The sequence below is a fragment of the Salininema proteolyticum genome (assembly GCF_042685645.1).
GTDB classification, from domain to species: Bacteria; Actinomycetota; Actinomycetes; order Mycobacteriales; family Micromonosporaceae; genus Salininema; species Salininema proteolyticum.
In genome coordinates this window covers 2,322,653-2,437,393 of sequence record NZ_JBHUNX010000001.1, presented here as the reverse complement: position 1 = coordinate 2,437,393, position 114,741 = coordinate 2,322,653, and the positions used below count along the sequence as shown (strand labels likewise).

107 protein-coding genes, 1 pseudogene and 1 riboswitch (2 of these 109 only partly in view) are annotated in these 114,741 nt (G+C 67.0%); of the genes and pseudogenes, 56 read left to right on the top strand and 52 right to left on the bottom strand.

What is annotated here, in order from left to right; translation table 11 throughout:
• Positions 1-1,876, bottom strand: a pseudogene (locus ACFTE1_RS11335) (FdhF/YdeP family oxidoreductase); it reaches 393 nt to the left of the window's first position.
• 73 nt (positions 1,877-1,949) lie between these two features.
• Positions 1,950-2,681, bottom strand: a complete 732-nt coding sequence (locus tag ACFTE1_RS11330) for a TetR/AcrR family transcriptional regulator C-terminal domain-containing protein (protein WP_380625018.1) — start codon at positions 2,679-2,681, stop codon at positions 1,950-1,952.
• Between the two features lie 107 nt (positions 2,682-2,788).
• Between ACFTE1_RS11330 and ACFTE1_RS11325 the strand changes: the two genes are divergently transcribed.
• Positions 2,789-3,166: a VOC family protein gene (locus ACFTE1_RS11325; RefSeq protein ID WP_380625020.1), complete on the top strand. Its 378-nt coding sequence runs from the start codon at positions 2,789-2,791 to the stop codon at positions 3,164-3,166.
• Positions 3,167-3,205: 39 nt separating this feature from the next.
• Here the strand turns inward: ACFTE1_RS11325 and ACFTE1_RS11320 are convergent, their stop codons facing one another.
• Complete coding sequence (locus ACFTE1_RS11320) at positions 3,206-5,128, bottom strand: BTAD domain-containing putative transcriptional regulator (protein ID WP_380625022.1); 1,923 nt, start codon at positions 5,126-5,128, stop codon at positions 3,206-3,208.
• Between the two features lie 167 nt (positions 5,129-5,295).
• Here ACFTE1_RS11320 and ACFTE1_RS11315 point away from each other — a divergent pair, with 167 nt between their 5' ends.
• Both ACFTE1_RS11315 and ACFTE1_RS11310 read left to right on the top strand, forming a co-directional pair.
• The gene (locus tag ACFTE1_RS11315) at positions 5,296-6,168 is read left to right on the top strand and encodes a GNAT family N-acetyltransferase (protein ID WP_380625024.1); all 873 of its coding nucleotides are present in this window, start codon (positions 5,296-5,298) and stop codon (positions 6,166-6,168) included.
• Between the two features lie 264 nt (positions 6,169-6,432).
• Positions 6,433-7,071 (top strand): hypothetical protein, encoded by a 639-nt coding sequence (locus ACFTE1_RS11310; RefSeq protein WP_380625026.1) that lies wholly within the window; start codon positions 6,433-6,435, stop codon positions 7,069-7,071.
• A 76-nt stretch (positions 7,072-7,147) separates the two neighbouring features.
• On the opposite strand, the gene ACFTE1_RS11305 is transcribed toward ACFTE1_RS11310, so the two are convergent.
• From ACFTE1_RS11305 to ACFTE1_RS11295, 3 genes are all read right to left on the bottom strand, one after another.
• Positions 7,148-7,381, bottom strand: coding sequence for a hypothetical protein (locus ACFTE1_RS11305; protein WP_380625028.1), 234 nt, complete (start codon positions 7,379-7,381; stop codon positions 7,148-7,150).
• Between the two features lie 311 nt (positions 7,382-7,692).
• Positions 7,693-8,931, bottom strand: a complete 1,239-nt coding sequence (locus tag ACFTE1_RS11300; RefSeq protein WP_380625030.1) for an IS30 family transposase — start codon at positions 8,929-8,931, stop codon at positions 7,693-7,695.
• Positions 8,932-9,022: 91 nt separating this feature from the next.
• A complete protein-coding gene (locus ACFTE1_RS11295; RefSeq protein ID WP_380625032.1) occupies positions 9,023-9,526 on the bottom strand; it encodes a hypothetical protein in 504 nt (167 codons plus the stop codon).
• A gap of 368 nt (positions 9,527-9,894) precedes the next feature.
• Here ACFTE1_RS11295 and ACFTE1_RS11290 point away from each other — a divergent pair, with 368 nt between their 5' ends.
• A complete protein-coding gene (locus ACFTE1_RS11290) occupies positions 9,895-10,713 on the top strand; it encodes an APH(3') family aminoglycoside O-phosphotransferase (RefSeq protein WP_380625034.1) in 819 nt (272 codons plus the stop codon).
• Between the two features lie 251 nt (positions 10,714-10,964).
• Here the strand turns inward: ACFTE1_RS11290 and ACFTE1_RS11285 are convergent, their stop codons facing one another.
• The gene (locus ACFTE1_RS11285; protein ID WP_380625036.1) at positions 10,965-11,369 is read right to left on the bottom strand and encodes a DUF4440 domain-containing protein; all 405 of its coding nucleotides are present in this window, start codon (positions 11,367-11,369) and stop codon (positions 10,965-10,967) included.
• A gap of 167 nt (positions 11,370-11,536) precedes the next feature.
• Positions 11,537-12,313 carry an SGNH/GDSL hydrolase family protein gene (locus tag ACFTE1_RS11280; RefSeq protein ID WP_380625038.1) on the bottom strand — a complete coding sequence of 259 codons (777 nt, stop codon included), beginning with the start codon at positions 12,311-12,313 and terminating at the stop codon, positions 11,537-11,539.
• A 147-nt stretch (positions 12,314-12,460) separates the two neighbouring features.
• Here ACFTE1_RS11280 and ACFTE1_RS11275 point away from each other — a divergent pair, with 147 nt between their 5' ends.
• Together ACFTE1_RS11275 and ACFTE1_RS11270 are read left to right on the top strand one after the other, a co-directional pair.
• Positions 12,461-13,204: a response regulator transcription factor gene (locus tag ACFTE1_RS11275; RefSeq protein WP_380625041.1), complete on the top strand. Its 744-nt coding sequence runs from the start codon at positions 12,461-12,463 to the stop codon at positions 13,202-13,204.
• Positions 13,182-14,636 (top strand): sensor histidine kinase, encoded by a 1,455-nt coding sequence (locus tag ACFTE1_RS11270; RefSeq protein ID WP_380625043.1) that lies wholly within the window; start codon positions 13,182-13,184, stop codon positions 14,634-14,636. The genes ACFTE1_RS11275 and ACFTE1_RS11270 overlap by 23 nt, the downstream gene beginning before the upstream one ends.
• Here ACFTE1_RS11270 and ACFTE1_RS11265 read toward each other — a convergent pair.
• A complete protein-coding gene (locus ACFTE1_RS11265) occupies positions 14,624-15,364 on the bottom strand; it encodes an SAM-dependent methyltransferase (protein WP_380625045.1) in 741 nt (246 codons plus the stop codon). The genes ACFTE1_RS11270 and ACFTE1_RS11265 overlap by 13 nt on opposite strands.
• A gap of 198 nt (positions 15,365-15,562) precedes the next feature.
• Here ACFTE1_RS11265 and ACFTE1_RS11260 point away from each other — a divergent pair, with 198 nt between their 5' ends.
• Positions 15,563-16,648, top strand: a complete 1,086-nt coding sequence (locus tag ACFTE1_RS11260; RefSeq protein WP_380625047.1) for a 5'/3'-nucleotidase SurE — start codon at positions 15,563-15,565, stop codon at positions 16,646-16,648.
• A gap of 182 nt (positions 16,649-16,830) precedes the next feature.
• Here the strand turns inward: ACFTE1_RS11260 and ACFTE1_RS11255 are convergent, their stop codons facing one another.
• The 10 genes from ACFTE1_RS11255 to ACFTE1_RS11210 form a co-directional block, all read right to left on the bottom strand.
• Entirely contained in the window at positions 16,831-18,027 is a 1,197-nt protein-coding gene (locus ACFTE1_RS11255) for a DUF418 domain-containing protein (RefSeq protein ID WP_380625049.1), read from the bottom strand.
• A gap of 135 nt (positions 18,028-18,162) precedes the next feature.
• The gene (sigJ, locus tag ACFTE1_RS11250; protein WP_380625051.1) at positions 18,163-19,098 is read right to left on the bottom strand and encodes an RNA polymerase sigma factor SigJ; all 936 of its coding nucleotides are present in this window, start codon (positions 19,096-19,098) and stop codon (positions 18,163-18,165) included.
• Positions 19,099-19,108: 10 nt separating this feature from the next.
• Positions 19,109-20,293, bottom strand: a complete 1,185-nt coding sequence (locus tag ACFTE1_RS11245; RefSeq protein ID WP_380625053.1) for an NAD(P)/FAD-dependent oxidoreductase — start codon at positions 20,291-20,293, stop codon at positions 19,109-19,111.
• Between the two features lie 136 nt (positions 20,294-20,429).
• A complete protein-coding gene (locus ACFTE1_RS11240; protein WP_380762933.1) occupies positions 20,430-20,834 on the bottom strand; it encodes a winged helix-turn-helix transcriptional regulator in 405 nt (134 codons plus the stop codon).
• 188 nt (positions 20,835-21,022) lie between these two features.
• A complete protein-coding gene (locus ACFTE1_RS11235) occupies positions 21,023-21,424 on the bottom strand; it encodes a VOC family protein (RefSeq protein WP_380625055.1) in 402 nt (133 codons plus the stop codon).
• Positions 21,425-21,620: 196 nt separating this feature from the next.
• Positions 21,621-21,920 carry a hypothetical protein gene (locus tag ACFTE1_RS11230; protein ID WP_380625057.1) on the bottom strand — a complete coding sequence of 100 codons (300 nt, stop codon included), beginning with the start codon at positions 21,918-21,920 and terminating at the stop codon, positions 21,621-21,623.
• The gene (locus ACFTE1_RS11225; protein WP_380625059.1) at positions 21,895-22,377 is read right to left on the bottom strand and encodes a hypothetical protein; all 483 of its coding nucleotides are present in this window, start codon (positions 22,375-22,377) and stop codon (positions 21,895-21,897) included. The genes ACFTE1_RS11230 and ACFTE1_RS11225 overlap by 26 nt, the downstream gene beginning before the upstream one ends.
• Positions 22,374-22,622 carry a hypothetical protein gene (locus ACFTE1_RS11220; RefSeq protein WP_380625061.1) on the bottom strand — a complete coding sequence of 83 codons (249 nt, stop codon included), beginning with the start codon at positions 22,620-22,622 and terminating at the stop codon, positions 22,374-22,376. The genes ACFTE1_RS11225 and ACFTE1_RS11220 overlap by 4 nt, the downstream gene beginning before the upstream one ends.
• Positions 22,576-22,788, bottom strand: coding sequence for a hypothetical protein (locus ACFTE1_RS11215; protein WP_380625063.1), 213 nt, complete (start codon positions 22,786-22,788; stop codon positions 22,576-22,578). The genes ACFTE1_RS11220 and ACFTE1_RS11215 overlap by 47 nt, the downstream gene beginning before the upstream one ends.
• A gap of 323 nt (positions 22,789-23,111) precedes the next feature.
• Positions 23,112-23,555 (bottom strand): hypothetical protein, encoded by a 444-nt coding sequence (locus ACFTE1_RS11210; protein ID WP_380625065.1) that lies wholly within the window; start codon positions 23,553-23,555, stop codon positions 23,112-23,114.
• Positions 23,556-23,801: 246 nt separating this feature from the next.
• Between ACFTE1_RS11210 and istA the strand changes: the two genes are divergently transcribed.
• Positions 23,802-25,283 carry an IS21 family transposase gene (istA, locus tag ACFTE1_RS11205; RefSeq protein WP_380624784.1) on the top strand — a complete coding sequence of 494 codons (1,482 nt, stop codon included), beginning with the start codon at positions 23,802-23,804 and terminating at the stop codon, positions 25,281-25,283.
• Positions 25,284-25,386: 103 nt separating this feature from the next.
• Positions 25,387-26,181: an IS21-like element helper ATPase IstB gene (gene istB / locus ACFTE1_RS11200; RefSeq protein ID WP_380624786.1), complete on the top strand. Its 795-nt coding sequence runs from the start codon at positions 25,387-25,389 to the stop codon at positions 26,179-26,181.
• A gap of 597 nt (positions 26,182-26,778) precedes the next feature.
• Here istB and ACFTE1_RS11195 read toward each other — a convergent pair.
• Complete coding sequence (locus tag ACFTE1_RS11195; RefSeq protein ID WP_380624854.1) at positions 26,779-27,105, bottom strand: hypothetical protein; 327 nt, start codon at positions 27,103-27,105, stop codon at positions 26,779-26,781.
• A 265-nt stretch (positions 27,106-27,370) separates the two neighbouring features.
• On the opposite strand from ACFTE1_RS11195, the gene ACFTE1_RS11190 reads away from it, so the two are divergent.
• Complete coding sequence (locus tag ACFTE1_RS11190; protein ID WP_380624856.1) at positions 27,371-28,441, top strand: helix-turn-helix domain-containing protein; 1,071 nt, start codon at positions 27,371-27,373, stop codon at positions 28,439-28,441.
• 196 nt (positions 28,442-28,637) lie between these two features.
• Here the strand turns inward: ACFTE1_RS11190 and ACFTE1_RS11185 are convergent, their stop codons facing one another.
• The 4 genes from ACFTE1_RS11185 to ACFTE1_RS11170 form a co-directional block, all read right to left on the bottom strand.
• Positions 28,638-29,201: a TetR/AcrR family transcriptional regulator gene (locus tag ACFTE1_RS11185; RefSeq protein WP_380624858.1), complete on the bottom strand. Its 564-nt coding sequence runs from the start codon at positions 29,199-29,201 to the stop codon at positions 28,638-28,640.
• Positions 29,202-29,370: 169 nt separating this feature from the next.
• On the bottom strand, positions 29,371-30,855 hold the full coding sequence (gene tnpC / locus ACFTE1_RS11180; RefSeq protein ID WP_380762700.1) for an IS66 family transposase: 1,485 nt from the start codon (positions 30,853-30,855) through the stop codon (positions 29,371-29,373).
• 249 nt (positions 30,856-31,104) lie between these two features.
• On the bottom strand, positions 31,105-31,431 hold the full coding sequence (locus tag ACFTE1_RS11175; RefSeq protein ID WP_380624806.1) for a hypothetical protein: 327 nt from the start codon (positions 31,429-31,431) through the stop codon (positions 31,105-31,107).
• Between the two features lie 545 nt (positions 31,432-31,976).
• Positions 31,977-32,918, bottom strand: coding sequence for an alpha/beta hydrolase family protein (locus ACFTE1_RS11170; protein WP_380624808.1), 942 nt, complete (start codon positions 32,916-32,918; stop codon positions 31,977-31,979).
• 124 nt (positions 32,919-33,042) lie between these two features.
• Here ACFTE1_RS11170 and ACFTE1_RS11165 point away from each other — a divergent pair, with 124 nt between their 5' ends.
• Complete coding sequence (locus ACFTE1_RS11165) at positions 33,043-33,615, top strand: TetR/AcrR family transcriptional regulator (RefSeq protein ID WP_380624810.1); 573 nt, start codon at positions 33,043-33,045, stop codon at positions 33,613-33,615.
• 103 nt (positions 33,616-33,718) lie between these two features.
• Here ACFTE1_RS11165 and ACFTE1_RS11160 read toward each other — a convergent pair whose 3' ends face one another.
• Entirely contained in the window at positions 33,719-36,052 is a 2,334-nt protein-coding gene (locus tag ACFTE1_RS11160) for a hypothetical protein (RefSeq protein WP_380762930.1), read from the bottom strand.
• A 292-nt stretch (positions 36,053-36,344) separates the two neighbouring features.
• On the opposite strand from ACFTE1_RS11160, the gene ACFTE1_RS11155 reads away from it, so the two are divergent.
• The 3 genes from ACFTE1_RS11155 (at position 36,345) to ACFTE1_RS11145 (ending at position 38,865) form a co-directional block, all read left to right on the top strand.
• A complete protein-coding gene (locus ACFTE1_RS11155; protein WP_380624814.1) occupies positions 36,345-37,235 on the top strand; it encodes a hypothetical protein in 891 nt (296 codons plus the stop codon).
• Positions 37,232-37,966, top strand: coding sequence for a hypothetical protein (locus ACFTE1_RS11150; protein ID WP_380624816.1), 735 nt, complete (start codon positions 37,232-37,234; stop codon positions 37,964-37,966). Before ACFTE1_RS11155 ends, ACFTE1_RS11150 begins: the two co-directional genes overlap by 4 nt.
• Positions 37,967-38,421: 455 nt before the next feature.
• Positions 38,422-38,865, top strand: coding sequence for an NUDIX domain-containing protein (locus tag ACFTE1_RS11145; RefSeq protein WP_380624818.1), 444 nt, complete (start codon positions 38,422-38,424; stop codon positions 38,863-38,865).
• Between the two features lie 151 nt (positions 38,866-39,016).
• On the opposite strand, the gene ACFTE1_RS11140 is transcribed toward ACFTE1_RS11145, so the two are convergent.
• The 12 genes from ACFTE1_RS11140 to ACFTE1_RS11085 form a co-directional block, all read right to left on the bottom strand.
• On the bottom strand, positions 39,017-39,472 hold the full coding sequence (locus ACFTE1_RS11140) for a barstar family protein (protein ID WP_380624820.1): 456 nt from the start codon (positions 39,470-39,472) through the stop codon (positions 39,017-39,019).
• Between the two features lie 655 nt (positions 39,473-40,127).
• Positions 40,128-40,964, bottom strand: coding sequence for a transposase family protein (locus ACFTE1_RS11135; RefSeq protein ID WP_380624886.1), 837 nt, complete (start codon positions 40,962-40,964; stop codon positions 40,128-40,130).
• Positions 40,965-41,163: 199 nt separating this feature from the next.
• Complete coding sequence (locus tag ACFTE1_RS11130; RefSeq protein ID WP_380623175.1) at positions 41,164-42,189, bottom strand: restriction system modified-DNA reader domain-containing protein; 1,026 nt, start codon at positions 42,187-42,189, stop codon at positions 41,164-41,166.
• A gap of 399 nt (positions 42,190-42,588) precedes the next feature.
• On the bottom strand, positions 42,589-42,942 hold the full coding sequence (locus tag ACFTE1_RS11125) for a tRNA-binding protein (RefSeq protein WP_380623176.1): 354 nt from the start codon (positions 42,940-42,942) through the stop codon (positions 42,589-42,591).
• 167 nt (positions 42,943-43,109) lie between these two features.
• Positions 43,110-44,423, bottom strand: coding sequence for an Hsp70 family protein (locus ACFTE1_RS11120; RefSeq protein ID WP_380623177.1), 1,314 nt, complete (start codon positions 44,421-44,423; stop codon positions 43,110-43,112).
• An 84-nt stretch (positions 44,424-44,507) separates the two neighbouring features.
• Positions 44,508-45,932 carry a pyridoxal phosphate-dependent decarboxylase family protein gene (locus tag ACFTE1_RS11115; protein WP_380623179.1) on the bottom strand — a complete coding sequence of 475 codons (1,425 nt, stop codon included), beginning with the start codon at positions 45,930-45,932 and terminating at the stop codon, positions 44,508-44,510.
• Positions 45,933-46,063: 131 nt separating this feature from the next.
• The gene (locus ACFTE1_RS11110; protein WP_380623181.1) at positions 46,064-47,518 is read right to left on the bottom strand and encodes an aldehyde dehydrogenase family protein; all 1,455 of its coding nucleotides are present in this window, start codon (positions 47,516-47,518) and stop codon (positions 46,064-46,066) included.
• 96 nt (positions 47,519-47,614) lie between these two features.
• Entirely contained in the window at positions 47,615-48,331 is a 717-nt protein-coding gene (locus ACFTE1_RS11105) for a CoA transferase (RefSeq protein ID WP_380623183.1), read from the bottom strand.
• 14 nt (positions 48,332-48,345) lie between these two features.
• Positions 48,346-49,536 carry a pyridoxal-dependent decarboxylase gene (locus tag ACFTE1_RS11100; RefSeq protein ID WP_380623185.1) on the bottom strand — a complete coding sequence of 397 codons (1,191 nt, stop codon included), beginning with the start codon at positions 49,534-49,536 and terminating at the stop codon, positions 48,346-48,348.
• A 185-nt stretch (positions 49,537-49,721) separates the two neighbouring features.
• The gene (locus tag ACFTE1_RS11095; protein WP_380623187.1) at positions 49,722-50,420 is read right to left on the bottom strand and encodes an IclR family transcriptional regulator; all 699 of its coding nucleotides are present in this window, start codon (positions 50,418-50,420) and stop codon (positions 49,722-49,724) included.
• Positions 50,421-51,079: 659 nt separating this feature from the next.
• Positions 51,080-51,703: a molybdenum cofactor guanylyltransferase gene (gene mobA / locus ACFTE1_RS11090; protein WP_380623189.1), complete on the bottom strand. Its 624-nt coding sequence runs from the start codon at positions 51,701-51,703 to the stop codon at positions 51,080-51,082.
• 106 nt (positions 51,704-51,809) lie between these two features.
• A complete protein-coding gene (locus ACFTE1_RS11085; RefSeq protein WP_380623191.1) occupies positions 51,810-53,057 on the bottom strand; it encodes an MFS transporter in 1,248 nt (415 codons plus the stop codon).
• Between the two features lie 92 nt (positions 53,058-53,149).
• Here ACFTE1_RS11085 and ACFTE1_RS11080 point away from each other — a divergent pair, with 92 nt between their 5' ends.
• From ACFTE1_RS11080 to narI, 4 genes are read left to right on the top strand one after another with little or no spacing between them, the layout of a single operon-like run.
• Positions 53,150-56,677, top strand: a complete 3,528-nt coding sequence (locus tag ACFTE1_RS11080) for a nitrate reductase subunit alpha (protein WP_380623193.1) — start codon at positions 53,150-53,152, stop codon at positions 56,675-56,677.
• 24 nt (positions 56,678-56,701) lie between these two features.
• Positions 56,702-58,330, top strand: coding sequence for a nitrate reductase subunit beta (gene narH, locus ACFTE1_RS11075; protein WP_380623195.1), 1,629 nt, complete (start codon positions 56,702-56,704; stop codon positions 58,328-58,330).
• 8 nt (positions 58,331-58,338) lie between these two features.
• A complete protein-coding gene (gene narJ, locus ACFTE1_RS11070; RefSeq protein WP_380623197.1) occupies positions 58,339-58,917 on the top strand; it encodes a nitrate reductase molybdenum cofactor assembly chaperone in 579 nt (192 codons plus the stop codon).
• 1 nt (position 58,918) lies between these two features.
• On the top strand, positions 58,919-59,614 hold the full coding sequence (gene narI / locus ACFTE1_RS11065; RefSeq protein WP_380623199.1) for a respiratory nitrate reductase subunit gamma: 696 nt from the start codon (positions 58,919-58,921) through the stop codon (positions 59,612-59,614).
• A gap of 37 nt (positions 59,615-59,651) precedes the next feature.
• On the opposite strand, the gene ACFTE1_RS11060 is transcribed toward narI, so the two are convergent.
• Entirely contained in the window at positions 59,652-60,686 is a 1,035-nt protein-coding gene (locus ACFTE1_RS11060) for an LCP family protein (protein WP_380623201.1), read from the bottom strand.
• Between the two features lie 516 nt (positions 60,687-61,202).
• On the opposite strand from ACFTE1_RS11060, the gene ACFTE1_RS11055 reads away from it, so the two are divergent.
• The 16 genes from ACFTE1_RS11055 (at position 61,203) to msrB (ending at position 77,263) form a co-directional block, all read left to right on the top strand.
• Positions 61,203-61,934 carry an aggregation-promoting factor C-terminal-like domain-containing protein gene (locus ACFTE1_RS11055; RefSeq protein ID WP_380623203.1) on the top strand — a complete coding sequence of 244 codons (732 nt, stop codon included), beginning with the start codon at positions 61,203-61,205 and terminating at the stop codon, positions 61,932-61,934.
• Positions 61,935-62,378: 444 nt separating this feature from the next.
• Positions 62,379-65,651, top strand: a complete 3,273-nt coding sequence (locus tag ACFTE1_RS11050) for a glycosyltransferase (protein WP_380623205.1) — start codon at positions 62,379-62,381, stop codon at positions 65,649-65,651.
• Positions 65,648-66,013, top strand: a complete 366-nt coding sequence (locus ACFTE1_RS11045; RefSeq protein ID WP_380623207.1) for a hypothetical protein — start codon at positions 65,648-65,650, stop codon at positions 66,011-66,013. Before ACFTE1_RS11050 ends, ACFTE1_RS11045 begins: the two co-directional genes overlap by 4 nt.
• Positions 66,014-66,332: 319 nt before the next feature.
• Complete coding sequence (locus ACFTE1_RS11040) at positions 66,333-67,088, top strand: 2-keto-4-pentenoate hydratase (protein WP_380623209.1); 756 nt, start codon at positions 66,333-66,335, stop codon at positions 67,086-67,088.
• A gap of 171 nt (positions 67,089-67,259) precedes the next feature.
• Positions 67,260-67,634, top strand: a complete 375-nt coding sequence (locus ACFTE1_RS11035; RefSeq protein WP_380623211.1) for a GntR family transcriptional regulator — start codon at positions 67,260-67,262, stop codon at positions 67,632-67,634.
• Positions 67,631-68,500, top strand: a complete 870-nt coding sequence (locus ACFTE1_RS11030) for an ATP-binding cassette domain-containing protein (protein WP_380623213.1) — start codon at positions 67,631-67,633, stop codon at positions 68,498-68,500. Before ACFTE1_RS11035 ends, ACFTE1_RS11030 begins: the two co-directional genes overlap by 4 nt.
• Positions 68,497-69,264, top strand: coding sequence for a hypothetical protein (locus ACFTE1_RS11025; RefSeq protein WP_380623215.1), 768 nt, complete (start codon positions 68,497-68,499; stop codon positions 69,262-69,264). The genes ACFTE1_RS11030 and ACFTE1_RS11025 overlap by 4 nt, the downstream gene beginning before the upstream one ends.
• Positions 69,265-69,448: 184 nt before the next feature.
• On the top strand, positions 69,449-70,006 hold the full coding sequence (gene def / locus ACFTE1_RS11020) for a peptide deformylase (RefSeq protein WP_380623217.1): 558 nt from the start codon (positions 69,449-69,451) through the stop codon (positions 70,004-70,006).
• Positions 70,003-70,938 (top strand): methionyl-tRNA formyltransferase, encoded by a 936-nt coding sequence (fmt, locus tag ACFTE1_RS11015; protein WP_380623219.1) that lies wholly within the window; start codon positions 70,003-70,005, stop codon positions 70,936-70,938. Before def ends, fmt begins: the two co-directional genes overlap by 4 nt.
• Positions 70,931-72,340, top strand: a complete 1,410-nt coding sequence (locus ACFTE1_RS11010) for an RsmB/NOP family class I SAM-dependent RNA methyltransferase (RefSeq protein ID WP_380623221.1) — start codon at positions 70,931-70,933, stop codon at positions 72,338-72,340. Before fmt ends, ACFTE1_RS11010 begins: the two co-directional genes overlap by 8 nt.
• 71 nt (positions 72,341-72,411) lie before the next feature.
• Complete coding sequence (gene rpe / locus ACFTE1_RS11005) at positions 72,412-73,137, top strand: ribulose-phosphate 3-epimerase (RefSeq protein ID WP_380623223.1); 726 nt, start codon at positions 72,412-72,414, stop codon at positions 73,135-73,137.
• A 4-nt stretch (positions 73,138-73,141) separates the two neighbouring features.
• Positions 73,142-74,161, top strand: coding sequence for a GGDEF domain-containing response regulator (locus ACFTE1_RS11000; protein ID WP_380623225.1), 1,020 nt, complete (start codon positions 73,142-73,144; stop codon positions 74,159-74,161).
• Between the two features lie 76 nt (positions 74,162-74,237).
• A riboswitch (FMN riboswitch) is annotated at positions 74,238-74,377 on the top strand.
• Positions 74,378-74,495: 118 nt separating this feature from the next.
• On the top strand, positions 74,496-75,077 hold the full coding sequence (locus ACFTE1_RS10995; RefSeq protein WP_380623227.1) for a riboflavin synthase: 582 nt from the start codon (positions 74,496-74,498) through the stop codon (positions 75,075-75,077).
• Positions 75,078-75,081: 4 nt separating this feature from the next.
• A complete protein-coding gene (locus ACFTE1_RS10990) occupies positions 75,082-76,317 on the top strand; it encodes a bifunctional 3,4-dihydroxy-2-butanone-4-phosphate synthase/GTP cyclohydrolase II (protein ID WP_380623229.1) in 1,236 nt (411 codons plus the stop codon).
• Positions 76,317-76,790, top strand: a complete 474-nt coding sequence (ribH, locus tag ACFTE1_RS10985; RefSeq protein WP_380623231.1) for a 6,7-dimethyl-8-ribityllumazine synthase — start codon at positions 76,317-76,319, stop codon at positions 76,788-76,790. The genes ACFTE1_RS10990 and ribH overlap by 1 nt, the downstream gene beginning before the upstream one ends.
• An 83-nt stretch (positions 76,791-76,873) precedes the next feature.
• Positions 76,874-77,263, top strand: coding sequence for a peptide-methionine (R)-S-oxide reductase MsrB (msrB, locus tag ACFTE1_RS10980; RefSeq protein WP_380623233.1), 390 nt, complete (start codon positions 76,874-76,876; stop codon positions 77,261-77,263).
• Here msrB and ACFTE1_RS10975 read toward each other — a convergent pair.
• Positions 77,197-77,952 carry a TetR-like C-terminal domain-containing protein gene (locus ACFTE1_RS10975; protein ID WP_380623235.1) on the bottom strand — a complete coding sequence of 252 codons (756 nt, stop codon included), beginning with the start codon at positions 77,950-77,952 and terminating at the stop codon, positions 77,197-77,199. The genes msrB and ACFTE1_RS10975 overlap by 67 nt on opposite strands.
• Positions 77,953-78,009: 57 nt before the next feature.
• Here ACFTE1_RS10975 and ACFTE1_RS10970 point away from each other — a divergent pair, with 57 nt between their 5' ends.
• The 5 genes from ACFTE1_RS10970 to tnpC (ACFTE1_RS10950) all read left to right on the top strand — a co-directional run bounded on the left by ACFTE1_RS10970 (position 78,010) and on the right by tnpC (ACFTE1_RS10950) (position 82,425).
• A complete protein-coding gene (locus ACFTE1_RS10970; RefSeq protein WP_380623237.1) occupies positions 78,010-78,393 on the top strand; it encodes a DUF6463 family protein in 384 nt (127 codons plus the stop codon).
• Between the two features lie 515 nt (positions 78,394-78,908).
• The gene (locus ACFTE1_RS10965) at positions 78,909-80,045 is read left to right on the top strand and encodes an ISAs1 family transposase (protein WP_380762651.1); all 1,137 of its coding nucleotides are present in this window, start codon (positions 78,909-78,911) and stop codon (positions 80,043-80,045) included.
• Between the two features lie 22 nt (positions 80,046-80,067).
• Positions 80,068-80,301, top strand: coding sequence for a hypothetical protein (locus ACFTE1_RS10960; protein WP_380625912.1), 234 nt, complete (start codon positions 80,068-80,070; stop codon positions 80,299-80,301).
• A gap of 315 nt (positions 80,302-80,616) precedes the next feature.
• Entirely contained in the window at positions 80,617-80,913 is a 297-nt protein-coding gene (locus tag ACFTE1_RS10955) for a hypothetical protein (RefSeq protein ID WP_380762708.1), read from the top strand.
• A 27-nt stretch (positions 80,914-80,940) separates the two neighbouring features.
• Positions 80,941-82,425, top strand: a complete 1,485-nt coding sequence (gene tnpC / locus ACFTE1_RS10950) for an IS66 family transposase (RefSeq protein WP_380762661.1) — start codon at positions 80,941-80,943, stop codon at positions 82,423-82,425.
• Here tnpC (ACFTE1_RS10950) and ACFTE1_RS10945 read toward each other — a convergent pair.
• Positions 82,422-82,613: a hypothetical protein gene (locus tag ACFTE1_RS10945; protein ID WP_380624318.1), complete on the bottom strand. Its 192-nt coding sequence runs from the start codon at positions 82,611-82,613 to the stop codon at positions 82,422-82,424. The two genes, tnpC (ACFTE1_RS10950) and ACFTE1_RS10945, sit on opposite strands and share 4 nt — an antisense overlap.
• A 507-nt stretch (positions 82,614-83,120) precedes the next feature.
• Here ACFTE1_RS10945 and ACFTE1_RS10940 point away from each other — a divergent pair.
• Positions 83,121-83,924 (top strand): hypothetical protein, encoded by an 804-nt coding sequence (locus tag ACFTE1_RS10940; protein ID WP_380624320.1) that lies wholly within the window; start codon positions 83,121-83,123, stop codon positions 83,922-83,924.
• Between the two features lie 270 nt (positions 83,925-84,194).
• Here ACFTE1_RS10940 and ACFTE1_RS10935 read toward each other — a convergent pair whose 3' ends face one another.
• The 3 genes from ACFTE1_RS10935 to ACFTE1_RS10925 all read right to left on the bottom strand — a co-directional run bounded on the left by ACFTE1_RS10935 (position 84,195) and on the right by ACFTE1_RS10925 (position 87,574).
• Positions 84,195-84,632, bottom strand: coding sequence for a macro domain-containing protein (locus ACFTE1_RS10935; RefSeq protein WP_380624322.1), 438 nt, complete (start codon positions 84,630-84,632; stop codon positions 84,195-84,197).
• Positions 84,633-84,930: 298 nt separating this feature from the next.
• On the bottom strand, positions 84,931-85,728 hold the full coding sequence (locus tag ACFTE1_RS10930; RefSeq protein ID WP_380624776.1) for a transposase family protein: 798 nt from the start codon (positions 85,726-85,728) through the stop codon (positions 84,931-84,933).
• 226 nt (positions 85,729-85,954) lie between these two features.
• Positions 85,955-87,574: a hypothetical protein gene (locus ACFTE1_RS10925; RefSeq protein WP_380762705.1), complete on the bottom strand. Its 1,620-nt coding sequence runs from the start codon at positions 87,572-87,574 to the stop codon at positions 85,955-85,957.
• An 80-nt stretch (positions 87,575-87,654) separates the two neighbouring features.
• Here ACFTE1_RS10925 and ACFTE1_RS10920 point away from each other — a divergent pair, with 80 nt between their 5' ends.
• Entirely contained in the window at positions 87,655-88,149 is a 495-nt protein-coding gene (locus tag ACFTE1_RS10920; protein ID WP_380621897.1) for a hypothetical protein, read from the top strand.
• On the opposite strand, the gene ACFTE1_RS10915 is transcribed toward ACFTE1_RS10920, so the two are convergent.
• Positions 88,142-88,669, bottom strand: coding sequence for a RipA family octameric membrane protein (locus tag ACFTE1_RS10915; protein WP_380621899.1), 528 nt, complete (start codon positions 88,667-88,669; stop codon positions 88,142-88,144). The genes ACFTE1_RS10920 and ACFTE1_RS10915 overlap by 8 nt on opposite strands.
• A gap of 9 nt (positions 88,670-88,678) precedes the next feature.
• Entirely contained in the window at positions 88,679-89,680 is a 1,002-nt protein-coding gene (locus ACFTE1_RS10910; protein WP_380621901.1) for a hypothetical protein, read from the bottom strand.
• A gap of 371 nt (positions 89,681-90,051) precedes the next feature.
• On the opposite strand from ACFTE1_RS10910, the gene ACFTE1_RS10905 reads away from it, so the two are divergent.
• The 3 genes from ACFTE1_RS10905 (at position 90,052) to ACFTE1_RS10895 (ending at position 93,831) form a co-directional block, all read left to right on the top strand.
• On the top strand, positions 90,052-91,449 hold the full coding sequence (locus ACFTE1_RS10905; protein ID WP_380621903.1) for a S8 family serine peptidase: 1,398 nt from the start codon (positions 90,052-90,054) through the stop codon (positions 91,447-91,449).
• A 149-nt stretch (positions 91,450-91,598) separates the two neighbouring features.
• Positions 91,599-93,335, top strand: coding sequence for a choice-of-anchor I family protein (locus tag ACFTE1_RS10900; RefSeq protein WP_380621905.1), 1,737 nt, complete (start codon positions 91,599-91,601; stop codon positions 93,333-93,335).
• Between the two features lie 145 nt (positions 93,336-93,480).
• Entirely contained in the window at positions 93,481-93,831 is a 351-nt protein-coding gene (locus tag ACFTE1_RS10895; RefSeq protein WP_380621907.1) for a DUF4190 domain-containing protein, read from the top strand.
• An 11-nt stretch (positions 93,832-93,842) separates the two neighbouring features.
• On the opposite strand, the gene ACFTE1_RS10890 is transcribed toward ACFTE1_RS10895, so the two are convergent.
• The 6 genes from ACFTE1_RS10890 to metF all read right to left on the bottom strand — a co-directional run bounded on the left by ACFTE1_RS10890 (position 93,843) and on the right by metF (position 100,424).
• Positions 93,843-95,489: a serine/threonine-protein kinase gene (locus ACFTE1_RS10890; RefSeq protein ID WP_380621909.1), complete on the bottom strand. Its 1,647-nt coding sequence runs from the start codon at positions 95,487-95,489 to the stop codon at positions 93,843-93,845.
• A 28-nt stretch (positions 95,490-95,517) separates the two neighbouring features.
• Entirely contained in the window at positions 95,518-96,762 is a 1,245-nt protein-coding gene (locus tag ACFTE1_RS10885; RefSeq protein ID WP_380621911.1) for a PrsW family intramembrane metalloprotease, read from the bottom strand.
• Complete coding sequence (locus tag ACFTE1_RS10880; protein ID WP_380621913.1) at positions 96,759-97,331, bottom strand: hypothetical protein; 573 nt, start codon at positions 97,329-97,331, stop codon at positions 96,759-96,761. The genes ACFTE1_RS10885 and ACFTE1_RS10880 overlap by 4 nt, the downstream gene beginning before the upstream one ends.
• 243 nt (positions 97,332-97,574) lie before the next feature.
• Positions 97,575-98,555 carry a DsbA family protein gene (locus ACFTE1_RS10875; RefSeq protein ID WP_380621915.1) on the bottom strand — a complete coding sequence of 327 codons (981 nt, stop codon included), beginning with the start codon at positions 98,553-98,555 and terminating at the stop codon, positions 97,575-97,577.
• 63 nt (positions 98,556-98,618) lie between these two features.
• Positions 98,619-99,227 (bottom strand): hypothetical protein, encoded by a 609-nt coding sequence (locus tag ACFTE1_RS10870; RefSeq protein WP_380621917.1) that lies wholly within the window; start codon positions 99,225-99,227, stop codon positions 98,619-98,621.
• Positions 99,228-99,497: 270 nt separating this feature from the next.
• Positions 99,498-100,424, bottom strand: coding sequence for a methylenetetrahydrofolate reductase [NAD(P)H] (gene metF, locus ACFTE1_RS10865; RefSeq protein WP_380621919.1), 927 nt, complete (start codon positions 100,422-100,424; stop codon positions 99,498-99,500).
• Between the two features lie 94 nt (positions 100,425-100,518).
• Between metF and ACFTE1_RS10860 the strand changes: the two genes are divergently transcribed.
• From ACFTE1_RS10860 to ACFTE1_RS10830, 7 genes are all read left to right on the top strand, one after another.
• Positions 100,519-101,571 carry a polyprenyl synthetase family protein gene (locus ACFTE1_RS10860; protein WP_380621921.1) on the top strand — a complete coding sequence of 351 codons (1,053 nt, stop codon included), beginning with the start codon at positions 100,519-100,521 and terminating at the stop codon, positions 101,569-101,571.
• Between the two features lie 158 nt (positions 101,572-101,729).
• Complete coding sequence (locus ACFTE1_RS10855; protein ID WP_380621923.1) at positions 101,730-102,230, top strand: DUF948 domain-containing protein; 501 nt, start codon at positions 101,730-101,732, stop codon at positions 102,228-102,230.
• Between the two features lie 37 nt (positions 102,231-102,267).
• On the top strand, positions 102,268-102,534 hold the full coding sequence (locus ACFTE1_RS10850) for a hypothetical protein (RefSeq protein ID WP_380621925.1): 267 nt from the start codon (positions 102,268-102,270) through the stop codon (positions 102,532-102,534).
• A gap of 33 nt (positions 102,535-102,567) precedes the next feature.
• Complete coding sequence (gene alaS, locus ACFTE1_RS10845) at positions 102,568-105,249, top strand: alanine--tRNA ligase (RefSeq protein ID WP_380621927.1); 2,682 nt, start codon at positions 102,568-102,570, stop codon at positions 105,247-105,249.
• Positions 105,250-105,259: 10 nt separating this feature from the next.
• Positions 105,260-105,766 (top strand): Holliday junction resolvase RuvX, encoded by a 507-nt coding sequence (gene ruvX / locus ACFTE1_RS10840; RefSeq protein ID WP_380621929.1) that lies wholly within the window; start codon positions 105,260-105,262, stop codon positions 105,764-105,766.
• A 2-nt stretch (positions 105,767-105,768) separates the two neighbouring features.
• Entirely contained in the window at positions 105,769-106,938 is a 1,170-nt protein-coding gene (gene mltG / locus ACFTE1_RS10835; protein WP_380621931.1) for an endolytic transglycosylase MltG, read from the top strand.
• The gene (locus ACFTE1_RS10830) at positions 106,938-107,750 is read left to right on the top strand and encodes a shikimate dehydrogenase (RefSeq protein WP_380621933.1); all 813 of its coding nucleotides are present in this window, start codon (positions 106,938-106,940) and stop codon (positions 107,748-107,750) included. The genes mltG and ACFTE1_RS10830 overlap by 1 nt, the downstream gene beginning before the upstream one ends.
• Positions 107,751-107,933: 183 nt before the next feature.
• Here ACFTE1_RS10830 and ACFTE1_RS10825 read toward each other — a convergent pair whose 3' ends face one another.
• Positions 107,934-108,608, bottom strand: coding sequence for a polysaccharide deacetylase family protein (locus tag ACFTE1_RS10825; RefSeq protein WP_380621935.1), 675 nt, complete (start codon positions 108,606-108,608; stop codon positions 107,934-107,936).
• Positions 108,609-108,720: 112 nt separating this feature from the next.
• Here ACFTE1_RS10825 and ACFTE1_RS10820 point away from each other — a divergent pair, with 112 nt between their 5' ends.
• The 5 genes from ACFTE1_RS10820 to rapZ all read left to right on the top strand — a co-directional run.
• Positions 108,721-109,389: a winged helix-turn-helix domain-containing protein gene (locus ACFTE1_RS10820; RefSeq protein ID WP_380621937.1), complete on the top strand. Its 669-nt coding sequence runs from the start codon at positions 108,721-108,723 to the stop codon at positions 109,387-109,389.
• Entirely contained in the window at positions 109,389-110,822 is a 1,434-nt protein-coding gene (locus ACFTE1_RS10815) for an ATP-binding protein (RefSeq protein ID WP_380621939.1), read from the top strand. The genes ACFTE1_RS10820 and ACFTE1_RS10815 overlap by 1 nt, the downstream gene beginning before the upstream one ends.
• Positions 110,809-111,306, top strand: a complete 498-nt coding sequence (locus ACFTE1_RS10810; protein ID WP_380621941.1) for a hypothetical protein — start codon at positions 110,809-110,811, stop codon at positions 111,304-111,306. The genes ACFTE1_RS10815 and ACFTE1_RS10810 overlap by 14 nt, the downstream gene beginning before the upstream one ends.
• A 690-nt stretch (positions 111,307-111,996) precedes the next feature.
• Positions 111,997-113,877: an excinuclease ABC subunit UvrC gene (gene uvrC, locus ACFTE1_RS10805; protein WP_380621943.1), complete on the top strand. Its 1,881-nt coding sequence runs from the start codon at positions 111,997-111,999 to the stop codon at positions 113,875-113,877.
• Between the two features lie 284 nt (positions 113,878-114,161).
• On the top strand, positions 114,162-114,741 hold the 5' portion of the coding sequence (gene rapZ / locus ACFTE1_RS10800) for an RNase adapter RapZ (protein WP_380621945.1). 320 nt of this gene lie beyond the right edge of the window; the window shows 580 of its 900 coding nt (coding positions 1-580); its start codon is at positions 114,162-114,164; the stop codon falls past the right edge of the window.

The window sequence follows — 114,741 nt, the reverse complement described above, 5'->3', positions numbered from 1 at the left end:
CTCGGCCTTGCCCGACGCGGTGGGGAAGGCGCGGTTGTCCCTGGGCGGGTGGGGGAGCGCGAACCCGTTCCTCTCGCGCACCCGTCGGTTGAAGTTCTCGAAGCCGGGCACGACCTTCTCGACGAGGTCCCGGATCCGGTCGTAGTCCTCGCTCAGCGCGGCCCAGTCGACGTGCTCGTCGTCGCCGAAGAGCTTCTGGGCCAGGGCGGTGACGATCCACGGTTCGCTGCGCATCTCTCCGCTGAGCGGAGGGATGCGCCCCTCCGACGAGTGGACGACGCCGAAGGAGTCCTCCACCGTGACGAACTGGCGACCGGCCGGCTGTTCGTCACGGTCGGTCCGGCCCAGGGCCGGAAGGATGAGCGCCCTGCGCCCGGTGGCCAGGTGCGAGCGGTTGAGCTTGGTCGAGACCTGGACGGTGAGGCGGCAGGAGGCGATCGACTCCTCGGTCGGCTCGGTGTCGGGCGAGGCGGCGATGAAGTTGCCGCCCATGGCCATGAACACTTTGACGGCGCCTTTCTTCATGGCGCGCAGGGTATCGACGGTGTCTAGTCCGGGTTCGCGCGGGGGCGCGAACCCGAAGGTCCGTTCCAGGGCGTCGAGGAACTGCGGAGTCGGGCGCTCCCAGATGCCCATGGTGCGGTCGCCCTGGACGTTGGAGTGGCCTCGGACGGGGCAGACGCCGGCGCCCCTCTTGCCGATGTTGCCCCGCAGAAGGAGGTAGTTGACGACCTCGCGCAGCGTGGGGGACGGCGTGGCGGTGCTGGGTGAGCCCCATGGCCCAGCAGACGATGACCGAGTCGGCCTCTCGCGTCCTCTCCGCGAGCCGTTCGATCTGGCCGCGATCCAGCCCGGTGTGGGCGAGCACGGTCTCCCAGAACTCGTCCTCGGGTTCGGCCAGGAGTTCCTCGCGGTAGGCCTCGAAGCCGTTGCAGTAGCGGTCGATGAAGTCCGCGTCGGTGTCGCCGGACTCCAGGATGAGGCGGTTGAGGGCGCTGAAGAGGGCCAGGTCGCCGCCGACGCGGACCGGGACGTGCTCGTCGGCAAGGTCGACGCCCTTGCCGACGAGGCCGCGGACGGTCTGGGGGTCGTGGAAGCGCTTCATGCCCGCCTCGGGGAGCGGGTTGACGCTGACGATGGCGGTGCCGTTGCGCTTGGCCTCCTCCAACGCCGAGAGCATCCGGGGGTGGTTGGTCCCCGGGTTCTGGCCGACCACGAGGATGAGGTCGCTGGAGTGGAGGTCGTCGAAGAGCACCGATCCCTTGCCCACGCCGATGGTCTCGGTCAGGGCCGTGCCGCTCGACTCGTGGCACATGTTGCTGCAGTCGGGCAGGTTGTTGGTGCCGAAGCGCCGTACCAGCAGCTGATAGAGGAACGCCGCCTCGTTGCTCGTGCGGCCGGAGGTGTAGAAGGCCGCCTCGTCCGGGTCGTCGAGCGCCCGCAGTTCCCCGGCGATGATGTCGAGCGCCTCGTCCCAGCCTATAGGCCGGTAGTGCTTGGCGCCTTCGTCCAGGACGAGCGGTTCGGCCAGGCGGCCCTGCTGCTCCAGCCAGTAGCCGGACTTCCGGCGCAGGTCGGCCACGGAGTGCTCGGCGAAGAAGTCGCGGCCGATGGAGCGGCGGGTGACCTCGTTGGCTATGGCCTTGGCGCCGTTCTCGCAGAACTCGGCGGGGCGGCGGCGGTCGGGGTCGGGCCAGGCGCAGCTGGGGCAGTCTATGCCGCCGTCCTTGTTGAGCGCCTTGAGGACCGGCAGCCAGCGGTTCGGTCCGGCCTGTTTCTGCGCCATGCGGACGCTGTTGAGGACCGCCGGGATCCCCGCCGCGTCGTCTTTCGGCCCGGTGGTCTCGAGCCGCCGTTCCTCTGGGTCCCTCGCCATCGTCTACCCCCGTCGTACGTCTGGAATTGTCACCATAGCCGACTGCCCCGGGCACCGGTCGCGGTGCGGGGCCTCATTCGACGAGGCCGGCCAGTCCGTCGAGGGCGCGGTCGAGTCCGAAGCGGAACGCCGTCTCGGGGTCGTAGGCGCTGCCCTGCTCTTCGGCCGCCGCCTGGCCGACCCTGGACGCGAGCGGATACCGTTCGGGCGTGACCGTCTCGGCCAGGAGGGGGCCGTTGACCGCCCACCATTCCTCGTCGCTCAGTCCGGAGTCCTCTTTCACGGCCTCCGCCTCGGCGGCCGCGCGCGCGGCGCCGTGGACGAAGGTCAGGAGGAACGACAGCGCCCTGTCCCTGTCGGGGTCCGACAGGCCGGTGCCGTCGAAGGCGTGGAGCTCGTGCTCGTACTTGCGCATCACGCCGGGGCCGAGCGGCGGCCGCGACGGGGCGGCCGTGGCGATCCAGGGGTGCCGCGACCAGAGCCGGTAGTTGTCCTCCGCCACGGCCCTCAGGCGCGCCCGCCAGTCCCCGCGGGCCTTTTCCGGCTCGTAGTGCAGGTAGAGGTAGTCGATCATGAGGTCGACCAGCTCACCCGTGCCGGGGACGTAGGTGTAGAGGTTCATCGTCGACATGCCCATGGCCGAGGCCAGGCGTCGGATGGTGAGCGACTGGAGCCCCTCTTCGTCGGCGAGTGCGATCGCCCGGACCACGATGTCGTCGAGGCTGTGCTTCTTGCGTCGTCCCCTCGTCTCGGGGCCGGGCCTCCTCCACAGTAGGCGGAGTTCGGTGGCGGAGCGGTCGGTCATGGTTTCATCCTAAGCAATGGCGTACATCATACGGAAATTAGGAGCGGAACTCTGGCGCGTCAAAACGTACTGTGTATAATTTACAGCGTACAAGAAAAGGAGCCGCCATGCAGATCACCGACACCGCCGTTTCCCTGAACGTCGAGAACCCCGAGGCCTCCGCCGAGTTCATGCGGAAGCACTACGGATTCGAGGTGGAGATGTCCGCCGACGGATTCGTCTCCATGCGCCGCCCCGACGCGGGCGTCAACCTCGTCTACCTCCGCACGGGCCTGTCCACCTTCAAACCCGAGACACTGGCCGGCAAGCGCGCCGACGGCCTCCTCGTCGTCTTCGTCGTCAAGGACATCGACAAGGAGTACGAGAGGCTCAAGTCCGAGGGAGTGGAGATCACCACCCCCATCGAGACCGAGGAGTGGAACGAGCGCTACTTCCAGGTCACCGACCCCAATGGAGTGGTCGTCCAACTCGTCGAGTGGGTCTGACGGGCGTAATCCGCCCCAGTACCCCGCGTGCGGCGGAAGCTATGCCAACGAGCGCAGCAACCGCCGCACGCGGTCGGTCCTCCGCAGATCTCCGCGCCCGGCGTGGAAGTCCGCCGCGGCGTTCCAGTCCTCCTCGGCCAGCTGCGCCTGCCCGACGGCCCGGTGCGCCGCGCCCCGCCGCACCAGCGCCTCCGCCCGGTAGAGGACCGCGTCGCACTCCCGGTAGTACTCGATCGCCCTGGTGTTGCACCGCACCGCGTCGCGGTGGTCGCCCCTCGCGGCGGCGATCACCGCGAGCGTGTCGTGGGTGCGCCCCAGCGGGTACGGCTCGGAACGGCGTTCGAAGTACACCAGCGCCGACCGGCAGTATTCCTCGGCCGGACCATGCTCGCCCCTCTGCGACAGGGCCGTCCCCAACGCGTAGTGCGCCTTGGCGACCGCCAGATCGTCGCCCTCCCTCCGGGCCGTCGCCACGGCCGAGCGCGCCGCCGCCAGCGCCGTGGCGCGAAGCCCCGCCGCACCGCTCAACACACTGGTCAGCCAGTGCACGTCCGAGACGCGGACGGCGTCGCCCACCGACCGCGCGATCCCCAGCGCCCTGCCGAGCCGGGAGGCCAACGGCGCCAGGCTGTCCCGCACCGCGTACAGCGCCACCGCCTGGAGGAACAGCGCGGTGATCAAGAGGTCGTCGTCTCCCAGGCCGGTCGCGGCCTCCTCGGCGCTCTCACCGGCCTCCAGGCTGTCGGAGAAGTTCCCGCGCAGGGCGCTGCGGTATCCGCTGACGAGGTCGAGGCGCCACCTCTCGTCGGTCCAACCGCGCTCGCGGGCCAGCCCCCGGGCATGTTCGAGGTTCTCGGCGTCCCTTCCCGCAGGATGCGTGGTGCGCTCGCCGTCGCCGTGGCCCGCGGAGGGGAAGCGGAAGAAGCCGAAGGAGCCGAACCTCTCGCGGGCGTAGTGCGCGACGAACCGGCGCAGGGGCTCCTCCTCGTCGGCCGTCGTCGACGCCATCGCGAACGTCGCCCGGAATCGGCCCCCGCCCTCGTCCAGCACCAGGCCGGTGCGGACCTGCTGGTCGAGAACGGTTCGGCACTGTTCGCGGGGGAGGCCCGTCATCGCGGCGACTGTGGGGACGTCGATCCACTGGGAGGACACGAGGCTCAGCGCCCGCGCCACCCGCTCGCCCGCGCTGGGCGTGACCGTCGCCCGCGGACGGGGAGAGCCGACCGCGCCTGCGGGCGCCTCGCCGTCCAGCAATCGGCGGTGCAGCAGGCGCGTCGGCTCTTGGGGCTCGGCACCCAATTCACTGCGGAGCGCCTCGCGGAGCCGGCCGTATTCGGCGAACGCCTCGTGCTGGCGGCCGGCGGTGAACAGCACCGTCATGAGCTGGCGCGAGACGCGCTCGTCGAAGGGGTGGTCGTCAACGGCGGCGCTCAGTTCGGGCACGAGCCCGTCGGAGTCCCCGCGGGCGATGATGGCGTCATTGCGGTCCAGCCAGACCTGCCGGCGTTCGACGCCGAGAGTTGACTGGAGCGTGTGGAACCAGGGGCTGTCGAGGCCGGCGAACGGCTCGCCGCGCCACAGCCGCAGGGCCGCTTCGGCGTCGGCCAGGTTCGCGACCGGGTCGCGGCGCGCGCGTGCGGCCAGGTCGCGGAACCGGTGGAGGTCCACGGAGTCCGGGTCCACGCGCAGGCGGTAGCCGCCGCCCACGCGGTCGACGTCGGCGTGGCCGGCGAGGAGACGGCGGAGCCGGGAGGCGTAGCCCTGCACGGTTCGCTTCGCCGAACGGGGTAGTGCGGAGCCCCAGACGCGCTCGCAGATTTCGGAGTCGCCGACCCTGGTGCCGCGTGCGACGAGGAGGGCGGCGAGCACGGCTTGCCGCTTGGCGGGGCCGAGGTCGAGCGGGGCGCCGCCGATATGGGCCTCGATCGGTCCGAGGAGTCGGAAATCGTTGTGTCCGAACATGATCGCGCTGCCTGTCGTTGAGGGGTGGGTGTCGGTCCCTCATTTTATCCGCGGAGCCGCGACGTTTCCAGTGAGTTGTCTCGGGGGCGTGGACTCACCACCCCTTCGGAGCCGGCCGAGCGTAAATCACTTGCCGCCGGTCGGCGTCGTGGTGTGCAATCACAGATATGGAAATCGCATTGGAAGAGCCCCGCGTCGACGGGATGAACGAAGTCCTGGAAGCGCTGCGCGAGTGGCAGGTCGAAGGGGCTCCCATGCAGCTGCACCCCGGCGACATCGGTTGGTTCTGGCAAACCGGCGCGGAGGCCACGGCCTCGGCCGTCCGGGTGTGGCGGCGCGACGGGCGGATCGCCGCCGTCGGGCTGCTCGACGGTCCGGACCTCGTGCGGCTGACGATCGACCCCGACGCCCGACAGGACGCGGACCTGGCAGACCGGGTGGCCGAGGACCTGGCCGAACCGGAGCGCGGCGTCCTGCCCCGAGGAAGTGTTTATGTCGAGGCGCCGATGGACGCCCTGCTCCAGGACGTGATGCTCGGGGCGGGCTGGAAGACCGACGAACCGTGGACGCCGCTGCGCCGCGACCTCGCCGAACCGGTGGAGGACCCCGGCGTGCGCGTCGAGGTAGTCGGGCCGGAGCTGGTCGCGACGCGGGCCGCCGTGCAGCGGGCCGCGTTCGAGGGTTCGAAGTTCTCGGACGAGCGCTGGCACGCGATGGCCGCGGGGCCGCAGTACTCCGACGCGCGGTGCCTGGTCGCCTTCGACGACCGGGACGACGCGGTGGCGATGGTGACGGTCTGGTCGGCGGGACCGGGAAGGCCCGGACTGCTCGAACCGATGGGCGTGCACCGGGACCACCGCGGGCACGGTCACGGCAAGGCGATCACCGTCGCCGCCGCTGCCGAGCTCCGGCGGATGGGGGCGTCCAGCGCCGTCGTCGGCACCCCGAGCTCCAATACCGGTGCCGTCGCCACCTACGAGGCGGGCGGGTTCAGGCCGCTCCCCGCCACCCGCGACCTGAGCCGGGTCATCGGTAGCTGAGTTCCGGCGTCCGTTCCGGACGCCGCTCTCCGCCACGCGGCGCAACTCCCCGCCTTGGCGGATCGACGACTGAGCCTTCCTTCGCGGCGAGACCTACGGGACCGTCCCGCTCGATCAGAACAGCTGGCCAGTCGTCAATGTCCTGCCCGCATCGGCGTAGGACGTGACTTCAGCAGCATGGCGGTATCGAAGGCGGTCGCCGAAGCCGCGTCGGCGGCTATTGGTGCCGTGCCCGTCTTTCCGCCTACTTGAGAGGATCCTCCCTTGAGCCTTCCCGACCTGCAGTCCGCCTTCGCCCAGGCCTGGTCCGACCCGGACAACCTCAGCCTGGAGGCTCCTCCGCTGGACGTCAACGCCGTCCTGGCCGACCGCTACATCCTGGCCGAACCTCTGGCGTTCACGCGGACGATGCTGTGGGACATGGAGGTCCGCAAGGCTCGCCGCCCCGATCTGTTCATACCCTCGGTCGTAGAGAAGGGCTCGGCACGCGCCTGGGTGCCCGAGGAGTGGAAATGCGCCGGAGGGGACCAGTTCGTCCGCACCAGCAACCAGCCCGACTGGGACGATCCGGAACGGGTCTACCGCGTCATCGAGCAGGTTCATCTGGACCACGACGCTCGCAAGGTCACCTTCATCGGGGTTTCCGAAGTCGAGGATGACACCGGGACCCTGGTCGAAGCCGGGGAAGGCCGACCTCTTTTCCACGTGGAGCACGGCACCTCCGGAGAGGAGGAGCGTCCGCTCAACACATGGCGCTGGACCTTCGAGTCTCCGGAGGACCGCGGGCACCTGAAGGCGCTGATCGAGGAACGGGCCGCTAACGGAGGCCGCCTTCCCGAGTACGTGGAGGTCTATATCCGCGACGTGCTCGGCATCGGCCTGGAGTTCAACCAGCCCTCCTAACTAGGGACCGTGAAGTGCCGCTCCGGATCCGGGTCGGGAAACGGGCGGCGTTCCCGACGGGCCCTGGCCACCCCGTCTATCGGATGGTGGTGACGGCCAGAACCAGGGCTGCCGAAATCGCCAGCGGGAGTGCCGCCGCGGCGAGGACCACGAGTGCGCATCCGCTTCCCCGCGTCTGGTTGCCGGCGCTCCACTCTCTGCGCTCCCGCTCGTACCTGTCCCGTTGGATCGCGGCACCGATCTCGCGTCCCAGACAGTAACCGCATCCGCCGGAATCCTTGGTGCGACCGCATTTTCCGCATGTGCCCATGAGAGCTCCTTCCGGCATTCTAAATATAGAACCATCTTCTACTATGACGAGGCATGCCGGAGAAGTCCACCCAACCGGCCCGTGCTTCCCTGACGGCCGCCCCCAGCCGTTGCGGGGCCACGGCGTAGCGAACGGCGGGGTGGGTTCATCCCCGGTCGGGAGTTCTTCTACGGGCCGGTCACCACCTTTTCGTGGTCAGCGGCAGTCTGGCCGCGCAGAGTCGGCATAGATTGCGTCCCAGCAGTCCTGGAGACACAGCGAAGGCCCCGCGACCGCCCGGCGGATTCTAGGGGTGGTTGCAACACTGCTGGTTATTCGCTGCTGGTGAGGAGTTTAGCAAGGCGCTCGGCTGGGGTTTCCCAGCCGAGCGTTTTGCGTGGGCGGGAGTTGAGTTCGGCAGCGACGGCTTCGAGCCGGTCACGGTCGTGGACGGACAGGTCGGTTCCTTTGGGGAAGTACTGGCGCAGAAGGCCGTTGGTGTTCTCGTTGGAGCCCCGCTGCCAGGGGCTGGCCGGGTCGCAGAAGTAGACGGGGATGTTGGTGGCGATGGTGAACGACCGGTGGGCGGCCATCTCAGATCCCTGGTCCCAAGTCAGGGACATGACGAGGTGGGCGGGGAGGGTCCCGACGGTGTGGACGAGGGCGTCGCGGACGGAGACGGCATCATGGGTGGCCGGGAGGTGGAGCAGCATCACGTAGCGGGTGGCACGCTCGACCAGCGTGCCGATGACGGACTTGCCGTCCTTGCCGATGATGAGATCGCCTTCCCAGTGTCCGGGGACAGCCCGGTCGGCTACCTCGGCAGGGCGTTGGGAGATGTTGACCATGTCCTTGACCGCGCGACTTCGTCGGCGGTCGGCCTGGCGGTGGGGCTTGCGCATGGCACGGCCGGTCCGTAGCGCAGCAGCGACCTCGCGACGCAGGCCGCCCCGGGCTTGGATGTAGAGCGCCTGGTAGATCGTCTCGTGGACCACGTGCATCTCCGGTCGGTCGGGAAAGCGCTTTTTGAGCGCGTTGCTGATCTGCTCGGGGCTCCAGCATAGGTCCAGGTGATGCTGGACGAATCTCCGCAGCTCACTGTTCACGGCGATCTTCGATGCTTTGGGGCGGGGCCGGCGCTCGTCACAGCGCCGCTGCGCGGCATGGGGACGGTATTCGCCAGAGGCAGGATGGGCATTGCGACGCAGCTCCCGGCTGATCGTCGAGGGAGAGCGTTCCAGTTCGCGGGCAATATCCCGGACTGAAGCGCCTTCGCGTCTGCGGTCGGCGATGACGATCCGGTCTTCTTCGTGCAGGTAGCGCGAGGGTGGCCGTGGTGAAGAGGGCAGCAAAGGGGGCTCCGCCGCGGTGATTGGCGGAGCCCCCTTGTGCTTGCCGACCGGGTTGCGGCCGTTGCGCCAGCGCTTGCCGGTCCTGGGATTGACTCCCACGATCTGGCAGGCCTCTTTATAGCTGTATCCCTCGTTCACAAGCTGCAAGTATGCAGCCCGCTCACGAGCGAGTTTCCTCGGTCCCTGAGGCCTCCGGTCCCTTCGAACTTCAAAGTCCATTGCAATCCCTTGTAGATCAAGGTGTTGCAACGACTCCTAGAACCCAAGGATCTCCGACGGGGCCTTCTGTTGCCGTTGCGTCGAGGACGCGCTAGCCGCAGTGGACGCGGGACAGGTACCTGCCGGTCACTTCATTTCCACCGGGAAGTCCGACGGTGCCGTCCACGTCGATGCACTCCCCCGAAAGGTTGTAGCCGCGCGGGGTGTATACCGGCCCGGCGTAGTACGAGAAGGCGCCGCTGTCGGAGTCGACTCGCCCGGAGGAGGAGCTCGGGTTGATGGACACTCCCTTGTGTCTCTTGAGGCCGTAGGTGGCGCCGGTGCCGTTCGTGACGGCGCAGTTCCGCTTGGATGTAGAGGACCAGTAGACGTCGATGTAGGCGACCGTACCGTAGTAGCTGTCCTTGATCGGGTAGTGCCCGACCAGGGCGTACGACGAACCGCACGGGCCGGCGGCCGAGGCGGTTCCGGGGATGGCCACCGCGGAGAGGGAGAAGGCGGCGATCGCAGCGAGCGCCACTGCCAGCCTTTTGGCCAGGCGGCCGCGCCCGGCGGACGGGGTGTCGGCGGGGTTGGAGGGCGTAGTGGTGTTCAAGGAAAACTCCTCAATGTCGGTGTTGCCAGACCATTTCGGACGGCATACTACGTCAAGTATATCCATGTTGGATTCTCTTGTGCGGCAAGGGAGTCGCCTTGTCGAATACGCCATGCGCAAGTAGGTCCCCGCCAGAAACCAGGCCGCGACTCTCCTCGAAGCAGTGAATCGGCCTGCTGGTCTTCAATCCCACGTTGACGGCAACGGTAGTAAATACAATAGAAATAATCATGTCAATATAGCGAGATCTTCTTCGCCTTCGGCAGTCAGTCGAGCTATTTCGCTTTCAGTTCGAGTTCCCACTGGCCATGAGGCGATCGCGTATGAATTCGCTGGCCGCAGGAGCGGGTTTCTGGCAAAATCGGGCCATGCCGCTCGAAACCCTCCGCCGGCGCTATGCCGCCTACGAATGGCGACCAGTGGCTATCGGGATGTCCGATGCCCGTGTCTTCCACCTCGCATCTCCCACGGGCAGGGACCTGTTCGTGAAGACCGCCGCGCTCAACGAGCACCCCGACCCGGGATTCCACCTTCATCAGGAGGCCGAGCGACTGGAATGGCTCGCCGGGCAGGACGTACCCGCGCCCGAGGTGGTCGACGCCGGTCGAACCGGCGAAGGTGAATACCTGGTCATGACCGCAGTTTCCGGACGCAGCCTGGCCGAGCCCTGGAGCCCCGCTGAAAGAAGGGGGCTAATGGAGTTCCTGGGGGAGTTCACGGCAAGGCTGCACGGCCTGCCCGTCTCCGACTGCCCCTTTTCCAGGGGCGTCAAGGAAATGGCCGCCGCGGCACGGAAAGCGGCCGATCTAGAACTGGTCGACCTCGACGATCTTGACGAGGAACGTGACGGTGCGGACCTTCAGGAGCTCTCCGGCGAGTTGGAGGACGCACTTGACTCGGCTCCGCCCGAGGAGGCGGTCGTCTGTCATGGCGACTATTGCGCGCCCAACGTCTTGGCGGATCCTGCGACCCTCGCGATCTCTGGAATCGTGGATGTCGGACGCGTCGGAGTGGCCGACCGCTATAGCGATCTGGCGCTGATGACACGCAGCCTGTCCGATCGGGGCCTCAATCCGCAATGGGGGACCTGGGCGGCACACGCGTTCATGGAGGCCTATGGCATCGATCCAGCGAGGATCGACGAGGAGAAGATCGCGTTCTACCGTCTCCTCGACGAGTTCGCCTGAGTCCGGAGAACCGCACAACAGAGTTCCGATCCCTGCTCCGCTTCGCTATTGCAGTGGGCACGTCGTCGGCGATGGCGAGCCTTGGCTCGTCGGTGAGAATGATATCGCGGACAGGCCTTCTGCCCAGAGCGGAGCGTAGAACGGCCTCCACCGGGGCGGACCTTTCATGGGAATTGAGGGGCTGTCGGGCCTTCGGCGACCGGGCAGATGCTGCGAGAACTCCGGTCACCGGCACGGCAGCTCTCTGCCGGCTATGCGTCGTCCCAGATCATCGAGTTGATCCGCCATCCATCCGGGGTCTTTACGAACTGGGTGGACTTGCGGCCCTCGCCCTCGAACCACTCGCCACGGAGTGCGCCCGACTTGGCGTAGTGGCTGAACCGCTGTGCGATGCCGCCGTAGATCTCGGTCCGCTCCGACACCTCCCACTCGGAGAACTCGGTCAGGGTCCCGTCGGTGAGGATCCGCTCCCTCGGTTCGATGAAGGAGTCCAGGTCGTAAGTCTTGGGGTCGCCGCCGACATTGCTGATGATCGTCCCGTCGGGCAGGAAGACGTCGCGGATCGCTTCGACGTCGGGCCGGGCGCCGCCGGTGTTGGTGAACGCTCCGAGGAACCGGCGCATCAGTTCGTCGATCTCCGTTTCGGCTTCCGGCATGGGTGCTCCTCCCGGGGTGGATCTGGCTCCTTCGATCATCCCACATGGCGGGTACATGGGGAGGACCGCTGGGGCGGAGGGTTTCTCGGTCCGGACGGCACGACGGAGGGCTCGCGCCACGGCACGGGCCCTCCGTCTACAGCAGTCAGTCCTTATGGCGGTCGGTCCTAGAGGGCGCCCTCCACTGCCGGCAGGTAACCGGAGGCCTGTCCGGACGCGTTCGGGTGGTAGGCGCCGTCGAAGTCCAGTCCCTTGATCCACGGCGTCCACGAGCAGATCCCGTGCCCCGCGAAGTCGTCGACCGGGTCGGCGAACGTGAATCCCTGTGCGGCGGCGACTTCGGCGGTAATGGCGTTGATCGTGTCCACGCCCTCGTTGAGCCGCTCCTGCTCGGCCGCGCTGATGCCGAACGCGGAGAAGCAGGCCTGCTCGTGGAACAGGTGCGGGTAGCCGACGACGACCGTGTCCGCGTTGGGCGCCGCGGCGGCGATGTCGGCGTACAGGTCGGCGAGCTCGCCCGCGACGCGGTCGCGCCCGTCGGCCTCGGCCTCCTCGATCCTCTCGAAGCAGGTGGCGTCGGAGCTGAAGGTGCAGGTGCTGATGATGTCGGAGAATCCGACGTCATTGCCGCCCACGGAGATCGTCACCAGGTCCGCCTCCGGCGACAGCGAGTCCATCTGGCCGGAGTAGACGGTCGGGATGGTGGCCCCGCCGCAGGCGGGGAACACGAGTTCGGCGCCGAGCCGCTCGGCGAGCAGCGGCCCGTAGGCGTTGGAGGAGCGGGAGCAGTCGGAGCCGTCATAGTCTCCGGCACCTACGCCGGAGGCGTAGGAGTCTCCCATGGCGACGTACTGTTCGGCCTCGGTGAAGGCCATTGTCGGTACGGCCGCCATGACGGCCAGCAGCGCCGCTGCGGCGGCTCTGCGCAGTCGTGATCGGTTCATTCATCCTCCCAGGGATAGGCAAGTGTGAATAAAGTATTCCAGCCGTGTTGCGGGCCAGTCAATACCAGTCGGTAATAAGTTTTGCGAGGCCAAGGGGCCCTGGATCTCTCGCTGGATTCGAGCGGCCGCCGGCCCTAGACTGAAGCCGTGGACTTCGCAGCCCGCGACGGCGGAACCCAAGGGGGCGACGGCACTCCGAGCCGGGACGCCCGGGTGCTGATCGTGGACGACGAGGAGAACCTGGCCGACCTGCTGGCCATGGCCGCTCGCCTGGAGGGCCTCGAAGCGGCCACGGCGGCCGACGGCCCCCGGGCCCTGGACGCCTTCCGCGCCGGCCCGCCGGACCTCGTCGTCCTCGACGTCATGCTGCCCGGCACCGACGGCGTGACCCTGCTGCGGAAGTTCCGCGACCTGCAACCGGACGTCCCGGTCCTGATGCTCACGGCCAAGGCCGCCGTCTCCGACCGGATCGCCGGCCTGGCGGCGGGGGCCGACGACTACGTCACCAAGCCCTTCAGCCTGGAGGAGGTCGTCCTCCGCATGCGCGCCCTCCTGCGCCGCAGCGGTTGGGGCGACGGCCCGGGCGACACCCGGATCACGGTGGGGGACCTGCACCTGGACACCGCCACCCACGAGGTCTGGCGCGGTTCCAGGACCGTCGACCTGACGCACACCGAGTACAAGCTCCTGCTCTACCTCATGCGGCACCCGCGCCAGGTGCTCAGCAAACGCCAGATCCTCTCCGGAGTATGGGACCGGGACTTCACCGGCAGGGCGAGCGTCGTCGAACTGTACGTCTCCTATCTGCGCAGGAAGATCGACTCGGACCCTTCGGAGTCGATGATCCAGACCGTGCGCGGGGTGGGCTATGCGCTCCGGCCGCCGCCGTGACGGTGCCGCCGGGCCACCGAGCCTGCTAAGGCGCCTCACGGCGAGCCTGGCCTCCGTCGTCGTCATCGTCAGCCTCTCCACCGGCGCCGCGACAGTCCTGCTCGCGCAACGGCTCCTCATGCACCAGTTGGACACCCAATTGCGGGAGTCGGTCCGCTACGGCGCCGAAACCGGGATCGAGCCCCCTCCCGCCGACGGGCTCCCCGGCCCCTTCGTCGGGACGGTGGACGCGGCGATCGCGGAAGGAGCCGTCGTACGGTCGGTCCGCCTGGACGCGTCGGGCGGAAGCGATCTCACCGCCGAGCAGGAAGCGGTCCTGCTCGCGCTCGACTCCGCCGGCCCCGAGACGGCGGAACTGCCCGGCCTGGGCCGCTACCGCTTCGTCACCGCCGAGCGGGAGGACGGCACGACGCTCGTCCTCGGATTCTCCACGGCCGCCATCGACCGCACGGTGACGACCCTTGCGGCCTCCTCCGCCGGCGTCACCGCCGCCGGTGTCCTCCTGGCGTGGGCGCTCGCCCGGGCGTCGGCCCGCAAGCGGCTCAGACCCCTGTCCGACCTCGCCGACGTGGCCTCCGAGGTGTCCCGCCGACCGGGCGGGGCCATGGACGCCACGGGGAGACGCGTCCCCGAAGCGGTCCTGGCGTCCAGCTCGGAGCTTCAAAGCGTCGGCGCGGCGATCAACCGTATGCTCGACCGCATCGACGAGGACTTCGCCGCTCGCGGCGAGATGGAGGAGAGCCTGCGCCGCTTCGTCGCCGACGCCTCCCACGAACTGCGCACACCCTTGGCGTCGGTGCGCGGGTACACCGAACTCTGCCTCCGGTACGGGAACCTGCCGGAGAACGTCGTCTTCTCCCTGGAACGCGTCAATTCCGAGTCGCGGCGCATGGGCGCCCTCGTGGAGCAGCTGCTGTTGCTCGCCGACCTGGACGGGGATCCCACGAGCGCTCGAAAAGAGGTGGACCTCGCCGAACTGATGCTCACCTCGGCGAGCGACGTGGCCGTCGCACATCCGGGCCACCGGTGGTCGGTCGATACTCCTGACGCTCGGGTCATCGTCGTCGGCGAGGAGGACGGGCTCCGCCAAATGGTCGTGAACCTCCTCGCCAACGCGGCGGTCCACACGCCACGCGGAACGGCGGTGTCGGTGCGGCTCACCCGACGCCGAGGCGACGGCGTCCTCACGGTGGCCGACGACGGCCCCGGTATTCCCGCCGAGGATCAGGCGACGGTCTTCGACCGCTTCTCACGCGGCGACCCGGCGCGGGCCCGATCGGCGGGGACGTCGTCGACAGGGCTCGGCCTGGCGATCGTCCAGGCCGTCGCCGCCCGTCACGGGGCGGCCGTTACCGTGGACTCCGAGCCGGGCCGGACCGTCTTCACCGTGCGCCTGCCCTTGAGAATCGGGGAACGGCCTCAGCGTTCGTGAGGCCGTCCGGCCACTAGATAGGCGAATCCCGCCAGATTCCGGTGGCCTTCGAGCCAGGTCCGGCGATGTTCGTCGGCCATGCGGCGGTAGTGCTCCGCCTTCGGCGAGTCGGGGTGGCGCAGAAGGAACTCCTCCCAGTCGGCCAGGAAACCGGACTCGAAGTCGTCCATCTCGCCGCGCTCGACGGTCTCGATCCCGAGCGGCCGGAAACCGGCGTCCACCACGGATTCCGACAGTGCCGCGAGCGTGGGCAGCTCGTCGCGGGACGCTCCTTCCCACAGCCGGGAAAGATCGGCGTCGGTCGGAGTCCTCTCCCAGACCATGTCGCCGAAGAGCAGGAACCCGCCCGGCTTCACCAAGGGGCGCAGGGCGCGGACCGCGCTGCCGGAGTCACCCCAGATGTGGGAGGCGCCCACGCACAGGACCAGGTCGGCGGGTTCGTCCCAAGTCGAAGCGTCCCTCTCGGCGAACTCGACTCGCGCGGTCAGCCCTTCGGCCTCGGCGGCCTTCCGGGCGCGCCGCAGGAGGTCGCCGTCGAGATCGACGCCGACGGCGCCGGCTTCAGGCGAGGCCGCGAGAACGCCGAGCAGCAGCGAACCCCATCCACAGCCCAGGTCGAGAATCCGTGCCGGTCTCCGCGCGGCCAGCCGTGCGATCAGCCGCTCGGCTCGCCAAGGGGCTATGGGGGAGTTGTAGGTCAAATGCGCATAAGCGATGGGTTCATCCATTGACGGTCATCGTAGGAGATCGGTCTCGCCCCGGCAATCGCTTTACGGCGCCCGACGGCGCCCTTCTCTTGCAACGGAATGAAGTCTATCTGATTACATATATATAACATTACATACCGAGGGCTCGCTATGGCGAGCCCGGTTTGCCTAGGCTGGGTCCCACACTCGCGCAGTCGACATCGACCGGAGGAGACCACCGTGCGCCCATTGCCCGAACGACGACGTCGAGCCGCGGCGCTCGCAGCGACCGCCCTGCTCGCCTTGACCGCCTGCACCGGTCAGGCAGCCGACGACCCGCCGGACCCCAATTCCGCCGAGTTCAGTGCCGAATCTCTGGAGGGCATGAGGATCCTCATGGGAAACGACGACTCCATGCGGGCCGCGGAGTCCGACGGATCCGACGGCCTGGGCCTCTACGCGCTGCGGTCCCGGCTGTGCGAGGCGGGCGCCGACGTCGTCGTGTTCTCCCCGTGGGGGTTCCAAAGCTCGAAGTCCGGCGCCATCAGCCACGGAGGCGACACGTTCAGCCTCGGCGAACCGGAAGCCGTGCCCGAACGGTGCGCCGGAGCCTGCCAGGGCGCCCCGAGCGGAGGCGCCGTCTACGGTGTCTGCCTAGACGATTCCGGCCAGTGCGCCGAAGGCTCCCCGTCGGCCACTCCCGTCGACGCGATCACCTTCGGCGTCCAGTACGGCCTCGGGGAGCTGGTCGGCTGGGAGCAGGGACCGGACCTCGTCGTCTCCGGCGTCAACTCCGGGCCGAACCTGGCCTCACAGATCCCGACCTCGGGCACCTTCGCCGTCGCCGAGGCGGCGCACAATATGGGTCTTCCGGCGATCGCCCTCAGCGCCAATGTTAACGAGGACCTCGTGGTGGACCCGGACACCTACGACGCGGCGGCCGGCTTCGGCGGCGAACTCGTCTCCTATCTGGAGGGCTCCGGCGTCCTGACGAGCGACTACGTGGTCAGCGTCAACTATCCCGACGCCCCCGACGGCGAGCAGGTCTCCGACCTCCGCTTCACCGAGGCCGGGACAGGAACCGTCCTGGTCGGGGAGTACGAGGAGGACGGCGGCGCCTACACGATGAGCGCGCGGATCTGCGAAGAGGGCAGGGAGTTCTGCCGTCCGGAGGAGAAGGGGAACTCCGACTTCACCGCGACCTTCGCCGAGGGCGCCGTCTCGGTCAGCGCCCTGTCCGGCGACCGCACCTACGGCTCGGCCGAGTACGACGAGGACAGCTCCCGCCTGCGGGAACTGATCGAGTACCTCGACTCCGAACGGTGACTACCGCACCGGGACCGGAACCCGACCCCTTAACCCACACCGATTCCTCGCCTAACGCTGACGACGCCGCCTCGTCGCCGGCGGTCTAGCCCGGGGCCCGTCAACGGCGACGGGCCCCGTTCCCCACTGCTCTCCGCAACAACACGCTGCGCCGGACGGCCACCCTCGAACTGCCGCCGTCGTCAGCGACGGCCGTACACGAGCCGCCGCAACAGGGCGTCGGCCGGACCTCGCTTGCCGAGACGGGCGAGCCAGGCGGCCAGCGCGACTCCGGCCGCCCACACGACCAGCGCGACGGCCATGCCGCCCGCCCGGTGGAGGTGGTCGCCGAGGCCGACCAGGTCGGGGTGGAGGAGGACTGCCACGCCCACCGACGCGAAGAGGTACACCGAGAGCGAACGCTGACCCGCCGCCGCGAGCGCCTTGGTCAGGACTCCGGGGTCGCGCTGCAGCCGACGCCCGATCAGTGCGAACAGGGAGGCGTATCCGACCCCCGCGGCGACGCCGGTGAGGATCTGGAGCCCGAAGAACGCCATGGCGGTGCCGTCGGAGACTGTGACGAGGCCGGCCCCGGACAGCGCCAGCGGTAGGGCTCCGGCCACCGAGACGGCGATGCCGATGGCGGCCAGCCTCTTCAGGGCGGGCACGTGCGCGTCGGGGTCCTGAAGGTATCCCCTGCGGCCCATCCACAGGCCCAGGAGGACCAGGATCAGCATGGGGAAGACCAGGACGTTGATGAGTGGTGCCGTGAATCCCCCGGCGACGCGGGTGATCCAGTCCTCGGCCGTGGCGTACCCGACGCTGGAGTCCCAGTCCGGTGAGGACTCTCCGTCGGCGTTCATGGCCAGGCCGACGACGACCGAGCCGATCCCGACGACCACGAGGTAGTAGGCCGCGACGATCCAGGTGGCCCTCTTCCGCGCCTTGTCGGGGCGGAACAGGAGCCACCCGAGGAGAAGCCCGGCGACTCCGTAGGCGGCGAGGATCTCCCCGGAGAAGACGAGCGTCGCGTGGACGAAGCCGAAGGCCAGGAGCCAGAGGCTGCGGCGGCGGACGGTCGAACGGGTCTGGGAGTCGGGCCTCCCCTTGGCGCGGGCGGCGTCGGTCATCATGACCAGCCCGATCCCGAACAGGACTCCGAACAGGGGGAAGGCGCGGTTCTCGAGGAACAGGGCGGAGGCCGTGGAGACCGTCCGGTCCAGGGCGCTCCCGCCGAACGGCTGCCCGTAGCCGCCGATGTCGTCGGCGGTCAGGTAGGTGCCTGCGTACGCCATGGCGATCAGTAGCAGCATGAACCCCCGGGCCAGGTCCGGGGTGAGTTTGCGGTCGGCGGCCGGGGTGGGCGCCGAGGGCGGTCCGGTCGCGGAAGTGGTGGCCATCGCTCCTCCTGGGACAAATTGACGGGTCGCATTACGGTGGGGCTCACCGTGAAAGCGTATTGCTTACAGTGTACCCAGATTATGCGACAACGTCCTCCCTCACAGTTCACGCCACCTGCGACGGGCCCCGGGCGATCACCAATCCGCTATGATCGGCTCGCCGTGGTCGCGCCCCCGCCATGCCTCCGACAGACGGCCGAGCCGCGATGCGGCGCCTATCCCGCGCAGAGTCGTAACCCTTCCCTCGCTGATCTCGAACGCCACCATTCCCCTCACGTTTCCCGCGAGCACCGCGAGCATGGCCGGGGAGCCGTTGACCAGACCGAAGTGGAACGCCAGAGAACCGCCCACCAACCTCCGCTTCGCCGCACTGGGGGTGAATCCGGCACGCGCGAGCGCGGCGATGCGTTGGGCGGTGCGGAACTCGATGACCGTCTCAGAGAATCCGGCGCCGTCGGACATGGCGGTCGCGTCGTCGGTCAGCAACGCCACCAGCCGGTCGACGCGCCCCGACGTGGCTGCCGTCAGGAACTCCTCGACGATCCGTTGGGCCGACTCCCGGTCCACCTCGCCACCCCTCCGCGCCGCGGTCACCCGGCGCCGAGCCCGGTGCGCGTGCTGCTGGCTGGCGGACTCCGAGATGTCGAGGACCTCGGCGATCTCGGCATGGCCGAACGAGAAGGCCTCCCGCAGAACGTAGACGGCGCGCTCGACCGGCGAGAGTCGCTCCAAGAGCAGCAGAACTGCCAGAGAGACCGACTCACGCTGCTCGAACGTGTCGGCCGGCCCCAACATGGGGTCGCCTTCCAAGAGCGGCTCGGGCAGCCAGGTCCCGACCACGCGCTCGCGTCGCGCCCGTGCCGAGCGGAGCCGATCGAGGCACAGGTTGGTGACGATCTTCGTCAACCAGGCCTCCGGAACCTCGATGCGCTCGCGGTCGGCGGCCTGCCAGCGCACGAAGGCGTCCTGCACCGCGTCCTCGGCGTCGGCGGCCGAGCCGAGGAGGCGGTACGCGAGCGAGGCCAGCCGGTCCCGGCCGGCCTCGAATCGTTCGGTGGCGGTGTTGTCCATGCGGGGCGCCTCAGGCGGAGACCTTCTCGCCGGGCCGCCCGGCGGCCAGGCGGTGTTTCCGCTTCGGCATGCCGAAGGTCGGGTGCCGCACGGTCCAGAGCGTCATCCGGAGGATGCCCTCCTTGACCCGCGCGGCCTTCCGTCCCCTCACTGGCCGGGACAGCGAGTGTGACCGGCCGTCGACCAGCTGGATGAGGCCGTCTTTGCGGCCGAGGCTGATGTGGTTGCCGAAGTACGTCAGCTTGGTCATCCCGATCTTCTGGCCCGTCAGGCGCCCCGCGATCGAGCCGGCCGCCTGCAAGGCGGTGTATCCGGCCGAGGCGCACGACATCGGCAGCGGCCGGCCGTGGTTGTCGGCCGCGAAGACGGTGTCTCCGGCCGCGTACACGTTTGGGTGCGACAGCGAGCGCATGGTGCGGTCCACGGCCATCCGGCCGTCGTCCACGACCTCCAGGCCGCCGGCGGCGGCGATCGGGGAGATGCTGAATCCGGCGGCCCACACCGTAGCGTCGGACCCGTAGGCGGTACCGTCCGTGCTGACGACCTGAGTCTGCTCGACTCGTTCGATGGAGGTGTGATCGTGGACGGTGACGCCGAGTCGGTCGAAGGTCTCGTCCAGGTGGCGGCGTGCCGCGGGGGAGAACCAGGCTCCCGGCTCGCCGCGTGCCACGAGGGACACCGAGAGGTCGGGGCGCGACTCGGCTATCTCGGTCACCGTCTCGATGCCCGTCAGGCCTTCGCCGACGACCATGACCTTTCCGCCCTTTCCCAATCCGCCCAGGCGGTCCCGCAGGCGCAGGGCGCCCGAGTGGCCGGTGGAGTCGAAGGAGTGTTCGGCGACGCCGGGAACGCCGTGGTCGGCGGCCGCGCTGCCGAGCGTGTAGCAGAGGGTGTCGTAGGGGATCTCTTCGTCGCCGTTCTCGCCGGTCACGGCGACGGTGTTGCTCGCGGGGTCGACGGCGGTGACCTTTGCCAGGCGGACCCGGACCCCGGTGCCGGCGAAGATGTCGGAGAGCGCGGGGGCCTCGACGTCCTGGCCGGTCGCGACCTGGTGCAGGCGCAAGCGCTGCACGAAGACCGGCGCGGCGTTGACGAGGGTGATCTCGAAGTCCTCGGGGCGCAGGCGGTGGGCCAGGGCCCCGGCAGTGATCGCCCCGGCGTATCCCGCGCCCAGGACGAGGATGCGGTGCTTCATGATGGTGCTCCTGTCTGATTCGCTTGCCCTTTGAACGGGGCAGTGCGACGATTGCTGACAGAAATTCACTGTGAAGTAAGTCACTAAATATTTCTGGGTGTCATCACTTCCCGACCTGGGCGAACGTCCCATCGCCTCACCGCAGGACCGTACCGCACCGCGTGACACTTGTTCCCTGGCAATGCGCACCCCGCAGGCGGGCTTGGGCGCCGACTCGGTACCCTTCCGAAACCTCCAACTGCTCCAGCCAGTGATTCCTCGTCCATTCGCAGGCGTTGTCCACGATCGGGACCATGCTGCGGCCGAGCTCTGCCAGCCCGTACTCCACATGCGTGTCCGAGAGCTCCCGGCGATTCACCAGGGTCGCTTGCTCCAGCCCGCGCAGCGACTGCGTCAGCACCTTGGCGCTCACACCCCTCAACGGGACCCGCGGCTCGGAGAAGCGGCGACTCCCGAAAGCCCGTCGCCTCCGTGGGACTCGCTTCCGTCCTTGCGACCGAGGACGGCGGGCACACCGGCGAGTACATCGGGATCGCCTGATTTTCCACCTTCTCGGACAGGGGTCCCGGTCTCTACGACAGGGGCCGTATTGAACGCAGATCGGCCCGGGACCGGCGTCCCGGCTTCGGCTTGAGCTCGTCGAGCCGAAGCCGGAGAACGTCGCGGTCTCGGGCCTGTTCGGGTTCTCGGACGGTGCCTACCGACCGCCCGCCAAATGAACGGGACTTTCTAGGGCCACACGACCTTGCCGTCGACCCAGGTGACACCCTTGTTCCGGCACAGGCAGAAGGGGTGTCCGACCGGGTCGGTGTAGACCTGCCATCCGTAGCCTTCGTCGTTGATGAAGTTCTTCTGCAGCTTCGCGCCGAGTTCCTCGATGCGGGTCTGCTCGGGCTCGAACTCGTCCACCTCGAAATCGAGGTGGTACTGCTTGGGGTGCTCGTCGTTCGGCCAGCGCGGCGGGCGGAAGTCCTCCACCTTCTGGAAGGCCAGCTCGATCTCGCCGAAGCGGATGCCGGCCCAGTGTTCGTTGCTGTCCGGCTTCATCGGAGTACCCGTCACCTCGGAGTAGAAGGCCGCGAGCTTCATAGGGTCCGGACAGTCGATGATGAAATCGGTGAGTTTAAGCATGGGTCGATGGTGCCATACGGCCGGAAGCGAACGCAGCCCATTATCGCCTCGCAGCTGAACGCCTGGTCGTCAGTCCGTCGTGCCCGCATGCGCACCGGTGTCGGTGACGCCGCTTATCAGCGTGAAGGCCGCGGTGGGGCTGAGCCTAAGGCTCAGCCCCACCGGTTGGCCGCGTTACGCATTCACCGCCCGATCGTCAGGAGAGCCATGGTCGGACGGTGTGGGCGATTTTGTCGGCGAGGTCGGTCGTCCAGTTGGAGACGAGGAGCGACTGCTGGTAGAGGGCGTCGGTGTAGATGACGAGTTTTGGTTCGGGCCATGGGTTGCAGTTGGCGATCACGGCCGGCGGGCGTTGGCGGGTCGGGCGGTCGTCTTCGTCGGGTAGGAGGAGGAAGACGGTCTTGGACCTCTGGTCGAGGTGTGCGTGGAAGGTTTGTTCGTCGTGGGTGATGGTGCCGAGGTCGGTGGTGTCAGAGGGCAGGTAGACGACTGGCATGGTCGGCTCCTTTCCGGATTTCGTCGGCGAAGCGTTGCGGTAGGGGGATGGCGAAGGCGGCGTGTTCGACCACGGCGCGGAACCGTTGTTCGAGCGCGAGTTGGAGCCGGGTGCCGTTTGTGACCAGGGCGTGGCGGGCGGGTGTGTCAGCCCAGTGCACGGTGGCGGGTGGGCCGGTGGTCCAGTCGAGGGAGGCGACGTGGGTTTCGTGCCCGCCTGGTTCGATGGCGACGACGGAGGCGACGGTGCGGCCTATGGCGCGGACGTCGAAGGATCGGGCGAGGAAGGAGACCGACCCCAGGACCGGGCCGTTCGTGTGCGGTGGGTAGGGCCGGGGCGTGGGGTGCTGCCTGGCCGGTGGTGTTCGACTTTTGTCGGGTCGTGGTGGTGCGGTGATGAGTCCGCCGACGGGGATGGCCGTGGTGATGGCGGTGAGGTGGGTGATCAGGTCGGTCATAGGGCGCTGCTCCTTTCGGGGTCGAGTCGGCGGAGGGCGAGGACGGCGAAGGTGCGTCGGAGGATCCAGAAGCGGAAGTGGTCGCTGATTCGCCATCCGTGGAGGGGGAGGAGGAAGTGCCCCTTGGTGTTGATGGTGGCGGCTTTGCGGCCTTCGATGTAGACCCAGAGTGAGTTTTTGCCGGAGCGTTTGACGATGTCAATCCGGTTCCATGCCAGACTGAAAGTCGCGATTGTCGTTGGCATCGAGTTGTTCCCAGTCTCCTCTGTACAGAGGTTCGTTGAAGTGGTCGGGGAAGGTGATCGCCGTCGGGTGGGCATGCCGGTTTGGCCGGTCGGGGCCCGGTGTGAAGAGAATGACGCTGAGAAGCAGCGTGATGACGGCGAGTGCGGTGAAGAGAAGCCCGGTCATCGCCGGGTGGGCGAGTGTGGCGGTGGGACGCGCCGTGGCTTCGGGTGACGGAGCTGGTTTCGGGCAGCTCGATGCACTAGTATTGGCCAGTACATGACGACTCCTTCCGAGGAGTTGGAAATGTGGTGGGCGGCTCGCCAGAGTGAAGTTGGTAGCTTGTACTGGCGAGCCGCTGTTTTAAGAAGACTGGCTGTCTACTCGCAACCTCGGCCGTTGTCGGAACGGGCCGACCAAGGTTCAGTGTTGAACACGCGGTATGGAATGTCAACGTTCACCGAGTCCGGGTGTGTCGAACAATGACAAACTTCTATAGTTCAGTTGTTTCAGCCTTCGTCCTCCATCCATGAGTCCGCCAATGTCTCCGCATCTACGAGGTAGTTCTCAAGGTGAAGGGAAACATGTTCGTCAGTGCCCGTCACATACCGAATTGCCAGCAGCTCGGCCTCGTACTGTTCTTCGGAGCTGATCTCGTCGAGAAGGTGGTCCTCTCCCAGCATTCCCCGAATGAGTCCTTCTAGAACCAGCGTCTTGACGGGCGGGGTGGAATTCCGGTAGGCGTACCTTACTCCATCGGTAAATCTCTTCACCGCTTCTGGACTGGCGTTGTCCCTGAACACGCGATCCAATATGGCAGCGAACATGGCCGCCGTGTAAATTCCCCAGGGGCCTTCTGAGCCATCTGGCAGGGCAGTTACCAGATCTGGGCCGTTCGATTCTCCTAGCGCCATTGCTTTCATAGCCTGCTTGAATTCATTACCGTGTTCCATCAGAATCCTTTCGCTTCTTTAGACCCGTAGCTCTGGACAGCGCTTCTACCGCAACGATGCCGGTCACAATGAGGCTACCAACGGTGTCAGCAACGTTCACGTCAGCATGCGTTGGTGTTAGTGGACGTGCCAAACTCCCCAATGGTGGCCAGTTAGAGTCCCCGCTGGCGGACAGGACTGGGTCCCCACTCACGGACACGAAAATTCCCCACTGTTATCGAATCGTGTTCTGGATGATTACCGGTTGTGAAATCGGATAGGGAGATCATGGAAATCCTCGAGGCCTACGACCTGACCGGCTCGTACCGCAAAGCCGCTGAACTCGCCGGCTGCGACCACCACACTGTCGCCCACTACGTCGCGCTGCGCGGCCAGGGCGTCGACCCCACCGCGCGCAAGCCGCGGGCGAAGATGATCGACACCTACCTGCCTAAAATCGAGGAGCTCGTCGAGCGTTCCAAGGGCAAGATCGGCGCTGATGTCGTACACCGCAAGCTGACCGCGCTGGGATTCACGGGCACTGACCGGACGACACGGCGGGCCGTGGCCGCGGCGAAGCACGCCTGGCGGTCGGGGAACCGGCGCGTTTACCGTCCCTGGATCCCTGAGCCGGGCATGTGGCTGCAATACGACTACGGCGAAGGCCCGAAGGTCGACGGGCAGCGCACGCACTTGTGGTGTGCTTGGCTGGCCTGGTCACGCTTCCGCGTCGTGTTCCCCATCTGGGACAAGACGTTGCCGACCGTCGCCGCCTGCCTAGACCGGACGTTCCGCATCATCGGGGGCGTCCCGACCTACGTCTTGACCGACAACGAAAAGACCGTCACGCTCGACCACGTCGCCGGCATCCCAGTCCGCCATCCAACCATGGCGCAGGTCGGACGGTTCTACGGCACGACCGTCCGCACCTGTCTCCCAGCCGATCCAGAGTCCAAGGGCGGGTCGGAGAACACGGTGAAGATCGCCAAGCGCGACCTCGTCCCCACCGCCGTCAACCTGCGGGCCCAGTACGGGGCGTTCTCCGCCCTGGAAGAGGCTTGCGAGGCCTGGTCCGAAGAAGTGAACTTCCGCGTCCATACCGCCACTCAACGCGTCCCGGCAGAGGCCCTGATGGAGGAACAGACCCGTCTGCACCTGGTCCCAGAGGAACCGTTCTCGGCAGCGTTCGGGGAGACTCGGCGGGTCAGGAGGGACGCGACGGTCACGCTCAACCGGGTCGTCTATTCCGTCCCGCACCAGCTTACCGATCAGACTGTCTGGGTTCGCCATGATGGCGACGAGGTCGTCATCGTCGCTGCAAGCGAGGCCGGAGCCCGCGAGGTCGCCCGCCACACGCGTTCCACACCAGGCCAACCATCGATCAACGACGACCACTACCCGCCTTCGACCCGCGGGAACCGGCGCCCGAAACCCGGCAACAAGATCGAATCCCAGTTCCTCGCCCTCGGGCACGAGGCGGAGGAATGGCTGATCGCCGCCGCAGCCGCAGGCGCCTCGAGGATCTCCCAGACCATGACCCGAGCGCTCGAAGCTGTCTGCGACCACGGCAGGCCCGCTGTCATCCGAGCGTTGGCCACCGCCTGCACCGCAGAGCGGTTCGACACCGCTTCGTTCGACGACATCCTCGCCTACCAGCAATACCGCGCCCGCGCCGAGGTCACACGCGCTTCGGAGGACCACTCCCTACAGCCGGGCACTGGCGCTTGGGCGTCCTTCGGACCGAACTAGAAAAGCCCCGAACCTGGGCTATGCCGGGTTCGAGGCCAAACAAATATGATGAGTGAAAGGTAAACCATTGACCGACACCACCTCCGCCCCGGTCCCACCTCGAATGGCGGCGCCCGCATCTGCCGTCGCCGCCGCGACCGGGCAGGCTTACGAGGAGGCCATCGCCCTCACCAAACGGCTGAAGATGCCCTATTTCCGGCGAGCGTTGGAGGAGGTCGTCCCGACCGCCAAGGCCCAGCGTTGGGACCCGGCCGAGATCGTCCGCGTCTTGCTGGCCGAGGAAGTCGCCGGCCGGGAGTCTTCCAACCTGCGCACCAGACGCAAACGGGCAGGGTTCCCCACGGGGAAGACCTTCCATGTCTGGGACGAGACCGCCTCGTCGATCCCCGCCCCGACTCAGCAGGCGCTGCGCACGCTCGAATGGATCGGTCGCAGGGAGAACCTCTGCATCTGTGGTCCTTCAGGAACAGGCAAGTCGCACTTCAGCGAAGCCATCGGACAGACAGCCGTTGACGCCGGCCTGGCCGTCTCCTGGTTCACGATCGAAGACCTCGGAGCGATCGTCCGACGCCACCGCGTTGACGACACGGTCAACAAGGCGTTCAACAGAATCGCCCGGGCTGACCTGATCATCGTCGACGACATCGGCCTGCTTCCAGTCTCCGACGACGCTGCCGAAGGGTTCTACCGCCTGGTCGACAGCGCCTATGAGAAACGCTCCCTGGCCGTCTCGTCCAACCTCCACCCCAGCGGGTTCGATGAGATTATGCCGAAAACACTGGCCACGGCCACTGTCGATCGGCTGCTGCACCACGCGCACATCGCCGTCACCTCAGGCGAGAGCCACCGGTTGAACGAAGCGACTACTGGCAAAGGAGTCGTTTCTTTCAGTAGCTAAACGGAAACGTTCAGTCGTGTTCTGGGGAACTTAGATGTCCGCCAGCAGGGACCTTACGAGTCCGCCAGTGGGGAAGTTCGCAAGACCGTTGACACGTTGGCGCAGATGACGACGGTCCTCGGTGCTGTACTTCCGCCTTTGCCTGTGCCCCCCATGGGTCGAACGAGTCAGATCGCTGGCCCTGTATCGCGGCGCCTTGGTCCTTGGCGTTCTTCTGAAGATCGCCGGCCCCATTGACGAGTTTCCGTCCGAGTCGCTGGAACCGGGATTTTCCACCATCATCGGAGCTGCCTTGATTTTCCTTCTCGAAGGTTCCTGGCGAAGTGAACAGGCTTGGATCGCTCTTCTCCTTCACGGTGACAGTAAAGGGCAGATCTCCACCTGACGGCTTTGAGGAGCCGCCTTGCTGGTTCATCGCTTGGTCGATGAGTTCCAGTGCCGAGTCGACCATTGTGTCCAGGGTGGTGAGGGTGACTCTGCCGCCCTCGAATCGGCCGGCCGCGTTCCGTAGGGTGTCAGCCGATCCTTCGGTGCCAATGTTCCCCAGGCGATCCGCCAGTTTCTCGGTGTCGATCTGGGCGGCGCCGGTCTGCGCCTTCAGCTCGTTGACCCTCTCCTTGAACGCGGCGAACCGGGAGCGGAGCTATTCCAGTTGAGACATGACCGCCGACCTAACTTCTTCAACTGGGCGATCATGGCGGAGGCCTCCGCGACCTGGGTGTCGAACAGGCCCAGGGTCTCGTGGACCTGTTCTGTCACCTCAGCAGCCGAACTGACCGGCTGGGCGTTGGCCGCACCGATCGCCGTCAGCTGCCCGGCGAGCGCCTTCGCCTCTGTACCGAGAGACGACGCTTCGCCCTTCAGTTCGTCGCTCAGGGCGGTGAGTGCGGCTGTGTGTCCGTGCAGTTCGCCGAGACTGCTCAAGAGGGTGGTCCTTCCTCAACGGTGGGGGAGGTGCAACAGTGCACCCACTGGGAAGGGTAGCGAATGTGTTCTAGGCGTAATGAAATGGGTTGCGGCCCACGCGTATCTGGCCGTGGGGTGACAGGCGGGTGCCGCCCTATACCGGTGTACCAATACTGGACATGGGTTTAACCGGTGTACCGGTAGGGAAGCTTCGCAAAAATCGGGAAGAAAAACCGGGAGAACCCGTAACCGATCCGTCCTCAGCTCGTTGAACCCCTAAGCAATGAAAAAGGCGCCCAGGCCTTCCGTCGCCAAACGAATTCCTGGACGCCTCCACCAAATCAAACTGGTTGCGCAATGCGCGGCCAGAAAGGAGTTCAAACGTATCATGCGTCCAGACCTGATTTCCGCATGCCGTGATCGTGTTCTCAAGAGCCGTGAGAAGGTCGTCCTCCTCATCCTTGCCACCTTCGCCGACAACGGCTCGACCACACCTCGACTGCTGGTCACGACCCTCGCTGAGCTCTCCGGATTCTCTAAACGTACCGTTCAGCGAGCGCTCAACGGACTCGCCGGCGAAGGCCTCGTCCAGCGGCACAGCGCCTACCGGCGCCCCAACAGCTTCACCATTTCGATCGACAGTCCCGTCTCGGCCCCTCCGGTAGTAGCTCCGGCCGAGGTAGGCGACGCACAGGCGTTGATGGAACCCGAGCGAGTCCCGGTATCGCAGCGGCCGACCGATGAACCGGTTCGGGAGCCGGACGCCGCATCGATCGAGCACGACGTTACTGTTCGCCGTCTTCAGCTGGATCCCGAACCTCAACCGACCCCGAATGCGGGACCGCAGGCGCTCAAGGAGCAGAGTTCCAACTCGGAGACAGCGCCGAATCAGAAGCCTTCCAGTGCGACGACCCAAGAACCAGGGTCCGAGCCTGAGATCGAGGTCGATGAGGGTGCTCTCGCGGAAGCGCTCCAGACGGTCGGGGAGTTCTGGGAGATCCATGGGCGCGGCCGGAGATTCATCCGCGACCACGTCGCCCGACTCGTGGCGGCCGGATGGGACAGCGATGCCATCTGCCGTTGGCTCGGCCCGCGCACCGAAGACGTCCGCAACCCCTTCGGCGTCATCAAACACCGCCTCGACCGCCTCCGGAATCTCGAACCGCCGTTCAAGGACGGCAGCCTGCCCCAACGCCGCCACCGCTGCTGGACCTGCAACACCCCCACCGACAACGACACCCGCTACTGCGACGTCTGCACCGCCGAACAAGCCAAACCACGCACCAAAAACCGCAGCTGGCGCGACATCGCCGAGGAAGAAGGTGCGACTATTCCCGAACGGCCGAAGTCGTAGGGCATGTTCGAGAAAAGGGGTGGGAGAGACACCTCGAACGTTGCGTTCCCGCGCCGGCCATCAGAGGGTGCCGGCCTTCCTGGCTGTGCCGCGTATTGCCATGGCATCAGGTTAGGCACTACGCGTGTTATTCATAGCTCGAAAGGCCGATCGTCAAACGATATGGGAGGGGAAGTCCTCGTGCCTCTGCGCGGGTTTATGGACCGGGCCAGGTGAGACCGTCGAAGAGGTCGTCCGGAGAGGGCGTCGTCTCGGGATTGGTCAGCCACTGCGTGACGGCGCCGCTGACGCGGGCGAGCTGCACGTTGCCCGTCGTATGGCTTTCCTCCGGCACCATGCCGACCTCGTCGATGCTGGAGGCGAGCGAAGCCATCGCGGAGAGGGTCCCGGGCTGGTTGTCCTTGTATACCGTCATCAGTTCCGGTGAGCGCTGCGCCTGGCGGAACAGCTCGAAGCTGGCCCGCCAGAGGGGCGGGTTCTCGCGGAGGTGGCGGATGAGGATCTCCCAGACGGCCAGGAATCGCTCACGCCCTTTCTTGCCCGCCGTCTCGGCGAGGGAGGCCTGGAGCGAGGCGTCCCAGTCCTCCAGGGCGTCGAACAGGACTCTCTGCAGTAGCGAGTCGCGGGAACCGAAGTGGTACTCGATGGCGGTCATGCTGACGTCGGCGGCGGTCGCGATGTCCCGGACGGTCGTCCACTCGTACCCCTTGCTCAGCAGGCACTGTTCGGCTCCGTTGAGCAGGGCTTCCCGGTCTTCCATGTCCCCGAACGTATCAAGGCCTGTGCCAAAACCTGAACGCCACTTCCGTATATTCACAGAGTGGACGGTATTTTCGCTGTTCACGGACTTGTCGGACTCTTGCTCGGCAGCGTCGTTGCCAGTTGACCGACGCCTGGACTAGTTCTGGGGAGTCTGGTCAGGGGTTCGGTTAAAGCGCTGGTTGCCAGATGTGGGGCGTGAATACCGAGGAAAGGGCCTGGGTGGCGGTTTTGCCGTGTTTCTGGGCGGTGTGGACATAGGAGCGCAGCACGGCGAACCGGTCGGCTCCGTCCCAGGATCGGAAGCCTCCGGACACCTTCATCTTGACCTTCGCCATCCGCACTTGCCGTTCGGCGGCGTTGTTCGAGAACTCCGCACGTTCGTCGGTGACGAACCGCAGGTAGTCCTCCCGTCGGTCCCTCAGGCGTGTGGCGAGGTTGTTCGCCTTCTTCTCCAATGGACTGCCCCGGTTGGCCGTCTCGGCCACGCCCTGATCGACGGCCTTCTCCCACGCCGCCAGATGCGTAGCGAGGTACCAGGGCCCGGTCATGGGCTCACCGGGCTCGGCCTCGACGCAGCGCTTGATCCGCTTCAAACTGGCCGAGACTCGGCAGGACCAGCAGTCGTCTCCGACATCGGCATCGCGGTGGACCGCATCGCACACGGCCTGCAACTCTCGCAGCGCGTGAGCATTACACAGCTGGTGGGCAACGATATTCGCGTAGGCATCGTACGGCGCCCAGCAGTCATGATGCATAACCCCGGTGAAGTGCGGGAGGATGTCCATCGCCGCGATGGCGTCCTTGCCTCGTTTGGGATGGGCGAGGAACACAGCCGCGGTCTCGTTCGAGGCCGAGTGCAGCCAGGCGAGTGTTCCTGCCACGCGGATACCGGTCTCGTCGACGAACAAGACCTCGCCCTCAGCCAGGTAGGCGCGAACACGCTCGATGAACTCCGACAAGCTGATCTTCTCCGCCGCGCGGGAGGCCATAGCCTCGACCGTCGCCGTCGACATGCGAGTACCAGTCACGGCCTCGATGGTCTCGGCCACCCGTTCTTTGGCGACAAACTGCACCTCATAGAGGTAGGCGGCCAGCGCTGAGACCTTTGGGCCGTATTGGACCGGCGCGACCACACCTTCCGGGGCCTGTGCCTTCTCTCGGTTCCCGCACTCGCACCGCAGCGAGTGAAGACGATGCTCGATGACCTCGGTACGCGGGTCGGGAATGTCGAACATCTGCCGGGACTCAAACCCCAAGGAATCGATATCGGACAGGTCAGCCTCGCACACACCGCAGGCGGCGGGGAAATGATCGACCACCCGGTCAGGGACAGCCACCCGCTGGAGGGTCCTCCCCTCATGGCCGGCCTGCCCGCCGGGCTTACGGTTCGACTTACGCCGCAGCGAACGCTTCTTCGCCGGCTTCTTGAACTGGTCAATTGATGAGGGCTTGGATGAATTCGAGGAATCCTTCCGAAGACGGGCCTCCAACTCCGCAACCCGCGCCTCCGCCTTCGCCGCCCGAGCCTCAGCTTTCACCGCGCGGGCCTCGGCCCGCTCTGCCCGCTCCTCAGCGGCATCAAGGCGACGCCTCAGGTCGACAACGAGCGCAGCCAGCTCCTCATAGGAAGGCGCGTTCTCGTTGTGACTCACCGAAACAGGCTAACAGTCGCTCTCTGGTTAGATCCGAAGACCTGACCAGTCTCGTTCTGGGGAGCTGACTGCGGGCGGGTCCGGCCTAGCGAACGCCGAACGATCGGCGTTGTGAGACTGCCCAGCCCTCCTGGGCTTTTAGACCGCTGTCTGCGGTGACAGCAAGGAACGCACAGGCGCACACTGCCATCGAGACTTGCAAGGAACCAAGGGCACCGTCATCGGATCTGGTAGTCGCTCAGCCCGCACTCAGTCCTCGCTTTGCGGCGGGTTGCCGTCCCACTGGAAGATCCATTCGATCGTCGCCTCGTCCGGAAGCCCCTCGCGCCCGTCCGTGATCTCCCGCATCCGGGTTTCCGCCTCTGCCCGGTTGATCGGGTCGTAGAGGTCCTCGTTCTCCAGCTTCCCCATCCACCGGCCGATGCTTGCGGGGTCGTAAACCCATCCCTGCTCACGACGGCTCCACAGCATCGCGCCCAGCCCTTCCAGCGAGATCACCATGACCGACGCCGGCGTCTGTTCCGGCTGGTGCGGGGACAGCCTCGGATTGAAGTACCTCAGGTAGTAGGCGAACATCCGTCTCCTTCGCATGCCAGATCAGCGCCGGCACATCGATCCTATTTGAATCGCATAGATTGATTGTGCCACTCGAGGTCTCGCTGATCGCACTACTCTTCAGACACAACCTCAGCCACATACGAGCCCTTCGAAGCCGTCTCTCAGGCCATGACTCCATCTCGGATAGCAGTCCGGTCATGACAAAGGTGCTTGTTACCAGTAGGAATCCTTCGGCGTGCTCGGGCTTACGCTCGTGTCGCGGCAGAGCTGCTCGTGTCCGCCACGTCCGGTCCGGGACGCCAGAACCGGTGGCAGCGGCCCGATCAGGGCCCACTCGGCTTCGGCGCAGCCGGAGGGGCATACCGACGACCTCCGGGCCTTGTGCGGACTCGAGTCGCAGGTGCGACGCAGGAGAGCCTCCGGCGGTCGTCGATCCTGTGGTTGGGAAAGACCGATACCGGAGGCTCTTTGCGCCCGGGCGGTACTGGGTTTCGACCTCGGAGATGGCCTCTATGGGGTCTGAACTCTCAGATCCGGTACGTTTCTAGTCGCCTCATATCGAGTTATTTGGACTCCACTCTCCCGAGGGGGCGAGGTGCCTCGGCGAGTTCTTTACCGGCTGCTTCCCAGTTGGAACCACCGAAGAACCGGCTCTGCAGGTAAGCCAAGCCGAACTTCCTGACCGCCGAGACTCGATCCGGGTTCTCGTCGGTCGTTTCGGCTACGTCGTAACCGGACACCCCTCCGAGACCGTGCTGTCCCCCGAAGAGGGTGAGCAGGGATTTCGGTCCCGGCGCGAGGTGATACGGGTCGGCGTGCCAACTGGGCCCGCGCACTGTCAGGTGCGTCGACTCGTCCTCGTCACCCACCACTACCAGGGTGGGCGTCGCCATCGTGGAGAAGTCGACGCCGGCCATGAAGGGGAAGTTGTCGGCGGCCCATTCACTCAGGGCCTCGCCGCCCCTGCCCGGTGCGGCCAGCAGGATGCCCGCCTTGATCCGAGGGTCGGCCAAGTTCAGTGTCTCCCCGCTTTCGGGGTCCTTGATACCGGCCCCCAGCAGAAGACTGGCGGTGTGCCCGCCCATCGAGTGCCCGACGACGGAGACCTTGCCGTGGTCGAGGCGTCCACGCAGTTGCGGTACTGAAGACTCGATCGCGTCGAGCCGATCGAGGATCTCGGACATGTCCTTGGCGCGCGACCGCCAATGCATGGGAGCCCCGGGAACGTCGGGACCGAGAACGCCGCTCAACGTCATGGAGCTCAGGTGGGTCGGTTGCACCACGGCGAATCCGCGGGCGGCCCAGTAGTCGGCGAGAGGCGCGTAGCCGTGCAGCGACGAAAGATGAGTCGAGAACCCCTGGCCGTGTGACAGCAGGATGATCGGTAGGTCGGAGCCATCGACGGGGGCTGACACCTTCATCTCCAGGTCGACGGGCCGACCGGGGACCGGGAGGGTCACCGGTGCGACCGAGAGGACGGGAGCGGGTGAGGCTGCGGTGTTCATGGCAGGTTATTCCCTTCGGATGCGAAGTAAACGGATCATCGTTCCGTTTACTATACGGAACTGTGTTCCGTTTTGCGAACGTGCTGGTGGTCTGCTTTAATGGCGGACGACGAAAGGGGAGCGCATGGGCTCGGAAGAGCAGAAGGTCCGTGGCAAGCGGGCTGACGCCGTCCGTAATCAGCAGGCGTTGCTCGCCGCCGCCTCAGAAATGTTCGTCACCTCAGGTGTCGACGCGCCCATCCGAACGATCGCGGCGAAGGCCGGCGTCGGAGTGGGCACGATCTACCGTCACTTTCCGAGTCGCTCCGACCTGGTGGTCGCCGTCTACCGTCACCAGGTCGAAGAGTGCGCCGCTGCCGGGCCGAAGCTACTGTCCGAGGCCGATTCGCCCTTCGCGGCCCTCCGCCAGTGGATCGGCCTCTTCACCGACTTCCTGGTCACCAAGCATGGCCTGGCCAATGCCATGAGCTCGGACAACAGTGATTTCGCCGCTCTCCACGCCTACTTCCTCGACCGCCTCGAACCGGTCTGCGCGCGGCTTCTCAAAGCCTCCGAGAAGGCCGGTGAGATCGAGACCGGCACGAAGGCCTACGAACTCATGCGGGGAATCGGCAACCTCTGCATCGGGGACGACACCGACCCCCGGTACGACGCCGACCGGATGGTGGACCTGCTTCTTCGCGGGTTGCGTCGTTGAGGCACAAGGCAGAACGACCAGGAGCCTCCCTGCGAATACGAGGACGTTCAACACGTTGGTCACTCGGCTAGATCGAACTTCGCGGCCCTGTGAAATCGCGCCATCAGGGGGTTTGCTCGAAATGCGCTTCCGGCCCAGGATTAGGGCAAGATGGAGTGCGGCCGGGCAACGGACCGCCGGCTTGTCGAGCCTCGCAGCACCTGCCCGGAAACACTTGGGCCGACCGAAGAGACGTTCGATCGTGCTCCGCTGCCTGTAAGTTTCGGGGTCGAGGGCGGGCGGGCGCCCCACCCGAACGGCCCCGCTGCTTTCGGACGGCCTCGGCCCTGATGGCGATCAGAACTTTCTGGATCCTGTGACGCTGCAGGAATGCCTCAAGTTCCAGTTGTCGATCCGGGCTCGCCCGGCGGTGTTCACTGCGATACAGGCGCTCGAAATCGGGGATCCCGCGAAGTGCGCCGATATCGTCGTCGCGGACGGCCAGATGGAGCCGAATCTCCGGCTTGAGATCGGAACCCCTGTCCCGCACGAGGTGCTCGGCGATGTCATTGAGCGCACCGGTCACGGGGCAGACCCGGTTGGCCGTGTGGTGGAACCATTCCTCGATGTCGCCGCCGTATCGGGGGTGCATCACGGCAAAGACGGACACGGCCGCCTCCCGCAATCGCGCGTCCGGTGATTCGAGGGCGGGGATGATCTCGTCATAGGGCAATCCGGCATGGCGAAACGCCCGTTCGTACGCCCTCCGGTGGTCGTTCTCGACCAGCTGCGCCACGTCGCGGAATGCCATGTCCGGCGGCCCCTCTTCCAACGCCCGGTTCCACAACCTCCGACCGAAGTCCTCCGGTATCGGCGGGCCCGCGATGGCCAGGTCCATCGCCATTCGCCAGAAGACGAGACGTGGCGCGGCGAGCGCTACGTCGTGCAGGCCTTCCGGAGCCAATCCGTCGCGAACCGTCTTCCTCACTTGGTTGAATCCGTGCTCGTCGTTGCGCTCGTACTCAGGGATGATCATGGAGACGTCCTCCGGCAACGGCGGACGCACCTCCTTGAAACGGCATACGTTGGCGAAGAATATTTCGTAGGGGCCTTTGATCATGTGGTCGCTCCTATGCGGCGGGAGTCGTGAACGGAGTGCTCGTCGCTGCGGCAGCGCCGGGTGTGCCCCGTAGCCTACCGCCCGATTCTCATGCGGCCCGGCTATTCTGCAAGCGAATCGTCTGCAGCCGACGATTCGATTCCGGCCGGCGGCGAGGGCCCGGGCTCGGTCTGCCGATAATCTAAGTGCGCCGGCGAAACGGTCCTTGGCCAGCTCGGCGGCGCGGCTCCGGGCGACGGCGAGTCCGACCTGTGCCCCGCCGTGTACGACCAGTAGCAGGGAGATTCCGGTGGCTATTCCAGGGCCCCAGAGGGCGGAGCCGATAAGCGGCACCGCGAGCACGGCGAGCAGGAGGCCCGTACCTCCCGCGGCCACTCGCGATTGGGTCAATCTCAGGTAGTGCGCGGTCGGCTGCCCGGGCCGGATGCCGGGAATGAACCCTCCTGCCTGCTTGATGCGGTCGGCGAGCGGGCCGGAATGCTCTCGGACCAGCAAGGTGGTGCCTATGACGCCGAGGAGGAAGACCACGGTGCTGAAGCCCGCCTGGAATCCCGTCGACACCTCGGCCCACGGTCGGACGGCGACGACGATAAGGAACAAGGCGCAGAAGGTCGTTCGCGCCATGGGGAACACGGCATCGACGATCAGCGGGATCGGAAGATGGGTGCTGGTCCCTCGCATTTCGCGTCGCCCGACCATCCTCTTCGCGTACTGGATGGGCACGTTGCGAACGGCCTGAGAGAGGAGGACGACGGCGAGAACCGCGACGACGGTGAGCGTCAGGGGCACGATGACCTCGACCAGATCGGACGGTGCGGCCGCGAACAGTCCTGCGCCGACCTGTACGACGGCTAGAAGTGTGGCGCCCTGTGTCAGGCCGGTACGGTCGATCCACGAACTCAACAGTATGGCGACTCCAGACCCCGCCATCAGGACGCCCCAGAGGAGAAGTAGCCCTTCGGCCTCGTCCGAAGCCGGGTGGGCAGCGGCGATCCAGAGGTTCAATGGCACGGCGACCGCCAGTCCGGTCCCATTGATGAGGCGTTGGAATGCACGTGGTTCGTGTTTCCGAAGCCGGGCCGGGCGCCGTGCGAACTCGGCCGCGTTGTCGATCAGCTCGCGAGCGAGAAGGAGGGGGATGATGCCTATGCCGAATACGGACAGGGCGGACAGCCCGCCCCCGGCGAAGAGGTCGATCAGAGCGAGGGACTCGTCGTAGCCGTCTATGCGCGGGAAGCGGTCAGCTGGGTCGGACGAGGGCAACGGGAGAGCGAACCCCAAGAGGAACAGGGCGACCGCGGTTGCGGCTTGGAGAAGGCGGGCGATAGTACGAGTCATCATGACCTCATCGTGGGATCGAAGTTCCTAGAAGATGACCGTGGCAGTATTAGAAGTATATTCTATTAATGGCAAGTGAAGTCGCAGCGAAGCATCCGCATCGAAAGGGCACCAAGAATTCTCAGGCATGGAGCCTAGTCAATGCTCCATCGGTCTCCCAGCTCGTCGTTCTTCCGCGCGGCTGCGCACAACTCCCCGCAACGGAGGGTCCACGGCCCGACGCCTTGACAGGGGGCCATACACTCACAGTGGAATATCGTTCTAGATGGAGTGGCCGAAGATGGAATACCAAGTGTCAGACCAGATCATCTGGCTCGCGGAATCGAACGAACTCGGCGCTCTGCGGGAGTTCTACCAGCCGAAGCAGCGGAGCATGATGAGCCGCTTCAACGACGCGAAGCTGTACCTCTACACCGAAGGGGTCATCATCGACTCCTCCGAGGACGACCTCCGCGTGTTCACCTGGGAAGGCCTGATGGCCTACCGGTACCACCGCTCCGTGAACGGCAAGCCCACGGAAGCCGTGACGACGTTCGTCGAAGCAGGACGACCACCGGTGGCGGTCGGCGTGGGGGTCCCCCTGACCCAGCCGCGATTGAACGGGCAGAAGACCAAAAGGCCCGACAAGGCGATCCCGATCGTGGGAGAGCACTGGTGGGGAGAGGAGGTCCAACGACAGGTCACCGAGGTGAACCTGCAAAAACTCGCGCTGCGAGCGCAACAGGGCGGGCTTCTCGACTTCGGCGGAGTCCTCATGGACATCCGGGGAATCGAAGTGAAGGGTAAACGGCTGTCCTGGACTGCCGTGAAGGACATCGGCCTCCACGGTGGGCATCTATCCGTCACCGGCGTCCAAAGGCGCGATGTGCTCCTCGTCGACGCCTGCGATGTCGCCAACCTCCAACTCGCCCTGACCCTTGCCGACCACCTCAGCGAGTCCGCCGCTCCACCCGGGGAGGCCACGAACGGCGCTGTCACCCGAGGCCGCGAAGCCGACGAGGCGGATCGAGGAAAAAGCAACAAGCAGGTGACCGCCGCCGTCATGCTCATCCTCGGGCTCATGGGACTGTGCGCCGGTGTCACCGGTGAACACGCCCCGGACGCGGTCAACTTCGTAGGCGGCGCCCTGGCCCTCACCGGCTTGATCTGGCTCATGGTTCTCACCCAGGGAAACAACGAATGAGCGCTCGACACCTCCGGCTCCGTACTGCATTCGTCGCCACCTTGTCCGTTGCGGCCCTGGCCGTGCTCGCGGGCTGCGCGCCCTGGGGCACCTCTGAGGGAACAGTCGACGACGCCACCGGCCCTGGAACGGCGGCCGAAGCCGAACCGGTCGACTGCGAATCCTCCGAATACCAGTGGTTCACGGCCGATGCCGACAACGCAGCATGCCTCGCCGTCACCTTCCGTCCCGGGCAACCGGACGCGACGACGGACGGGCTTCCCGACCTGGCCGTCTCCGACTACGGTTTCCTCGCCTTCGACGTCGACTCCCTGGACGACAGCCTCCCCGGGTCCATTTCCGTGAACGTCTCCGGTGGAGAACCGATGAGCCTCCGGCTGGGACTGCCGGACGATGCGGCGCTCGGGCGGGCGGCGTCCGACATCATGAGCCATCCGGCCTACCAAGAACGGTCCGCGCTAATGGAGCACGACGACATGGAGGTCGAGAACGGGGACGTTCTAGCGTTCACCCTGCCTGACACGGACACCACTTTCCTGGCTCAGGCTTCCTACGTCAGCATCGACAGCGGTTCGAAGAAGCTCGACTGGATCGCGATGTACGTCGAAGGGCAAGTCGGGCTGTTCAGTGACTTTGACGAGGCAATCGCCGAAGTGTCGACGTGGTTAACGGTACTGGCCTCAACTCATAGTCGAGCCCCGATGAACTCCGACGCCCGAAATCTGCCATGAAATCGAGTGCCGTGCGAGCTTACTGCGACTGCGATGGCGGAAGGTCAGTCGGCAGCCAGGAGGTTCCCTCCGTCTGTTCCGGTGCTACCGCCAAACCAGCCATTTTCCCAGCAGCCTCCGATCTGTCCGGGTGGCAACTTCCTCGTCACGCGACTGCTTGTCCGCCGGCAGGACCCGTGGTGCCTTCGAGTCGTCCGACATAAGGGTCCGCCAGTTCGTTTGCCGGCGGCAGTGGACTGCGGTTACCGACGCACCGGACCCGGCCGATTCAACCCGCGTCCAAGGGTCGGAGGCGTTGGTAACCTCATCATGAGCCACGTCCCGGTCCAGCCATCACTACTCCATAGGAGAAGGGTGCCCTCATGGTCTATATTCCTCTGCCCGCCTCCCTCCTGCGTCTGCTCTCCCCCGTTCGTCGCTTGTGGTGGAGGATCCGCAAACCACGCACTTTCGGAGTGAAAGCGTTCCTCACCAGGGGCGGAGAACCTGTCGAGTTTCTGGTCGTTCGCCATTCCTACGGCCGGAGTCGCCGTTTCTGGGGACTGCCCGGCGGTGGGTACAAACCCGCCCGGGAAACACCCGAGGAGGCGGTGTCGCGTGAGGTTCGCGAGGAACTCGGTCTCGGCGTGGCTCCAGAGACTTTCACTCTCCTGGGACAGGAGGAGAATACGACTGTGGAAGGCAAACGTGATCAGGTCACGACTCTGATGGCGTCGGTCGTCGATGGCTCGGTGCGGCGGTCGCCGGAAATCGCGGAGGCCCTGTGGGTAGCTGATCTGAGAGACCTGGAAGGAGCGCCTGTCTCCCGTTGGCTGGAGCAGGCGCTCACGGAATCGGGCCACCGGTCGTACAGGCCCGGGAGCTCGTTAACAATCGCCAATCGAAATGTTCTCGATTGACGTATTTCGAGGGGCGTGCATCTGGTCAGCTCATGATGAAACGTACTCCAAGAGCGACACCGTTTTCAAATAGGTTCCTAATGCTCGAAACGATGAGGCCTTCAAGACGTTGTGCGGCTCGAGAATCCGTCCGTGCTGAAACACACTCCGGCTACGGTCGGATTGGCGATCCAGCCGGCCATGCGACTATCCGCATCCAAGGCTTCGAGTCCTCCCTGATCGGGAACGGGGCGAAATGTCGATGAACCGTCGTCGCAAGCAACTTTACGAGCAGACCGAACTTCTCGGGCTGCTTCGACATGACGTGATCCCAATCGTTTATGGCGATCAGAATTCGCTCCTGTCCGATCCAGGATAGGTCTCCGAGACAGTCCCGCATCGCGTCCCAGTTCCATCCGAAATACTGAGGGAAATGCAGCCGCCGGAAGAACACATCGAATACTGCATCCTCATCGACCATTTCAGTTCCCTCAAGGGAGACAAGGAGACATTCACTCTTGGGCGGGAATACGGCATGGAGCGGTATTGAACCATGCGCATCTTCGACGAAGATGCCTGGTCGAGGGTCTTTCCAGATGTTGCCGTTCAGGGAGAGAAAACTGTGCATTTGTGGAGCTTCGTTTCTGGTAGATGACATGGACCCAAAGGGCGCGTTCCGACCGATGTCAGTACTGGCGCCTTTGCTGCACCAGATGTGCCCGGCTGCCTGATCGCTATTATGCTTGAGCGTCCTCCGGCAAGATCGACTAACACCGTTTCAAAGGGGTCGGATAGACGGATCCCATCAGGCTGTGGAGGCCGGGTTTCATGACATAGTCGGTTCGCTTCCGGTCTCATCGGGCGGCGAAGGCAATGGGTTCAACAACGCTGAGCCGATGACGGATCACCGCAGATGAGGAGGAACCATGAACCTTGGCCGCTTGGTTCGTAGGACGTACAGAGTCAAGGGAATGCATACGATCGAGGAGGCGACCGCTACTGGAAGAAGAAATACTCCGATCCTGGCTGCGATCCCTACTGCATCGAATGAGGCTATCATGCCACTCACTCCCATGGATCCTGCGGATGCGGCGAATGCTCCCATGAATGGAGTTGCCGCTAGTTCCTCTTTCCCTTTGACAGACTTGAGTCCGAGTTTTCGTACCAACAAAGTGTAGACGAAATCTGTCACCAAGTGCGTTGCATCCCAGCACTTCCACACGGCGACGATGGCCAGGACGGACAGGGGCGCGGTGGTAGTAAGAAGTCCTACACCGGGAGCTTCATGCAAAAGCCTCTTCTGGGTGAATCGCGTACTGTTCGAGTTTCATGACGGTCTGTGAGGTTCGGTAGAGGTAGCGGAGGGGTCGGCGGTAGCCGGTGGCTAGGATTCGCCAGTTGCGCAGGTGGGAGATGCCTCGTTCCACCGCGGCGCGGTGGGATTTGATGCCGCGGTTGAACTCTCGCTCCTCCTCGGTCAGGTTGCGGTAGGCCGGTTTCCGGACTGGAGTGATGGGTACTTTCCCGATGTAGGCCTTGTCGCCGAGCATGCCGGGACCTTCAGGGCTGCAGTGGACCCTGTAGACCTTGTCAAGGCCGGTGTCGGTGAACGCGCGGGAGTCATGGACTGATCCCCGCAGCGGTGGGGAGAGTTCTATGACCCGGCCGTGGAGGGTGGCGATGGCCTGTAGATTCGCTCCGGTGTCGTGGCGTTTGCCGGAATAGAGGCCGTCGAACCACTTCCGCTCCCCGGTGGGGACGAGGAACCCGTCGACGATCAGCGCCTCGGCCAAAGCAGCGGCCCGCAGGCGCGCCATGAGGTCGTCGAGCAGGACCGACACGACCGGTTCCAGCTCCTTGATGTAGCGGGAGACAGTGGATTGGGAGACGAGGAAGTGTTCGCCAACGGCTTCTTGACAGTCGTTGCGGCGCAGGTAGTTCACGGTGACGACCACGGCCATGAACACCGAGAGGGACTTCTGGCGTCCGGTGGCCGGCTGCCACGGCCCGATCGTTCTCTCGACCCCGTGCGCGAGAGATGCCAGTTGCCTGTAGGACAGACCGGTCGTATGGTCAAGAGGAGGCAGCGCCCTGTTCTTGATCGCTTCTGTTGTTTTCATATCCCAGCGATCTCACGACGGGCGCTGCCGTCGCCGCCAGGTTCCCGACTCGCGAGTAGTCAAATCCCCTGCACACGCAGCATGCCACCCACACGAGACAATTGCATGAAGCTCCGGCAATCACGGGGAGTTCTCTATCTTCCATGTTGTCTCCGAGGGATGGGAAAGGGGCATCCCTCGGGATGCCCCCGATTCGGCGTTACTTGTCGTTCGATCCGGCGGAGACGAATACCGCCGCCGGGCTGATCGGCGTCTCGGGACGCTCGTCAGTTACTCCTCTTTCCTCCAGGTCCTGGCGGGCGGCGGTATCGGCGCCGTTTTCACCGGCTTCAGCGCTCGAGTGTTCGGTAACCTGAGCGGGCTCGGGCTCGACGAGTTCGCTGAGCCGGTCCAAGGGAATCCTCTGGTCTCGCTGAGCACGCATGTCGCCGTCGAGCTTGATCCCCGTCTCGGTGAGCACCTTGTACGGATCCGCGCTGTCCCGCAGTACAGAGGGGGAGGGTTCTCCGGTGTCCTTGAAGATCAGATTCCCTCGCGGGTGCGGCTCCTGCTCCAGGTACCGAACGATCGACACCCGGTGAACCTCAAGGACGGTGCCGAGGTCCGTGAACGTCGTCCAGCGCCCTTCCGGAAGCTCATCGAGGAGGGTCCGAAGCTTGGAGTGCCAGGATGTGTCGCGCACCGGTTTACGTGCACCGGTCGCAGGCTCGCCCTTCGTCTGGCGGGCCTTCAGCTCCAGGAGCGTCTTCTTGGTGCGGGAGTGCTTCCACACGCCCCATCCGGGCTGGCGACGACCGCACGCGGCGGCTGCGGCGCCGGAAGGAGTGTCGTAGGACTCTCCATCCTTCAGGACGATCCAGCCGTTCGCTTCGATCGTGGCGCGGTGGGTGACCCCCTTCTTTCGCTGTTTCCAGACGAGCTTGTCGCCGGCCGCGACGTACCCGGCATCGAGAAGCGGCTTCAGGGCCCCATCGGTGCCGGGTTTCCGATAACGGCGGTGGCGCGGCTCCTGGTCGTCCGTCGCCGAGGTTTCCGGAACAGGATTCCCTGATTCCGGAATCGGCTCCTTGCGCTGTGTCGGTACAGCGGAAGTGGCTGAGTCGGTACTGAATCCGAGGAGACGTTCCAACGCCGAGTTAGCGGTGTCCTCCAGCGGAATCGCGTTCTCCTGAATGAGCCGGTAAACGGCATCAGAGACAGAAATAACAGGCATGTATGTTCCCATCAATTGCTGGGTGGTGGGGTTGGTTTCGCCTGAAATTGTAGTTCGTCACCCGCAGTTGTGAAGCACCTGGTCACCCGATATCGAAAAGTTCCGGCGTCGCGCTCGGCTGGGAGCGATCGACACCTCGGTGGCAGAGAAGGAGAGGTGGGTGAGCGAAGTCCTCGGAACCAGCCGGCCCTGCTCGACCGCCCAACTATGACCAGAACCGTGACGAGCTGGGAAAACCTTCTCGGTTCTCCTCGTTGAACCGGTTTTCGCAAGCCCGCCGAACTCGGGCCGAAGCGCCGGCCTGGAAGCCCTGGGTTTCAAGAGTCGTACCGTCGCGTTCGAGGCTATTCACCCGAGCGATAAAGAGGGCGGTGGTGGGCTCCTCCCAGCGGGAGTAACCCACGGGACCTGTCAGAGGGCGCGGGACCCCAGCGGGGCGTCGGCCTCGGGCTGGACGAGGATGACGTCGTCAGTGCCGTCTACGGGTATCCCGAGGACCAGCACTTCGGAGAAGAAGTTCGCGACCTGGCGCGTCGGCAGGTTGATGACGCCGATGACCTTGCGGTCCGTCAGGTCCTCCAGTGTGTACCGCTCCGTCAGCTGGGAGCTGGAGGTCTTGATCCCATACGGCCCGAAGTCGATCGTCAGACGGTAGGAGGGCCTTCGCGCCTTGGGGAACGGTTCGGCCTTGATGATCTGGCCGACCCGCATGTTCACCTTGTGGAACTCCTCAGGGGACACAAGCTCATTGCTCAAATCTTCCATGGCAGGATTCTATTATCGCCACATCTTTGCAACAACGTCATTTCTCCGCCTTCGTGAAAGTCATCGTCCTATGCTCACCGAGTGAACTTCTTGATCAAAGGAGACTCCGCGCGCCGCCGATCGCCAACGGAACTCGCCAGTCGGTCGCCATTTCAACTCAGGGCCGCTCAGAGGAGCGATAGGAAGAAAAAGAACAGGCCGATGACGATGAGGACGAGGACGGTGTTCTGAAGCGATCTTCTGCCCGCCGCGGGCGCCCGGGCGGGTTCGTTCGCCATCGGGGGCAGAAACTCGGACCGTGCCCCGGCCGCTCGCATTGCCGTCGGCTCGTCCAGCGGTTCCTGTGTGTATTCCGACTGCGTGAACTGCAGTCGAGCCGGCGGTGCGGACTCCCTTACGCCCGAGGTTCGCCGATCACGAGCGGCCAAGGCGCCCTCGGCCACAGGAATCTCCGGCTGTTCCAGCGTTCGGGGCGCGAAGCCTGTCCGTTCGTGGAGGACCTGGGACACCAGTGGCATCCGTGTCGAACCACCGACAAGGAAGACTCCGGCGATCGCGGTTCGCGGAAGTGCGGACATGTCCAGGACTCGCTCCAACTCGCCCGCCGCCCGGGCCAGGATCGGGCGGGCGAGTTCGTCCATCTCCCGGCGGGTCAGGTGGAACGATGTCTCTATGCCTGGAACGGCCACAGGTGCGGTGGCAGCACGTGACAGCATCTCCTTCGCCGACCGGACGTTCCTCCACAGCGCGATCCGGTCGCGCATGGTGGCGCTGTTCCCCGGCCGTGTCAAGCGGTCCCACTCCTCGGGGTGGGCCGCGGCGACCGTTTCGCCGAGATGGTCCACCAGAGCCGCATCGATGTCCAAGCCGCCTAGATCCTCGAGGCCTCCTGCTCCCGCCACCCGGAACCCTCCGCCCGGCTCCTTTTGCGCCAGTGCGATGTCGAGCGTCCCTCCGCCAAAGTCGAAGACGACTATCGCCTCGCCCTCGGCGATGGGAATTGACAGCCGCTCGGCGTAGTAGTAGGCCGCCGCGACTGGCTCCGTCACCAGGGATATCTCGGTGAATCCCGCCTTCGTGGCCGCCTCCCGCAGTGCTCGGCGGCGCCTCTCGCCCCAATCCTGCGGACAGGTGAGGACCACGGCGGGAAGGTCCCCTGTCACGGAGCCGGCCGCGTCGGCCATTCGCCGGAGAAGCGCCGCGAAGACCTCGGTGACCGAGACTTCGCTGAGCCCCAGCAGGATCTCTCCGTCCCCGGTGCGCTTCTTCGGATTGGGCTCGAACCGGTCGGGATGGGCGGCCGCGAGCGTTTCGGCGTCGCGGCCGGTGTGCAGGGTTCCCTCGTCGTCGAGGTAGACGGCCGAGGGGGTGACTGGCGAGCCGTCGATCAGGAGGGGCCGAACGTTGCCCTGTGAATCTCGCAGCACTCCGACCGAGTTCGAGGTTCCGATATCGACAGCGAGCAGTGGGGGCGACGTCATGAGCGAATCGTACAGTGCCGCTGCCTCCTCGCCCACGGCGATTCCGTGCCGGCATCGACCTCCGAACCGTCCATAGAGCATCGCTCACTGTCGGAGTGCTGATCGGCCTGCCCCTGTAGAAGAGATAAAGCGCTGAAGCGTCTCAGCAAGGCGATCGACGTCTTCGGCTGTAGTGCGGAAATGGAGGATGCAGGCGCGGAGTATCAACTGGCCCTTGAAACGGCTGGTCGATACCAGGACACGGCCCTCCGCGGCGATGCGGTCGACGAGCCCGGCCAGTTCGGCTTCGCTCCATCCTCGCACGTTGAAGGGCACGATCGAAAGTGCCGGGCGTCCCCATAGGACCATGCCGTCTATCTCCGCAAGCCGGTCATAGAGACGCTGGGCGAGTTGCAGGTGATGGTCCAGGACTGCACGGAACACGCTGACACCGTGCAAGTGCAGCGGCAACCAGAGTCGAAGGCCGCGCCAGTCGCGGGTCAATTCCAGGCCGAAGTCGCAATAGTCGGGCAGGTCGAGGTTCGTGGCGAGGTCGGCAAGTACCGGAGCCTGCGAAGCGGAGAACACCTCGGTCAGCCGGGACGCGTCGGCAGTAATGAGGTATCCGTATCCGGGCGGTAGGAACAGGCCCTTGTGGGGGTCGAGCACGATTGAGTCGGCCCGCTCGATTCCCGCCAACTCTCTCCGGCCGGTTTCAGTGAGGTGGAAGAAACCTCCGTAGGCGGCGTCCACATGGAACCAGAGACCGAACTCGTCGGCCAGGTCGGCGATCTCCCCGAGAGGGTCGACGGCGCCCATACCGGTAGTGCCGGCGGTTGCGGCGATCATGAACGGGCGGCGTCCCTCCTCGCGGTGGCGGTGGATCATTCTCCCCGCCGCGTCGGTGTCCATCTGACCGGTGTCGGTCATGGGAACCTCGGCCAACGCCCGCGATGGCAATCCGGCGATGAAGGCGGCTTTGCGCAGGCACGGGTGGGCTTGACCGGTCGTGTACACCACCCCGTCGTCGAAATCGCCGCCCAAGCTTTGGCGGGCGGCGACGAGGGCATGGAGCGTCGCCATCGACGCGCCTGTCGTGGCGGTGGCGATAGCCGAGGAGGGCATGGAGAACTCGCGGCAGAGCCAATTGGAGATGGAATGCTCGATCGCCACGGCTCCGGGAGACAGCATGGCAAGGCCCACATATCGATTAGTCGCGGTGGCCAGATAGGTTCCGAGAGCGGCGGTCGGAAGGCCGCCTCCAGGGACGAAACACATGATCGACCCTGACGACCATTCGATCCCCGAGCGCAACGCTGTCGCGATATGGGCCAGCAGTTCGTCCGGGGCCCGGCCGTCTTCCGTGGGCGGTTTCAAAAGCGCGGCGAGGTCCTCAGCGGCCGGTTCGGGCCAGCGGGGAGGTGCCGTCGCCGTGGAACGGTGGAACTGCCGCACGAAACGGTCTATCGAGTCATTGAGGGCGGCGAGCGTGTCCTCATCCATGTCCAGTGGGAAGAGTCGCTTGGTCATGTGATTCCCCTTGTGCGTGTCGGTTGTCGAGCAAGGCCGGGATCGGCGCCGCCGAACCCGGCACGGTGCGGCACGCCCATGGAGGGCCAGGGCAGCGCTAACTGCGCTGGCCCTCCGACTCGGGGCGCGGATCATTCTCGGGCGATGCGGGCGGGGACGTCGTTCCAGGCGTGCATGACATGTTTGACCCGGGTGAACTCCTTCAGCGCCACCATGGAGAGGTCTTTTCCGAAACCTGAGTGCCGGAATCCTCCATGGGGCATCTCCGCGGCCAACGGGAGATGGGTGTTGATCCAGACGCATCCGAAATCGAGGCTCGACGCCGCACGCATGGCCTCGTCGTGGTCTCGGGTGTGGACGCTGGCGGCCAGCCCGTAGGGCCCCGAATTGAGAGAGGAGGTCAACTCGACCAGATCGTCGTAGGGCTCGACGGTGACAACAGGGCCGAACAGCTCCGTTGTGGCCAACGTGCAGTCGGCATTGAAACCAGAGACCACGACTGGAGCGAGGAACCATCCGCGCTCGCCGCGAGGCTGCCGGCCGTAGACGAGGTCTGCCTGGTCCTCAACACCGGCCAACACAGCGCGTATCCGTTCGTACTGGGCTTCGGTGGCCACCGGCCCCAGCGTGGAATCCGGTGAGTCGGGAGAACCCGGCTTGAGCGCCAGTGCGTGCTCCCGCAGGAGCCCGACCACCTTGTCGTGCACGTCGCGATGAGCGATGACGCGCGAGGCGGCCGTGCAGTCCTGTCCGGCGTTGGCGAACGCGGCACGAGCGACGACTTCGGTCGCCGCCTCAATGTCGGCGTCGGGGGAGATGATCGCCGGGGACTTTCCGCCGAGTCCCAGATGCAGTTGTTTGACGTCCGCCAGCGCCGCGGTGGCGATCGACACCCCCGAACTCGTGGAGGCGGTGGCGGCCACGTACCGCACTGCGGGGTGGGTGACGAGTGCCGACACCGCGTTGCGGTCGCCGAGGACGACGTTGACCGCTCCCGGCGGCAGATGCTCGCTGAGCAGTTGCGCGAGAGCCACCGCGGCGGCGGGGGTGTTGTGCGACGGTTTGAGCACGACCGTGTTCCCCGTGGCGAGGGCCGCGGCGCATTTCCACGCCGCCATGAGAAGCGGGTAGTTGAAAGGGACCATGACGGCGCATACTCCCACCGGTTCGCGGCGGACGTAGGAGGTGTGACCGGGAAGGTATTCGCCTGCGGTCGGACCGGTGAGGATGCGGGCGGCTCCGGCGAAGAACCGGAAGACGTCTATGGCGGCGTCGACGTCGTCCGAGGCGACGAATCCGCGCGGTTGTCCGGTCTGGCGGCACTCGATGTCGATCAGTTCCCGGCGTCGGCCGTCCATGGACGCGGCCGCCTGGAGCAGCGCATGGGACCTTTGCCCGGGCGTGCTGTGCGACCACTCGGTGAAGGCCCGGGCGGCGGCGTTGCAGGCTTTGTCGATATCGGTGTCGGAAGAGACGGCCGCACTGGCATCGACGGCACCGGTGGCGGGATTGATGACGGGCTGATAGCGTGCTCCGGTCGGAGCGGCGCTTGCGGCGTCGATGAAGTTGTCGATGGTGTGGACCATAACGTCCTCCTCGGATCTGAGTTTCTGAAAGGTTCGTCTCCCACGGGGCCGAGCGTTCTGAGGAGGGGTGTTCGCCGGCAGGAGGGGCCACCGCGGTCAGATGATGATTCGCCCGTTGCCGTCGTGGTTGAGGTGGCGCCGTTTCCATGCCGTGTCGCGGACCGGTTCGACCACTTCGGTGCCACGGAAGACTACGCGCGTCGCGGCGCCGTCGTCGTCGGCTCCGTATGTGCCGGGGGGATCCCACGGCGGCGCTTGGTCGCGGGGCTCGACTACCACCAGCTCGCCCTCTATGAGTTTGGCGAGGCATGAGGACTGGCGCAGTATGTGATGGCCGGTCTGCGAACCGGCGGTCAAGGAGAGCGCCTTGAACGCCGCCCAGAGCCCTCCAGCGGTGTCGCCTATATAGAACGGAAGGTAGGGGACGTGCTCCATCCAGGCCCGCGCCTGGGTGACGGCGTCGAACGAGCGGCCGTCGAACTCATCGCGCATCGATACCCAGGGCAGCGAGAGGCGCCGGGCCTGTTCGGCCGGGTCGATTCCCCATTTCTTCCAGGCGGAGTCCCGGATGTTGTCTATGACGACGTCGAACGACCCGGGTGGGAGGTCGGCGACCTCGCGGACGTGGCGGGGGGTGAGGGTCTTGCCGTGGTTGATCCACGTCCACAGTTCGTCGCCTCGCCGGAGCCTCTGCACCGGATCGGCGGCTCCGTCGGGATGAGTCCACTTGACAACACGGGCTCCTTGTTCGGCCAGTACCATCCCGGCGTAGGCCGGGAGGATGTACGAGCCCAGTTCGAGAACTCTGAACACGGTGGTACTCCTTTCTACTGTCGTATGCCGTTGTAGGTGGCACGCAGGACCGAGGCCAGCAATCGATCGCATGTGTGGGGGGACAGACCTGGTTTGACCACGATCCGCGCACATTGCCCGAGCCCCGGGTTGGCTTCCAGCGGGTAGGTGGGAATGATCCAGTTCTCGTGGCGCATGCGATTGGCCCACCGCTCGACCGTCCCCGGCTCCCTGTCGCAGAACGCGACCACGGGAAGGGTCGTCCCGTCATTGATGACCCGCACGCCCGGGTCGCCGGATATCACGTCGGCTATGTCCGCGGCAACGGAGCTGCAGTCGGCGAGGTCGATTCGATAGCGTTCGAACGCTCCGGGGCGCGACAACAGGTGCTCCTGCTGAGCCACCGGCGCCGCCGAGCGGGAGAAGGTCAGGCCGATATCCGGCTTGCCGTCCCCGATATAGTCCGCCCCGCGCCACAGGTGTTCGGGGCTGGACTCCTCGCTCCTCCACAGGATCCATCCCAATCCCAGGGCGGTCTGGCCGAACTTGTGTCCCGAAGCGCTGATCGACGCCACATGGTCAAGTCGGAAGTCCCAGTTCAACTCCGGAGTCAGAAAGGGGGCGGTGAATCCGCCGCCGGCGGCATCGACGTGGACGGGCGCGTGTCGCCCTGAACGACGCAAGGCCCTTGACAGAGAGGCGACGTCATCGAACAGGCCGTGTTCGGAGTATCCCAGGGTGGCGACCACGCCGATGGTTCCTTCGTCGCAGGCCTCGGCCATTCGGGCCGGATCGGCGACGACTTGCCCTCCGACACCCGAAACGGTCCTCAACTCGACGTCCCAGTAGGCGCAGAACCGTTTCCAGCAAACGTGCGCGCCTCGGCCGGCGATCAGATTGGGGCGATGAGGGAGGCCGCGCTGTTTCCAACGGTGCAGGAGGGACATTCCCGCCAGCATCGCCGCCTCTGTCGAGCCCGACACCGCCGCGGCCGGTGCCTGGGGCTCGCCGCGATGCCACAGCAGTGACAATCGCTTGACACAGCGGGCCACCATCTCTGGAATGAACGGGTACTCGCTGTTGTTGACGATGTTGTAGCCGCCCAGGCGATGGGAGATGTGCGCCAGATCCGGCGGCAGGACGGCGGTGGTGTAGGACCCCAGATTCCGCACCGTCACATCGAGGTCGAGGCCGCTACTGTCGGCGGCTTTCTGTTGAGTGGTCAAGCATCCACGATCAGTCACGTTATCTACCACCTCGTAACATGAGAAGGGGCGTCTCGTAAACGACTATTGTCGGCGACCCGATACTTTGAATTTATATGTTAAAAGCCAATTCATGGGGATCGAGAAATCGACCGACAACTTTCCGTTAATCGGAAAGGGGCACGCGTTCCAGGGCTGGTGAAGCGCTAATTCAGTGTTGCGGCCATGTTCGTCGCCGTATGTCTCAGGACATCGATGAACGGCGCTGGTTGAAAGGACCGGACCGGTCCGGCCACGCTCACCGCCGCATAGGCCGTTCCGGAGGCCGACAGAACGGGAACCGAGACCGACGCGAAACCGGTGACGTGTTCACCGAACTCCACGGCGAATCCGCGGAGCCGGACCTGTGCCAGAGCCGACTCGAGAAGCTCGGGTCGGGTGATGGAATGGTTCGTCAGTGAATGGAGCCTGTTCTGGGAGAGGTACTCCGATGCCAGGGGCGGCGAATGGGCGAGGAGCGTCTTTCCCACCGCGGTGCAGTGCAACGGCGCCTCGGGGGACGTCGCCAGGATGACGTCGGTCAGTGATTTGGGGTAGAGGGAGTCGATGTAGCGAGCCATTCGTCCGGCCTCGACTGCCAGTGACACCGGATGCCTGCTGCGGTTGTACAACTCGAGTATCCACGGGCGGGCGACTACCCGGATTCGCCGTTCCCGCCGGTCGATCGTGATGGCGGCCGTGTTGTCGGCAGCGATGTACCGGCCACGGTGTTTTCGCACCATTCCTTCCTCCAGCAACGCCTGCAGCAGCCTGTGAGCGCTGGCCAGGGGAATGGATGTGGTGTTCGCGACGGCGCTGACACCGAGTCCGTCGGGAAACCGCGACAGCAAACGTAGAATCGCCATTGAACGAGCGAGAACTCCGGTGACTGCTATGGGGACCTCCGTGGTAGCTGAATTGGCAGACCCTCGTCCGGTGGCGGATGAGCGAGCTGTACGTTCGAAGGTCTGGCACGGGGTCTGGATGGTCCAGCATCTCCTCTGATGCATAGAATACTAATAAAGTGGACACAACGACAAGGCGCGCACTTGGGAACATCTTTCGCATTGAGGGCGAACAGGATTCATGTGGCCTTGACCTGACGATTTATATATGAACCCACAGTTGAATATCGGATACTTGACACTGTGCATATTCCGGGTCTCCTCTCCCCGGGGCGGGTGGCCTCCCGGTCGTGGCCTGAGGCGGGAAGAGCAGTTCGGTTGCGCAGTCGGAAGTCTCATCGCGATCTTCGAAGTGTCGTCCGCTGTTCGAGTTCGACGAAGCCTGTTACGCCTGGGGGCGATCGCTGCTTGTGGACCAGTTGCCATGGTCGAAAGGTACGCTGGGAGAACAATTCACCTCGAGGGCCGGCGAGAGGGAAGCGATCGAGTTCTGGTTGCGTGCGGCAGTTCAAATTGCATGAAAGTCCTGCCTGGGGTGGATTTCACGGTCGACCGTGTTCATGTGCGGACAGTGCCGTTCCATGACGAGGTCGGAATGCGGTTCCGTAAGTCCGGCCCAGTTATCCGTCCACGCCACTCTGCCCGAGCTTTCTCAGCGCCTCGCGCCATTCCTCGGGCGTATCGCAGTCGGCCCATGGGGGAGTACCCAGGCCCGGCCAGGGAACCGGCTTCAGGTCGAGTCCCTGGAAGAGCCGCCGCATGGGGGCGTTCGGCTCTATCCGGTCGGCCCGCTCCCGAAGAAGTTCGTTGGGCCATACAGAGGTCAGCCATTGGAAGCGCCCGTTCTCGTCGGCGAAGGCGGCGACCTGGTCTCCTGCCGAAGCGGCAAGGATCCGGAAAGCCTCCTCGGTGAAGAACGGCAGATCAGCGGCCAGGACTACGGTGTGGGTGGAGTCCCAGAGCTCGTCAACCGACTGGGACACGGCATAGGCGGGCCCGGCGTGGAGGGGCTCCTCGACGATGTGGAGGACATCGGACGGCAGCGGAGCTGCTCCCTCGGGCCGGGCGCCGACGACGATGCGACGCTCGGCGGCCGACACCGCCGAGAGAACCCGGTTCAGCAGAGTAGTCCCGTCGATGGGCAGTTCGGCCTTGTCCCGACGCATGCGCCGGGAACGCCCGCCGACGCAGACGACCACTGCGAGGCGAACGGACGGACCGGTGGACGGCGAATCGGATGGCACCGCCCCATTTCAACACACGAGGAAGGCTCGGGCCAATGGAACCGGCCCGAGGCCTACTGGGCGCCGACTCGGAACGGTTCGCCGAGGGGCCGGCCGCTTAGTGGTATCAGAATATATCTCGCCTCCGAGATAGGTCTATCACCGGCGGACGTAACTTCGCCGCCTCTGCTTTCGCGCGGGCTTTCGGAGCCACGAAGGCCACGTAGACGAACGCGACCACGCAGCAGACGGCCAGGGCGAGGAAGCCGAGATCGTAGGAACCGGTGGCCTCGAAGTCGGCGCCGAGAACCAGCGGAGGGAAGAACCCGCCGAGACCGCCGGCCGCACCGACGAGGCCCGTGATCGTACCGACCTTCGCCGGATCGACCCGCTGCCCGATCATCGCGAAGACACCGCCGGTGCCGAGCCCGAGCCCGAAGGCGATGAGCACATAGGTGGTGCCGGCGGCGAACTCCGCGGGAGGCTGGAAGACCAGCACCACGGCCAGGACGGCGGCCATGCCGAAGGAGATGGCGAGCACCCTCTCGGGCCCGATCTTGTCGGCCAGGATGCCACCGATGGGACGCGCGACGACGGCGGCCAGGGAGAACCCGGCGGTACGCATGCCGGCGCCGGTCTGGCTGAACTCGTATACGTTCTGCAAGAGGGTCGGCAGATAGGTGGAGAAGGCGACGAACCCGCCGAAGGCGAGCCCGTATAGGAGGCAGCCGATCCAGGTGATCCGCATGGTCATGACCACGCGCATGCGGGGCCAGACGGACTCGGTGGAGGGACTCCACCCGGGAGAGTTGCGAGCGGCGAACAAGGTGAACAGCCCCATGGCGATCAGCGCGGCGACCATGATCCAGTGCGTCTCGGCCCGGCCGATCCCCTCGACGAGCCGGGGAGTGAAGAACGCGGAGAGCGCCGTACCGCCCATGCCGGCGCCGAACAGTCCGGTGGCGAAGCCGCGTTTCTCGGGCGGGTACCAGGAGTTGACGAAGGGGATGCCCACGGCGAAGCTCGTGCCGGCGACGCCGAGGAGGAAACCCCAGAAGAGCAGCATGGCGTAGGAGTCCGAGTAGGCCACGCCGATGACGGGTACGACCGAGATGAAGCAGATGACCGCGAGCATCCTCCGCCCGCCGATCCGGTCGGTCATCGCGCCGACGGGGATGCGCCCCAGGGATCCGACGAGGACGGGAATGGCGACGAGGACGGACTTCTGGGTGTCGGAGAGGTCCAGGCTCTCCCCGTAGGTCGTCGAGAGCGGGCCGATGAGGTTCCACGCCCAGAAGGTGAGCGTGAAGACCGCCGTGGCGACGCCGAGATTGAATCCCTTGCCGCGCTGGGCGGCCGAAGTATCCATGCTCATGAGTGCAACTCCAAATCGTCAATCGGTCACCCTACGCTATAACACGATGTAGATTGATGCTCAGGTTCCGACAGGGAGGGTCGCTTTCGGACATGAGGTACCTGAAGAAGCGGGAGACATCGGCCGACGGCCACACCCAGTACCGCACCCAGGACTCCCCCGCCGAGTCCTACTACCGGGGCCGCTGGGCCCACGACAAGGTCGTCCGCTCCACCCACGGCGTCAACTGCACGGGCTCCTGCTCCTGGAAGGTCTACGTCAAGGACGGCATCATCACATGGGAGACCCAGGAGACCGACTACCCGTCCGTGGGGCCCGACCGCCCCGAGTACGAGCCGCGGGGCTGCCCGAGGGGCGCGGCCTTCTCCTGGTACACCTATTCCCCGACGCGGGTCCGCTACCCGTACGTCCGCTCGACCCTCCTGGAGGCCTACCGCGAGCAGCGGGCCAAGGGGCTCAGCCCGGTCCAGGCGTGGACGGCGATCCAGAACGTCCCCGCGACGAGGGAGGGCTACCAGCGGCTGCGGGGCATGGGCGGGTTCGCCCGCGCGCATTGGGACGAGGTCAACGAGATCATCGCCGCCGCCCACGTCCACACGATCGACAGGTACGGCCCCGACCGGATCGCGGGCTTCAGCCCGATCCCGGCCATGTCGATCGTCTCCCACGGCATCGGGGCACGTTTCATGTCGCTCATCGGCGGCACCATGCTGTCCTTCTACGACTGGTACGCCGACCTGCCGGTGGCGAGCCCGCAGGTCTTCGGCGACCAGACCGACGTGCCGGAGTCCGGGGACTGGTGGGACGCAACCTGCCTCATGCTGTGGGGGTCCAATGTGCCCGTCACCCGCACCCCCGACGCCCACTGGATGGCCGAGGCCCGGTACCGGGGCCAAGACGTCACCGTGGTCAGCCCCGACTACTCGGACGCGACCAAGTTCGCCGACCACTGGCTGGCCCCGCACGCGGGCACCGACGGGGCGATGGCGATGGCCATGGGACACGTGGTGCTCAAGGAGTACTTCGTGGACCGGACGGTGCCCTACTTCGACGAGTACACGCGGACGTTCACCGACGCCCCCTACCTGGTCGCCCTGGAGGAGCAGGAGGACGGCTCGTGGCACGCCGACAAGTTCCTGACCGCGGCGGACCTGGGGGAGGAGGTCGAGAACGCCGAGTGGAAACTGGTGGTGTGGAACCGGCTGTCGAACACGCCGGCCGTGCCCGAGGGCTCGATCGGACACCGGTGGTCCGAGTCGGACCGCGGCGGATGGAACCTCCGGATGGAGGGCGTCACCCCGGCCCTGACGCTGGAAGAGGGAAGGCCCGTCCAGGTGGACCTGCCCCGCTTTGACCGGACGGGAGAGCGCCTCCAGCGCGGAGTGCGGACCCTGCGGACGGGGAACCGCGTGGTCACCACGGTCTTCGAGCTCATGCTCGCGCAGTACGGGGTCCAGCGCCCGGGCCTGCCGGGCAAATGGCCCTCCTCGTACCGCGACTCCACCGAGCCCTACACGCCCGCGTGGCAGGAGGCCGTGACGGGTGTGCGCGACGACCTGGTGGTGAACGCGGCCCGCCGTTTCGCCGACTCGGCCGAGGGATCGAACGGCAGGGCCATGATGATCATGGGCTGCGGGCTCAACCACTGGTTCAACGCCGACACCAGCTATCGGGCGGTCATGGCGTTGCCGATGCTGTGCGGCGCGATCGGCCGCAACGGGGGCGGGTGGGCGCACTATGTCGGCCAGGAGAAGTGCCGCCCGGCGGCCGGCTGGTCCGTGCTGGCGGCGGCGCTGGACTGGGCGAGGCCGCCGAGGCAGACGCCCTCGACGCCCTACTGGTACCTCCACACCGAGCAGTGGCGCTACGACCGGCACACCGACGCGAACATGCTCAATCCGCTGGAGCCTGCGCCGGATCGGCACACCAAGGACCTCGTCGCCGAGGCCGTCCGCTACGGCTGGATGCCCATGGCCCCGGCCTTCAACGAGAACCCGCTCAAGCTGGGCGAGAGCGCCGATCCCGTGGCCGACACGGTGGACAGGCTGCGCAAGGGTGACCTGAAGTTCGCGGCGGAGGATCCCTCGCACCCGGACAACTGGCCCCGCGTCCTGACTCTGTGGCGCTCGAACCTGCTGGGCTCCAGCGGCAAGGGCGACGAGTATTTCCTGCACCACCTGCTCGGGACGAACTCCAATCTGCGGGACTCGCTGCGGGCTGAGGGCAGGGCCCCGACGGGCAAACTCGACCTTCTGGTGACCCTCGACTTCCGGATGACGTCCTCGACGCTCATGAGCGACATAGTGCTTCCGGCCGCGACCTGGTACGAGAAGCACGACCTGTCCACGACGGACATGCACCCGTTCATCCACGCCTTCAACCCGGCCATCGACCCGCCGTGGCAGTCCAGGACGGACTACCGGATCTTCCTGGGCATCGCCGAGCGCTTCTCGGAGCTCGCCGAGGAGTACCTGGGGAAGCGCAAGGACCTCGTCGCGGTCCCCATCGGGCACGACACGCCGGGCGAGCTTTCCCAGCCGGGAGGGCGCGTGCCCGGCGCCGACGAGTGGACGCCCGGCAGGACCATGCCCGGGTTGGTGGTCGTGGAGCGCGACTACCCCGCCACCTACCAGCGCCTGACCAGTGTCGGGCCGATGGTGGAGAAGGCGGGGATCCCGGTCAAGGGCGTCTCCTTCACTCCGGACAAGGAGGTGGAGTGGCTGAAGCTGCGCAACGGAACCGTGGAGGGCCGGCCCTCGCTGGAGACGGAGAGGGACGCCTGCGAGATGGTGCTCGCCTTCTCCGGTACGACCAACGGGCGCCTGTCGAAACAGGGCTTCGAGCGCCTGGGCGAGAGGGTGGGCACCGACATGTCCCACATCGGCCACGCCGAGCAGAGGATCGTCTTCTCCGACACCCAGGACCGGCCGACGACGGTGGGCCCGAGCCCGGAATGGTCCGGCATCGAGGCGGCCGACCGGCGCTACACGGCCTTCTCCATCAACGTCGAGCACCGCAAGCCCTGGCACACGCTGACGGGCAGGATGCACTTCTTCCTCGACCACGACTGGATGCGCCGCTACGGAGAACAACTCCCGCTATACCGACCGCCGCTGGACGCCACCGTCATGTTCGGCGAACCGGCCTTCGGCACCCACGGCGAGTCCATCACGCTCCGGTACCTGACCCCGCACAACAAGTGGGCCATCCACTCCGAGTACCAGGACAACCTCCTGATGCTCTCGCTCTCGCGCGGCGGGCCGTCGATGTGGATGAACGTGGAGGACGCCGCGAGCGTCGGCATAGGCGACAACGACTGGATCGAGGCGCACAACCGCAACGGCGTCGTGGCCGCCCGTGCCGTGGTCACCCACCGGATGCCGCGGGGGCTGGTGTACTTCGCACACGCCACCGAGCGGACGGTGGACACGCCGAAGACCGAGACCACGGGGAAACGGGGCGGCATCCACAACTCCATGACGCGCATCCTCGTCAAGCCCACGCACATGATCGGCGGCTACGGCCAGTTCACTTACGCCTTCAACTACATGGGACCGACGGGCAACCAGCGGGACGAAGTGACGACGATCCGCCGGCGCGCGTCCGCCCCCGTCTACTGACCCACCGAGAGAGAGGACCCGCGTATGCGACCCATGGCCCAGGTGGCGATGGTGATGAACCTGGACAAGTGCATCGGCTGCCACACCTGCTCGGTGACGTGCAAACAGACGTGGACCAACCGCGGCGGCGTGGAGTACGTGTGGTTCAACAACGTCGAGACGCGCCCCGGACTGGGGTACCCGCGCCGCCACGAGGACCAGGAGGAGTGGAAGGGCGGCTGGACGCTCTCCAAGTCCGGCCGGCTCAAACTCAAGGCCGGCGGGAAGGCCAAGAAGCTCCTCTCCCTGTTCGCCAACCCGAAACTGCCGACGATCCAGGACTACTACGAGCCCTGGACCTACGACTACCGCACCCTCACCGACGCGCCCGTCTCCTCCGACGTCCCCGTCGCCAGGCCCTATTCGCTGCTGGACGGCAAGCCCACGCAGATCCGTTGGTCGGCCAATTGGGACGACAACCTCGGCGGCGGCCCCGACCTCGTCAAGGACGACCCCGTCCTGGAGCGGATCGGCGAGAAGGTCAAGGTCGACTTCGAGAACGCCTTCATGTTCTACCTGCCGCGCATCTGCGAGCACTGCCTCAACCCCTCGTGCAGCGCCTCGTGCCCCTCCGGGGCGATCTACAAGCGGGCCGAGGACGGGATCGTTCTGGTCGACCAGGACGCCTGCCGGGGCTGGCGCATGTGCGTAACCGGGTGCCCCTACAAGAAGGTCTACTTCAACCACAACACCGGCAAGGCGGAGAAGTGCACGCTCTGCTACCCGCGCGTGGAGAACGGCCTGCCGACCGTCTGCTCCGAGACGTGCGTGGGCCGCCTGCGCTACCTCGGAGTCATCCTCTACGACGCCGACCTCGTGACCGCCGCCGCGTCGGTGCGCGACGAGAAGGACCTCTACCAGGCCCAACTCGACGTCTTCCTCGACCCCGACGACGAGGCGGTGCAACGCGCCTGCCTGGAGGAGGGCATCCCCGAGTCCTGGATCGAGGCCGCCCGCAAGTCGCCGGTCCGTGAGCTCGTCGTGAAGCACCGCGTCGCCCTCCCGCTGCACCCGGAGTACCGCACCATGCCGATGGTCTGGTACATCCCGCCGCTCTCCCCGGTCGTCGAGGCCGTAGCCGAGACCGGCAACGACGGGGAGGACCGGGACGTCCTGCACGCGGCGATCGACCGCCTGCGCATCCCCGTCGAGTACCTCGCCGAGCTGTTCACCGCCGGCGACCCGGAACCGGTGCGCGCCAGCCTGCGGAAGCTGGCGGCCATGCGCAGCCACATGAGGGCCAGGAACTTCAACACCGAACCCGATCCCGACATAGCCGCCTCGGCCGAGACGACGGGCCGCGAGCTGGAGAAACTCTACCGGCTGCTCGCCATCGCGAAATACGAGGACCGCTACGTGATCCCCACGGCCGACACGGCCGGCCACGCCAGCGGGGGAGAGGAGTCCGGCTGCTCCCTGGAGTTCGCGGGCGGCCCCGGCATGGGAGGCGCGGGCCCCTTCGGGGAGTCCAGCGGAAAACCCGTCCCGGTGTCGATCGAGTCCTTCCACGGACTCAGCGCCCGCCAGACCACCGACAAGCCCGGCCGCGTCAACCTCCTCAACTGGGACGGCCAGGGGCGCCCCGACGGCCTGTTCCCGGACCGGAAGAAATAGGGGGACCCGTGGACGAGAAGCACCTGAGGCGACTGCTGGACGAGACGGGACTCCTCCTCGCCTACCCTGACGACGACGTACTGGAGGAGTACGAGGGCGTCCGCACGCCCGCGCTGGCGGACAGCGCCCGGGAGCTGCGGGCGATCGAACCGCGAGACCTGCGCCTCCACTACACCGAGATCTTCGACCTGCGCCGCAAGACCTGCCTCTACCTCACCTACTTCACCGACGGCGACACCCGCCGGCGGGGAGCGGCCCTGGCGGCCTTCACCGCGACCTACCGCGAGTCCGGATTCGACATGCGCGGGGGAGAACTGCCCGACTTCCTCCCCGTCGTCTGCGAGTACGCCGCCCACGTCGACCTGGGGGCCGGGCTGCGCATCCTCACCTTCTACCGGGCGAGCCTCCTGGCCATGGAGAGTGCGCTCGCCGGGACCCCGTTCGCGGAGGACCCGGAGCGGACGACCCCCTACGCCCCGATCCTGTCCGAACTGTGCGCGGCGCTGCCCGAGCCGACCGGACGCGACCGGAAACTGGTCGCCGAGCTGGTCAGCAGCGGTCCGCCGACCGAGAGCGTGGGAGTCTGAGTTGAGCTTCTTCCTGTGGGCGGCCCTGCCCTACATAGTCCTCACCCTCCTGATCGGAGGCATCGTCTGGCGGTGGCGCTACGACCGCTTCGGCTGGACCACGCGCTCCAGCCAGGCCTACGAGAGCGCCCTGCTGCGCATAGCCAGCCCCCTGTTCCACTTCGGCCTGCTCGCCGTCATCGCCGGCCACTTCGTCGGGCTGGTGGTCCCCGAGTCGTGGACCACCGCCCTCGGCCTCAGCCCGGAGGGTTACCACGTCGGCTCGCTCGTCCTGGGAGTCCCGGCCGCCGCGGCCACCCTCGCCGGAGTCGCCCTGCTCGTCTGGCGTCGCCGCACCAAGGGGCCGGTCTTCAACGCCACCACCAAGAACGACAAGACCATGTACGTCGTCCTGGCGCTGGCGCTGCTGACGGGCACGCTGGTGACGCTCATGAACATCGACGTCGACCACGACTACCGGGGGTCGGTCTCGGTCTGGTTCCGGTCGGTCTTCGTCCTCGACCCCGACGTGGCGGCGATGGAGTCCGCCCCAGTCCAGTTCCACGTCCACGCCGTCGTCGGCATGCTCCTCATCGCCTGCATGCCGTTCACCCGGCTCGTCCACGCCTTCGCGGCCCCGGTCGGCTACCTCTGGCGGCCCTACGTCGTCTACCGGGCACGCGACGGGCGGCGCACGCGTCAGCTGTCCCGCCGCTGAAGCGGCCGGGCCGAACGGGGGAGCCTGTCCCACCCGGTCACCGGTTGACCCACTCGGGGTGGGCCGCGCCCCACTCGGCCAGAGTGCCCTCCTCCAGGGACCGCCAGAGCTTCTCGGCCGCCCGGGTGTGCCCGGCGTACTCGTTCATCAGCACCACAGACGACCCGCCCGCGTAGCCGGGCTCGCTGGGAACCCGGTAGCGCGCGATCTCGGAGGGGTCTATGTGCCGCATGGCCACGATGAAGTCGGCGATCGACAGGTCGCCCAGGTCCACCGACAGGTTGTCCCCGAACCCGGCCAGGATCTCCGAGGCCTTGACCGGGTCCCTGTGGTAGCCCTGCTCCTTGGCCGCCTCCAGGATCGCCATGATGGCCTGCTGCTGCATCGCCTGGCGCCCGTAGTCGCCGCCGCGGCCGGTGTTCCAGTCCTCGTTCGTGCTCCAGGCCTTGCGCTCGCGCACGATCTCCAGGGCGTCCTTCTTCCCGTACCGGGCGCACTCCCCCGGATAGGTCTTGTGCAGGTGGTCGGTGGTGATCTCGTGCCACGGGCACAGCTCGATCTTCCCGACCACGTCGATCAGGTCGAGGAAGCCCTCGAAGTCGGCGATGGCCGCGCCGTGGAACCGCAGCCCCGTCAGCTCGAAGAGCGTGGCGTTGACGCTCTCCAGCTGCCGCTCGCGCTCGCTGAAACTGGCGGTGGCGCTGTTGATCTTGCCCTCGCACGGGTGGCCGGAACCGCAGTCGGGGATCCGCACCCACAGGTCGCGGGGGATGGACACCAGGGAGACCTGGGAGAGGTCGTCGTCGACGTGGGCGATGATGATGGTGTCGGTGCGGGTCAGCCCGTGGGCGTCCTTGTCGCGCCCGAGGATGAGGAAGTTGAGCGGGCCCTCCAGGTCGACCGCGTCGAGGGTGCGCCGCTGCTGGCCGAGGATGTCCTCGCTCTCGAGGCTCGAGTTGATCCGGTGGAAGAAGTACTGCGCGGTGGCGGCCGTGCCCGCCGCGAGCACCATGGTCAGGGCCCCGACCCACACCAGGAGCCGGGTCCACAGCGGCGGTCGGTTCGCCTCCATACGGGCACACCTCCAGGCGCGGAACGGGCCGAGCGCGGTCGCGGCCGCGCGACGGTGCTGGTCATAAGGGTAGAGCACGGCCCCGTCGGGGTCCCCTTTTTCGCGATTCGAGCCCGCAGGGGAGAAACGGCGGGAACGGCGGAACGCAGCGAGGGGAGAGTCGGCAGCGGACGCTGAGGCGCCGGGGCGGCCGGGAAAGCGGGGGCGGTGCCGGGGGAGGCGGCTCCCCTCCGTGTTCGCATGACTACGGTGACCCGGGATTCCCTACCACGTATGCGAACTCCGCCTCGTTAACGTTCGGGCTTGAAGACTTGTATCAAGATCCGAACACCGCCTCGGCCGAAAGGATGAGCGGAGCGGCGCGCGATTCGCGGGGACCGGCGAAACCACGCGATACCTCGGCTATCGGAAAAATCGCCCGAACGGGAGGTGAATTCCCCAATCCACATTCCCTGAAAGGCGTGAACGACAATTGTCCGGATTGCGCGGCACCGAAATTTCCTTACGCTAGCCGCCATGCGTAAAAAGCAGAGTTCCACTTCCGTTCAGGACCAGGACGGAAACGGCAGGCACCGAGCCGAGCGCCGCCTCTTCGCCCGTGCGGGGAACGTCGTCGGCCACCGCGCCTTCATGACCGGCGTGGCGACCATCGTCGCCACCGTCACCGCCGTCGGATCCGCCAGCGCCATCGGCAGCGTCGACGACCGCACCGTGGAGGAGAAGTCCGCACAGGCCATCGTCGCCGACGGCATCGCCGCCTCCTACGACTGGCAGGAGGTCGAGACCATGGACTCGATCATCCAGGCCAAGCCGGAGCCGAAGAAGGAGAAGAAAGAAGAGAAGCCCGAGCCCGAGCCCGAGCCGGCCGAAGAGCCCGAGCCCGAGCCGCAGCAGGCCGAGCCCGAGCAGGACTCCGGCCCCGCCATCTCCGGCGACTGCTCCGCCTACTCCGGCAACAAGGCCCTCGGCTGCACCGTCACGCTCGAGCGCGGCATGGGCATGAACGAGGTCCAGTGCCTGATCAACCTGTGGGACAGGGAGTCGGGCTGGAACGAGAGCGCCTCGAACCCGAGCTCCGGAGCCTACGGCATCCCGCAGGCCCTGCCCGGCGACAAGATGGCCGCCAACGGCTCCGACTGGGCCACCAACCCCGCCACCCAGATCGAGTGGGGACTGGACTACATCGAGGGCCGCTACGGCACCCCGTGCGGCGCCTGGGGCCACTCCGAGGCCAACGGCTGGTACTAGACGAGACGACCTTCGGTCGGGCAGCGACGCCCTGACCAAACAGGCGGCGAGAGCCGCCCCACCGAAGCAGACGACGAGGCCCGTCCCCGACGAGGGGGCGGGCCTTACTCCGTTCCCGGTGAAAACCCGCACCGGACCGCCGCCGCCCCACGGAGCGGAGGAGTGCCGGCCACACCGGGCGAATTCCCCCCATGGGATCCGGGCACGCCTTCCGTCCGCACGCCTTTCGCCGTGTCCGCCAAGGGCGTTCCCCAGGTGAATCACGGACGACCAAACGACCCGGCCCGTGAATCGACGGTGAATACTGCATGAAACCCCGCGCCGAAAGCGCCGGAATGCTTGGATCGGGCAATTCCCGATGTCATCCTTTCCCCCAGACCGGGGCGCCTTTCCACCGAGGCCGCCGCCGGCACCAGATTCCACCGTATTCGAACAGTCAGACAGATGCCGAGAGACTTCGACAGCGATCTCGTGGCCGAGACGATCCGGCGCTCCGGACCGCCCTCCGCCCAGACCATCTACGAATGGTCCCAGTACCACCGTGTCCGCATTACCCGACGCCTCCTCGCCGTCATGGCCGACCCGGACCGGCCCGACCGATTCGAACCCGGCGGCGACCTCCGGCCCGACCTGCCGGTCGAGCGCTCGGCCCTCGCCGCGCTCGCCGCCGCCGAGGCCGGTCAGGCCCGCACCGAAGAGGACTTCGCGCACGCCGCGCAGCTCTTCGGTCTCGTCCACCGGCGCAGCAAGGGCAACCTGCCCGACCGTTTCCACGACCTCTACGCCCTCTCGCTGTTCCGCAGCGGCGCCCATGCCGAGGCTCTCGACCTGGCCAGGCGCCTGCCCGGAGCCAGCGCGACCATTCGGAACGCGATCCACACGCAGACGGCCCACCCCCAGTTCGGGGGAGACAAGGAGCGGTACCTCAAGAGGTTCTCCGCCTTCGCCGGCCACCCAGGCGCGCTCGACACGGACGGCGATCTCGACATCGACCGCCTGTCCGCCGCGGGCCGTCCGGGAAGTAAGCGCGGGCCGCTCATCACCGTCGTCATGAGCGCCTTCCGCCCTGACGAGACCCTCTTGTCGGCCGTCGGCTCGGTCTGCCGCCAGACCTGGGCCGACTGGGAGCTGCTGGTCGTCGACGACGGCTCCGGGGAGGAATACGACGGGATCTACGCCAGGGTCGAGGCCCTGGACGACCGGATCACCGTCCTCCGCCAGCCGGAGAACGCCGGCACCTACCAAGCGCGCAATCGCGCGCTGGCGGTGGCGAAGGGGGAGTTCACGACCGGGCTGGACTCCGACGACTGGGCGTTCCCCGACCGGCTCGAACGGCAGGTGGCGCCGTTCCTCGCCCGGCCGGGCCTGGTGATGGTCGAGTCCCGCAGCGTCGCCGTGGCCCCGGACCTCTCGCTGATCCTGGACCCGCAGACGGCCGTTCTCGCCACGCGTTCGACTCCCATCATGGTCCGCACCGCCCCGGCGAGGGATCAGATCGGCTTCTACGACGAGGTCCGCCGCACCGCGGACTCCGAGTACCGCAAGCGGATCCGGAACCACTTCGGCGACGCGGCCTGGACTCGGTGCGGCGGCACGCCGCTGTCGCTGGTGCGCCACACTCCCACGACGCTGTCGGCCGGCGAGGTCGGGTCGAAGTGGATGAGCACGAGCCGCCTGGCCTACCACTCCGGTGTCGCGCGCTGGCACAAGCGCATCGCGGAAGGGGGCGCCTCGGCCTACCTGCCGGCCAACCCGACGGTGCGGCCGTTCCCGATCACCGGTGACATCACCCGGACCCGCCAGGAGAACGAGAGGCGCTACGACCGCGTCTACATCGCCGACTGGACGGAACTGGACGACACCCGCCGGGCGCTTCTGGAGGAGATCGACGTGCGGGCCGCGCGCGGCGATGCCGTCGCCCTGGCCCACATGCCGGACTTCCGGGCCGTCGGTGCCGACCAGCCGCTGCTGCACGCCTCGGCGGTGTCGTTCGCGGTGGACCGGGGGCTCGACTTCGTCGACCTGAAGGACGGCCTGGCCGACGACTACGTCGCGGAGGACGGCTACCTGCGCCGCCTGACGCTCGCGGAGAACCCGTGGATGGAGGCGGGCGCGATCGAGGCCTTCGCCGCAGGGGAGGACGACGCCGAGGGGCCGGTCCCCGTGGCGCTCGGACCGGCTCCCCGCAGGCGGCTGCCGCGCCCGGTGAAGCTCGCCGCGGCGGTCGTCGCGGGGTTGAGCCTGGTCGCCGTCCTCTCCCTCATGGCGGAGATCCCGTGGCTCGCCGGTGGGGGCGCCGCGCTGGCCGTCCTCACCGCCTGCCTCGGACTCGCCGCGCTCAGGAGCGAGGCCGCCGAACGCCACCTGGCCCCTTACCGGGTCGAGGAGCCGGTGAAGAAGGGCCTCCCGGCCGCCCGCGTCCGGGAGATCGACGCACACGCGGCCTACCTGCGCGGCGGGTGGCCCGAGGACGCCAGGCTCCAGCTCACCCGGATCGCCTTCGACCTCCGCGAGCCCGCCGGAGTCCGCGACCACGCGGCCGCCGCGCTCAACCGCTGGTACGAGGACGGACTCGAGGATCCCGCGCCGGGCCGCGAGCGCCGTTTCGACATCGTCGTGGCGGCCCCGCTCGACCTCCTCGGCGGCACGACCACCGCGAACGAGGCCGACCTCCTCGCCTATCGCGAGGCGGGCCTGAGCGTCGGGGTCTTCCACCACCCCATCCGGGGCCGCGCCCCGGGCCGGAGGGTCAACCCGAAGATCACGCGGCTGGTGGACGGCGAGCGGATCCAGTTCGTCGACCCCGCCGACGACGTGTCCTGCTCGTTGTTCGTCGCGCACTTCCCGCTGGCCTTCCAGGAGCCGGTCGAGAGGCGGCCGTCGGTGAGGGCCGACCGTTCCGTCCTCATCCTGCACCAGACTCCCTTCGAAGAGTACGGACCCTCGGGCGGTTACGGGACCTCGTGGGACATAGGGAAGGTGCACCGCAACCTCACCGACTGGGTAGGGCCGCACAGCTGGCACGCGGTCGGGCCGGCCGTGGTCGACGCGATGCACCGCCACCACGCCGCGGAGCTCGAGGGCGTCGACCTCTCCGAGGAGTGCTGGTACAACATCATCGACGTCGCCGAGTGGGACCGGGGCGAGCGCACGCCGCCGCCGGCCGAACGGGCGATCCGAGTCGGGCGGCACTCGCGCGACCACATCACCAAGTGGCCCAACATGGCCAAACGCCTGCGCGAGGCGTACCCGGCCGGGGACGGCGTCGAGGTGCACGTCCTCGGCGGGGACTCGGCGGTCCGGAAGATCGTCGGGCGCCCCGGGGACGGGTGGACCTGCCACCCGTTCGGTGCGGTGAGCGCGCAGGACTTCCTGGAGACCGTCGACGCCTATGTGTACTTCGTCGACGACCACTACGTGGAGGCGTTCGGGCGGGCTCCTTTGGAGGCCATGGCGATGGGCCTCCCGTGCGTCCTTCCGCCGCGTTTCCGGCCGCTGTTCGGCGATGCCGCGATCTACTGCGAGACCTCCGAGGTCCGCGACGTCCTGCGGCGGCTCCACGAGGATCCGCCGCTCTACCGTGAACACGCCAAGGCGGGCCGTGAGCTGGTCCGTGAGCGCTTCTCCAACGCGGCCCTGCGCGAACGGCTCCGGGGCCTGGGAGTGGCCGTTCCCGACGCGAACCCCGAGCCGGTGGAAACGGAGGTCCTCCGATGAAGAGACGACTGGTCCGCAAGGCGAAGTCCTTCCTGCGCAGGCATCCCCGCCTCAAGCGCCTGGCGGGGCGTGCCCGCGACGCCCGCGCCGCGCTGTCGGTCCGGGAGGCGGGGTTCTTCGCGGTCGCCGCCGCGGTCAACGCGGCCGCTCCCCTCTTCCTGCCCTGGCAGGCGGCATTGGGTCTCTTCGCGGTGACCATGGCGGTCGTCCTCTGGGCGGCGGTCCGCGCGTTGGCCCAGCTGCGCGCCGCCGGCACCGACCCCGTCGCGGTCTCGGGGGAGGAGTCGGACTCCGGGGACCCCGACCGGAGGCTGGAGACGCTCATGCAGCATATGGCCGTTAACGGGCACACCGTTCCCTGATCCTTATCACGGTGGAATGGGAGGGTCCGCACAGGGCTGAGTGCGGACCCTCCTCCTTGCCTCGGCTCCCGGGGAGTGCGACTCATCGGCGACCTCTGGGGCAATGGGATGGAGTTCTGATCGGAGGTCCGAGCCCCCGGCCTTCCCCGATGTGGTCGGTCGGCGGTGGAGGAGCAGGTCGTCCAGTGGTCGGCCGACGGCGGTCCTCCATTCTGGGACGGAACGGCGTGCGCATTGACTTTCGCCCCCTCGCCCTTCAGGATGGAGTGACGCGCCGTCGACCCCGGAGACCTCGATCGTTTGAATCAGAGGAGTCTTCATGGACCTGTACGACACTATCGCCGCGCGCCTGTACGAGGCCGAGCGGACGGGAGAGCCGATCTCCCCGGTCCGCGGCGAGATCGGCGAGCGCGACCTGGAGTCCGCCTACCGGGTGCAAGAGCGCCTCGTCCGCAAGCACGTCGCGGAGGGCGCCCGGGCGGCCGGCTGGAAGGTCGGCGTGAGTTCGCCGGCCGCGCTGGAGGCGTTCGCCATGGACGAGCCGGTCAGCGGCGTCCTTCTGGCGGAGAACAGGGTTCGCGACGGGGGTGTCATCACCGCCGACGGCCTGTCGGCGCCCCGGGTCGAAGTCGAGGTGGCCCTCGTTCTGGCCGAAGACCTTTCCGCTCCGAGGAGTGTGGCGGAAGCCGCTGCGGCGGTCGACTACGCCGTGCCGGCCCTGGAGGTCGTCGACTCGCGCTTCCGCTGGGACGTGGCGATCGCGGACCTGGTCGCCGACAACACGGCCGCGTGCCGCTATGTGCTCGGCTCCGACCCGCGCAAGCTCGGCGAGGTCGATGTGGCCGGGGTGCGGACGAGCCTGTCCCGCGACGGCGTCGAAGTCTCGACCGGTTCGGGCGCGGACACCGCGGGTTCGCCGCTGAACGCCCTGTTTTGGCTGGCTGGCCGACGCGATCTGAAGGCCGGCGAGGTCGTTCTGACCGGGGCGCTCGGTACCGTCGTTCCCGTTGAGCGGGGCGGCGCCTTCCGTGCGGAGGTCTCCGGGCTGGGAGGCGTCTCGGTGTCGTTCGCCTAGAAGTTCCGACCGGCTTCGCTTCAGGGCGGGTGCGGGCGCTCCGGCGCCGCGCACCCGCCTTTTCTCTGTATTCGCAGTTCAGGACGTTATTTGTCCGGGGTGGCGCCCTGGTGCTATGGTTAGTTAGTCAACTAATGAACCACATAACTAAGGAACCTAGGGGGTGAGACCTTGTTCCAGGAAGACGTGCCGATCTACCGCCAGATCGTCGACGAGATCAAGCAGGCGATAGTCCGAGGCTCCATGCGGCCCGGGGAGAAGCTCATGTCCACCAACGAGTACGCGGCCTTCTACAAGATCAACCCGGCCACCGTCCAGAAGGCCTTCCGCGAACTCGTGGACGAGGGCTTCATCTACAAGAGGAGGGGGATCGGAATGTTCATCGCCGACGACTCGGCCGACCGCCTGGTCGAGCGGAGCAAGGAGGAGTTCTTCGCGACGGTCTTGCCCCGGTTGCTGGACGAGGCGAGGGCCGTCGGGATAGGCGTCGAGGACATCGTCGCCTACCTGCGCTCCCACGCCGAACCCGTGAAGGAGGAGCGATGAGTTTCGCGATCAAGACCGAACGCGTCGGACTGGACTACGGATCCACCACGGCGCTGCGGGACGTGGACCTGGACCTGGAACCCGGACGCATATACGGTCTGCTGGGGCGCAACGGATCGGGCAAGACCAGCCTGCTCTCCCTGCTGGCCGCGTTCCGCAAGACCACCCGCGGCAAGGTCCTCGTCGACGGGCAGGACCCGTTCGAGAACCCCCGCGTGATGCCCTACGCCTGCCTGGTGAGGGAGAGCGGCGACTTCGACGGCGCCGACACCGCGCGCGACAGCCTGGACACCTGCTCCCTGCGGCCCACCTGGGACGAGGAGTACGCCATGAAACTGGTGGACAAGTGGGACATCGACCTCTCCAAGCGCGTCGACCAGCACTCGCGCGGACAGCGCTCGCTCCTGGCGGCCGTCTCCGGCCTCGCCTCGGGCGCCGACCTCGTCATGTTCGACGAGGTCCACCTGGGAATGGACGCCCCGACGCGCGACTCCTTCTACCGGGAGCTGCTGGAGATGTACATGGACCGCGAGCCCACCGTCATCCTCTCCTCGCACCTGATCGACGAGATCGCCGACCTCCTGGAAGAGGTCGTGATCCTCGACGGCGGGCGCGTGCTGCTGCACGAGTCCAAGGAGAAGCTCGACACCATGGGCGCCACCCTGACCGGACCCGCCGAGACCGTGGACGCCCAGACCGAGGGGCTCGAGGTCCTCTCCCGGCGCAAGCTCGGCCCGACCCGGAGCACCACCGTCGCCGGCCTCCCCGACGAACGCCGCCGGACGGCGCGCGAGGCCGGGCTCGAGGTCACGGGCATCGGGCTCCAAGACCTGTTCATCCACCTCACCGAAAGGAACGGACAGTGACAACCGTCAAACCGGAGCGCCTCGACCGGGGCGCGGGCTTCGGCGCCATGCTCGCCGTCCACATGACCCGGTACTTCGCCGTCTGGTTCGCCGTGATCGCGGTCGGACTGACCGTCGTCTCCTTCCTCATCGCCCTCAAGGACTGGGGCGAGGAGTACACCGTCTGGGGCATCGCCACCCAGGCCGGGGCCATCTTCCTCGCGATCGCGGGCGGCACCGTCCTCTACTCCCTGACCACCACGACCGTGGCGCAGGGGATGACCCGCCGCGAGTTCACCAAGGCCTGGACGGTCTTCGGGCTCCTCTGGCCCCCGATCCTGGCGGTGATCACCATCGCCGGCAACGCGATCGAGTACCTCATACTCGACGCGATGGGCAAGACCCAGTCCCTGGAGGGGCGCTTCGCCGACGCCACGGCGGCCGGCTCGCTCTCCGATAGCGCCGTCCACTCCCTGCTCAGCTTCCCGATCTACTACCTGTACTTCTTCAGCGGCTCGCTCATGGGCGCCCTGATCTACCGGTGGGCCGGGAACGCCACCCTGCCCTGCGCCGGGGTCATCCTCGTGTCTCTGGTCGGCTTCGGCTCGGCCGCGTCGGTGGGCACCGACTTCGGTCCCCCGCCGCTGCGCCCGGTCATGGAGGCGGTCGGGGGCCTGGGCGGCGGCATCGTCGCCTGGGTCCTGGTGGCGGTCATCGTCGTGGGCTACGCCCTGGCGATACGCCGGATCCTCTCCGACACGCCGCTGCGCTCCTGCGCCTCCTAGGAGGACGACATGCCTGTCGACCTCTCCGAGGCCCCCGGGATCATCGCCATGTGCGTCATCCTGGCCCTGCTCGCCCTCCTCATGTGGCGGATGGACGCCGATGCCACAAAGCCGCGCCGGAACCCCGGCCGCGGGGGCGGGGAATGGGACACTGGTGGGGACACCGAAGGTGAAAGGAGCCCCCATGTCGGTGATGCCCATCCACCTCTACGGCGACCCGGTCCTGCGGACCAAGGCCGACGAGGTCACGACGTTCGATAAGGAGCTGCGCACCCTGGTGCGCGACCTCATCGACACCATGCGCGACGAGGGCGGAGCCGGACTGGCCGCCCCGCAGTTGGGCGTCAGCCTGCGGGCCTTCTCCTTCAACGTCGACGACGTGGTCGGGCACATAGTCAACCCCGTCCTGGAGTTCCCCGACGAGGAGGTCCAGGACGGGCCCGAGGGGTGCCTCTCGCTGCCGGGCCTGTACTTCGACACCGTCCGGCGCCAGAACGTGGTCGCCAAGGGCTTCAACGAGTACGGCGACCCGCTCCAGATCGTCGGCACCGGGCTCATGGCCCGCTGCCTCCAGCACGAGACCGACCACCTCGACGGGATCATCTTCATCGACCGCCTCGACAAGGAGGCCCGCCGGGCCGCCCTCGAGGAGATCCGGCAGCAGCCGTGGTACGACGACGAGGTGCGGGTGAAGGTCTCCCCGCACGCGCCGAAGAACAAAGGACTCTTCTTCAAACAATGAGAATTCTCTTCGCCGGAACGCCCGAACCCGCCCTGGCGACCCTGCGGGCCGTCGCCGACTCCGAGCACGACCTGGTCGGAGTGCTCACCCGGCCCGACGCCCGCAAGGGCCGCGGCCGCAAAGTGAGCCGCTCCGAGACCGCCGCCTGGGCCGACGAGCACGGCGTCGAGGTCTGGACGCCCGCCACCCTCAAGACCGAGGAGTCCCTGGAACGCCTGCGCTCCTTCGACGCCGACCTGGTCGTGGTGGTCGCCTACGGCAACCTCGTCCCTCCCGCGGCCCTCGCGATCCCCCGCCACGGCTGGATCAACCTGCACTTCTCCCTCCTGCCCGCGTGGCGGGGCGCCGCGCCGGTCCAGCGAGCGGTCATGGCCGGCGACGAGATCACCGGCGCCAGTGTCTTCCAACTCGAGGCCGGACTCGACACCGGACCGGTCTACGGCATGTCCACCGAACAGATCCGCCCCCGCGACACCTCCGGCGACCTCCTCGCCCGCCTGGCCGACTCGGGAGCCAAACTCACCGCCGACGTCGTCGACGCCATCGCCGAGGGCCGCGCGAGCGCCACCCCGCAACCGGGCGACGGCGTCAGCCTCGCCCCCAAGATCACCGCCGAGGACGCGCGCGTGCGCTGGACCGACCCGGCCTTCGCCGTCGACCGCCGCGTCCGGGCCGTCACCCCCGCCCCCGGGGCGTGGACGACATGGCGCGGCGAGCGCTTCCGCCTCGGCCCCGTTACAGTGGACCGGGAGGGCCCCTCCCTCGCGCCCGGCGAGGTCGCGGTGGGCAAGAAGGCCGTCCACGTGGGCACCGCGACCGACCCGGTCCGACTGGGGACGGTGCAGCCCGCAGGCAAGAAGGCCATGGACGCGACGGCGTGGTCGCGAGGAGTCCAGGCCGGCGCGAACTCTGAGAGAGTGATCTTTGAATAAGACCCCGCAGCGGTCCCCCGAGGGCGGCAAGAAGAAGAAAAAACAGCGACGCAGGGAAGAGGCCGCGGTCAAGCACCGCGGAAACCCCCGCCGCGTCGCCTACGACACGCTGCGCGTCGTCCGGACCGACGAGGCCTACGCCAACCTCGTCCTGCCCAAGGCCATCGCGGCCGCGCACCTCCACCCCCGCGACGCGCGCCTGGCCACCGAACTGGCCTACGGGACGCTGCGCGCCCAGGGCACCCTCGACCGGATCATCGCCACCGCCTCCGGCCGCGACCTGGCCTCCCTGCGCCCCGACCTCGTCGACGCCCTGAGACTGGGCGCCTACCAGCTGCTCTACACCAGGATCGGCGCCTACGCGGCCGTGTCCACCACCGTGAGCCTCGTCAAGGGCGCCGTCAGCCCCAAGGTCTCCGGCCTGGCCAACGCCGTACTGCGCAAGGTCGGCGCCAAGGACCTCGACGAATGGGGCGCCGCCATCGTCCCCGAGACCGCCTCCGCCACCGAGCGCCTGGCCTTCCGCCACTCGCACCCGGAGTGGATCATCCGCCAGTACGAGCGCCTCCTCCCGCCCGGCGAACTGGCCGAGGCGCTCGAGGCCAACAACGAGGCCCCCGGGGTGCACCTCGCCGTCCGCCCCGGACGCCTGCACGTCAAAGACCTCGCCTACCAGACCAAGGGACGGCTCGGCCGCTGGTCGCCCTACGCCGTCCACCTGCCCGGGGGAGACCCCGCGCGCGTCCCCGCCGTGGCCGCCGGGGCCGCCGGAGTGCAGGACGAGGGCAGCCAGGTCGCCGCGCTCGCACTGGCCCGCGTCGACGTCGAGGGCCGCGACGAGACGTGGGTCGACCTCTGCGCCGGACCCGGCGGGAAGACCGCCCTCCTCGGCTCCGTCGCCGCCGAACGCGGCGCGCGGGTCCAGGCCGTCGAGGTCGCCGAACACCGCGCCGAGCTCGTCCGCGACAACACCGACGGCATGCCCGTCGAGGTCCACCGCGCCGACGGGCGCGAATGGGGGAGCGCCGGCATGGCCGACCGCGTCCTCGTCGACGCGCCCTGCTCCGGGCTCGGGGCCCTGCGCCGCCGCCCCGAATCGCGCTGGCGCAAAGGCGAGGCCGACCTCCCCGACCTGATCGAACTGCAGAAGGCCCTGCTGGCCAACGCCATCCGACTCACCCGCGTCGGCGGAGTGATCGCCTACGTCACCTGCAGCCCGCTCCAGGCGGAGACGGAAGAGGTCGTCGACGCCCTGCGCCGCGACAACCCCGTCAGCGCCATCGCCCCGCCCGAACCCGTCGCCTCCATGCCCGGAGCCGCCCGCGGCGACTACGCGCAGCTGTGGCCCGCCCGCCACGGCACCGACGCCATGTTCATCGCGCTGCTGCGCCGCGAGCAGTGAGTGTCACCGACGGAACAGAGACGGTCTTACGGAGAGTTCCCGCTCCGAAAGGCGTCAATTACACTGGAATGGTGAGCGACGCCAAGAACACGACGCAACCGACAGTCATCGCCCCGAGCCTCCTCGCCTCGGACTTCGCGCACCTCGCCGACGAGGCCGCCAAAGTCGCCCCCGAGGTCGACTGGCTCCACGTCGACGTCATGGACAACCACTTCGTGCCCAACCTGACCCTCGGGCCCCCCGTCGTCAAGGCCCTCAAGGCCGCGACCGACGTCCCCCTCGACTGCCACCTCATGATCGAGGAACCCGAGCGGTGGGCCGTCGGCTACGCCGAACTCGGCGCCCACAACGTCACCTTCCACGCCGAGGCCACCGACGACCCCGTCACCGTCGCCAAGAACCTCCGCGCCGCAGGATCCAAAGCGGGCCTCGCCATCGACCGCGACACGCCCGTGGAGAGGTACCTCGACATCCTCCCCGAGTTCGACACCCTCCTCATCATGACCATCAAGGCCGGCTTCGGCGGCCAGAAGTTCATGCCCGAACTCCTCGACAAGGTCCGCACCGCCCGCTCCCGCATCGAGACCGGACACCTGGACCTGCGCATCGAAGTCGACGGCGGCATCGCCTCCGACACCATCGAACAGGCCGCCGAGGCCGGCGCCGACGCCTTCGTCGCCGGCACCGCGATCTACGGCGCCGAAGACCCCGCCGCAGCGGCCCTCGCGCTGCGCCGCCTCGCCGACACCGCCCGAAAGACCGACACCCAGGAAGGCGCCCGCCCCGGCGAACGGTGAGAGAGTGAGCAACAACGTCCCGAACAGCGCCGTCTCGGGCAAGGACCTGGTGCTCATCGCCGACGCCGATCCTCAGATCGCCCAATACCTGGCCGAACGGCTGCGCCACGACGGATTCGACACGGCGCTGGCCCGCGACGGATACCAGACCCTGGCCTCCATCGCGGTCCGCCGCCCCTCCATCCTCGTCATCGAACGCGACATCCCGTTCATCGACGGCCTGGCGCTGACCGGACAACTGCGGGCCGACCCCGCCACCGCATCGCTGCCCATCATGCTCACCCAGGCCAACTCCAGCGCCGCCGACACCATCGCCGGGCTCAAGACCGGCGCCGACGACGTCGTCGCCAAGCCCTTCGACCCCGCCGAGGTGTCGGCGCGCATAGGCTCGGCCATCCGCCGCCACCGCGAGATCCGCGAGGCCAGCCCGCTGACCGGCATGCCCGGCAACGACCGCATCCTCCGCGAGGTCACCGCCTGGATCCGCCGCGCCCACCCCTTCGCCCTCGCCTACATCGACATCGACAACTTCAAAGCCGTCAACGACGTCTACGGCTTCGTGCGCGGCGACGAGTTCATCAAGGCCCTCGCCGAGGCCACCTACTCCGCCGCCGCCGACTCCGGCGCCGCCCCGGTCTTCCTCGGCCACGTCGGCGGCGACGACTTCGCCATCCTCGCCCGCCCCGAGGACATCGACGCCGTCACCCGCTTCCTCCTGGGCCACTTCGGCAACCGCGTCCTCAAACTCTCCGACGAGAAGGACGTCCGCGCCGGGTACATCGAGTACATCGACCGCAACGGCCACCCCTCCCGCTCGTCGCTGCCCACCCTCTCCATCGGCGTCGCCCTCTCCACCCACCGCAACTTCGCCGACGCCCACGAGGCCGTCGCCGAGGCCACCACCCTCAAAGGCCAGGCCAAATCCCACATGGGGGACTACGTCGCCTACTCCGGCACGCCCGGCTCCCAACCGCCGGAAACCCCCGTCTACCGGCCCGGACGCCCTGTCTTCTGGAGCCGGTGACCACCCCGCCCGACGCCCTGTGAGGAACTCCATTGGCGAGCGGACGGACCATATGGCACAATTCAGACAGCAAACCTAGCGTCAGCGGGGTCGGTGAAACTCCGAGCCGGCGGTGAGCGCGCAAGCGCAAGCCCGCGACCCGACTGCAACCAGCAGCCGGTTGATCTGGTGAGAATCCAGAGCCGACGGTCAAAGTCCGGATGGGAGCAGACGCAAAAGGCAGAGCCAGCGGCCTCAGTGCCGCCATTCCGCCAGTGCCTCCACGCACTGGGCGAACCCTGCGCTGCGCGCTCCCGTCGGCCTCCCCCGCCGACCCGACCAGCAGGGAGACACAGTGTTCACCGGAATCGTCGAAGAACTCGGCACCGTCCATGCGCACACCCCCGGCCGCCTCGCCATCGAGGGACCGCTGGTGACCTCCGACGCCCGCATAGGCGACTCCATCGCCGTCAACGGCCTCTGCCTGACCGTCGTGGAACTCGACGAGGGCCGCTTCAGCGCCGACGTCATGAAAGAGAGCTACGACCGCTCCAACCTCGGCGACCTCGCCGCCGGAACTCCCGTGAACCTGGAACGCGCCGCCACGCTCTCCACCCGGCTCGGCGGCCACCTCGTCCAGGGCCACGTCGACGCCACCGCCGAAGTCACCTCCCGCGAACCCGGCGCCAACTGGGAGGACGTGACCTTCCGACTCCCCGCCGAGTACACCCGCTACATCGTCGAGAAGGGCTCCATCGCCATCGACGGCGTCTCGCTCACCGTCACCGCCGTCACCGACGACACCCTCTCCGTGAGCCTCATCCCAGAAACCCTGTCGGCCACCACGCTGGGGAAGAAAGCCGTCGGGGACCGCGTTCACATTGAAGTCGACATCACCGCCAAGCACATCGAAAAGCTCATCGGAGCCGGAAGGTAAGGCCATGACCGACATCCGCCTCAACACCATCGACGAAGCCGTCGCCGCGCTCGCCTCCGGACGCCCCGTCGTGGTCGCCGACGACGAGGACCGCGAGAACGAGGGCGACCTCATCTTCGCCGCCGAGGACGCCACGCCCGAGCTGCTGGCCTTCATGATCCGCTACACCTCCGGCTACATCTGCGTGCCCATGCCCGCCGACCGCGCGGACTCCCTCGACCTCCCCCCGGGATACAAGGTGTACGAGGACGACAAGGCCACGCCCTACGCCGTCAGCGTCGACGCCAGGCACGGCGTGAGCACCGGCATCTCCGCCGCCGACCGCGCGCACACCATCAACCTCCTGTCCGACCCGGCCTCCCGGCCGGGAGACTTCACCCGCCCCGGCCACGTCGTCCCGCTCCGCGCCAACCCCGGCGGCGTCCTGAAGCGCGAAGGCCACACCGAGGCCGCCATCGACCTGGCCCGCCTCGCCGGCAAGCAGTCGGTGGGCGTCCTCTGCGAGATGGTCAACGACGACGGGACCATGAAGCGCCTGCCGGACCTGCGCGAGTTCGCCGACGAGCACGGGCTGGCCCTCATCAGCATCGCCGACCTCGTCGAGTACCGCCGGCGCAACGAGCGCACCGTGAGCCGCGAGGCCAAGGCCGTCCTGCCGACTGACTTCGGCGACTTCGACGCCTACGGCTACTCCATGACCGACGGCTCGGCCGAGCACGTCGCCCTCGTCAAGGGCGACCTCTCCTCCGGCGAGGACGTGCTCGTGCGCGTCCACTCCGAGTGCCTCACCGGCGACGCCTTCGGGTCGCTGCGCTGCGACTGCGGCCCCCAGCTGCACGAGGCCATGCGCCAGATCGAGTCCGCCGGACGCGGCGTCGTCGTCTACCTGCGCGGACACGAGGGACGCGGCATCGGGCTCTCGCACAAGCTGCAGGCCTACCAGCTCCAGGACGTCGGGCGCGACACCGTCGACGCCAATCTCGACCTCGGGCTGCCCGCCGACGCGCGCGAATGGTCGGCCGCCGCCGCGATCCTGCAGGACCTGGGCGTCAAGTCCGTCTCCCTGCTGACCAACAACCCCGACAAGCGCGAAGGCCTCGAGGCCGGCGGCGTCGAGGTGGTCGAGCGGCTGCCCGTCCCCACCTTCGCGACGCCCGCCAACATGAACTACCTGCAGACCAAACGCGACCGGATGGGGCACCTGCTGGACCTGCCCCAGACCGTGGAAGGAGTGGCCTGATGGCCGGAGAGGGACGCCCCACCGAGGCGAAGATCGACGCGCGGGGGCTGACCCTCGGCATCGTGGCGACCGAATGGAACGCCGAGTACGTCGAGCAGATGACGCAGCGGGCCCTTCGGGCCGCCGCCGATTCCGGGCTCGCAGAGGCCGAGGTCGTCCACGTGGCCGGGGCCGTCGAACTGCCGATCGTCGCCCAGGCCCTGGCCCGGAAGTTCGACGCGGTCGTCGTCCTCGGGGCCGTCGTCCGCGGCGGCACCGCCCACTTCGAGTACGTGTGCAAGTCCGTCACCGAGGGGCTCACCCGCGTGGCGCTCGACGAGTCGACGCCCGTCGCGCACGGCGTGCTGACGGTGGACAACGCCGACCAGGCGCGTGCGCGCGCCGGCTTCCCCGAATCCACCGAGGACAAGGGGTACGAGGCGACCACGGCGGCGCTCGGCGCGGCCCTGGCGCTGCGCGAGATCAACGCCTAGTCGGTGCGAGACCGGGGAGACCCACTTCCCACCCAGCGGGCGTTCGGCGTCCGGAACAGCGAGTACTGCGGGAGAATGGAACCATGACCGTTGAGAAGAACTGGCAGGAGATCCTGACGCCGGACGAGTACGCCGTCCTTCGCGAGGGCGGGACCGAGACGCCCTGGACCGGGGAGCTGATCGAGGAGAAGCGGCAGGGCAAGTACCGCTGCCGCGCCTGCGACGCTGTCCTGTTCGCCTCGGACACGAAGTTCGACAGCCACTGCGGCTGGCCGTCCTTCTACGCCCCGCTGGCCAAGGACACCGTGAAGTACCTCGAGGACAACTCGCTGGGGGAGCGTCCCCGGGTCGAGGTCCGGTGCGCCAACTGCGACAGCCACCTCGGGCACGTCTTCCACGGCGAGGGCTACGAGACCCCCACCGACGACCGGTTCTGCATCAACTCGATCTGCATGACCTTCGACGAAGAGTAGTACGAGAGCTTCGAGACCCCCGGCTGAAGGCCGGGGGTCTCTTTATTCTCGACGATGTTCGGCGCGGCCCGAAGGCCGACTTCCGCGCCGTTCGCCGTCTGCTTCGGACCGGGCTTGGGACCTAATACGGTACCCATGACCGCCCGGTAGACCGTCTCCGTCAGATCGGCGGCCAGCCTCTCCGGGCGTTGCGGCAGGACGTAGAGGGAAGCGAAGACCGGCCCGGTCAGCAGGGCATGGACAAAGGCCGTATCGGGAAGCCGGGAGATCTCTCCCCGGGCGAGCGCACGGTCCAGCGCGGCGGTGATGATCTCGCGCTGGCGGTCGAGGAAGAGTTCGGTGAAGCGCTCACGCAGTCCGGGCACGGCGTGCATATCGGCCAAGAGCCCGGGAATGACCTGGGCGGCGGCCGGATTCCCCAGTGTCGCCATTATGTCGTCGACGATGGCGGCGATGTCCTCTCTCAGGCTGCCCGCCTCCTCCGGTGCGGAGAGGTCGGTTCCGTGGACGACGGCCGCGAAGACCATCTCTTGTTTGGTGGCATGACGGCGGTAGATAGCGGCCTTCCCGACTCCCGCCGCAGCTGCCACAGTGTCGGTCGTCAAGGCAGAGTACCCCTTGGCGGCCAGGAGCTCTCGCACAGCCTTCAGGATCGCCTCGTCCACACGGGTGTCTCTGGGTCTTGCCATGCGTCCATGATACGGTACGATTAGTTCCGAAACTAACAGTCTCGAAATGAGGTAATCATGATCGCTTGGTCGGGTCGCATACTGGTCTTCCTCGGGTTGCTGCACCTCGTGGCCATCGGAGTCCTCAGCACGGAGCACTATGGGGAGTGGTTCTCGGGCGCCCTCTGGATGCTGCCCAAAGAGGACTTCATTAGTCCCGCTGGCGCGGCCGGAGCCTTCTGGATCCTTCCGGGGAGCTTCGCAGTTCCGCTTTTCTTGTTGGGGCTGATGCTCATGGCGGCCCCGAAGCAAGGCATGCGCGTGCCGGCGTCCATCGGATGGTTCTTGGGAGTATGGGCGGTCCTCGGCGCCGCCATCCTGTTCCCCACGCCCATGATCCTGGTTCTCGCTCCGGCGGTGATGATCGTTGTAGCCTCGAACAGGAAGGCGCAGACGGAATAACGGGGTGATCTCCCGATGTGGTATCGAGAGATCGCAGTGCGGTCGTCTGCGGGGCCGGTCTTCCGGATGGGATGTGCTCGCGACAGCACTGGGCGCCGCTGGAACATCGAGGCATCCCCGTGCGTACTCTGGGCTCCAGAGTCATTGCCACCGAGACAAGGCCCCTCAATGAAAAACCGATACCCCATGGATCCGCTTCTCATAGCAGTTCCACTGTTCCTCGCAGCTGTCAACGCGATCGGCGGCTTGGTGCACCAAGCCGAACTCACGGGGATCCTCGTGGAAACCCAGGGCGTGCTGGAGTTCCTGCTTCATCCTGAAGTGACAGAGCGTGATCGGTTGGGGTGCAGATAGAAGCAGGCACGGTTCCCCGCATCATATGAGTGTCTAGTTCGTATGGTGCTCAAGGAGAAGCCGTGCCCTCGTCCTCATCTTCGCAAGTTCCCGCTGTCTTGTCGCAGGCGGGTGACCTCCAGCGTGACGACCTTCCCGACCTGCGACGCTACCTCGAGACAGTGCCTGATCCCCGCTCACGCAGAGGCCGATGGTACCCGCTGGCATCGGTCCTGGCCATCGCCGCTGCCGCCGTCTCCTGCGGGGCCACCACCATCTCAGAGATCGCCGAATGGGCCGAAGCGCTGAGCGCCGACGTCCTCCACCGGCTGGGATTCCGGTTCCACCCCTTCCGGCTACGCCGCTCACCCTCCCGCGCCTGTATCAGCACCATCCTCACCCGTATTGACGCCGAAGCCCTTGACCAGGCGCTATGCCAGTGGCTGATCGACCGCCACCAGATCACCCTGAACCAAGACAAGGACCAGGACGACTCCGATCCGACACCGCGCAAGCGCCGGCCCCTGGCAGCGAAGGCACTGGACGGCAAATCCCTCAAAGGATCCAAAACCCGGGGCAACGACCGCCGCCACCTGCTGTCCCTGGTCACCCACGACGACGGGATCACCTACGCCCAACAGGAAGTCGGCAAGAAAACCAACGAGACGACCGGTTTCAAACCCCTACTCGAACCCTTCGACCTGACCGGCACCGTCCTCACCTTCGACGCCCTCCACACCGTAAAAGAGCTACTGCGTTGGGTCCACGAAGAGAAGAACGCCTACTACGTCGCCATCGTGAAGCGCAATCAAGAGCTCCAATACCAGGAGCTTGAAGCCCTGCCCTGGAACACGATTCCCATCGGCCACACTGCCTCAGGCAAAGAGCACGGCCGCAAGGAGTCCCGGTCAGTCAAGATCACCTGCGTCGACGAATCGGTCGAGGCCCTGCGACTGCCCGGAACGAGTATCGCCATCCGCCTGCACCGTCGCCGCAAACCCAGAGAGAAGAAGGAAACCCGAGAGACCGTCTATGCCGTCACCAACCTGCCCGCCCACCTGGCCATCCCCGAACACATCAACCACTACACGAGAGGACATTGGACGATTGAAAACCGCTCCCACCACGTGCGAGACCGCACCTTCCGCGAAGACGCCTCCACCGTCTCGACCGGCAACGCTCCACGGGCCTTGGCCGGACTCCGCAACCTGGCCATCGGCGCCCTCCGACTGAGCGGAGCTGTCAACATCGCCAAAGCCTGCCGACAGAACGCCAAGAACCCCGAACAGGTCCTCCCCGCCCTCGGAATCAAACCATAACCGGAACTCCAGCACGCCCTGCGTGGAAACCTCGCTGATCATCCCCGGAGCATTTGTGCTGGTCTCCCTGCCCGTCTACATCTGTATGCGAAGCAGCTCCCTTGGCAAATGGCATTGGACCGCCATTGTCGCACTTCCCCTCATCGGTCTTGTCCTGATGGTCTGGTTCCTCGATCCGATGATGAGCCTCTCCATCCCGCTGATCTATATCTTTATTAGGTTCAGCATCTGGCCAACGGAAAGGAGCACGGTCTAGAGCCATTGCCGTTCAGGTAGCGGTGTGAGATCTAGACGGACTGGCTGTTCACCTTACGGCGAGATGTTAACGCGGTTTCCAGGGGAAACGACATAACTCTAGAAAGCTCTCGGGCTCGTGGGGCCTAGTGGTTTCCACGTCAGTCCCAGTTTTCCGGAGGATGTGACAGTGGATCCTTGAAAGCTGGATCTCCTCAAATGGATCTGCAAACTCCGTTCAAGCATACGACTAAGGGCTCTTGTATGAATTACTTGGTCGTGTGCGAGTCGGTTTGTTTGTCCGCTCGTTGAACATTGCATGGTCAATCGGGAAGTTTTGGCATCGAAGTATGAGCTGATCAAACCGCATCTCAACGAGCGGCAGTGGCGCTTGTTCCTGGGAGCCGAGGCGCAGGCGTTGGACCAGACTGGTATCGACAGGAGCGCCGTTTCCGTGGTCGCGCAGGCATCAGGGGCGTCAAAGAGCACCGTCCGTACCGGACTGGCCGAGATCGAGGCCGGCGCGGAGGCCACCGACCGGGTCCGCGCCCCCGGCGCCGGACGGCCCCGCCTGGAAATCCAACAGCCTGGTATCACCAAAACACTCGGAGACTGGTCAGGTCTTCGGATCTAACCAGAGAGCGACTGTTAGCCTGTTTCGGTGAGTCACAACGAGAACGCGCCTTCCTATGAGGAGCTGGCTGCGCTCGTTGTCGACCTGAGGTGTCGCCTTGATGCCGCTGAGGAGCGGGCAGAGCGGGCCGAGGCCCGCGCGGTGAAAGCTGAGGCTCGGGCGGCGAAGGCGGAGGCGCGGGTTGCGGAGTTGGAGGCCCGTCTTCGGAAGGATTCCTCGAATTCATCCAAGCCCTCATCAATTGACCAGTTCAAGAAGCCGGCGAAGAAGCGTTCGCTGCGGCGTAAGTCGAACCGTAAGCCCGGCGGGCAGGCCGGCCATGAGGGGAGGACCCTCCAGCGGGTGGCTGTCCCTGACCGGGTGGTCGATCATTTCCCCGCCGCCTGCGGTGTGTGCGAGGCTGACCTGTCCGATATCGATTCCTTGGGGTTTGAGTCCCGGCAGATGTTCGACATTCCCGACCCGCGTACCGAGGTCATCGAGCATCGTCTTCACTCGCTGCGGTGCGAGTGCGGGAACCGAGAGAAGGCACAGGCCCCGGAAGGTGTGGTCGCGCCGGTCCAATACGGCCCAAAGGTCTCAGCGCTGGCCGCCTACCTCTATGAGGTGCAGTTTGTCGCCAAAGAACGGGTGGCCGAGACCATCGAGGCCGTGACTGGTACTCGCATGTCGACGGCGACGGTCGAGGCTATGGCCTCCCGCGCGGCGGAGAAGATCAGCTTGTCGGAGTTCATCGAGCGTGTTCGCGCCTACCTGGCTGAGGGCGAGGTCTTGTTCGTCGACGAGACCGGTATCCGCGTGGCAGGAACACTCGCCTGGCTGCACTCGGCCTCGAACGAGACCGCGGCTGTGTTCCTCGCCCATCCCAAACGAGGCAAGGACGCCATCGCGGCGATGGACATCCTCCCGCACTTCACCGGGGTTATGCATCATGACTGCTGGGCGCCGTACGATGCCTACGCGAATATCGTTGCCCACCAGCTGTGTAATGCTCACGCGCTGCGAGAGTTGCAGGCCGTGTGCGATGCGGTCCACCGCGATGCCGATGTCGGAGACGACTGCTGGTCCTGCCGAGTCTCGGCCAGTTTGAAGCGGATCAAGCGCTGCGTCGAGGCCGAGCCCGGTGAGCCCATGACCGGGCCCTGGTACCTCGCTACGCATCTGGCGGCGTGGGAGAAGGCCGTCGATCAGGGCGTGGCCGAGACGGCCAACCGGGGCAGTCCATTGGAGAAGAAGGCGAACAACCTCGCCACACGCCTGAGGGACCGACGGGAGGACTACCTGCGGTTCGTCACCGACGAACGTGCGGAGTTCTCGAACAACGCCGCCGAACGGCAAGTGCGGATGGCGAAGGTCAAGATGAAGGTGTCCGGAGGCTTCCGATCCTGGGACGGAGCCGACCGGTTCGCCGTGCTGCGCTCCTATGTCCACACCGCCCAGAAACACGGCAAAACCGCCACCCAGGCCCTTTCCTCGGTATTCACGCCCCACATCTGGCAACCAGCGCTTTAACCGAACCCCTGACCAGACTCAAAATGGCTTAATGCATCGCGGAAGACGGCACGGTGAACCAGGTGATTACCGTGTGGGAACCTGGTCGGCGGCTTGAGTTCCGCATGGTCGATACGGATCTGTTGCAGCGCCGTTTCATAGAAGACGTGACGGAACTGTTCGATCTCGAAGCAGTTGGTGACGGACACGCACGTGCGACTAGGACGACCAAAGTCGTCTTCAAGCTAAGAAGGTACTGGTCTTGTCCCTTCCTGAAAGTCGGTTTGAAGACCGTACACCGATTCGTTTTTCGGAATTGGTCAATCTCCTATCCGTCATGATCGAGATCCAGCTGACCGAGACTGTCAGGGCGTCGACTGGAACATGAACATGGTGGGGGTCATCCGGTCACTTCCAGAGTTCGATGCGTCCGTCCTTCACCGCGCAACCGCAATAGGCTGGTTTACCCTTGCATGGCGGTGGATAATGACCGGACGTGGCGTTCATTCTCAAACCGAACAGCCTGTTGTTGTCCTAGACAAGAGTGTCTGTCGATAAAGAGGTGTCAGTGATTCCGACGGTTCAAGAACTCTTCCAGGCGCGGTGGGCGCCGACCCGTGAGAATTTTCGCCTCACACCGGACATCCGCGATCCTGTTTGCCTGTGCTCGAACCCTCACGTTCGTGCACCTGATTTGGTTCGTTAACCTCCTACCCATGAAACTTGATCTCTCACCTATCGAGCTCGTGGTCACAGAGCTAGATTCGAGTTCAGACTTCTCCCTGGACGATCGATTCAACACCGAATGGTGGAACTCGAACATGGTTGCGGTAAAAGGGGGCCGGTTCTCTATCACCTTGGACGGCCGGGAGGTGGCACGCGCTCGCTGTAGCGCCTCAGCGTATGCCGATTACTACAGGGACTACATTCGAACGGCTGGCGCTAAGCAACTGACGAGTATCGACCTCCTTGAGGTAGCCTCTGATCTCCGTCGAAATGGAATCGGGAAGGAGGCGGTAAGCGTACTTTGCCAAGAGTTCGCGGACTCCGAAATGATCGCCTTGGCTGCTGGAACCGGTGCAGAGTATTTCTGGGAAGCGTTGGCGTGGCAGCGTTTCGATGCCGTAGGCGGTAGCAATTGGCGGCCCCTGTTCGTATCACCGTCGGCGACGACCGCATCGCGCTCGTGGCGTTCCGTTACTGAGGCGACCGCCGAAATCAGGCGGTCTGGGACTGTCACTCGGGTGACGATTCAAGGCATCGAAGATGGTTACCCGCGATCGCTGGTTGTTGAAGTACAGAGTGACAAAGAAGATTTTGGGTTCAGTGTCGGCCACATTGTGCAGTTCGGCGAACCCGACGGGCACGACGTTATCGATGAACTCCAGCGGTCCGAGGCGACACTAATGCTCTATTGGGAGAAATCGTGGTGGGACCAGGTTGGCTCTGCCTGCCTTCGAGTTGAATTCAAAGATCAGGCTGAGGCCGCCAAGGCAGATCGTGCCATCCTACACGGGTAGGGGGCCGGTTGCCGGTTCTCTAGTAGTGAACCCTGGGGAAAGGGTTTACGCTGTAATAGAAGGATGGGCAGTGGTCCGGGAACTGCGCGGAAACCCCCCGACTACGCAACCGAAATGGCCCACACTGTTGGCGGACTCTCCAGGTGCAATGGGGTGTGACTCATAGGGGAAATCCGTTTTTGAAGGTGAGAAGATGTCCATTATGGGAGCGAAAGCGCGCCTCGTCTTGAAACGGAGACAACACAAATGCCCTGTTCTCCGCTGACATGTCTAATGCGGAGGGTAGATCCGAACGTCAGTCGCCAGGTTGCCGAGGGCTGTGCAGATCGCGGTTTCGACGGGCCGCCACGCTAGACCACCGAGCCCGCACCCCAGAGCGGGAACCACGACGGATTCCGCCGGCTCGGCGGTCAGGTGACGGGCGAGGGCTGCCAGCCCGGCCTCCACGTCCTCCAGCCGGGATGGGGACCTCCAGTGCCGTTTTGTGGGAAGGCAGGCGATGCGGCGGTCGTTGTCGCTGACGACGAGCACCTGCCCGACGTGGAAGGACCCCGCTTTGCACGCTTCCCTGTAGGCACGGAACATGCCGGGATAGCGAGTTTTGAATCCGGCGGCGAGGCCTTTGCCCATGACACCGACCGTGTTCACGGGGTTCACAAGCACCTCAGCTTCGTCCCGGAACAGGTCGCCAGAGTGATAGGAGATCATCCCACCAGGTTATGCGCTGGGTCTGACTGCCGTTATTGTCGAGTTGCCTTCCGGTCAAGACGAAGTCGGCTGAGAAACCAAGGGGAGAAACCGCTCACCTAATGCTGCTCGGCTGGCAGCATTGCCCGCGGCAGCAGTGGGTATTTCGCTCATCGTCAGCATGCTGTCTGGGCGGCGCCACGGTTTTCTCGTGTAGCTCGCCTGGTTCGTGGCTGGAAGGTTCGCGATGAACGCGGCTGTGGCAACTGAACTCTTTTCAACTGGCGCATCCATCGACGGTCACGTATGACTATGTGGACTAAATCTGTCCTTCATGGATCGTGAGGGCGATCCATGCATGGGCGGCCTGGCCGACCTTCTGCGGGCTGCACCGTGATCGGTTGAAGATGGCCCACTTCTTGAGCTGGGCGAAGCCTCGTTCGACCAGCGCTCGGATCGAGTTGACGACGTAGTTGTGTCGGAGCTTCGCCTCAGGGAGGTTGCGGCCTCTGATCGGTGTGGTGACGCCGGGGCCGGCGCCGATGTAGCCCTTGTCGGCGAAGATCTCCAGGTCAACCTTCCTGGCCAGGGTGAACACGCCATCAGCTCGCGCGGCGGTGAGATCGTGGACCGAACCAGGGTAGGCCGTCCCCAGCCACAGAAGATTCCCGTCAAGGTCGGTGATGCCCTGGAGAGTGACGGAGTGGTGCTTGTGCTTGGCACACCAGTGCCGGTCGACCTGCTCTCTCCAGGGGATGTCGGGGTCGCGGTAGTCGTGGAGGCGATCGGTTTCGCAGCAGGTTCCGTCCAGCAGGATCGTGCGGAGCCCACGTGAGCAGGCTGTCCATAGCGCCGCTTCCAGGCTGGGGGCGAGGGCGGCGAGGAGGTCGAGGACTTCACGGATGTAGCGCCAGGCGGTGGCGATCCCGACGCCGAATCCGGAGGCCAGCTCCGCGAGGGTGTCGTGTTTGACGAGGTAGACGAGGGCGAGCTTGGCCTGCCCGGCAGGGCCGAGCTTGCGCCAGTGGGTGCCGATGGCCGCCCGACGCTTCCTGATCAGGCGGGCAGTGAGCTGCAGACTTGCTTCCGAGAGGTTGATTGAGGCACGATAGTGCACTGGGGCTCCTTGTAACAGGCGGATTTAGAACACCTGCATGTTTACAAGGAGCCTTCCTGCTGTCCGAGGAGATCCCCTGCAGCCCTTCAGGATGTGAGACGACATAGCTAGCCATCGATCACGAAGTCAGATGAAAACAGCTCACTAGTGGTGGGACGTTGTGGGTGCCTGTTTTGACGGTGTTCCCTTCCAATTGTTGGACCGTATCCTGTATCCGGTGCGCGGTTCAGCGGCGCCTCATCTCATCCAGCCGATTCCTCATTCGGACGACCCGTGAGTGGTCGTCCAAGGCCAAGACCTCGCCCACCGGATATAGCACGGAGTCGAGGAACGAATCGGCGTCATTGTCGGCAGAACCTGTGTTCCGGGCCATGAAGACGTTGGGAAACCCGCGCAACGACGGATCCTCGGGAGCGAGCACCGGAATCTCAGGGGGAGGCTCGCCATACAGGGCGATGTAATTGGATCCGTCTGCCGGTTCCTCCAGGAGGACTGTTGTGTCCGCCTCGCGCCCGAGGGACCGGATCAGGTCCAGCTCACCGGTGAGTCCCGGCGTCTTCTTGTCGGCCCACACGACGATGTGCTCGCAGAGCTCGATGAGCTTACGGACCTGTTCCTGCCACGAATCATCGGGCAAGTACAGGGGATAGCGTAGCTTCGGAGCACCGAGCATCCCGCTGTTCGCATCGAGCTCCAACATGGCGGCACTGGTGCTGGCCACATGGGTGACGAAGGCGCGTGAACAGAGCGAGGAGATCAGTCCCTGGCCGGCGACCGCGCGGATCACCTGGGCATGGGCCACGTCCGATTCCCCTACGACAGGTGACGCGTCCGTAGTCGACCACTCGAACAGATCGAAATTGCGCAGCAGGAGAACGATGGGAGCCCCCATCAAGGCGTGTGCGCGAATTTGCGTACCGGTGCGCTCGTGGAGGCGCCGGGCCAAACGGGTCAACTCGCGGGTGCGGTCCTTGAATATGCTTCGCGGCAGCGCGGCGAGTAGACGCCGACGGAGCTCGCCGCCCGCCCGGCGGCGATTGGCGGCCCGAGTCTCCTCCAGGTACTCCGTCTTGAATGCCGGTTCGGGGAACCGCACCGAGTCGAGGATGTCGAGGCCGTGGCGAGCGCGAAACAAGAGAACCTCCGCAGCGGCCGGATCTTCGAGGTCTCCGGTTTTGTCGAACAGGCCGACCACCTTCGAGTACGCCGAGCGAACGGCGGTCGTGTCACTGTCGGCGAGGAGGAACTTGGCCTTGACGAGAAGGGCGGTCGAGACCAGAATTCGCAAGCGCTCAACAAGAGGGAAATGCGGATCCCAGCGGCGAATGACCCTGTCGCACGCCTTGACGCCCTGACGCATGCCGTCGGATCGCTCGCGGGGATCGACGCCTTCCCGAAGCACGGTGGCCAGCAATTGCGCCAGTTGTACGAGCGTGAACAGCGCGGCGAACTCGAACCGCACTCCTCGCCCGCGCTCGGCGATACCGACCAGGCCTGTCATCGACTGCTCGGACCGAACGCGAAGACCGGGATCCCGGTGGAGCTCGCCGTAGGCCATCGCGGCGAACTCCACCGCGTCGGGACCGACCTCGCCGTGCCCGGAGAAGTGCGCCACGAGCCAGTCGGTCAAGGCCATGGCGTCACGGCGCCGATCGAGCGCGAAGCAGCGGTGTACGAGGTGAACGAAGACCTCGAAGTGATCGTCCACGGCCAAAGGCGTCCCCATGGCCTCCAGCTCCCGCAGGGCGTCGACGGTGAGGAAGCGGCGGAACTCCGCGTCAGCGGTTGTGAGATCGGTACCGGAGCTCCGCATTGAGTCCCACCTCTCCAGCAGAATCGCCGCCACGTCACTGTGTCCGAATGTCATTCAGAGCTCCTTACAGTCGATGCCATGGCATAGAATTCGCCGGGAAAGGGGATTCGCCAATGGAGAGAACAGAAGACGGCATGTGGGTCGCGGTGACGGGCCACCGCGACTTGGACGGCGCGACCGTCGCCAAAGTCCGGCGAGCCATAGAACGGACGCTGACGACCTTGGGTCCCGTCAACGGCATCAGCTGCCTCGCCGACGGGGCCGACCAGATCTTCGCCGAAGAGGTCCTCAAGGCGGGAGGACGGATCGGCACCGTCATACCGGCCCGCGACTACCGAGACGCGTTCCCCGCCCCGAACACCTTCGACCACCTGCTGGAACGGTCGGACTGGGTGCAGCGCCTGGACTACGAGGCCGGCAGCCCGGAAGCCTACATGGACGCCTCCCTCGCCATGCTCGCCAAAGCCGACCACGTGGTGGCCGTCTGGGACGGAGAGAAGGCCCGCGGCCATGGAGGAACGCAGGACGTCGTCCGTGCCGCGCGCGACATGGGCCTGTCGGTCACCGTGGTCTGGCCGGAGGGCGCCCGGCGAACCCCGGCTACGTGACCGCGGCGAAGAACCCGAGAACATAAGCGAGAGCGAAGGTGACGGGAACCCACTGTTCCACCCTGGACAAAGGAAGGTAGAGCCTCCAGTCCCGCCCCTCGCCGAGCGCGCTCCACTCCGCCCGAGAGTAGGCGAACGCGGGAAGACGTTCCTCCATGGCCGCGATGACCTTGAACTTGCCGGCGTTGAGAAGTCGGTACGACCGGACGATCAGGAACCACGCCGCGCACTGGGTGACGAGGAGGACCGCCGCACAGGCCAGGAGCCAGAAGGGAGCCTGGTCCGCCTTGTCTCCCGCCAGGGCCGCGAGAGCGGCGAACAGGGCGGTGTTCAAGGAGAGGAAGAACGTGTTGGACGTGTTCCGGCGGGAGCTGACCCGGTCGGCCATCTCCACGCAGAGCTTGTACTGCTCCAGAACGAGGGAACGGTACTCGGCGGAGTACACGCGCTCGCCGTCGGGGGACAGGTCCTCGTTCCAGAGCTGTTCGCCGACGGTGGTCTCGGACTCGGTGGACGCCATGGGTCTCCTTCACAATGATTCCGGGGGACGGATGTCGCGGTCGGGCAGCGATGCGAGCCGTTCGGCCAGCGGACGCATCCCCTGCCGCTGGATGCGGTCGAAGGCGAGCATGACCGGTATGAGCGGCAGCGTCGGGTCGAAGTACGTGAACTCGCCCCTCCATTGGGAGTCGAATGTGATCACTCCCTTCAGGGCGAAGTCCCAGTCCCGCCGGTTCGGGTGCCGTTTCAGCGGATAGGCGGGGAATGTCGGGGGCTCGGGCCAGGGGCCGGCCTCGGTTCGCTTTCGTCGGTGGTACTCCTCGCGGACCATGTGGACGAATCGCGCGTAGGCTTCCGGACGGCGGTACACGGGGAGGATGACCCGCTCGGGCGGGCAGGCCCGCAGAGCCTCGGTGAACTCCCAGACGGTTCCCGGCCGGGGACCGATGGATATCAGGACGGAGTGGGCCCGTGCGATGAGCCGTCCGACTACCTCCTTCCAGTCGTCGTGGCGGAGGTAGCCTCGGTCGGCCCCGGGCATGGGATGCGTCTCGTCGGGACGTCCCACGGCGACGCTGCGGCCGGTCTTTCGAAACCAGCGCAGGAGTGACTCTTCGTGGGTGCGCGAGGAAAGGTTGAACTCCGAGGACCAGAGCCTGCTGGGCGGCTCGGTGGGAAGTTCGCGCATGGCCTCGTCGAAGTCGAACGGGCGCAGGTAGAGGACGTATCGCCCGTTCAGCACGCTATCGAAGGATTCGAGGGTCGTGGCCTTCAGCTGCCGTCCTTGGGCACGCATGGTGCGCCCGCGGACGAGGAGCGGTATGCCCGGAAGGGCGACGGCGAGGAGGACGGCGAAGGCGATCCAGGGGCCGGGCCGCGAGTAGTCGCCGTCCGCGGCGCTGTTGACGGCGTTGCCGCCGCCGACTCCGACCATAAGCATGACGACGCCGACGGCAGTCAAGATCCATCCCCACAGGATGAGTCGGGCTCCGCGGTCGGCCTGTGTGCGGCGGGAGCCGGTGTCGGCCATGGTGAATCTCCAAATGCGTGAGGACCCATCATGGTAGGCGCCTTCCGAGTGTTCTGGTGTCGGCCAGGCGACAAGGATCGGTCTGGGGAACTTCTGCACCGACGGCCGGAAGCTCTGGATCACGGACGATCGCGGGAGTAGGGGTTCGCGGGCCGGGGCACTGTCCGGGCCGGCGAGCGGGCATTGACCGAGTCATCATGTGACGCAATGATATGTATCACTGTCCACTAGGGTTTCCCTCCGGCCGGGAAACACACTACGATGTAGCCGCGGCCACAGTGTCGCGGAGATACGAACCCTACTACCACCCGGAAACCGGCCGCCCCTTCCCCGGCGAGCCACTGTATCCACCTCACCAGATGGAGTTCTTCATGCCATCACACTATCCTTTTCTGCGCCGTCGCGGCGCCGCTTCTCTCGCGGCGGGAATCGTTCTGGCCCTGGCCGTCTCGACGCCGGCGGCGGCTGATCCGTCCGACGCGGAGATTCGCAACGCGGACTCCGACAACGCAATAGACGGCCACTACATCGTGAAGCTCGCGGAACCCGCGTCCGACGAGCGTGTGTCTGAATTGGCCGCCGAATACGGCGGCACCGTCACTGACGTCCTGGACAGCGTGGACGCCTTCACCGTCTCCGTGGAGGAGGCCGGAGCCGAGCGGCTCGTGGCAGAGGAGATCGTCGACGTGGTCGAGCAGGACACGATGGTCTCCGACGACGGAGTCATCGAACGCCCCGCGGCGCAAGCCTCCGAAGTAGACGCCGCGACCGTGGCGTCGTGGGGCCTGGACCGCATCGACCAGCGCGACCTGCCCCTGGACGACTCGTACACCGACCCCAACGGCGGCGAGGGCGTCAACCTGTACATCATCGACAGCGGCATCCGCGGCACGCACGAGGAGTTCGGCGGACGGGTGCTTCCCGGCGTCGACTTCGTGGATCCCGAGCGGGACGGCCGGTACGACTGCCGCCACCACGGCACCCACGTGGCCGGAACGGCGGGCGGGTCGCAGCACGGCGTCGCACGGCAGGCCGCACTGATTCCCGTGCGCGTCCTCAACTGCGACGGCTACACTCCTCTGTCGCGCATGATCGCGGGAGTCGAGTGGGTCACCGAGAACGCCGAACTTCCGGCGGTCGCTAACGTGAGCATCCGCAACTCTCCCTCCGACGTGCTGAACGCGGCGGTCGCGGCCTCGGTCGAAGCCGGTGTCGTCTACGTGGCCTCGGCCGGGAACAACGACACCACCGCCTGCAGCCAGTCGCCGGCCGACGAGCCGTCCGCCATCACGGTGGCGGCCTCGAACGAGGCCGACGCTCGCTGGGAGTCCTCGAACTACGGCGAGTGCGTCGACATCTTCGCCCCGGGGCAGCACATCCCGTCGTCGATCGCCACGGACGACAGCTCCTACGCCAGCGGCACGGGAACCTCGATGGCCGTTCCGCACGTCGTGGGCGTCGCCGCCCAGTACCTGTCGGACCACCCGAGGGCGACTCCGTCCAGGGTGGCCAGGGCGCTCACCGCGAACGCCTCGCGGGACCGCATCGCCGACGCCGGGCCGGACAGCCCGAACCTCATGCTGTACAACGGGTTCCTTACCGGCGACGGAGACCCCTGCGTCATGGCGCCGTGGAGCCTCGCGGAGACGTACACGGCTGGCGACGAGGTCTCCCATGAGAGAACCGCCTACCGGGCCAAGTGGTGGACCGAGGGCGAGGAGCCCGGGGCCCCGGGCACTGCGGCCTGGGAGCGAATCGGAGCCTGCTGACGCGCTGAACGGGGCCGCGACGGCTCGCGGCCCCGTTCTGAGGGGTTTCGGTGCCGACAGTTCGAAGGTTGTTCACGTAATGTCCGGTCGGAGGTCATCGAACGCGACTGTACTGGGCCGTGAGACAACCTCAGGCAAGAAAGGTCCCCGTGAACACCTCACCCACCCGGACGGCGGCGGCCGGCGCAGCGCTGGCCCTCGCCGTTCTCGCCCCGAGCCCCGCTTCGGCCCAGGCGGACGACACCCTCCCCGTCGACCTGACCGGACGCTACACCACCGGCCAGTTCGACGAGTCGGCTGCTGAAATCGTCGCCTACGACGCCGACGGCCTCCGCGCCTTCGTCGTCAACGCCCACAGCGGGAAGGTCGACGTCCTCGACGTCACCGACCCGACCGCGCCCGCCAAGGTCGACGAATGGGACGCCGCGTCCCTCGCAGGTCTCCCCGGCGGCGTGGTCAACTCGATCGCCGTCCACGACGGACAGGTGGCCGTGGCGGTCGCCGCCGAGCCGAGGACCGAACCCGGCGCGATCGTCTTCGCCGACACCGAGGGGGAGTTCCTCGCCGCCGTCCCGGCCGGAGCCAACCCGGACTCCGTGGCCTACAGCCCCGACGGGTCTTACCTGGTCTCGGCCGACGAGGGCGAGCCCGACGACGACTACTCGACCGACCCGGCCGGCACGGTCACCGTCGTGGACGCCTCCACGCTGGAGCCGTCCACTGCCGACTTCACCGCATGGGACGAAGACGGGGAGAAGACCCTTCCCGAGGACGTCCGGATCTTCGGTCCGGAGTGGACGCTCTCCGAACCGGACGCGGTCAGCCGCAACCTGGAGCCCGAGTACGTCGCCGTGGACCCCGGCGGTGCGAAGGCCTACGTGACGCTGCAGGAGAACAATGCCGTCGCCGTCGTGGACCTGGCCTCGGCGGAGGTCACCGATGTCCACTCGCTGGGCTTCAAGGACCACGGCGCGGAGGGCAACGGCTTCGACCCCTCCGACAAGGACGGGAAGATCGACATCGCCGAGAGGGACGTCTACGGCATGTACCAGCCCGACGGCTTCCGCGCCACGGAGATCGACGGCGAGACGTACCTGGTGACGGCCAACGAGGGCGACGGCCGGGAGTGGGGCGAGTACAGCGAGGAGGCCCGAGTAGAGGACCTCGACCTGTGCGAAGGCGCCGTCGAGGACGCCGACGCGCTGGGGCGCTTGAAGGTCACCACGACGCTCGGCTACGACGACGAGGCCGGCTGCCACGAAGACCTGTACGCCTTCGGATCCCGCTCCTTCTCCATCTGGACGACCGACGGAGACCTGGTCTTCGACTCCGGGTCCGACTTCGAGCGCATCTTGGCCGAGGAACTGCCCGAGCACTTCAACGCGGACAACGACGAGAACGACTTCGACGCTCGGTCTGATGCGAAGGGCCCAGAGGCGGAAGATGTCGCCGTGGGCGAAGTGGACGGACGCACGTATGCCTTCGTGGGACTGGAGCGCCAGGGCGGCATCCTCGTCTACGACATCTCCGACCCGGTGAGCCCGGAGTACGTCCGGTACGTCTCCGACAGGGACTTCTCCATAGAGCCGGGAACCGGCGACGCCGGAGACCTGGGCCCGGAGAGCCTGAAATTCGTCGCGGGGGAGGACTCGCCGAGCGGGGACTCGATGCTCATCGTCGGCAACGAGGTCTCCGGATCGACCACTCTGTACACCGTCGGAGGCGAAAACGGGTCCGGCACGGGCAGCGACGAGGACGACAGTGCACAGGAGAAACTGCCGGTGACCGGGGCGAGCACGATCGGCATCGCCGCCACCGGAGCGGTCCTGCTGGTGGCCGGAGGCGCCCTGGTCTGGGCCCTGCGGCGCAAGGAGCTGGCTTCCTAAGAGCGGTAAAGGTGCTGAGGGGGCGGGCCGTCCGGAAAGGACGGTCCGCTCCTCTGCCGTTCAGGCCTCATCGGGGAGGGCCTGAGCGGGAGGCGTGGTCTGGTAGTATCCGAACGCCCCGGAACCCCTGAATAGAAGGAACCCCATGTCGTTCGACCCTCAGAACGATCAGTACGCCGCGCCCGAGGATATCGACGGTGAGGCCGAAGAGTTCGACTCCGCTCCGAAGCAGACCAATGCTGCGGCGATCACCGGCCTGGTCTGCGGTATCTGCTCCGTCGTGTTCGTCTGCATCCCCCTCCTCGGCTTTCTCACCTCTGTAGTGGCCATAGTGTCCTCTGGAATAGGGCTCTCCGAAGCCAACAAGGGGAAGGCGCCCCAACGGGGTCTGGCGGTCGCGGGGCTCACCGTCGGCATCTGCGCGCTCGTGCTGATCATCCTGGTCTTGACGGTCGTCGACCTGCTCAACGACCTAGTGCCGCCGGGACCGGTTTAAGAGCTGGACCGCTAGGACAGCTCGCAGTCGTCGTTTCGCGCCAGTGCGTACGTCAACACGATCGCCTCGTCGTAATCGCGAGTCTGCCCGCCGTCGGGATTCTGGGAGATCACCTCGCAGTGGGTGCCGCCGCCGAAGGTGTAGGTTCCGCCGACGTTGGTGAAACCGGCCGAGCTCAGGGTGGACTTGGCCTGGTGGGTCGTCATGCCGACCACATTGGGCAGTTTTCCCCGGTCGGGGTCCGGCTCGGACCCGCCGTCCCCTCCGTTATCGCCGTCACCGCCACCGCCGCCGCTGTCACCGCCACCGTCGTTTCCGCCGTCTCCGCCGCTGTCCTGGCCGCCGTCGTTTCCGCTCTCGGAGCCTCCGTCGGTGCTGTCGTTCGACCCCTGGTTGTCGCCGGAGTCGTCGGAACCGGTGTCGTCCCCCTCGGAGGAGTCGGGCGAATCCGGCTCATCGCTCGCGTCCGCGGACGCGTCGTCCTCCGCGGTGTCTTCGCCGTCCTCTCCCGAATCGATCGCCCCGTCCTCTTCCGACGAGGAGGCGGCGGTCCCGGGCGGGGCGGCGGTGTCGCCGGAGTCGCGCCACAGCTGCCAGGAGAGGGGAGCGGCGATGGCGAGGATCGCGATGACGGCCACGGCCGTCACGATCAGGGGGCCGGTCCGCCGCGGTTTCTCTTCGATGACTTCTGGGCGGTCGGCCGATGTGCCGCCGTCGCGCGCGGGGATGGGGCGCGAGCCGACGGGAACGGTCGCGTCCGGGGGCCCCACGTGCACCGTCTGGTCCGGCGTTCCGACCTGGACGGTCTTGTCCTCGTCCTCCGACGCGGCGGCATCGGCCGGCACGCCCATGCCTCTCTCGGAGAGGAGTTCGCGGCACTGCTCGGTGAACTCGGCGGCGGAGGGGCGGTCGGCGGGGTCCTTCGCCAGCGCGAGCAGAACCAGGTCGCCCACGGCGGACGGTACGCTCTCGGGCAGGGGCGCGGGGTCGCGCCGCAGGTGGCCCTCGATGATCCGCGACGGGTCGCGGGACTCGAAGGGCGGAGCGCCCGACAGGCATTCGTAGGCCACGGCCCCCAGCGCGTAGACGTCTGCCGCCGCGGTCGTGTTCATGTCCTCCAGCTGTTCGGGCGCGATATAGGAGAGGGTGCCCAGGACGGTCCCGGTGTCGGTGACCCGGGTCCGCCCGGCGAGGAAGGAGATGCCGAAGTCCACCACGCGCACGTGGCCCCGGTCGTCCTCGAGGATGTTGGAGGGCTTGACGTCCCGGTGGACGACGCCCTGCGAGTGGGCCGTGTCCAGCGCCTCGGCGACGGACGCGCACACCTCGAGCGTCCGGTCGGGGGAGAGGGGGCCGGCGTCCATCTCGTCGCGCAGGGACCCGCCCTCCACCAGTTCCATGACGATGAACTGGGTGTCCTCGTCGCGCCCGTAGTCGTGGATCTGGACGAAGCCGGGGCCCTTGAGGCTGGCCAGGATCTTCGCCTCGCGCCGGAACCTGTCGGCGGAGCGCTCCCGGTCCTGCCCGGCGTGGAGGATCTTGACGGCCACCGAGCGGTCCAGGTTGACGTCCACCGCCCGCCAGACCGTTCCCATGCCGCCGGAGGCGATGGCCTCGTCGAGCCGGTAGCGTCCGGCGATGAGAGTCCCGGGCTTCACTGGTGCGACCGCCTTCTAGAAGAGGGTTTCAGATTCCCCCACAGTCTAGCAACGGCCCTCCACGGGAAGGATTCCCGGGACTCGTTGGCCCGCAATACGTCCGCTGGACACTCCGGGTTAATTCGATGGGGGTGACCGGCGCCCCCATGGCGGTGCGGACCGCGTCTATCTCGCCGCGCTTCCACGCGGCCTTCTCTGCCACCTCGCCGGCGGTGCGATCCTCTAGCAGCTCCAGCTGCTCCTTCTGGAGAAGCGTGAGGAGGTGGCGCTGGCGCCCCGGCTGCGAATAGTGCCGGCGGTAGCGGGAACGGGAGTGCCGCCGCCCGATCGCCATGGCCTCCATCCGCAGCAGCGCTCCGGAGTCGACCTCCTCCTGGACGGCCTCTGCCCAGCGACGACGGAAGGCGCGGCGCACGACGATGAAGACGGACACGGCCACCACGAGGTTGATCGTCGCCTTGATCGACCCGCCCCAGGCGTAGCCCTCGAAGGCCGGGCTGTTGAACTGGAAGTGCATCGCCATTGCCAGCACCCAGCAGCCGGCCGCGACCAGCACCCTGCGCCCGAGGGGCACGCCCCAGCGCGCCACGAGATAGCCGACGCCCGCTCCGGCGACGGCGCTCATGGCCCAGTGCGAACCCCAGACCGTCAGCCCCAGGCGGGTGCCGGTGACGAGAGTGGACATGATGGCGGGGCCGACCCCGCCCGCGCTGAGGACGGCGTTGAGAGCGTAGGTGACGTTCTCGGCGACGAGGAACCCTAGCCCGACGAGCGCGCCGTAGGCGAACCCGTCGGCGGGCGTGCGGACCAGACGCGAGGACATGGCCGCCAGCAGGAGCACCCCCAGCAGCTTCGCCGTCTCCTCGTTGAGCGGGGCGGTGAACGCCGCGCCCCACGAAGTCGAGAAGTCGAAGCCGAAGGCCTTGGTCAGATAGTCCGACAGGGGAGAGTTGGCGGCCAGGGCGATCCCGGTCGCCGCGGTGCCTCCCCACAGGACGGCCAGGACCGTGCCGTTCCAGGGTGGCGCCTGGACGGGCCGGAAGATCCGGCGCGCCAGCCACAGCCCGATGACGAGGCTGAGCGCCAGGAAGAACACGTTCGTCGTCGCGGCCCCGGGAAAGTTCTGTAGCACGGGCAGGAAGTTGTTCGTGAACTGCCAGCCGCCGTAGAGGACCCCGGCGATGAACACCCACGTGGCGGGCGAGCGCCACATGTCGTCGCGATAGGTCGGGGCGGGACGCCGGGGCGGCGAGGTGATCATGTCCATGCTCATCGGCGGCCTCCTCGGTACTCGATCGACCCCACCAACTCCTCTGCCGGGGCGGTGTCCGTCCCGCGCGGGGCGAGGACGATCGCCTGGGCGGCCGACGCGCCGTCGGCGGCGGGGAACAGGTAGACGGTGGACTTGACCTGACCGCGGTATTCCGCGGAGTAGCCCTCGGCCCCGGCGGAGGTCGCGACGTCCTCCCGCTCGGTCAGCAGCCCGTGGCCGAGGACGACGTCCAGGTAGCGTTCGTAAGCGGCCCACGCGGCGTCGGGTCCGGTCCGCACCGGGTAGGCGAAGACCGACAGGGTGACGCGCAGGTCCCCCCGCACCAGCGTGTAGGACTCCGGCGGCCCGCTCCGCGAGATCTCGAACTCCCAGCCGCGGGGCACGGTGAAGGAGTAGTCGCCCTCGGCGCCCAGCCGGACCATGCCGGGAGGGGCGTCGACGACGTCCGCGTAGGACTCGTCCAGGAGCGTGGGCACGATGACGAGAACGGCGGCCACGACGACGGCCGCGGCCGAGACGGCCCACCGGCTCCGGCGGCGCAGGATGTTGCCTGCGGGATCGCGTTTCATACCGAAACCCTATGGGATGGGGCCGCCATACCGGGATTGAACAGGAAAAATCGTCTTCACGTTCGCCCGTGCGGGGGAGCGGCGAAGGGGCCGCGGGAGAACCCGCGGCCCCTTCGGTCGATGGCGGAGGACCGGCCGTCGCGGACCGGTCCCGTATGGACTCCTGGTGAGGGTGCGGCCCGACTGGTGCGGTACCCCCGGATGGGCTTCCGCACGACCGGCGCCCCGTGCGGGCGTCCCGCCTCAGTCCTCCTCGGGAGGAGTGACGGCCTCGGCCAGCTTCAGGTGCGGCCGCGCCTCCTCCTCGAGGCCCAGGCGCGACAGCGTCCGCCCCAGCAGGTAGTGGGCGAAGAAGTCGGCCGGGTTGCGGTCCACCAGCCACTGGGACAGGCGCCGGGCCTTGTTCAGCTGCGCCGAGCCGTAATAGGCGCGGGCGGCCGTCTCGACCACGTCGTGCTGGTTCGGGTGCGCGGCGAGGACCGGCTCCACCAGAGTGAGCGCGCCGATCGCGTCGCGCTGCCGCAGCAGGCTCTCGGCGAGGCGGAGGCGCTCGCGCTCCTCCGCGATCTCCACGGGCTCGCCGAGGCCGTCGACGAACTCCCGCAGCTCCTCGCGCGAGACGGCGCCCACGAGGTACTCGCCGTCGTGGACGATCGTCGGAGAGGCCTCGACGTGCATGGCCTTGCCGCGCGCCAGCTGCTCGGCGTAGTCGCGCTTGCCGACCCCGCCCTCCAGCATGGCCGGTCCGGCCGCGAAGTCCTCCGCGGAGGCGACGCGGCGCAGCACCTCGGGGTCGGAGATGTCGTCCCCGGCCACGTGGTGGGCGTGCAGGAGCGCGTCGACGATCCGGTTCTGGACCGAGGCGTCGCCGTCGGTGTAGGCGAGGTGGACCAGGCGCTGCGCCTTCTCGGAATCGACGCGCCACAGCGCGCCGAAGCGAGGCCCGATGCCCTCTTCGGCCGCCGCCTTCGCGATGACGGCCTGGACGCCGGCGGTCGGCAGGCCCTCCCGGGCGCGCGTGAACGGCTCCAGGCCCGCCTCGTCGACCGGGGGCGCCAGGAAGTTCTCCACGAGCGGAAGCGGCTTCGCCGGGGCCGTCGGGTCCACGGTGAAGGGACGCCAGACGACCTCCACGCCGGAATCCTCGCCGAGGACGGCGTCGAGGCGGCGCTTGAGTACATGAGTCCACGGGCTGACGATGTCGGCCCACACTTCCATACGCATGGTCGCCTCAACGCGAGGTGCACACCGGTTATTCCGGCGCCCCGCGGCCTCGACGGCGGGCGCCTACCTCTCGCGCAGCGCGGAGGCTGCCACGACCATCAGCTGCAGCAGCCCCAGCGAGCTCAGCAGCATCCAGGCCGTCGCCGCGATCGTGGCCACGCCCTGTATCCAGGAGAACTGGTCGGACGAGCCGGCGATGGAGATGACGGCGATGGCCACGAAGGCCAGCCCCACGGTGGTGGTGCGGACATTGCGCTCCGCCAGCGTCGTCATGCCCAGCTGGCGCAGCCCCAACTGGCGCGCGCGGTGGCGGGACTGGACGTAGACCCAGCACGTCCCGCAGGTCAGGGCGATGACCCAGCCGGGAGCGCCGAAATGCCACAGCGCCAGCAGCCAGCCGGCCTCGCCCAGGCGGGCGACGAGCGGCTCGAAGAACAGCAGGCGCCGAGACAGCTTCTCGACATTGGTCGCCAGCAGGCCGAACGACACGTCGGCGATGATGACGACCCCCATCAGGGGCAGGAGCAGGGCGAGAGGCGCTCCTGTCGTCAGGGCGACCGCCGGTATGGCGGCACTGGCGGCGAAGGAGGCCGCCAGGACCGACCACGGCGGCACTCGACTGGACAGAATCGCCCTTCCCAGAAGGGAATCGGCGGGAACCCGGGTGCGCATGCCTATTGTTTTAACAGACCGGGCAGGGAAAACGGAAGCCGCATCTCGCATTCTCACAGGGTGACCGCGGTGTCGACGCAGCGCAAGCCTATAGTCCGGTTGACGACTCTCGGTCAGCGCGAAGAGTCCAGTTGTCGCCCAAGGATTTCGGTCATATGAGCGAGACCCCGGTGCCTTCCCGGTGTCCCCCGACAGTGGACGCGGAAAGGGCCCGGACACCGGTCGAACCGGTGAACCGGGCCCCTGAGAGCTCGTTCGAACCCGGACGCGCTACCGAGCGGCGTCCTCGGTCAGAGGCCGGATATTGTCCCAGACCCGGCGCGTCGAGCGCGAATGGTTCAGCGTCACGAACTGGACGCCCGGAGCGCCCTCGCGCAGCAGCTCCTCGCACAGCTCCGAGGCGACCTCCACACCGATGTCGCGGATCGCGTCCCGGTCGTCGGCCACCGCGCGGAGCCGCGCGGCCAGGTCCTCGGGAAAGGCCATCCCCGTCAACTCCGCGAACTTCTCGATCTGGCGGACGTTCGTGACCGGCATGATGCCCGGAATGATCGGCGTGTCGCAGCCCAGCTTCGCCGCGTCGTCGCGCAGCCGCAGGTAGTCCTCGACGCCGAAGAAGATCTGAGTGACGGCGAAATCCGCCCCCGCCCGGCACTTCTCCGCGAAGTGGCGCACGCCGGTCTCCCAGTCGGGACTGCGCGGGTGCCCCTCGGGGAACGCCGCGACGCCCACCGAGAAGTCACCGGACTCCTTGATCAGCTCCACCAGCTCGTGCGCGTAGGTGAGGCCGTCGGGGTGCGACACCCAGTCGGCCTGCGGGTCGCCCGGCGGGTCGCCGCGCAGCGCGAGGATGTTGCGCACCCCCACGTTGGCGAAGTGCCCGATCAGGTTGCGCAGCTCCGCCACCGAGTGGTCCACCGCGGTGAAGTGCGCCATCGGCAGCAGCGTCGTCTCCGTCGCGATCCGGTCGGTCGTCTCGACCGTCGTCTCGCGGGTCTTCCCGCCCGCCCCGTAGGTGATCGACACCCAGTCGGGGTTCAGCGGCTCCAGCGCGCGGATCGTCTTCCAGAGGACCCGCTCCTCCTTCTCCGTGCGGGGAGGGAACATCTCGAAGGAAATGCACGGCTTCCGCATTCGGAGAAGATCGCTGATCTTCGCGTCTTCCCTCGGCATGGTAGTCGGCAGTCCCAGTGTCATGGCCCTGACCTTAGACGCCCCTGAGAACGTGGGTCAGACGGCACCGGAGGCCGCCCGAACAATGGGACGATCCGTCCTCTTCTAAGGTGTAGCCGTGGACCTCAACAGCCGAATCGAGCGCGTCCTGGCCGACTTCCTGGAACGCCGGGGCCGCCTCATCAGGGGCATCGACCCCGCCCTCGACGAGTACGCCTCCGCCGTGAACGACTTCGTCCTCGGCGGCGGAAAGCGCCTGCGCCCCGTATTCGCCTACTGGGGCGCCCGAGGCGCCGGACTGGCCGACTCCGACGCCCTCGTCGCCTGCGTCTCCGGGCTCGAACTCCTCCAGGCCTCCGCCCTCATCCACGACGACCTCATCGACGCCTCCGACACCCGACGCGGCGCCCCCTCCGTCCACCGCCGCTTCGCCGCACTCCACGAGGCCGAGGCCTGGAGGGGCAGCGCCTCCGAGTTCGGCTCCGCCGCCGCCATCCTCCTCGGCGACCTCTGCATGGCCTGGTCCGACGAGCTCTTCACCGCCTCCGGCATGCCCGGCGAGGCCCTCATGCGCGCCCGCGAGGACTTCGACCAGATGCGCACCGAGGTCAGCGCCGGCCAGTACCTCGACATCCTCTCCGAGTACCGCCGCGACGTCTCCAAGGACACCGCCGTCAAGGTCGCCCAGTTCAAGGCCGCCAAGTACACCATCGAACGCCCTCTGCGCATCGGAGCCGGCCTGGCCGGAGCCGACGACGGCCTCAAGGACCTCTACAGCGCCTTCGGCCTCCCCCTCGGCGAGGCCTTCCAGCTGCGCGACGACGTCCTCGGCGTCTTCGGCGACCCCGAGCAGACCGGCAAGCCCGCCGGCGACGACCTCCGCGAAGGCAAGCACACCTTCCTCATCGCCTGCGCCTGGGAGAACTCCCCGGCCGCCGACCGCGACACCATCGCCACCCTGCTGGGTGACCCCGGCCTGAGCGAGGACGACATCGACCGGCTCCGCGCCATCCTGCGGGACAGCGGCGCCGTCGCCGAGACCGAGCAGCGCATCAGCGACCTCGCCGACCGCGCCGGGGAGGCGCTCGCGGCATTGGAGGGGCGCGTCGAACCGGAGGCCCACGCCGTCTTCGACCGCCTTCTGGTCAAGGCCGTCAAACGCGACTTCTAGGAGAACGCGCGAGAGCCCCGGCGAAACCCGTCCGTTGAGATTCAAAACGCACAAATCGCGCCAGGTCGCAGTGCGATGGGGACGATGAGTCAAGGTAGAGTGAGTTCTGCGTCCAGCCAGTGGGACTAAAGAGCCCTGCCCGAAAAGAGGAGTTAAAAGTGTCGGCGAGCCAGCATGCGGCGGATTTCTCAAACGTGGACTTCTGGGGGCTGGGCTTTCTCATACTAAGCCTCGGCATCTTCATCGTCCTCATACTTCTGGCGGTCAAGATCCTCGGCAAGGTGGGCCAGTCGCTCGACAAGACCAACAGCATCCTCGACGAGGTCGACCACAAGATCGGGCCCATGCTCGACAACACCAACCGGACGATCACCCTGGTCAACAACAACCTCGGCCAGACCGAGAAGGAGCTGGCCAAGGTCGGCGCCATGACCGACAACGTCACCCAGGTGACCTCCAACGTCACCAACCTGACCAGCCTCGTCACCACCGCCCTGGCCTCCCCGCTGGTCAAGGCCGCCGCCTTCGCCTTCGGTCTGAAGAAGACCATGAAGAAGCAGGACGACGACTACCAGGAGGCCCAGATCCGCGCCGCGCTCTCCGCCGCGGAGGACGCCCGTCGCGACCACAAGCGCAAGTCCCGCAAAAAGCGCAAGTAGTCCCCGGCGTCGGCCGATATAAACTGGAGGAGTTGCCGTGTTCAAGCGCATCATGTGGGTGGGCGTCGGCGCCGTAGTCGGCGTCGTGGTCGTCCGAAAGCTGACCCAGAAGGCCCGGGAGACCACGCCCCAGGCGGTCGCCGGGCGCCTCGCCGAGTCCGGCGAGGAGGCCAAGGGGGCGTTCCAGCGATTCTGGACCGACGTCTCCAACGCCCGCCACGAGAAAGAAGAAGAGCTCTTCGCCGCCTTCGAGCGAGGCGAGAACCTCGCCCCGCTCCTGCGCGGCGATGACGACGACGAATGACATCCCGACACGCCTGTAGAGGAGGTGCCCTCAATGGAGACCGCTGAAATCCGACGCCGGTTTCTGAACTACTTCGAGTCCAAAGGCCATACGGTGGTCCCCAGCGCACCGCTGCCGGCCATCGACGACCCGAACCTGCTGTTCATCAACGCCGGCATGGTCCAGTTCGTGCCCTACTTCACGGGACAGGCGAAGGCGCCGTGGAACACCGCGACGTCCGTGCAGAAGTGCATCCGCACCCCCGACATCGAAGAGGTCGGAAAGACCAGCCGCCACGGCACCTTCTTCCAGATGAACGGCAACTTCTCCTTCGGGGACTACTTCAAGGAAGACGCCATCCGCCACGCGTGGGAGCTGTCCACGGACCCGGTGGAGAAGGGCGGCTTCGGGCTCGACCCCGAGCGCATCTGGGCCACCGTCTACCTCGACGACGACGAGTCGATCGACATCTGGCACAACAAGATCGGCCTGCCCATGGAGCGCATCGTGCGCCGCGGGCAGGAGGACAACCTGTGGTCGATGGGCATCCCCGGCCCCTGCGGCCCCTGCTCCGAGCTGTACTACGACCGCGGCCCGGCCTACGGCCCCGAAGGCGGCCCCGAGGTCGACGAGGACCGCTACCTCGAGTACTGGAACCTCGTGTTCATGCAGTGGCTGCGCGGCGAGGGCCCCGCCAAGAAGGACTACGAGATCCTCGGCGACCTGCCGAAGAAGAACATCGACACCGGTATGGGCCTGGAGCGCATGGCCTCCATCCTGCAGGGTGTCGACAACATGTACGAGATCGACCAGGTCCGCCCGCTGATCGACAAGACCCAGGAGCTGACCGGCAAGCGCTACGGCCAGTCCACCTCGCAGGTGGCCGGCGAGTCCCACCCGGACGACGTCCGCTTCCGCGTCGTGGCCGACCACGTCCGCTCCTCGCTCATGCTCATCGGCGACGGCGTCGTGCCCTCCAACGAGGGCCGCGGCTACGTGCTGCGCCGCATCATGCGCCGCGCCATCCGCTCGGTCCGCCTGCTGGGCTACGAGAAGCCCGTCCTGCCCGAGCTGCTGCCGATCGCGCGCGACCTCATGGGGCAGTCCTATCCCGAGCTGGTCGACGACTTCGAGCGCATCTCCTCCTACGCCTACGCGGAGGAGGAGAGCTTCCTGCGCACCCTCAAGCACGGCACCGCCATCCTCGACAACGCCGTGGAGGAGACCAAGAAGACCGGCGGCGGGACCCTGTCGGGCTCCAAGGCCTTCGAACTGCACGACACCTACGGGTTCCCCATCGACCTGACGCTCGAGATGGCCTCCGAACAGGGCCTCGAAGTGGACCAGGACGGCTTCCGGGAGCTCATGGGCGAGCAGCGGCGCCGCGCCAAGGAGGACGCCGTGGCCCGCAAGAGCGGCCACACCGACCTCTCGGCCTTCTGGAAGCTCGTGGAGAAGTTCGGAAAGACCGAGTGGCTGGCCTACGAGACGCTGCGCACCGAGTCGAAGGTCCTGGCGATCCTCGACAAGGGCGAGTCCGTCGTCGCGGCCGGAGAGGGCCGCATCGTCGACGTCGTCCTCGACTCGACCCCGTTCTACGCCGAGTCCGGCGGACAGCACGCGGACGCGGGAGCCCTCGTCGGCTCCGGCTTCCGCGGCGAGGTCCTCGACGTCCAGCGCCCGGTCAAGGGCCTGGTCGTCCACAAGGTCCGCGTCCTCGAGGGCGAGATCGGCCTGGACGCCGAGGTCGAGGCCGAGGTCGACCCCGAGTGGCGCGTCGGCGCCCGCCAGGCGCACTCCGGCACGCACGTCGTGCACGCCGCGCTGCGCGAGGTGCTCGGACCCTCGGCGCTCCAGTCCGGCTCCTTCAACCGTCCCGGCTACCTGCGCCTCGACTTCTCCTGGCGCGCGAAGCTCTCGGGCGAGACCAAGAGCGAGATCGAAGAGGTCTCCAACCGGGCCATCCGCGAGGACCTGCCCGTCTCGGCGCAGTACATGACCCTGCCCGAGGCGCGCGAATGGGGCGCCCTGGCGCTGTTCGGCGAGACCTACGACGAGACCGTCCGCGTCGTCGAGATCGGCGGCCCCTGGTCGCGCGAGCTCTGCGGTGGCACGCACGTGTCCCACTCCTCGCAGATCGGCTCCGTCGTGGTCACCTCCGAGTCCTCCGTCGGCTCCGGCCAGCGGCGCGTCGAGGCCGTCACCGGCATCGAGTCGTACCGCTACCTGGCCCGCGAGCGCGACCTGGTCGGCCAGATCGCCGGCGAGGTCGGTGCCCAGAAGGGCGACGTGCTCGAGAAGGTCCGCTCCATCATGCAGCGCGCCAAGGACGCCGAGCGCGAGCTCGAGACCATGCGCGGCAAGATGATGGGCGCGCAGGCCGGGGAGTACGCGCAGCAGGCGCAGCAGATCGGCGCGGTCAAGGTCGCGGCCGTCCAGGCGCCCGACGGCACCAACGGCGGCGACGCCCGCAAGCTGGCCACGCAGATCCGCGGCTCGCTCCCGGCGGGAGAGCCGGGCGTGGCGGCCGTGGCGGCGACCTCCGGCGGCAAGGCCAGCCTGGTCATCGCCGTGAACGAGGCGGCGAAGGCGCAGCATGTCTCGGCGCAGGGCCTGGTCAAGGCGGCCCTGTCGGGCCGCGGTGGCGGCAACGACGAGATCGCCCAGGGCGGCGGCGTCGCGGCCGAGCAGGCGCCCTCGCTCCTGGACGCGGTGCGCGCCGAAATCGGGCGATAAACTCTCATATATGGCATCTGATGACGACGGCGGCCCCGACGTGCCCGCGGAGAGCGGGTGGCGGCGGGGCCGCCGCCTCGGTATCGACCTGGGCAAGGCCCGCATCGGGGTCGCCGTGTGCGATCCCGACGGCATTCTCGCCACCCCCGTGACCACTGTGCGTCGCGACCGCAAGGCGAACCGTGACCGAGACCCGGAATCGTACGGCACCGACGTCGAGGAGATAGGGCGTATAGCGGCCGATCTCGACGTCGTTGAAATCGTCCTCGGCCGACCCGTTACCCTATCGGGTGAAGACGGACTGGCCGTGGAGCACACCCTGCTCTGGGCTGAGAAGCTCGCCAACCATCTTCGACCCGTCCCCATCGTGATGTCCGACGAGAGGCTGACGACGGCTCTGGCCTCGCGCGGACTCCACGCCGCGGGGATGGACACCCGGCGGCAGCGGAAGGTCATCGACCAGGCGGCCGCGGTGGAGATCCTGCAAACGTGGCTGGACAGAAAGCGGAAGGCTTGAGCATGCTTGACGAGTTCACCTCGGAGCGCGACGACAACGAACCCCGGCGGCACCGCAGGAAGGAGTCCAAGTCCTCTGTGGTCGCCATGGCGCTCGTGGTCATCCTGCTGGGCGGCATCGGCGTCGGCGGCTGGTGGGCCTACGAGAACTACGTCAAGGACTTCCTCGGCGGCGAGGACTACGAGGGCGACGGCAACGGCGAAGAGGTGCAGTTCGAGGTCAAGGAGGGCGAGCTCGTCTCCGACATCGCCTTCAACCTCGAAGAGGCGGGGATCGTGGCCTCCTCCAAGGCGTTCGTGAAGGCCGCCGAGGACAGCGGCAGCGAGGCGCGGGGCATCCAAGTCGGCGTCTACCCCATGGAGATGGAGATGTCCGCCCAGTCGGCGCTGGACGTCCTCGTCGATCCGGACAACATTGTCACCGACGGCGTGACGATCAAGGAGGGCGAGCGGACCTTCCAGATCTACGCCAAGCTCTCCGAGAAGTACGGCGTCCCCGTCGAGGACTTCGAAGCGGCCGCCGAGGACCCCGAGGCGCTGGGCGTGGCCGGTTACTGGTTCGAGGACTTCGACGAGAACACCGTCGTCTCGCTCGAGGGCTTCCTCTTCCCGGCGACCTACGACTTCTCCGAGGACATGTCGGCCGACGCCATGCTCAAGGCCATGGTCGCCAAGTTCAACGCCGAGGTCGACCGGATCGGCTTCGTCGACCAGGTGCAGAACGAGCTCGGCATCGAGCCCTGGAAGGCGCTCCAGATCGCCTCCGTCGTCCAGTACGAGTCGGGACGGGCGGAGGACGACGCCAAGATCGCGCGCGTCTTCTACAACCGCATCTACGACGAGAACGCCATCCCCGAGATCGGCGGAAAGCGCATGCAGACCGACGCGTCGCTCAGCTACGGCTCCGAACTGGCGGGCGAGGGGCAGGTGACCTCGGGAGACCTGACCAAGGAGCAGCTGTACGACGAGAGCAACGAGTGGTCCACCCACGCCAACGAGGGTTACATGCCCTCCGCGATCTCCAACCCGGGCGCCGCGGCCCTCGAAGCCGCGGCCAAGCCGGCGGACGGCGACTGGCTGTACTTCGTGACCACGGCGGACACGGGCGAGGCGCTCTTCGCGGAGACCAACGCGGAGCACGAGGAGAACATAGCCAAGTCGGGGCACGACTGATGCGCGCCGCCGTCCTGGGGAAGCCCGTCGGGCACTCCCTCTCCCCGGTCATCCACAACGCCGGCTACCGCGCGGCGGGGCTGGAGGACTGGTCCTACACCAAACACGAGTGCGGCCGGGGGGACCTGGCCGCGTTCGTCGACGGCCTCGGCTCCGAGTGGGCCGGGCTGTCGCTGACCATGCCGCTCAAGGAGGTCGCGCTCGAAGTGGCCGACGAGGTCACGCCGACGGCCTCGGCACTGGGGGCGGCCAACACCTTCCTGCTGCGCGAGGGCTCGATCCTCGCCGACAACACCGACGCCCCCGGGCTGGTCGACGCCCTGCGCGAGGCCGGCCTCCAGGCGGCCGACAGCGTCGCCGTCATCGGTGCGGGCGGCACGGCGCGCGCGGCGCTGGCGGCGGCTGCGGCACTCGGGGCGGGCGGAGTGGACGTCTTCGCCCGGCGGGCGGAGGCCGTCGCGGACCTGGAGGACACCGCCGGGGCCCTCGGAGTGACCGTGACGCACCGGGAGTGGGCTGCGGTGGACGACGCGGCCTCGCACCCGCTGGTGGTCTCGACGGTGCCCAAGGGCGTCACCGACGAATGGGAGATCCCATGGCAGGAGGGCACGACGGTGTTCGACGTCGTCTATGACCCCCGGCCCACTCCGCTTCTGCGAAAGGCCGCCTCTCGAGGAGCGGTCGCCCTGGACGGACTGGCGCTGCTCCTGCACCAGGCGGTGCGCCAGTGGACCCTGTTCACCGGGCTCGAAGAGGCGCCGGTGGAGGCCATGCGCAAGGCCCTCTACGCGGAGGCCGGCGCAACGCGGTAAGGACGAACCCGCTCGCGACCAGTTCGGGGAAGGCCCGTTCCAACTGTTCGCCGCACATGGGCGATCCGCTGTAGTGGACGGTGATCACTCCGTTCTCGATGGAGACGTCGTGGACGAGGAACACCTCGTCGCCGTTGCGCAGTCGCAGGGGGCTGTCCATGCTCGCTCACCTCTTTCCATGAATCAGCAGTAGGGGAGTGACTCGAAACGGAGACCCTTGTCCGCCAGCTTCGGCAGTGCCCGCTCCAGGGCATGGAGGGTCGCAGAGCGGTCGCCGCCGCCGTCGTGCGTGAGGACGACGTCCCTGTCCTCGGCCGACTCGACGAGCCGGACGATCTTCCCCTCGTCCGCCCCGAGAGCGTCGCCGGTATCGACGCTCCACAGCGTTTGCCGAAGGCCGAGCTCCTCCTGGACGTCCTTGACGTCGTCATCGGTGGCTCCATAGGGCGGCCGGGAGCATTTCGGCGAGGCGCCCGCCTTCTTCAGCGCCTCGTCGGTCCGCTCGAACTCGTGGCGCTTCTCCGCGTCGGACAGGCCCGTCAAGTCCGGATGGCTCCAAGTGTGGTTCCCGACCTTGTGGCCCTCGTCGAGGATCCGTTCCACGGTTTCCTCGCGGCCGCCGACATTGACGCCCTGCATGAAGAAGGTGGCCTTGGCGTAGTGCTTCGCCAGCAGGTCCAGGATGGCGCCGGTGTCCTCTCCTGGACCGTCGTCGAAGGTCAGGTAGACGGTCCCGGCCGAAGCGGGCCGGGTATCGGCCATACGGCCCGGCCAGGAGACGGTGATCACCGCGATGCCTACGAGAGCGCCGACTGCCGCGGTGAGCGCGATGCTGGAGATCAGGTGTTTCTTCGTCATGCCCGCCATGGTGGGGTCCGCGTGTCGCGGCCCCGACGCGGTCGTGTCGCAGTCCTGTCGCAGAGAGAGCGGAATCCTCGCGACCGGGGCACTCTTTGGCCATAATGGCCTCATGGCACACATTCTCCTCGTCGAGGACGACTCGTCCGTCCGCAAGGCCCTCTCCCGGGGCCTGGCCCTGTACGGCCACGAGGTTGACACGGCCGCGACGGGGCAGGAGGGGCTCGCCAAGGCCGCCGGAGCCGAGCTCGTGGTCTTGGACATCATGCTCCCCGGCATGAGCGGTTTCGAGGTGTGCCGGAGCCTGAGGGCGTCGGGCCAGACTCCCATCGTCATGCTCACCGCGCTCTCCGACGACCTCGACGTGGTCGGAGGGCTGGAGGCGGGAGCCGACGACTACGTCGTCAAACCGGTCGAGCCGAGGGTCCTCGACGCCCGCGTCCGGGCGATACTACGGCGCGGCGCCCCGGCCGGCGGCGGCGTGCTGCAGCGGGGCGCCCTGGAACTGGACTCGGGCTCGCTGACGGTGTCGAAGCACAGCCGCCCGATCGCCCTGACCCCCACCGAGACCCGCCTGCTCTTCCACCTGGCCTCCCATCCTGAGCAGGTCTTCACCCGGCAGCAGCTGCTCGAGGCTGTATGGGAACACGACTTCCTCGGCGACTCGCGCCTGGTCGACAACGGCGTGCAGCGCCTCCGGGCGAAGGTCGAGGACGACCCGGCCTCCCCGCGATACGTGCAGACCGTCCGCGGGTTCGGCTACCGTTTCGGGCCGTTCTGATGGCGGGCCTCTGGAGGCGGGCGTGGCCCGGCGGGCTGCGCTCGCGCATGGTCGTCGTGCTCACCGCCGTGGTCGTGGGCACGGCGCTGGCCGCCGCCGGAGTGGTCTATCGGACCGCGGCCCAGTCGCTGGTCGAGAACGCGGAGAAGAGCGCCGCGGACTCTCTCCGCACCCGGGTCGAGACCGTCGCCCCGGGCATCGGTTTCGAGCCCGAGCAGCGTGATCTGGAGATCCTGCAACGAAATCTGGGAGAGCGGTCGGCCGTCCTCTACGGCGACCTCGCGGCGGGGGAGGAGAACCTGCATCTTGTCAGCGCGGAGATGCGCGACGCCGTGGAGAGGCGCCGCGAGCCGTCGGTCCAGCGTGTCCACGACCGCTCGGAGGCGTTCCTCGTCGTGGGCACGCCGATCCGCTACGCGGTCCCCGACGGAGGGTTCGAGTGGTCCGAAGTAAGCGTCTACACCGCCGACAGCATGGCCGCCCAAGAGGAGCAGCTCGACCGGTGGTTCGCCTGGGCCGCTCTGGGCTTGGCCGGCGCGGCGGTGGCAGGCGTGGTCCTCGCGCTCTTTCTGGCGCGCACGGTGCTCAGGCCAGTGGGGGAACTGTCGCGGACGGCGCACCGCATGGTCGAGGGCGACCTCTCCGTGCGAGCCGAGCCGCGCGGGAACGACGAGCTGTCCGACCTCGCCAGGACCTTCAACACCGCCAGCGAGACCCTGGAGGCCAATGTGGAGGAGCTTCGGTCCCGAGAGTCCGAGGCGAGGAGGTTCGCCGCCGACGCCTCCCACGAGCTCCGCACTCCGTTGGCGGCCTTGACCGCGAGCCTCGACGTCGTCGGCCGCGAGCTGGAAGGCGGTTCCTGGGCGGGAAGGGACGCCGCCGCCACGGCCGTCGACGAGACGCGCCGACTGTCCGCGCTCGTGTCCGACCTCCTGGACATCTCCCAAATAGACGCGGGCTCGGCCCGCGTGCGGCGAGAGCCGGTGGACGTCCACCGGACCGTCCGCGAGAGCATCGCCCTGCGCGGCTGGGCCGACCAAGTCCGCCTGTCCGGCCGCGGGCCCGAGACTGCCGAGGTCGACGTCCGGCGGCTGAGCGTCATTGCGGCCAATCTGGTCGGCAACGCCCTGCGCCACGGCGACCCGCCGGTGGACGTCGCCGTCGAGGTGACCCAGGACGAGGTTGCGGTGAGCGTCACCGACCACGGTCCGGGCATCGACCCCGGCGCGATGGACCGTGTCTTCTCCCGCTTTCACAAGGGCGACTCCTCGCGCAGCCGTTCGGAGGGGAGCGGTCTCGGGCTGGCCATCGCTCTGGCCAACGCGCGGATCCAGGGCGGAACCATCGAGGTGGAGAACGCCGAGGGCGCCGGGGCGCGGTTCACGTTCCGGCTTCCCCGCCATCAGGAGGGAGACTCCGGTGAAGACGAGTAGGATCGTGGCCGCCGCCGCGCTCGCCATGGCGCTGTCCGGTTGCGGCATAGGGCAGAGCGACGTGCGTTCGGAAGGCGAGGCGCCGGCCGGGCTGGCGCTGGGGCCGACACTCTACTTTGTCGAAGAGGACGGCGGACTCGTCCCTTCCGTCGACGTCGCTCTGGGGCGTCTGGGAACAGCCGAGGACGCCATCGCCCGACTCGTGGAGAACACCGGCTCGAAGACCGAATCGCGAGGACTCACGACGGAGGTGCCGCGCAGCGACATCCGCCCCATCGTCTTCGACGGACACTCCCAGCTCGACATCCTCCTGCCCTTCTCCCGCGAGGAGGTGTCCCCGACGGGGCTCGACCAGATCGTCTGCACGGCACGCCGCTACATCATCGACTCCGGCCGCTCCTCGGACCGGACCTTGGTCCACGTCTCCTTCACCGACGACGAGGGCGATCCCGGCGCGCCCGACGTCTGCCCGATCCTCAAGTGACCTCGTCCCTCTCCAGAAGGGCGGGCCGCCGCCGAGACCTCGTCGCCCGGGTCCTGGCGTCAGCGGCCGGGCTGCTGGGCGCGCCGGTACGGGCCGTCGGAGTGGAAGGTGATCAGCGGCCACGGCCACCAGCGGCCGTCCGCCCCTGGCCGGGCAGCCGCAGGCGTAGGCGGGCGTCCTCCACGTCCTGCAGGGCCTCGAACTCCAGGCCGTTGTGAGCGAGGTCCCCACCTCGACGCTCATCCGCCTGACGCTCTGAACAGGTCGTTGACGCGGGAATCCAGCGCTCCGCTGTACAGCCGCTCGCCGGCGTCCCGGAGGAGGTTCCACCCGCCCGCCGGGCTGCCCGCAGCGCGCGATCGCGCCCGGCCGGTCGTCGACCTTGATCCAGACGGTGCGGCGGGCAATGCGCCGGACGACGGATACCGTCGCCTCCCCCCGACTTCGGGCATCGGCGCTGCTCTTCTCTGCCCCGGCAGGGACCCTTTCCACGCACAGAGGCGTCGCAGCGCAGCCGGGACGACGCGCTGAACGCCGCGAACTCGCGTAGCCAGTGTCGCGATTCGCCGGATGGGTGGACGGAGGCCGGCGATTCGGATAGAGGGCGGGCGTCGGCCCTGCGCTACAGAGTTCCCGCCTATAGAGCCGCTGGGAGCGGTCGGATGTCGGCCCCTGCACTACAATGGAACCGTGACCGTCGACTACCGTCCCGCCCCGGGAACCATTCCCACCCATCCGGGCGTCTACCGCTTCCGCGACGCCGACCGCCGCGTCATCTACGTCGGCAAGGCCAAGAACCTCCGCAACCGCCTCAACAGCTACTTCGCCGACCCCAAGGGCCTGCACGAGCGGACCCGCCGGATGGTCACCACCGCGCGCAGCGTCGAATGGACGGTCACGGCCACCGAAGTGGAGGCGCTGCAACTGGAGTGGACGTGGATCAAGGAGTTCGATCCGCGCTTCAACGTCATGTTCAAGGACGACAAGTCCTATCCCTGGCTCGCCGTCACGGTCGGCGAAGAGGTTCCGCGAGCGCAGGTCATGCGCGGCAACCGGCGCAAGGGCGTGCGCTACTTCGGGCCCTTCGGCTCGGCCTGGGCCATCCGCCAGACCCTCGACCTGCTCACCCGGGTCTTCCCCGTCCGCACGTGCTCGTCCAACGTCTACCGGCGCCACCAGCGGCTGGGCCGGCCCTGCCTCCTCTACGACATCGGCAAGTGCTCGGGCCCGTGCGTGGGCCACGTGAGCCCCGAGGAGCACCGCTCGATCATCGACGAGTTCAACTCGTTCATGGCCGGCGACACCTCCCGGGTCCGCCGCGAGCTCACCTCCCAGATGCAGCGGGCGAGCGAGAACCTCGAGTTCGAGCGGGCCGCCCGCCTTCGCGACGACATGGCCGCCCTGGACAAGGTGCTGGAACAGCAGGTCGTGGTCCTCAGCGAGGACACCGAGGCCGACGTGGTGGGCATCGCCGACGACGAGCTGGTGGCCGCCGTCCAGGTCTTCCACGTCCGCGGCGGGCGCATCCGCGGCCAGCGCGGCTGGATCATCGACAAGCCCGAACCGGTCGACGAGGCCGGGATCGTGGAGCGCTTCCTCCAGCAGTTCTACGGCGGCTCGGGGGATAAGGCGCCCCGCGAGGTCCTCGTCCCGGTGCTGCCCAAGGACACCGAGGCGCTCAAGACGTGGCTCAGCGAGCGGCGCGGGTCCGGTGTGGACCTGCGGCGTCCGCAGCGGGGCGACAAGAGGGCGCTGGCGGAGACTGTCGCCAAGAACGCCCAGGAGGCCCTGCAGCGCCACAAGCTCAAGCGCGCCGGAGACCTCACCGCGCGCTCCAAGGCCCTCGAAGAGCTGGCCGACGCGCTGGAGCTCCCGCAGGCGCCCTTGCGCATCGAGTGCTACGACGTCTCCCAGTCGCTGGGGGAGGACGTGGTCGCCTCCATGGTCGTGTTCGAGGACGGCGTGCCGCGCAAGAGCGAGTACCGCCGCTTCGTCGTCAAGGGGGAGCAGAAGGACGACCTGTCGTCGTTGAAGGAGGTCCTGACCCGGCGCCTGTCCCGGCTGGGCGACCAGCCGGCGGGGAGCCCGGAGGGCGACGAGGAGGACAGCGAGCCCAAGGGGGGCTTCCACTACGCCCCGCAGCTCCTGGTCGTCGACGGGGGGCAGCCGCAGGTGGCCGCGGCGGAGCAGGTCTTCGCCGAGCTGGGGATCGACACGATCAACCTGTGCGGACTGGCCAAGAGGCTGGAGGAGATCTGGCTGCCGGGGGAGGAGTTCCCCGTCATCCTCTCCCGCACCTCCGAAGCGCTGTACCTGATGCAGCGAGTCCGCGACGAGGCGCACCGTTTCGCCATCTCCCTGCACCGTTCGCGGCGGCGGAAGAAGATGCGCGCCTCGGCGCTCGACGGCATCCCGGGCCTCGGCGAGAGCAAGAGGAAGGCCCTGCTGCGCACGCTGGGGTCGGTGAAGAACATCAAGGCCTCCACCGTGGAGGAACTGCAGACGGTCGAGGGCGTGGGCCCCAAGCTCGCCCAGACCGTCCACGACCACTTCCGCAAGGAAGAAGAGTGATACAGCCGCAAGGAAGAAGGCTGATACAGCTGTTAGGTAGCGGACCGATCGGCTGTGGGGAACAGGACTGATCGGCCGCAGGGCCGGGGCGTGACCGGGTCCCGCCGAAGGGGCTCGTTCGAGCTCGGAGGGCCGGCGCGGCCCTCCGCCGGGCCGCGGAACGACCGTCCGTCCGGTGCCGGCGGCGTGCGTACCTACCCGGAATCCGACATCGATCCTGTCAATTTCTGGGATGTACACCAAGCCGATACAGCGCGGTCAGAACCTTGAGTCATACTTGGGGCGTGACAGGAACGGACGAGAACAACGCCCAAATCGGACGAAGCGCACTGGAACTGGTCATAGTGACCGGCATCAGCGGAGGCGGCCGCTCCACGGTGGCACGCGCCCTGGAGAACGTCGGCTACTACGTGATTGACAACCTCCCCGAGTCGCTGGTGGGCCAGGCCGCCGAACTCGCCGCCGCTGGCGGCGAGGAGGTCAAACGCACCGCCATGGTCCTCGACGTCCGCTCCCGCGCGTTCATGACGGACCTGGTGGGAGTCATCGACGACCTCTACGGCGCGGGATTCAAACCGACCCTCGTGTTCGTCGACGCCGACGACGACGTGATCATCCGCCGCTACGAGAAGGTCCGCCGCGCCCACCCGCTGCAGGGCGACGGGGCGCTGCTCGACGGGATCCAGGCCGAGCGCGGCATCCTGCAGCCGGCCAAGGAGTCGGCCGACATCCTCTTCGACACCAGCCTGCTCAACGAGAACCAGCTGCGCGGCCGGGTCGAGGAGGCCTTCCTCGCCCCCTCCAAACCGGGACTCCAGTTCACCGTCATGTCCTTCGGCTTCAAGTACGGCACGCCCCGCGACG

Bases quoted from the DNA above. Each gene is read 5' to 3' on its own strand.
- ACFTE1_RS10815 (WP_380621939.1), top strand. From the start codon at position 109,389: ATGGCGGGCCTCTGGAGGCGGGCGTGGCCCGGCGGGCTGCGCTCGCGC.
- ACFTE1_RS11230 (WP_380625057.1), bottom strand. From the start codon at position 21,920: ATGCCAGTCGTCTACCTGCCCTCTGACACCACCGACCTCGGCACCATC.
- ACFTE1_RS11085 (WP_380623191.1), bottom strand. From the start codon at position 53,057: ATGAGCATGGATACTTCGGCCGCCCAGCGCGGCAAGGGATTCAATCTC.
- ACFTE1_RS10905 (WP_380621903.1), top strand. From the start codon at position 90,052: ATGCCATCACACTATCCTTTTCTGCGCCGTCGCGGCGCCGCTTCTCTC.
- ACFTE1_RS10970 (WP_380623237.1), top strand. From the start codon at position 78,010: ATGATCGCTTGGTCGGGTCGCATACTGGTCTTCCTCGGGTTGCTGCAC.
- def (WP_380623217.1), top strand. From the start codon at position 69,449: ATGTCGGTGATGCCCATCCACCTCTACGGCGACCCGGTCCTGCGGACC.
- ribH (WP_380623231.1), top strand. From the start codon at position 76,317: ATGGCCGGAGAGGGACGCCCCACCGAGGCGAAGATCGACGCGCGGGGG.
- ACFTE1_RS11130 (WP_380623175.1), bottom strand. From the start codon at position 42,189: ATGGGAACATACATGCCTGTTATTTCTGTCTCTGATGCCGTTTACCGG.
- ACFTE1_RS11185 (WP_380624858.1), bottom strand. From the start codon at position 29,201: ATGGAAGACCGGGAAGCCCTGCTCAACGGAGCCGAACAGTGCCTGCTG.
- ACFTE1_RS10975 (WP_380623235.1), bottom strand. From the start codon at position 77,952: ATGGCAAGACCCAGAGACACCCGTGTGGACGAGGCGATCCTGAAGGCT.
- ACFTE1_RS11235 (WP_380625055.1), bottom strand. From the start codon at position 21,424: ATGCTTAAACTCACCGATTTCATCATCGACTGTCCGGACCCTATGAAG.
- ACFTE1_RS11305 (WP_380625028.1), bottom strand. From the start codon at position 7,381: ATGGGCACATGCGGAAAATGCGGTCGCACCAAGGATTCCGGCGGATGC.
- ACFTE1_RS10915 (WP_380621899.1), bottom strand. From the start codon at position 88,669: ATGGCGTCCACCGAGTCCGAGACCACCGTCGGCGAACAGCTCTGGAAC.
- ACFTE1_RS11165 (WP_380624810.1), top strand. From the start codon at position 33,043: ATGGGCTCGGAAGAGCAGAAGGTCCGTGGCAAGCGGGCTGACGCCGTC.
- narH (WP_380623195.1), top strand. From the start codon at position 56,702: ATGCGACCCATGGCCCAGGTGGCGATGGTGATGAACCTGGACAAGTGC.
- ACFTE1_RS11220 (WP_380625061.1), bottom strand. From the start codon at position 22,622: ATGCCAACGACAATCGCGACTTTCAGTCTGGCATGGAACCGGATTGAC.
- metF (WP_380621919.1), bottom strand. From the start codon at position 100,424: ATGACACTGGGACTGCCGACTACCATGCCGAGGGAAGACGCGAAGATC.
- ACFTE1_RS11110 (WP_380623181.1), bottom strand. From the start codon at position 47,518: ATGGTCCACACCATCGACAACTTCATCGACGCCGCAAGCGCCGCTCCG.
- ACFTE1_RS11320 (WP_380625022.1), bottom strand. From the start codon at position 5,128: ATGTTCGGACACAACGATTTCCGACTCCTCGGACCGATCGAGGCCCAT.
- ACFTE1_RS11135 (WP_380624886.1), bottom strand. From the start codon at position 40,964: ATGAAAACAACAGAAGCGATCAAGAACAGGGCGCTGCCTCCTCTTGAC.
- ACFTE1_RS10885 (WP_380621911.1), bottom strand. From the start codon at position 96,762: ATGAGCATGGACATGATCACCTCGCCGCCCCGGCGTCCCGCCCCGACC.
- ACFTE1_RS10920 (WP_380621897.1), top strand. From the start codon at position 87,655: ATGGAGAGAACAGAAGACGGCATGTGGGTCGCGGTGACGGGCCACCGC.
- ACFTE1_RS11325 (WP_380625020.1), top strand. From the start codon at position 2,789: ATGCAGATCACCGACACCGCCGTTTCCCTGAACGTCGAGAACCCCGAG.
- ACFTE1_RS11190 (WP_380624856.1), top strand. From the start codon at position 27,371: ATGAAAAAGGCGCCCAGGCCTTCCGTCGCCAAACGAATTCCTGGACGC.
- ACFTE1_RS11120 (WP_380623177.1), bottom strand. From the start codon at position 44,423: ATGACGTCGCCCCCACTGCTCGCTGTCGATATCGGAACCTCGAACTCG.
- ACFTE1_RS10895 (WP_380621907.1), top strand. From the start codon at position 93,481: ATGTCGTTCGACCCTCAGAACGATCAGTACGCCGCGCCCGAGGATATC.
- ACFTE1_RS10990 (WP_380623229.1), top strand. From the start codon at position 75,082: ATGACCGACATCCGCCTCAACACCATCGACGAAGCCGTCGCCGCGCTC.
- ACFTE1_RS11175 (WP_380624806.1), bottom strand. From the start codon at position 31,431: ATGTTCGCCTACTACCTGAGGTACTTCAATCCGAGGCTGTCCCCGCAC.
- ACFTE1_RS11140 (WP_380624820.1), bottom strand. From the start codon at position 39,472: ATGCACAGTTTTCTCTCCCTGAACGGCAACATCTGGAAAGACCCTCGA.
- ACFTE1_RS11290 (WP_380625034.1), top strand. From the start codon at position 9,895: ATGCCGCTCGAAACCCTCCGCCGGCGCTATGCCGCCTACGAATGGCGA.
- ACFTE1_RS11210 (WP_380625065.1), bottom strand. From the start codon at position 23,555: ATGGAACACGGTAATGAATTCAAGCAGGCTATGAAAGCAATGGCGCTA.
- ACFTE1_RS10820 (WP_380621937.1), top strand. From the start codon at position 108,721: ATGGCACACATTCTCCTCGTCGAGGACGACTCGTCCGTCCGCAAGGCC.
- ACFTE1_RS10910 (WP_380621901.1), bottom strand. From the start codon at position 89,680: ATGGCCGACACCGGCTCCCGCCGCACACAGGCCGACCGCGGAGCCCGA.
- ACFTE1_RS10825 (WP_380621935.1), bottom strand. From the start codon at position 108,608: ATGACGAAGAAACACCTGATCTCCAGCATCGCGCTCACCGCGGCAGTC.
- ACFTE1_RS11245 (WP_380625053.1), bottom strand. From the start codon at position 20,293: ATGAAGCACCGCATCCTCGTCCTGGGCGCGGGATACGCCGGGGCGATC.
- ACFTE1_RS11055 (WP_380623203.1), top strand. From the start codon at position 61,203: ATGCGTAAAAAGCAGAGTTCCACTTCCGTTCAGGACCAGGACGGAAAC.
- ruvX (WP_380621929.1), top strand. From the start codon at position 105,260: ATGGCATCTGATGACGACGGCGGCCCCGACGTGCCCGCGGAGAGCGGG.
- ACFTE1_RS11030 (WP_380623213.1), top strand. From the start codon at position 67,631: ATGAGTTTCGCGATCAAGACCGAACGCGTCGGACTGGACTACGGATCC.
- ACFTE1_RS11160 (WP_380762930.1), bottom strand. From the start codon at position 36,052: ATGACTCGTACTATCGCCCGCCTTCTCCAAGCCGCAACCGCGGTCGCC.
- ACFTE1_RS11040 (WP_380623209.1), top strand. From the start codon at position 66,333: ATGGACCTGTACGACACTATCGCCGCGCGCCTGTACGAGGCCGAGCGG.
- ACFTE1_RS11215 (WP_380625063.1), bottom strand. From the start codon at position 22,788: ATGACCGGGCTTCTCTTCACCGCACTCGCCGTCATCACGCTGCTTCTC.
- sigJ (WP_380625051.1), bottom strand. From the start codon at position 19,098: ATGGACAACACCGCCACCGAACGATTCGAGGCCGGCCGGGACCGGCTG.
- ACFTE1_RS11045 (WP_380623207.1), top strand. From the start codon at position 65,648: ATGAAGAGACGACTGGTCCGCAAGGCGAAGTCCTTCCTGCGCAGGCAT.
- ACFTE1_RS11315 (WP_380625024.1), top strand. From the start codon at position 5,296: ATGGAAATCGCATTGGAAGAGCCCCGCGTCGACGGGATGAACGAAGTC.
- ACFTE1_RS10875 (WP_380621915.1), bottom strand. From the start codon at position 98,555: ATGCGTATGGAAGTGTGGGCCGACATCGTCAGCCCGTGGACTCATGTA.
- ACFTE1_RS11265 (WP_380625045.1), bottom strand. From the start codon at position 15,364: ATGGATGAACCCATCGCTTATGCGCATTTGACCTACAACTCCCCCATA.
- ACFTE1_RS11095 (WP_380623187.1), bottom strand. From the start codon at position 50,420: ATGGCGATTCTACGTTTGCTGTCGCGGTTTCCCGACGGACTCGGTGTC.
- ACFTE1_RS11270 (WP_380625043.1), top strand. From the start codon at position 13,182: ATGCGCTCCGGCCGCCGCCGTGACGGTGCCGCCGGGCCACCGAGCCTG.
- ACFTE1_RS11170 (WP_380624808.1), bottom strand. From the start codon at position 32,918: ATGAACACCGCAGCCTCACCCGCTCCCGTCCTCTCGGTCGCACCGGTG.
- ACFTE1_RS10880 (WP_380621913.1), bottom strand. From the start codon at position 97,331: ATGAAACGCGATCCCGCAGGCAACATCCTGCGCCGCCGGAGCCGGTGG.
- ACFTE1_RS11225 (WP_380625059.1), bottom strand. From the start codon at position 22,377: ATGACCGACCTGATCACCCACCTCACCGCCATCACCACGGCCATCCCC.
- ACFTE1_RS11080 (WP_380623193.1), top strand. From the start codon at position 53,150: ATGAGGTACCTGAAGAAGCGGGAGACATCGGCCGACGGCCACACCCAG.
- ACFTE1_RS11300 (WP_380625030.1), bottom strand. From the start codon at position 8,931: ATGGACTTTGAAGTTCGAAGGGACCGGAGGCCTCAGGGACCGAGGAAA.
- ACFTE1_RS10940 (WP_380624320.1), top strand. From the start codon at position 83,121: ATGAAACTTGATCTCTCACCTATCGAGCTCGTGGTCACAGAGCTAGAT.
- ACFTE1_RS11125 (WP_380623176.1), bottom strand. From the start codon at position 42,942: ATGGAAGATTTGAGCAATGAGCTTGTGTCCCCTGAGGAGTTCCACAAG.
- ACFTE1_RS11330 (WP_380625018.1), bottom strand. From the start codon at position 2,681: ATGACCGACCGCTCCGCCACCGAACTCCGCCTACTGTGGAGGAGGCCC.
- ACFTE1_RS10870 (WP_380621917.1), bottom strand. From the start codon at position 99,227: ATGCGCACCCGGGTTCCCGCCGATTCCCTTCTGGGAAGGGCGATTCTG.
- ACFTE1_RS10830 (WP_380621933.1), top strand. From the start codon at position 106,938: ATGCGCGCCGCCGTCCTGGGGAAGCCCGTCGGGCACTCCCTCTCCCCG.
- ACFTE1_RS11115 (WP_380623179.1), bottom strand. From the start codon at position 45,932: ATGACCAAGCGACTCTTCCCACTGGACATGGATGAGGACACGCTCGCC.
- ACFTE1_RS11150 (WP_380624816.1), top strand. From the start codon at position 37,232: ATGAGCGCTCGACACCTCCGGCTCCGTACTGCATTCGTCGCCACCTTG.
- ACFTE1_RS11280 (WP_380625038.1), bottom strand. From the start codon at position 12,313: ATGAACCGATCACGACTGCGCAGAGCCGCCGCAGCGGCGCTGCTGGCC.
- fmt (WP_380623219.1), top strand. From the start codon at position 70,003: ATGAGAATTCTCTTCGCCGGAACGCCCGAACCCGCCCTGGCGACCCTG.
- alaS (WP_380621927.1), top strand. From the start codon at position 102,568: ATGGAGACCGCTGAAATCCGACGCCGGTTTCTGAACTACTTCGAGTCC.
- ACFTE1_RS11050 (WP_380623205.1), top strand. From the start codon at position 62,379: ATGCCGAGAGACTTCGACAGCGATCTCGTGGCCGAGACGATCCGGCGC.
- istB (WP_380624786.1), top strand. From the start codon at position 25,387: ATGGCGGCGCCCGCATCTGCCGTCGCCGCCGCGACCGGGCAGGCTTAC.
- ACFTE1_RS11060 (WP_380623201.1), bottom strand. From the start codon at position 60,686: ATGGAGGCGAACCGACCGCCGCTGTGGACCCGGCTCCTGGTGTGGGTC.
- mltG (WP_380621931.1), top strand. From the start codon at position 105,769: ATGCTTGACGAGTTCACCTCGGAGCGCGACGACAACGAACCCCGGCGG.
- ACFTE1_RS11255 (WP_380625049.1), bottom strand. From the start codon at position 18,027: ATGGCCACCACTTCCGCGACCGGACCGCCCTCGGCGCCCACCCCGGCC.
- ACFTE1_RS10935 (WP_380624322.1), bottom strand. From the start codon at position 84,632: ATGATCTCCTATCACTCTGGCGACCTGTTCCGGGACGAAGCTGAGGTG.
- msrB (WP_380623233.1), top strand. From the start codon at position 76,874: ATGACCGTTGAGAAGAACTGGCAGGAGATCCTGACGCCGGACGAGTAC.
- ACFTE1_RS11285 (WP_380625036.1), bottom strand. From the start codon at position 11,369: ATGCCGGAAGCCGAAACGGAGATCGACGAACTGATGCGCCGGTTCCTC.